Source organism: Micromonospora sp. M71_S20 (genome assembly GCF_003664255.1).
Classification (GTDB): Bacteria; Actinomycetota; Actinomycetes; order Mycobacteriales; family Micromonosporaceae; genus Micromonospora.
Map to the genome: position 1 here is coordinate 113,700 of NZ_RCCV01000003.1, position 115,343 is coordinate 229,042.

A 115,343-nucleotide genomic window follows, 5' to 3' on the forward strand; every position below is an offset into this window, starting at 1 on the left:
GCTCGTCGGCGAGCTGGCCGTGGAGCCGCTGCGCATCGACAGCGAGCCCGACCCGCGCTACGTCTCGGTCACCATGGCCCGGTTGCAGTGGGGCTCGGTGACCAGCCGGATCAGGGACCTGAAGTCCCGGATCCAGCGGATCAACCCGGTCAACAACAAGGACGAGTACTTCGCCGCCTTCGGCGAGCTGCTGTCGCTGGAGCAGCACGCCCGGGCGTTGCGCGAGCAGGCCGCGGGAGGACTGTAGATGGGACTGTTCCGCCGCAAGCCGAAGCTGCCCCCGGCCGCCCGGCCGCCGCTGGTCGCCGACGAGCGGGTGCTCGCCTGGGCCGCCGCCGGCAACGGCGAGGGCGACGGGGTGGTGGTCGCCAGCAACCTGGGGCTCTGGCTGCCCGGCCGGGCGCACCGGCTGGGCTGGCACGACGTCCTCAAGGCGGTCTGGTCCGGCCGCGAACTGACGGTGACGCCGGCCGAGCGGCTCGCCGAGCGCGACGGCTACCTGCTGGTGGCCGACCGCCCGGCCGAGACGTACCTGCTGCTCGACCCGGGGGAGCTGCCGCACCAGGTGCGGGAACGGGTCACCCGGTCGGTGGCGTACACGCAGCACCACCCGGTGCCCGGCGGCGCCGGCCGGGTCGCGGCGCGCCGCGTGCCGGGGGTGGACGGCCTCACGTGGACGGTCCGCCTCGACCCCGGCACCCCGACCGACGACCCCGAGGTGCTCGCCGAGGCCGACCGCCTCGTGGCGGAGGCCCGCGCCGCCACCGCCCCGGCGGACGCCTGACCGGCGCGGGTCACCCGCGCTGGTAGAACCGCGCGGCCCCGGGGTGCAGCGGGATCGGGTCGGTGCCCGAGGCGCTCTGCTGGGTGAAGTTGCCGGCCTCCGGGTGCACCTTGACCAGGTCGGCCTGATAGGCGAAGAGCAGCCGGGTCAGGTCGTACGCCAACTGGTCGGGCATGTCGGCGCTGACCAGGATGACGTTCGCCACCGTGACCGTCGGCGTGCCGCTCCTCGTCCTGTAGACCTCCTTCGGCAGCTCCGCGGTGGTGTAGACCGAACCGTGGCGCGCGGTGAGCGGCTCCATCAGGTCGACGATCGGCAGCAGCGCGTACCTGCCGGGCGCGCTGGCCAGCAGGTCGGCGATGCCCGGCGTGGGCAGGCCGCCGGAGAAGAACATCGCGTCGAGCGTGCCGGCCCGCATCCGCTTCACGGTCTCCGGCAGGGAGAGCGTGGCCCGGACGACGTCCCGGTCCGGATCGAGGCCGGCGGCGGTCAGCAGACGCCCGGCGATGATGTCCGTGCCGGACTTCGGGGAGCCGGTGGAGACCCGCTTCCCGCGCAGCCCCGACAGCTTGGTGATCTTCGCGTCGGCGCGGACGATCACGTGGGTGTAGTTGCTGTAGACCCGGGCCAACGCCCGCACCGGCTGCGGCTGGCCCTCGAAGGCCCCGCGCCCCGCGACGGCGTCCGCCGCCGTGTCGGCGAGGCTGAAGGCGATCTCCATGTCGCCGCTGGCCAGCCGGTTGATGTTCTCCACCGACGCGCCGGTCGGCTCGGCCCGCGCCTCGTAGCCGGGCAGGTGGCGGCTGATCACGTCCGCGTAGCCGCCGCCGAGCTGGTAGTAGACGCCGGTGGTGTTGCCGGTGGCGAGGAAGATCCGGCCACCGTGCCAGGGCTGCGGCCCGGCCTCGGCCGCGCCGCAACCGGCGACGAGCACGGTCGCCAGCAGGGCCGCCAGCAATCGGGAGGACCGTCCGATCACGCCCGGACCGCCGGCTCCAGGGCCTCCGCCACCCGCTGGACCAGCATGGCGGTCTCGTAGCCGATCTGGCCGAGGTCGCAGCCGGGCGCGGCGAGCACCCCGACGAGCGCGCGTTCGCCGACCGCCATCACCAGCATCACCCCGCCGTCCATGTCGACGATCTGCTGGCGTACCCGGCCGGCCGACATCAGCCGGGCGGCACCGACGGTCAGGCTGGCCAGGCCGCTGATCACGGCGGAGAGCTGGTCCACCTGGTCGGGCGCGAGGTGGGGCGAGGCCGCCAGCCGCAGCCCGTCGCCGGAGACCGCGAGGGCGTGCGACACGTCCGGCACCTGTTCGGCGAAGTTGGCCAGGAGCCAGTCCAGGCCGGCGCTCACGGATGGGGTCATGGTGTTCTCCTGGGGGGTGTCGTCTGGGTACGTCGGGTCGCGGCGGCCACTCCCTCGGCGAGCGAGGAGAGCCGGGACCGTACGACCTCGGGGTCGAGCAGGTCGCCCGCCGGTCGTGCCGGCGGGGCCTCGTGCAGCGTGGCCGGCAGCTGGCCGCCCCGGGTGCGGCGCGGCAGCCCGGCCCCGGTGAGCTGAGGCGGCGCGGGCGGAGCCGACGCGGGACGGGACGACGGCGCCGTGGCGACGCCCCCCGACCCGGTCGGGCGCGCGCCGAGCACCGGGAGGGCGATCGTCGGCGCGTGGTGGACGCTGGCCAGGTCGGGCACGGCGGCGGGACTACCGGTCCCCGTCCGGGGCCGGAACCAGGCGGTCTGGGCGGGGACGACCGGCGCCTGCGTACGCACGGGCGGCGGCGCCTGCGCGGGCGCCTGCCGGACGGGCGGCGCCGGCGCGTGCACCTGCGGGGCGGCCTGGGCGGGGGCACGACCCTCCGGGGCGGAGCGCGGGGCGACGTCCTCGACGCGGGTCAGCGCCGACTCCGGGATCTCCACCTGCGCGACGGTGCCCGCGCCGCTGTTGTGCAGCTGCACCCGTACGCCGTGCCGGGCCGCCAGGTGGGCCACCACGTGCAGGCCCATGCTGCCGGCCGAGGCGCTGGAGAGCATCGCGGGGGCGAGCAGCCGCTCGTTGATCGAGGCGAGGCGGCTGTCGCTGATACCGATGCCCTGGTCGTGCACGCGCAGCGTGAGGCCGTCGATCGTGCGCCGGCCGTCGACGTGCACCAGGGCGTTCGGCGGGGAGTAGACGGTGGCGTTCTCCAGCAGCTCGGCGAGGAGATGGACCAGGTTGCCCACCGCGGCGGCGTGCACCGCGGCGGTCGGCACGTCGACCTCCACCCGCGGGTAGTCCTCGATCTCCGAGGCGGCCGCCCGCACCACGTCGGCGAGCAGGTGGGCGCCGTCGTGCGTACGGCCGGGCTCCCCGCCCGCGAGGACCAGCAGGTTCTCCCCGTTGCGCCGCATGCGGGCGGCGAGGTGGTCCAGCGCGAAGAGCCGGGCCAGCGCGTCCGGGTCGGTCTCCTCGCGTTCGAACTCGTCGAGCAGCCGCAGCTGCCGGGTGATCAGGGTACGGATGCGCCGGGCCAGGGCCTCGGCCATCCGGGTCACGTCCATCCGCACCTCGGCCTGTTCGCCGGCCAGGCGCAGGGCGGCCCGATTCACCGTGTCGAAGGCCTGGGCGACCTGGGCGATCTCGTCGCGGCCCTGCCCGATGCCGGCGGTCAGCCGGGTGGCCGCGCCGTCGGTCGGCGCGCCGTCGCCGGCCGCGATGGCGGTGATCCGCTCGGGCAGCTCCCGGTTCGCCATGGTGAGCGCCGCGACCCGCAGCCGGCGCAGCCGGCGGCTGGTGCGGACGGCCAGCAGCACGGCCGCGGTCAACGACGCCAGCGCGACGGCGGTGGTCGCGCCGCCGGTGATCAGGGCCCGTAGCTGGGCTTCCCGGGCCAGCCCGGCGGCGTTGCGGTCGAGTTCCTCGGAGAGTTCCCGGCCGAGCAGGTTGTAGCGCCGGATGGCGCCGCTCTGGGCCACGTACCAGGCGTCGCCGTCGGTCTTCAGCCCGGCGGGCTCGGTCTCCACGTTGAGCGCGCTGTCGCGCATCCGGCGGGCGGTGGAGACGTCGGTGCCGGCCACCAGCCGGGTGTACGCGTCCGCCGCCGGCCGGCTGGCGATCCGGGAGAACTCGGCCTGCCGCTGCTCCTGCGCGCCCCGCAGCTGGCCGAGGCGGACCAGTTCGCCGTCCACCAGCGCGCCCCGCACGAAGACGGTGCGCAGCAGGTCGCGTTCCACGGCGGCGAGGTGCTCCTGGGCGGCGACGGCGGCGACCTCGCGCGCCCCGTTGGCCAGCTCCCGGTCGCGCAGCTGGGCCGGCAGCGCGTCGGCGACGGCGAGCAGCGACTCGACCAGCGAGAGGTAGGCCGGGTCGGCGGTGGTGCCGCCCAGCGCGGACCCGCGGGCCGTTTCGAGCTGGCCGAGCTGCGCGTCGGCGCCGTCGAGCACCTGGCGCAGGTCGGGTGCGGCGCGACGGGCGTCCCGGCTGGAGCCGCGGTACCGCTCGACGGACGCGTCGACCCGTCGGCGCTGCGCGTCGACGAGGGGACGTCCGCTGCTGCCGCCCCGCTGACGCAGTGCCGCCGTCTCGCCGAGTTCCCGTTCCAACTCGTGCACCAGGCGCACCGTGGCCGTCGCGGTGCCGGCCAGCACCCGGGCGCGGTCCGCGTCGTCGGTGGCGGCCATGGCCATGGCGGTCTGGGTGGACCCCAGCACGACCAGACCGATCGTGGCCACCAGGATGGGCGCGAGCAACTGGGTGCGTACCGACCACAGCCGGTCGGTGTGGTCGGCGGGCCGGTGGTGCCGGCGTACGCGGCCGGGGGTGGGGAGCGACACTCGGGCCTTCCGGGGTGGGGTCGGGGGTGCCGGGCCCGGGCGCGAGGCCCGGGCCCGGCACCCGGGATCAGCGTGCGCCGAGGTCCTGCAACGCCTTGTCCGCGCCGCGGTGCAGCGGTACGGGGTCGGTCTTGCGGGCGTTGTCCAGGCTGATGCCCTTGGCGGCCGGGTTGGCCTGCGCCAGGGCGTCCTTCTTGTCGAACACCGTCCGGGTGATCGCGCAGGCCACGTTCGCGTTGAGGTCCTTGCGGACCAGCAGCACGTTCGGCACCACGATGGTCGGGGTGTCCGCGGCGGTCTTGTAGACGTCCGCGCCGATGGTCCCGGCCTGGTACGCCGGGTTGAGCTCGGTCATCTTCGGCAGCAGCGGGGTGATGTCGATGAACTTCACCTTGTCCCCGGCGGTGGTGAACAGGTCGGTCAGCCCGCCCGTGGGCACCCCGCCCGACCAGAAGAGCCCGTCGACGCTGCCGTCCTTGACGCCCTCGACGGACTTGGTCAGGTCGAGCCGCTGCGCCTGGACGTCCTTTGCCGGGTCGAGGCCGGCGGCCTCCAGCAGCCGGTTGGCGATGACCTCGGTGCCGGACTTCGGGGAGCCGGTGGAGATCTTCTTGCCCTTCATGTCGGCGACCGAGTTGATCCCCGAGTCGGCCCGGACGACGACCTGCGTGTAGTTGTCGTAGATCCGGGCGAGCGCCTCGACCGGCTGCGGCGCCGTGAAGCTGCCCTTGCCCTGCACCGCGTTGACCGCCGTGTCGAACAGGGAGAAGGCGACGTCGTACTGGCCGCCGACGAGCTGCTCGATGTTCTGCACCGAGGCGCCGGTCTCGGCGGCGGTGCCGGTCAGCTTGCCCTCGGTCGCCCCGGAGAGCTGACCGGCCAGGGCGTTGCCGACCACGTAGTAGACGCCGGTGGCGTTGCCGGTGGCGATGCCGACGCGGGTGCTGTCGGTGACCTTGCAGGTGATCTCACTGGCGGCGTCGTCCTTGGTCGCGCCGTCCTGACGGCCTCCGCAGCCGGCGGTGCCCGCGGCGACGAGGGCCAGCGCGCCAACCCCCGCGGCGAGCCGCACGTTGATCCGTCTCACTGTTTTTCCTCCCCATGGTTCACCGTTGGTACTGCTGACGGCCCGCCGGTCCGACCGGCGGATCCGCGTCTGACGAGCACACCCGCCACCATGACGGCGGCCAGGGCGGCGCCGATCGCGACGGGCACGGGTTCGAGCCAGAGCAGTGTCAGCCCGGCGAGCGCGCCGACGATCCGCTCCGGCGTGCCGGCCGGGCCGACGCCGGGCAGCCAGCCGCCCGCCGCCACCGCCAGCACGGCGACGCTGAGGGCGGCGACCGTCGCGGCGACGGCTATCCGCTGCGGGCCCCCGATGCCGAGCAGCCCGAGGCCGGTCGGGGTGACCACGAAGGCGAGCGGGATGAGGTAGGCCGGCAGGGCGTACCGCAGGGTCTGCCACATGGTCGGCACCAGCCGGCCGCCGGTCACCGCGGCGGCGGCCACCGCGGCGAGCGCGGTCGGCGGGGACGCCTCGGACAGGACCGCGAAGTAGAAGACGAACATCGCCGCGGCGGGCGCGGTGACGCCCAGGTCCAGCAGGGCCGGGCCGATGATCACCCAGCCGATCACGAACGACGCGGTGACCGGCACGGCCAGCCCGAGCAGGGTGAGGGCGACGGCGGCGAGCAGCGCGGTGAGCGCCAGCACCACGGCCGGTTCGGAGCTGACGGCCTGGGCCCCGCTGACCAGCAGCGCCGCCGCCTGGGGCCCGAGGCCGGTCTTGGTGGTGGTGGCGGTGATGATGCCCGCGGCGGCGCAGACCGCGCTCACCGCGAGCACGCCGCGCACCCCGGCGCTCAGCGCGGCGAGCAGGCGGGCCGGGGTGAGCCTGTGCCGACGGTCGAGGAAGGACAGCACGGCGGCCAGGACGGTGGCCAGCACCACGGCCTTCGTCGCGGAGAAGCCGACGGCCAACAGCCCGACGATCGCGAAGAGCGAGAGGAAGTGGTAGCCGAAGCGGGCCAGCAGCCGGCCGGCCGAGGCCGTCTCGATCACCACCGGCCGCACGCCCGATCGCCGGGCGTCGATCTCGACCGCGAGGAGGATGCCGAGGTAGTAGAGCACCGTCGGGACGGTCGCCCAGCCGAGCACCTGGAGGTACGACACGCCGAGGTACTCGGCGATGATGAAGGCCGCCGCGCCGAGGGTGGGCGGGGAGAGGATCGCCCCGACGCCGGCCGCGGCGAGCATGCCGCCCGCCCGCTCCGGCGGATAGCCGGCGCGCCGCAGGACGGGCCAGGTGACCGCGCCGATGCTGACGGTCGTTGCCGCGCCGGAGCCGGAGACGGTGCCGAGCAGGAAGCCGGAGGCGACGGCCGTGCGCCCGGCGGCCGTGCGCGAGCGCCGGAAGGCGGCGGCGGAGAGCTCCACGAAGAACCGGCCGGCCCCGGAGAGGTCCAGCACCGCGCCGTAGATGGTGAACAGCACGATGTACGTCGCCGCGACGTCGAGCGGGGTGCCGTAGAAGCCGCTGTCGGAGTTGTAGAGGCCGTCGACGATCTGTCCGAAGTCGAGGCCCGCGTGGGCCACCGGCCAGGACTGGGGCAGCAGCCCGCCGTAGTAGCCGTAGCCGAGGAAGACCACACAGACCGCCGGCAGGATCCATCCGGTGGTGCGCCGGCACGCCTCCAGCAGCAGGATCAGCAGGACGGTGCCCATCGCCACGTCCACGCCGACCAGCAGGCCCTGCCGGTCGAGGAAGGCGTCGTACCCGCCGCCGCCCTCACCCAGGCCGACGGGCAGCACCGGGTAGAGGCAGCTGACCAGCGCCGCGCCGGCCAGGATCCAGTCCGGCAGGGTGGGACCCCGGCGCCCGGGGCGGTCGGTGGGCGCGGCGTCGCTCGGCGCGTCCGCGCGACGCAGTCGCCGGGGCAGGCGCAGATCGGCCGGGTACGCCAGGAAGACCATCGGCAGGATGCCGGCCAGGAAGATGACCAGGTAGAACTTGCTCCCCTGCGGCAGCGGGCTGAACACCTGCCAGAGGGCGAGCAGCGCGATCGCCAACGTCGTTCCGGTGACCAGCACGCCGATCGGCCCGGAGAGTTCCCGCCCGGGCTTTTCGTCCTCGAACTGCGCGGCGAGTTCCCGTGGATCGGGCGCGGCACCGTCTGGATCGGACCGATTGTCCGTCTCGGGCGGCAGGGGGACCGGACCGCCGTCCGGGGTGGACTCGGGGCCCACGGTGGACGGCTGCGGGGCGGGTTCGCCGGATGAACGCACTGGTGGCACGAGGGGGCACGATACGCGAATTAGATACCGGGCGGAATATTGCTGATCATGATTGCAGCCAGTAATTAAATGGGACTTCCGATTACGCAGAGAGACTGTTATTGCGCCCGGATATGCGGCAGGATGCGCGCCCTGATTGGTAAGAATGCGGCAAGCCGGGAGCGGGCCGCATCCGATGCGTCCACTCTGGTCCGGTAGCGGCGCGTTTTCGGCCCACCCTCGCGCGGCGGTCACCGCGTCGTCGACATCGCACGAAGCCATCACGCAGCGTAGTTTTCGTCGCTCTCCGTTGCCGGAAGGGCCCTGACCAGGGCGCCTGCACCCCTACCGTCCGGCCCCACTCCTGCCGCCGATTCCACCCCTACCACCCGGCGACGGGCCCGGCCGCGATCCGGTCGGAGGTGTCGGCGCCGGAGGTTATGGTCGGGCGGTGACCACGGCTCCACCACTCATCCAGGCGCGGGCGCTGGTGAAGCGGTTCGGCGACTTCACCGCCGTCGACGGCATCGACGTCGAGGTGCGTGCCGGCGAGGCGTTCGGCTTCCTCGGGCCCAACGGCGCCGGCAAGTCCTCCACCATGCGGATGGTCGGCTGCACCTCACCGCCCAGCGGCGGCGAGCTGCGCATCCTCGGCATGGATCCGGTCCGCGACGGGCCGGCGATCCGGGCCCGCCTCGGCGTCTGCCCCCAGCTCGACAACCTGGACCCGGAGCTGACCGTCCAGGAGAACCTCACCACCTACGCGCGCTACTTCGGCATCTCCCGCCGGGTGGCCCGGGCGCGGGCCGCCGAGCTGCTCGACTTCGTCCAGCTCACCGAGCGGGCCGACAGCAGGGTCGAGCCGCTCTCCGGCGGCATGAAACGGCGGTTGACCATCGCCCGCGCGCTGGTCAACGAGCCCGAGATCGTCCTGCTCGACGAGCCGACGACCGGCCTCGACCCGCAGGCCCGGCACCTGGTGTGGGAGCGGCTGTTCCGGCTCAAGCAGCAGGGCGTCACGCTGGTCCTCACCACCCACTACATGGACGAGGCGGAGCAGCTCTGCGACCGCCTGGTGGTGATGGACGGCGGTCGGATCGTCGCCGAGGGATCGCCCCGCGCGCTGATCGACCGGCACTCCACCCGGGAGGTGGTGGAGCTGCGGTTCGCCGCCGAGTCGCAGGAGGCGTTCGCCGGCAAGCTCGACGGGCTGGGGGAGCGCGTCGAGGTGCTGCCCGACCGGATCCTGCTCTACGTGCCCGACGGCGACGCGGCCGTCACCGAGGTCGGCGAGCGGGGGCTGCACCCGGCCAACGTGCTGGTCCGGCGCAGCAGCCTGGAGGACGTCTTCCTCCACCTCACCGGCCGCACCCTGGTCGACTGACCGGGCGGGACGGCCGGCTCCGCGCCGGACACCGCCGTCCGGCCGACCGGACCGGCGGCGATCCGCGCCGTGCGCGTCGTGCGTGCCGTCCGTGCCGCCCCCGTCGTGCGTGCCGTGCGCGGCGGTCCGCGCCGTCCGCGCCGTCCGCGCCGCCGGGAGGCGGGTCGTGGCCGGCGGGTGCGGCGGTGCCGGTCGTTACGTAGCATCGGCGGGCCGGCGGCACGTCGCCCGCCGGCGACGCACACGGGGGTGTCATGTCGAGGTTGGAGTTCCAGTCCCGCCGCGAGGCCGGGCTCGCCGCGCTCTATCTGGGCGTCTTCGCGACGATCTGGTTCAGCGTGCCGGCCGCCGAGCAGCCGCTGCGCGCCCTGCTGGTGGTCGCGAGCGGCGCGGCCCTGGTCGCGGCGGTGATCGGCGCCGTCGTCGTGGCCCGCAGCCGAGGAGCCGTCGCCCACGACCGCGCCGCCGACCGTCGCTACCTCCTGATCGTCCTCGCCGAGTTCGCCGCCGCCGGGCTCGGCGCCGTCGTGCTGGCCCTCGTCGGGTGGTCGGAGTTCATCCCGGTGCTGGTCTGCGCCGTGGTGGGGCTGCACTTCTTCCCCCTCGTGCCGGTGCTGCGCGACCCGCTGCTGCGACCGCTCGGGGCGGCGATGTGCGTCGTCGCCCTGGCCGGGCTGGTCACCGCGCTCGCCACGGCGGTGTCGGCGGGGCTCGTCGTCGGCACGGGTGCCGGGCTGCTGCTGCTCGGCTACGCGGTGCTGGCGCTGCTCCGTACGGCCCGGCAACGCTGACGGACGACGGCGCCGGTTCGCCGTAGGGTGGCCACGGCCTGTCGTACCCGCGAGGTAGGAGGGTCGTGGTGGGCGCGGAGCGAGACGGGGGTGGTCGCGTGAGCGTGGCGCGGTCGGCGCGGGAACGGGCGCGTCCGGCGCTGCCGCGGGTGCCGGCGCTCGCGGTGCTGGCGCACCATCTCGTCGGCTACCGGCGCACCTGGCGGGCGGGGCTCTTCTCGTCGTTCCTGCTGCCGGTGCTGACCGTGGTCGGGTTCGGCGTCGGCGTCGGCTCCTACATCGACCAGGGCATCAGCGGGGTGCCCTACCTGGACTGGATCGTGCCCGGCCTGATCGCGTCGACGGCGTTGCAGACGGCCGTCAGCGAGTCGACGTGGCCGGTGTTCGGCAACTTCCAGTGGGTCAAGACCTACTTCGCGCAGAGCGCGGCGCCGCTGCGGGTGGGCGACATCCTCGGCGGGCACCTGGCCTTCGTGGTGTTCCGGGTGGTCACCACCGTCGCGGCGTTCCTGCTGGTGACGGCCCTGTTCGGGGCGCTGCGGTCGCCGTGGGCACTCGCCGCGCTGCCGGTGACGGCACTGCTCGGGCTGGCCGTCGCCGCGCCGACCTTCGCGTACGCGTCGGTGGTCTCCGTCGACAGTTGGCTGGCGATGCTGCTCCGCTTCGCGGTCATCCCGATGACGCTCTTCGCCGGCGTGTTCTTCCCCGTCGAGTCGCTGCCCCTGGCGCTGCGCTGGCTCGCGTACGCGACCCCGCTCTGGCACGGCGTCGACCTGTGCCGGGCGGCGTCGCTCGGTGTCGCCCCGCAGTGGCCGGTCGCCGGCCACCTGCTCTACCTCGCGGCCTGGGCGGTCGGCGGCTGGCTGCTGGCCCGGCGCGCGTTCCGTCGCAGGCTGGTCGTCTAGGAGGGGTCGCAGTGGTCGGTCTCGTCCTGCCCCGGCTGGTCGCCGTCTCCGCCGCGTCCCGCCGGTCGGTCTCCGTGGCCGAGCGCAACGTCGCGGCTCTGAAGGCCGTCTACTGGCTGCTGCTCGTCTCCGGTTTCGTGGAGCCGCTGCTCTACCTGCTCTCCATCGGTGTCGGGGTCGGCACGCTGGTCGGCGACCTCACGCTCGCCGGCGGCGAGGTCGTCAGCTACGCGGCGTTCGTCGCGCCGGCCATGCTCGCGTCGTCGGCCATGTCCGGCGCGCTGTCGGAGACGACCTTCAACTTCTTCGGCAAGATGAAGCAGATGAAGCTGTACGACGGGGTGATCGCCACCCCCGTGCAGCCGTTCGAGATCGCGGTGGGAGAGCTGCTCTGGGCGATGCTGCGTGGCAGCGCCTACTCGGCCGCCTTCCTGGTGGTGATGGTGGCGATGGACCTGACCACCGCGGCGCGGGCGCTGGTCGCCTTTCCGGCGGCCGTGCTGGTCGGCTTCGCCTTCGGCGCGCTGGGAATGGCGATCACCACCTTCATGCGCAGCTGGCACGACTTCGACCTGATGTCGGCGGCCCAGTTCACCCTCTTCCTCTTCTCCGGCACGTTCGTCCCCGCCGAGTCCTACCCGGCCGCGCTGCGCTGGGCGGTGGAGGTGACTCCGCTCTACCGGGCGGTGCACCTCATCCGTGGCGTCTCGGTGGGCGCGGCCGGCTGGGAATGGGTGCTCGACGTGCTCTACCTGTTCGCGGCGATGGTCCTGGGGCTGCTGGTCGCCTCGCGCCGGATGGGCAGGTTGCTCTACGGCTAGGGGTTAACGGTGGCCGCTGCCTGGGCATGTCGAGGGGACTGACGCCGACCACGAGGAGGGGCGATGGCCTCCGACGAGTCCTCCACCCGCAGCGGGCGCGACCGCGACGATTCCGGGGCGGTGCCCGCCGGCCGGGTGGGCGACCGCCGGACGGGCCGCGCGGACCGGGGATCCGACCCCGTTCGTGTCGAGCGGCACCGCCCGGGTCGCGGCCCGGTCGGGCCCGACGAGGGTCCCGACAGCCCGACCGAGTTGCCGGGCGCCGGCTGGAAGGCCGCGCTGCGCCGCACGGTGCGGGAGTTCCAGGACGACAGCCTGACCGACTGGGCGGCGGCCCTGACGTACTACGGGGTGCTCTCCATCTTCCCCGGCCTGCTGGTGCTGGTCTCGGTCCTCGGCCTGCTCGGCCCGGGGGCCACGCAGGGCGTCAAGGACACCGTCAACCAGGCGGTCCCGCAGGGGGAGATCCGGCAGATCGTCGAGGGGGCCATCGACCAGGCACAGCAGAGCGGCGGTTTCGCCGGCTTCGCCGCCATCCTCGGTCTGCTGGCCGCGTTCTGGTCGGCGTCGGGTTACATCGCCGCGTTCATGCGGGCCTCCAACACCATCTACGACGTGCCGGAGGGGCGCCCGATCTGGAAGACGTTGCCGATCCGCGTCGGGGTGACCGCGTTGGTCGGCGTGATGCTGCTGGCCAGCGCGGTGATCGTGGTCTTCACCGGCGGCCTCGCCGAGCAGGTCGGGGAGGCGATCGGGCTGGGATCCACGGCGGTGACCGTGTGGAACATCGCCAAGTGGCCGGTGCTGCTGCTCCTGGTGAGCCTGATGTTCGCGATCCTCTACTGGGCGTCGCCGAACGCCCGGCACGGCGGCTTCCGCTGGGTCAGCCCCGGGGGCGTACTGGCCGTGGTCATCTGGTTGGTGATCTCGGGCCTGTTCGCGCTCTACGTCAGCAACTTCGGCTCGTACAACAAGACGTACGGGGCGCTCGCGGGTGTGATCATCTTCCTGATCTGGCTGTGGCTGAGCAACATCGCGATCCTCCTCGGCGCGGAGTTCGACGCCGAGCTGGAGCGCAGCCGCGCCATCGAGGCGGGCCACTCCCCGGACGAGGAGCCGTACGTCGAACTGCGCGACGACCGCAAGCTCAAGAAGAAGCGCAACGCCGCCAACCGGCGCTGAGCCCACCTCCGCCCGCCGCTCCGCCGCCCCGCCACCCGCCCGGTGGCGGGGCGGCCCCGTCCTTCCCCGGGCCTTTGCGATCCCGCACTACGGGTCCCCTTTTTGTCCTGGTCTGCGGCCTCTGCCCCGTCGCAATGTCCGAGGACGCGGTGGTCTGCGCCGAGCGGCGAGCTTTTCCTGATCCGTCGAAGGCTTTTGTTCGAACGGACAAAAGTTCGCGTCAGATCGGCCGAAGCTCTGGACACGTGACACGGAACACTCCTACTGTGTCGGCACGACACCTCGGCATTACGTCGATGTGAACGAGCCGCGAAGAGGTGAGTCCGGTGCGGACGGTCGACCCCCTGCACGTACGGCTGCTGCGGCTGCTCCGTGACGAGGGGGCGGTGTCCCGGGCCGAGCTGGGCGACCGGTTGCAGATGCCCCGTCCCCGGCTGCTGGCGGAGCTGGAACGGCTCGTCACCCTCGGCTACGTCGCCGAGGCAGGGCTGGCCGCCTCCCGGGGCGGTCGCCGCTCCACCCTCGTCGAGCTGAGCCCGCGCCTGCGCTTCGCCGCCGTCGACCTCGGCGCCAGCTCCATCGACGTCGAGGTGGTCAACGGCAGGCTGGAGCCGGTCGCCGCGTACGCCGAGGCGGCCGACATCCGCACCGGCCCGAAGGTGATCCTCCAGCGGGTCAACGAGTTGCTGCACAAGGCCCGGGTGGACGGTGCCTACGAGCGGCTCGACGCCGTCGGCATCGGGGTGCCCGGCCCGGTCAGTTTCCGCGACGGCGTGCCGGTCTCCCCGCCGATCATGCCGGGGTGGGACCGGTTCCCGGTGCGCGAACTGCTCACCCGCGAGCACGGCTGCCCGGCCGTGGTCGACAACGACGTCAACATCATGGCGATCGGGGAGCGGCACGGCGGGGTCGCCCACTCCGTGGACGACTTCCTCTTCGTGAAGATCGGCACCGGAATAGGGTGCGGGATCTACCTCAGCGGCGAGGTCTACCGGGGCACCGACGGCTGCGCCGGCGACATCGGCCACATCCAGGTCGACGCGCACGGCCCGATGTGCTCCTGCGGCAACGTCGGCTGCCTGGAGGCGCTGTTCAGCGGGGCCGCGCTGGCCAAGGACGCGACCGCCGCCGCGCGCAGCGGGGTGTCGCCCGCGCTGGCCGAACGGCTCGCCGCGCGCGGCGCGGTGACCGCGCTCGACGTCGCCGGGGGCGCCGTCGAGGGGGACGTGACCTGCATCCAGCTGATCCGCGACGGGGGTCGGCGGGTGGGTGGGGTCCTGGCCGGGCTGGTCAGCTTCACCAACCCGTCGATGATCGTGATCGGCGGCGGGCTCGCCCAGCTCGGTCACATCCTCCTCGCCGAGATCCGCAGCGTCGTCTACCGCCGGTCGCTGCCGCTGGCCACCGGCAACCTTCCCGTCGTCCTCTCCGAACTCGGCCCGCGCGCCGGTGTGGCCGGCGCGGCCGTGCTCGCCAGCGACGTCGCCTTCGGGGAGGCATCGTGAGCGCGAGGAGTGAGCCGGGTCTGCGAGCCCCGCAGTCGCGAACGGAGAAGGCATCGTGAGCGAGCGCGAGGAGGAGACCGTGGCCCGATCCGAGGAGACGGCCGCCGGGCCGGCGGATGCCGTCCCCGCCGGCGCCCCGCTGGTCGAGGCGCCCGCCGACGCCGTCGCGGGCGAGGTGGTGCTGCGCCTCACCGACGTGGTCAAGACCTTCCCGGGCGTACGGGCCCTGGACGGGGTGCAGTTGGAGGTGCGCGCCGGCGAGGTGCACTGCCTGCTCGGGCAGAACGGCGCCGGCAAGTCCACCCTGATCAAGGTGCTGGCCGGGGTGCACCGGCCCGACTCGGGGCTCGTCGAGTGGCGGGGCAGCCCGGTCACCTTCGCCAACCCGCAGGCCGCCATGCGCGCCGGCATCGCCACCATCTACCAGGAACTCGACCTGGTCGAGGACCTCTCGGTCGCGGAGAACGCCTTCCTCGGCCACGAGCCGCGCCGGTTCGGCTTCGTCCGGCGGGGCGCCATGGCCCGGCACGCCCGGCAGATCCTCGGTCGGCTCGGCCACGCCGAGATCCCGCCCGGGCGGATGGTGCGCGCGCTGCCCGCCGCCGGCAAGCAGATCGTCAGCATGGCCCGCGCGCTCTCCCACGAGGCACGGCTGATCATCATGGACGAGCCGAGCGCCGTGCTGGCCCACGACGAGGTGGGCAACCTGTTCCGGATCATCCGGGAGCTGACCGCGCAGGGCATCGCCGTCATCTACATCTCGCACCGGCTGGAGGAGATCCGCGAGATCGGCGACCGGGTCACCGTACTCAAGGACGGCCGGACCACGGCGGCGAACCTGCCGGCCCGCGACACCCCGACCCGCGACCTGGTCAGCCGGATGACCGGCCGCACCATCGAGTACGTCTTCCCGGACCGCCCGGCCGGCGCGGCCGGCGGCGCGGAGTTGCTCACGGTCGAGGGGCTGACCCGGGCCGGCGAGTTCGCCGACGTCTCGCTCAGGGTCCGGGCCGGCGAGATCGTCGGCATCGCCGGACTGGTCGGCTCGGGCCGTTCCGAGCTGCTGGAGACCATCTACGGCGCGCGCCGTGCCGAGGCCGGCTCGGTGCGGATGGCCGGTCGGGCGCTGCGCCCCGGCAGCGTCGGCGCGGCGGTGCGGGCCGGCATGGGAATGGCCCCCGAGGAGCGCAAGAGCCAGGCGCTGCTGCTGGGCGAGCCGATCTACCGCAACGTGACCCTGGCGACCTTCGCCCGCTACGCCCGCGCCGGGTTCACCGACGCCGGGCGGGAACGGGCGGAGGCGGACCGGATCGCCGAGAGCCTGGAGCTGCGCCCCCGCGACGTACGCCGGCCGGTGCGCACCCTCTCCGGCGGCAACCAGCAGAAGGTGGTGGTCGGCCGCTGGCTGCTCGGCGACACCCGGCTGCTGCTGCTCGACGAGCCGACCCGGGGCGTCGACGTCGGCGCCCGGGCGGAGCTCTACCAGGTGATCCGGGGGCTGGCCGCGCGCGGCGTCGGGGTGCTGCTGGTCTCCAGCGAGGTCCCCGAGGTGCTCGGACTGGCCGACCGGGTGCTGGTGATGCGGGAGGGGCGGGTCGTCCGCGAGGCCCCGGCCGGCGAACTCGACGAGAACACCGTGCTCGACCTCGTCATGGCGGGGTCCCTGATGGAAGGCGCACCGGCATGACCGAGGGTCCTACTCCCACCGTGGCGCCCCAGCGGGCGGCGCAGCTGCCGGCGCAGTCGCCGCCGGTGGACCCGGCACAGACCGCAGCGGCCGTCGACAAGGTGGCGGCGCCGGGCCGGATCTCCTGGTGGCGGGGGGACGGCGGCGAGGGCGTCCGCCGCAACCTCGGCCTGATCGGGGTGCTGGCCGTGCTCGTCGTGATCGGCGCCCTCACCCGCTCCGACCTCTACTCCAACCCGGACTGGGTGTGGGACAACGTCCTGAGCATCCTCAAGCTGGCGGCCGTGGTCGGCGTGGTCACCGTCGGCATGACCTTCGTGATCATCGGCGGCGGCATCGACCTCTCCGTCGGCGCGATCGTCGCGCTGGCCGGCGTCTGGTGCACCACGGTGGCCACCCAGAGCTACGGCGCCGGCGGCATGATCTTCAGCGCGCTCACCGTCGGGTTGGCGGTCGGCCTGGTCAACGGGCTGCTCATCTCGTACGGCCGGCTGGTGCCGTTCATCGCCACCCTCGCGATGCTGGTGGCGGCCCGAGGGCTGGCCGCCGAGATCTCCGACAAGCAGACCCAGGTGTCGGACAACGGCTTCATCAACGGCCTCGCCAGCAACAGCCTGCTGGGCATCCCGCTGCTGGTCTACATCCTCGCCGCTGTGGTCGCCGCCGGCTGGGTGCTGCTCAACCGCACCACCTTCGGCCGGCGTACGGTCGCCGTCGGCGGCAACCCGGAGGCCGCCCGGCTCGCCGGGATCAACGTCCGGCGGCACACCGTGCTGCTCTACGCGCTCTCCGGCCTCTGCTGCGGGATCGCCGCCATCATGCTCACCGCCCAGGCCAACTCGGCGCAGGCGGCGATGGCGAACCTCTACGAGCTGGACGCGATCGCCGCCGCGATCATCGGCGGCACGCTGCTCAGCGGCGGGCGGGGCACCATCATCGGTTCCCTGCTCGGGGTGGTCATCTTCGCCACCATCACCAACCTCTTCGCCATCAACGGCCTCTCCACGGAGGCCCAGAACATGGTCAAGGGCGGCATCATCGTGGCCGCCGTCCTGGTCCAGCAGGTCCAGTTCCGCAGCCTCACCCAGTTCCTGGGCCGCAACCGGCTCACCTCCACCTGATCCGTACCGCACCGACCGCGCGGCATCCGGGCCACCCGAGCGACGGTGGCCGGGCCCCGCACGCTCTCTTCCGTTCCGCACCGCGAGATTTCCTCCACCACCGTCAACCCAGGAGGTCGTCATGACCCAGCAGAGTCGCGACATGTCGCGCCGCCGGCTGCTCTTCGGCGGGGCCGCCGTCGGCGCCGGCGTGCTGCTCGCCGGCTGCACCAGCAACGAAGCCCAGCCGACCGAGGCGCAGACCAAGGCGGCCGCGCCGGGCGGCAACAGCGAGCCCGGCAAGCGGGTCGTCATCGGCTTCTCCGCGCCGGCCGCGGACCACGGCTGGATCGCCGCCATCACCAACAACGCCAAGGCGCAGGCCGGGGCGTACTCCGACGTGGAGTTCAAGTCGGTCGAGGCCGGCGCGGACGCGGCGGCCCAGCGGGCGGCGCTGTCCACGCTGATCTCGCAGAAGCCCGACGTGATCGTGCTGCTGCCGCACGACGGCAAGGAGCTCAACGCGTTCGGCCTGGAGGCGATGAAGGCCGGCGTCCCGGTGGTCAACCTGGACCGGGCCTTCCCCGACGCGCGGGCCTACCGGCTCCAGATCAAGGGCGACAACTACGGCATGGGCGTGGCCGCCGCCACCTACATGATCGAGCAGTTCAAGGCCAAGGGCATCAGCAACCCGGTGATCGGCGAGATCGCCGGCATGGACGAGCTGGAGCTGACCCAGGAGCGGTCGAAGGGCTTCGTCGACACCCTGACGGCGAGCGGCTTCAAGGTCGCCAACCGCCGGGCGGCCCGGTTCACGGCCGACTCCGGCCAGCAGGAGGCGGCGCAGCTGCTCCAGGCCCTGCCGAAGATCGACGCGCTCTGGAACCACGACGACGACCAGGGCATCGGCGTGCTGGCCGCGGTCAGCCAGAGCGGCCGCAAGGAGTTCTTCATGGTCGGCGGCGCCGGCTCGAAGAAGGCGATGGAGGACATCCAGGCCGACAACACGGTGCTCAAGGCGACCGTTACCTACAGCCCCTCGATGGCCTCCTCGGCCGTCTCCCTGGCCCGCCTGATCGGCCAGGGCAAGGGCATGTCCGACCTGGTGGAACTCCAGGTGCCCAAGGAGATCATCCTCGCCTCCGAGACGATCACCAAGGAGAACGCGGGCAACTACCTCAAGCTCGGGTTCTGATACACGGGGGGAGACCCACCTTGTCCACGACAGACAGAGAACTGCGGGTCGGCATGGTCGGCTACGCGTTCATGGGCGCCGCGCACTCGCAGGCGTGGCGCACCGTGAACCGGGTGTTCGACCTGCCGGCGCGGGCCCGGATGTCGCTGATCTGCGGCCGGGACGCCGGGAAGGTGGCCGACGCCGCCGACCGGCTCGGCTGGGACGCGTCCACGACCGACTGGCGCGAGCTGATCGCCCGGGACGACATCGACGTGGTCGACGTCTGCACGCCGGGCGACAGCCACGCCGAGATCGCTCTCGCCGCGCTGGCCGCCGGCAAGCACGTGCTGTGCGAGAAGCCGCTGGCCAACACGGTCTCCGAGGCCCGGGCGATGGCCGCCGCGGCGGTCACCGCGCAGGCCGCCGGGGTGCGGTCGATGTGCGGGTTCAACTACCGGCGGGTGCCGGCGGTCGCGATGATGCGCCAGCTCGTCGCCGACGGGCGGCTCGGGGTGATCCGGCACGTCCGGGCGACGTACCTGCAGGACTGGATCGTGGACCCGCAGTTCCCCCTGGTCTGGCGGTTGCAGCGGGACAGGGCCGGCTCGGGCGCGCTCGGCGACATCGGCGCGCACATCATCGACCTGACCCAGTACGTCACCGGCCGGCGGATCACCGGGGTCAGCGCGGTAACCGAGACGTTCGTCAGGGAACGGCCGCTGCCGGCCGGGTCGAGCGGGCTGGCGGCGACGGTGGACGGGGCGGCGGTCGACGGCCTCGGTGCCGACGGCCACCGCCCGGCCACCGGGGCGGTCACCGTCGACGACGCGGCGGTCTTCGTGGCCCGGCTCGACGGCGGCGTGCTGGCGACGTACGAGGCGAGCCGGTTCGCCACCGGACGCAAGAACGCCCTCCGGGTGGAGATCAACGGTTCGCTGGGCACGGTGGCCTTCGACCTGGAGCGCCTCAACGAGCTGGAGTTCTACGACGCGACGCGACCCGCCGCCGAACAGGGGTTCAGCCGCATCCTGGTGACCGAGGGGGAGCACCCGTACATGTCCGCCTGGTGGCCGCCCGGCCACCTCATCGGCTACGAGCACTCCTTCACGCACCAGATGCGGGACTTCGTCGAGGCGGTCGCCACCGGCGTCGACCCGGCCCCCTCCTTCGTCGACGGGTTGCAGGTCCAGCTGGTGCTGGACGCGGTGACCCGGTCGGCGGAGCTCGGCTCCTCGTGGACCGAGGTGGAGCCGGCCCTGGCCACGGTCGCCGCCTGAGCCTACTTCGGCGCCGACCGGCGAGGGACCGGCCGCGGTTGCGCCCCGCGGCCGGGACGAGGTCGGCACCGGAGGGCGTGCGGCCGGGCCGGCGTGGCCCGGTGACGCACGAGCAGAACGGTCGTCCGGTGCGGCCGGACCGGGATTCCCCGGTCGCACCGGAGGGCCGTCACCACCCGGCGACCCCGCCGGGCCGTGTCACCCCACGACGTCCGGTCGGCGCGTGCCGTCGCCCCGACCGGCGGATGCGGGGGAGGCAGGGACGAGACGCCGACCGGCCCTGCCTGCCAGCCCCGTCCGTCCGTGCCCGCGCCGGGAACCGGGCCGGGGTCGTCGCCGCCGACGTCGACACCGGACCGGTGGGCTCCTCCCGGGGCGGCCGGCGGACGGGGCCCATCCGCATAGATCCATATCTTTCCGAACAAACTTCTGATATCTATATAGATCAATGCACGGCCGGTTCCTCCTGATCGGGAAGGAGCACCATGCGTACGGGTGTCTGGCTGGTGGGAGCGCGCGGCTCGGTCGCGACCACCAGCATAGTGGGGGCGCTCGCCCTGCGGTCCGGGCTCACCGGCCCGACCGGCTGCGTCACCGAACTGCCCGACCTGCGGGGGCCCGCCCTGCCAGCCTTCACCGACCTGGTCTTCGGCGGGCACGACGTCGTCACCACCCCGCTGGCGAAGCGGGCCGAGGCGCTGGCCGCCGCCGGCGTGCTGCCCGGCCGGCTGGTCGCCGCCCTCCCCGGCGAGCTGGCCGCCGTCGAACGCGAGCTGCGTCCGGCCCCTGCCGTCGGCACCCAGGCGGACCGGGCCGCCGCGACCGTACGCGACCTCACCGACTTCCGCCGCCGGCACGGGCTGGATCGGGTGGTGGTGGTCAACGTCTCGGCCACCGAACCCGCCGCCCGCCCGCACCCGGGGCACGCCGACCCGGACGCGCTGCGGGCCGCGCTCGCCGGTGACGACGAGGTGCTGCCGCCCAGCTCCCTCTACGCGTACGCGGCAGTGCGGGCGGGCTGCCCGTACGTCGACTTCACCCCGTCCACCGGGCTGCGGCTGCCGGCCCTGGTGGCGCTGGCCGCCGAGGGCGGGATCCCGTACGCCGGGCACGACGGCAAGACGGGGGAGACCCTGGTCAAGTCCGTGCTCGCGCCGATGTTCGCGATGCGGCACCTGGCGGTGCGCTCCTGGTCCGGGATCAACCTGCTGGGCGGCGGCGACGGCGCCACCCTCACGGACCCGGCGGCCAACGCGGCCAAGGCGGAGAGCAAGCAGCGGGTGCTCGGCGAGACCCTCGGCCACCTGCCGCAGGGCGGCACCCGGATCGAGTACGTCGAGGCGCTGGGCGACTTCAAGACCGCCTGGGACCTGATCACGTTCGCCGGGTTCCTCGGCACCGGGATGCGGATGGAGTTCACCTGGCACGGCTGCGACTCCGCCCTGGCCGCGCCCCTCGTGCTCGACCTGGCCCGACTCACCGCCGCCGCGCACGCCGCCGGCCACGCCGGCCCCCTGACCGACCTCGCCTTCTTCTTCAAGGACCCGTTCGGCACGCCCACCCACTCGCTGGCCGACCAGTGGACCCGGCTGTGCGGCTTCGCCCAGCGGCTGCACGCGGGAGGCACCGATGCCGCGCGTCACTGACCTCGCCGAACTGGTCCGGGCGCCGGCCGCGCTGTCGGTGCCCGGGGACGTCGTCGCCGGGGCGGCGGCAGCCGGCACGCTCGGGCGGCGTACGCCCGCGCTGGCCGCCGCGTCCGTCCTGCTCTACTGGGCGGGAATGGCCGCCAACGACTGGGCCGACCGCCGGCTGGACGCCGTCGAACGCCCCGAGCGGCCCATCCCCAGCGGCCGGGTGGCCCCCGGGGTCGCGCTCGGCCTCGCCGCCGGGCTCACCGCCGCCGGGGTCGCGCTGGCCACCGCCGCCGGGGGCCGGCGCGCCGCGACGGTCGCGGCCGGCCTCGCCGCCGCCGTCTGGGGGTACGACCTGGCGGCGAAGGACACGCCCGCCGGCCCGGCCGTGATGGCCGCCTGCCGAGGGCTGGACGTGCTGCTCGGCGCGACGGGCGGACGGGCGCTGCGGGCGGTGCCGGCGGCGGTCACCGTGGCAGCGCACACGTGGACGGTCACCGCGCTCTCCCGCCGGGAGGTCACCGGCGCCGACGCCGCGCTGCCGCTGCGTACCCTCGCCGGAACCGCCCTGGTCGCCGCGAGCGCCGCCGTCCGGCCGCGCCTCGACCGGGTCGGGCCGGGCCGCCGCCCCCGGGCCGCGACCCGCGCCACGCCCACCGACGTGCCCGACCGCGCCCCCCGGCCCGGCCCCGGCGTCGCCGCCGCGCTGCCGGCGCTGCTGGCCGGCTGGTACGCGGCCCGCTACGGCGCGGCCCAGGCCCGGGCGGCGGCCGACCCCTGCGCCGGCCGGGTGCGGGCGGCGGTGGGAGCGGGGATCACCGGGCTGCCCGCGTTGCAGGGCGCCCTCGCCGCACGCGCCGGGGCCGGGCTGCTGGGGCTGGCGGTGGCCGCGGCCGCGCCGCTCGGCGGCCGGCTGGCCCGGAAGGTCTCCCCGACGTGACCGCCCCAGGGAGGCCCCCGGGCGGCGACGGCCCGCGCTTCGGCTACGGGACCAACGGGTTCGCCAACCACCGGCTGACCGACGCGCTCGCCGTCGTCGCCGACCTGGGCTACCAGGGCGTGGCGCTCACCCTGGACCACGACCACCTCGACCCGTTCGCGCCCGCCCTGGCCCGGCGGGTGGCCGCCGTCGCCCGCCGGCTCGCGGCGCTCGACCTCGCCGTGGTCGTCGAGACCGGCGCCCGCTACCTGCTCGACCCGTGGCACAAGCACGCCCCGACGCTGCTGCACGACGACCCGGCGCGGCGCGTCGAGTTCCTGCGCCGGGCCGTGCGGATCGGTGCCGACCTCGGCGCGGAGGCCGTCTCCTTCTGGGCGGGCGTCCGACCGGAGAACGTCGAACCCGCGACCGCCTGGGACCGGCTGGTCGCCGGCTGCGCCACGGTCCTCGACGCCGCCGAGGCGGCCGGGACGACCCTCGGCTTCGAGCCGGAGCCGGGCATGCTGGTCGAGGACATCGCCGGCTGGCGCCGGCTGCGCGGCGCGCTCGGCGATCCGGCCCGCTTCGGCATCACCCTCGACATCGGACACTGCCGCTGCCTGGAGCCGCGGCCGGTCCCCGAGTGCGTACGCGAGGTGGCCGCGTACCTGGTCAACGTGCAGATCGACGACATGCGCCGGGGCGTGCACGAGCACCTGGAGTTCGGCACCGGCGAGATCGACTTCCCGCCCGTGCTGCGTGCCCTGGGCGACGTCGGCTACCGGGGACTGGTCGCCGTGGAGCTGCCCCGCCACTCGCACGCCGCCCCCGCCGTCGCGGCCCGCTCGCTCGACTTCCTGCGCGCCGCCGCGAAGGAGGCGGCGCGACCGGGACCGGGTGCCAACGGGAAGGAAGCGGCGCGACCGGAACGGTGACGGGGCCACGTCGGCAGCACGAGAGAGGAGACGGGATGACACCGGATTCACTGCGGGCCGCGCTGCGGGGCGTACCCGATCCCGACTGGCTCGACGCGGCGCTGCGGCGCGTGGCGGCCGAACCGGCGGCCATCGACCGGTTCTTCCCGGCCGCCGGGCGGCGCTGCGGCCGGGCACCGCTGGCCGGGGCGCCCGGCTGGAGCGCCGACGAGGCGGCCCGGGCCCTGCTGCTGACCGCGCTGCCGGGCGACCACGCCGCGCACGCGCAGGCCCGCTACCGGCAGGGCGACGCCGCCGAGAAGCGCGCCGTGCTCAAGACCCTGCCGCTGCTGCCGATCGGCGCGGCCGGCGCGCCGCTGCTGCACGACGCGATCCGCACCAACGACACCCGGCTGCTGGCCGCCGCCCTCGGCCCGTACGCCCGGCACCTCGACCCGGCCGCCTGGCGGCAGGCGGTGCTCAAGTGCGTGTTCACCGGTGTGCCGCTGGCCGTGGTGCACGACCTCGACGCCCGCGCCGACGGCGAACTCGCCGCGATGCTCGCGGGGCTGGCCGCCGAGCGGCAAGCCGCCGGGCGGGCCATGCCGGCGGACGCGACCGACCTGCTCGCCCGGCTGCGCGAAATCCAGGAGGCCTGATGCGCATCTTCGACCCGCACATCCACATGACCTCGCGGACCACCGACGACTACGAGCGGATGGCCGCCGCCGGCGTCCGCGCGGTGGTGGAGCCGGCGTTCTGGCTCGGCCAGCCCCGCACCAGCCCCGCCTCCTTCGCCGACTACTTCGACTCGCTGGTCGGCTGGGAGCCGTTCCGGGCCGGGCAGTTCGGGATCCGCCACCACGCCACGGTGGCGCTGAACCCGAAGGAGGCCAACGACCCGCGTTGCCGCCCGGTGCTCGACCTGCTGCCGCGCTACCTCGACAAGGACGCCGTGGTGGCGGTCGGCGAGATCGGCTACGACTCGATGACGCCGGAGGAGGACGAGGCGTTCGCCGCCCAGCTCGCCCTGGCCGTGGCCCACGACCTGCCGGCCCTGGTGCACACCCCGCACCGGGACAAGGTCCGGGGCGTCGAACGCAGCCTCGCCGTGGTCGTCGAGTCCGGCGTCGAGCCGGGCCGGGTGGTGCTCGACCACCTCAACGAGGTGACGGTGGGGCTGGTCCGGGACACCGGCTGCTGGCTGGGCTTCTCCATCTACCCCGACACCAAGATGTCCCCGCCGCGGATGGTGGAGCTGCTGCGGGCGTACGGGACCGAGCGGGTGCTGGTCAACTCGGCGGCCGACTGGGGGCGCTCGGATCCGCTGCTCACCCGGGCCACCGGGGAGGCGATGCTGCTGGCCGGCTTCACCGACGACGACGTGGACCGGGTGCTGTGGCGCAACCCGGTCGAGTTCTACGGCCAGTCCGGGCGGCTCGACCTGACGGACCTGGAGCACGCCGCCGACGCGGCGGCCGGCACCTGGGCCGGCAACTCGATCCTGCGCGGCGGCAGCTGATGCGGCTGCGGCACGCCGGCGGCGACACCGTCCACCTCGGCTACTGCACCAACGTGCACCCCGCCGAGGACCTCGCCGGCATCCTCCGCCAGCTGGACACCTACGCCGTGCCCGTACGCGAGGCGCTCGGCGCCGACCTGCTCGGCCTCGGGCTGTGGCTGGCCGCCCCGGTCGCCGCCGCGCTGGCCGCCGACCCGGCCGCCCGGCGCCGGCTGCGCGCCGAGCTGACCGTCCGGGGGCTGGAGGTGGTCACCCTCAACGGTTTCCCGTACGCGGCCTTCCAGGCCCCCGTCGTCAAGGGCGACGTCTACCACCCGGACTGGACCACGCCCGCGCGGCTCGCGTACACCCTGGACCTGGTCCGGGTGCTCGTCGACCTGCTGCCCGACGACGCGGCCCGGGGCTCGGTCTCCACCCTGCCGTTGGCCTGGCGGCAACCCTGGGACGCCGCCCGCGCGGACGCCGCCCGCCGACGGCTCGACGACCTGTCGGCCGGTCTCGCGGCCGTCGAGCGGGAGACCGGCCGGGCGGTTCGGGTCGGCTTCGAGCCGGAACCCGGCTGCGTGGTGGAGAGCACCGGCCAGGCCGTGGCGGCCCTGTCCGGCCTGGACACCGACCGGCTCGGCGTCTGCCTGGACCTCGCCCACCTCGCCTGCGCCTGGGAGGAGCCGGCCGAGGCGCTGCGCCGGCTGCGCACGGCCGGCCTGCCGGTGGTGAAGGTGCAGGTCTCGGCCGCCATCGAGGCGCCCGCCGAGGCGACGCAGGCGCTGCGCCGCTGGGTGGAGCCGCGCTTCCTGCACCAGACCCGCGCCGCCGGCTGCGCGGGCGCGGCGGACCCGGCCGACCCCGACCACGCCGCCGACGACCTCGACGCCGCCCTGGCCGAGCGGCTGCCCGGGACGTGGCGGGTGCACTACCACGTGCCGTTGCACGCTCCGCCGGAGCCGCCGCTGGGCGCCACCCTGCCGGTGCTGCGCGCCGCGCTGGCCGCGCTCTACGCCGGGCCCGAGGCGGGCTGCGACCACCTCGACGTCGAGACGTACACCTGGGGGGTGCTGCCGGCCGCGCGGCGCCCGCGCACCGACGCGGAGCTGGCCGCCGGCATCGCCGCCGAGCTGGCCTTCGCCCGCGCCGAGCTGGTCGCCGTGGGCCTGACGCCGACGGATCACCGGGACCGCGCCGGGGTGTCTCCCGGTGACGCCGGGCGGAGCGGGGTGATGGCATGAGCGAGCGTCAGCGAGCGAGTCAGCCACACAGGGCTGGGGTGGCTCATGGCGGCGCCGAGCGGAGCGGGGTGATGGCATGAGCCGGCGGCTGGTGGTGCTGGACGTGGTCGGGCTGACCCCGCGCCTGCTGGCGCACATGCCCCGGCTGCGCGCGGTCGCCGACGCCGGCTTCCGCGCCGAGCTGGGCACCGTGCTGCCCGCGTTGACGTGTTCGGTGCAGTCGACGTTCCTCACCGGGGCGCTCCCGGCCGGGCACGGGATCGTCGGCAACGGGTGGTACTTCCGGGACCTCGGCGAGGTGCTGCTCTGGCGGCAGCACCACGCCCTGGTCGGCGGGGAGAAGCTGTGGCAGGCCGCCCGCCGGGCGCAGCCGGGCTTCACGGTCGCCAACGTCTGCTGGTGGTACGCGATGGGCGCCGACGTGGACTGGACGGTCACCCCGCGCCCCGTCTACCACGCGGACGGGCGCAAGGAGCCGGACTGCTACACCGACCCGCCGGAGCTGCACGACGACCTCACCGACCGGCTCGGCACCTTCCCGCTGTTCAGCTACTGGGGTCCGGGCGCCGGGCTGGCGTCGTCGGCGTGGATCTGCCGGGCCGCCGAGCGGATCCTGGACGACCACGCGCCGGACCTGACCCTGGTCTACGTCCCGCACCTCGACTACGACCTGCAACGTCACGGCCCCTCGTCGCCCCGGGCCGCAGCCGCGGCGGCCGAGCTGGACGGGGTGCTCGGGCCGCTGCTGGACGCCGCCCGCGCCCGCGACGCCACCGTGGTGGTGCTCTCCGAGTACGGCATCACCGACGTCTCCCGGCCGGTCGACGTCAACCGGCTGCTGCGCGCCGAAGGGCTGCTGCGGGTGCACACCCAGGCCGGCATGGAGTACCTCGACCCGTGGACGTCGCGGGCCTTCGCGGTGGCCGACCACCAGGTGGCGCACGTCTACGTCCGCGACCCGGCCGACGTGCCGGCGGTGGCGGCGCTCTGCGCCGGGCTGCCCGGGGTGGCCGAGGTGCTCGACGCCGACGGCCGGGCCGCGTACGGGCTGGACCACCCGCGCGCCGGAGAGCTCCTCCTCGTCGCCGAGCCCGACGCCTGGTTCACCTACTACTACTGGCTCGACGACGACCGCGCGCCCGACTTCGCCCGGCTGGTGGAGATCCACCGGAAGCCGGGTTACGACCCCGCCGAGCTGTTCTTCGACCCGGCCGCGCCGGGCGCGGCGAAGCGGCGGGCCGCCGTGGCGCTGGCCCGCAAGAAGCTCGGGATGCGCTACCTGATGAGCGTGGTGGGGCTGGACGCCGGCGCCCGGGCGGTACGCGGGTCGCACGGCCGGCTCCCGGCCGACCCGGCCGACGGGCCGGTGCTGCTCTGCTCCGACCCGTCCGCCGCCCGGGACCGGGTCGCCGCGACCGAGGTCAAGGCACTCCTGCTGGAGCTGGCGGGGCTGGCACCGCCGCCGGCCCCCGACACGGTCCCGCCGCCGGCCCCCGACACGGTCCCGCCGCCGCGTCGCGCCGCGCCGTCCACTGCGACGTCGGCGGGGCGGCCCAAGGAGGCGCCGTGACCGCCGTCGTCGCCCCGACCGACACGAGCGGACTGCGGGTCCGGTTCGACGCCGCGCTCGCCGCCTTCCTCGACCGGCAGGGCCGGGACTGGCCGGACGGGGCGCCCCGGGGCGTCTTCACCGCGCTGCACCGGTTCGTGCTGGCCGGCGGCAAGCGGCTGCGCCCGCTCTTCTGCTACTGGGGATGGCGGGGCGCGGGCGGCGTCGACGGCGCCCCGATCGTGGTGGCCGCTGCCGCGTTGGAGCTGTTCCACGCGTTCGCGCTGATCCACGACGACATCCTGGACGGCAGCGACCGCCGCCGGGGCGGGCCGTCGGTGCACCGGCTCTTCGCCGACCTGCACGCCCGCTCGTCCTGGCGCGGCGACCCCGAGGCGTACGGGCGCAACACCGCGCTGCTCTGCGGCGACCTCTGCGCCGCCTGGTCCGACCAGATGTTCCACGAGTGTGGCCTGGACGCGGGGCGGGTGCACCGGGGGTACGCGGTCTACGCGCTGATGCGCACCGAGGTGATCGCGGGGGAGTACCTGGACCTGGTCTCCGGGGTCGGGGACGGTTCGGTGGCGAGCGCGCTGACCGTCGTCCGGATGAAGGCGGCCCGCTACACGGTCACCCGGCCGTTGCAGATCGGGGCGACGCTGGCCGGGGCCGGACCGGAGCTGGTCGCCGCCCTGGCCGAGTTCGGCGACCCGCTGGGCGACGCGTTCCAGCTGCGCGACGACGTGCTGGGGGTCTTCGGCGACCCGACGGTCACCGGCAAGTCGGTCCTGGACGACCTGCGGGAGGGCAAGCCGACGGTGATGATGGCGCTGGCCCGCGGCGCCGCCGACCGGGCGCAGGCCGCGCGGCTGCGGGAGCTGTTCGGCAACCCGGCGCTCGACGGCGACGGCGCCGCCGAGCTGCGGAAGATCATCGAGGGCACCGGGGCCCGTGAGCGGATCGAGGGGATGATCCGGGTACGCGCGGAGGCCGCCCTGGCGGCCCTGGGGTCCACCCCGGTGACCGCCGAGGCCCGGGCCGCCCTGACGGCCCTCGCCGCCCAGGCCGTCGACCGTCCCCGCTGACCAGCCACCGCCCCGTCCGTCGTCGGAGCCGACGAGGGCCACCCGCCGCCCTCGGCGGCGAGGTGCAGCGGCCGAGCGGGGCGTTTCCTCGCCCCGACTTTTGACGGGATCGACGAAAGTTGGTGCCGAACCGGCGGAAGGTATGGACACATCGATGTCTGCCATTTAATGTCGGGCCATCACGAATCTGTTTCGTCGAGGTGAACCGGCGGCGCGGGAACCCATCGACTGGTGACCTCCGATCGATGGGGTCCACTCCATCCCTCGCAGGTCACGGCCGGCCGGGCACGACACCCCGGCGGGCCGACCGCATCCCCCGCTACGGCATCCGGCGCGACGGCGCGCGCCCGCCCTGGCAGTCACTCGTCAGGAAGGGACGGCACACCCATGTCCACCCAGGACGCCCCCACCCAACGGCTCCGACGGCGGTTCTCCGCCGGCTCGGCGCTGCTGCTGGTCGCCACCGCCGGCTCGGTCGCCCTCGGCGCCGGCCCGGCCCCGCTGGGCGGCCCCACCCCGGCCCAGGCCCACCCCATCGTCGGCACCGACTTCCAGCAGGTCACCCTCGCCAAGGGCGTCGCCGAGGTGGGCGAGCCCATGACGATCGCGGTGCTGCCGGACCGGTCGGTCCTGCACACCGCCCGCAACGGCACCGTCCGGCGTACGGACTCGGCCGGCACCACCTCCGTGATCGGCACGCTGCCGGTCTACACCCACGACGAGGAGGGGTTGCAGGGCGTCGGGGCCGACCCGAACTTCGCCAGCAACCGGCACATCTACCTCTACTACGCGCCGCCGCTGGCCACCCCGGCCGGCGACGCGCCGGCGACCGGCAGCGACTTCTCGGCCTGGCAGGGCGTCAACCGCCTCTCCCGGTTCACCCTCAACGCCGACTTCACGATCAACACCGCCAGCAAGGTCGACATCCTCGACGTGCCCGCCGACCGGGGCATGTGCTGCCACGTCGGGGGCGACATCGACTTCGACGCCGCCGGCAACCTCTACCTCTCCACCGGCGACGACACCAACCCGTTCGACTCGGCCGGGTACGCGCCCATCGACGAGCGCACCAACCGCAACCCCGCGTACGACGCGCAGCGCAGCGCGGCCAACACCAACGACCTGCGCGGCAAGATCCTGCGGATCAAGGTGAACGCCAACGGCACGTACTCGATCCCGGCGGGCAACATGTTCGTCGACTCGGACGCGAGGACCCGTCCCGAGATCTACGCGATGGGCTTCCGCAACCCGTTCCGGATGAGCGTGGACCGCGCCACCGGCATCGTCTACGTCGGCGACTACGGCCCGGACGCCGGCACCACCAGCGCCCGGGGGCCGAGCGGCCAGGTGGAGTTCAACCGGGTCACCGGGCCCGGCAACTACGGCTGGCCGTACTGCACCGGCACCAACACCGCCACCGAGACGTACGCCGAGTGGGACTTCGCCGCCGGGACCGGCGGGGCGAAGTACAACTGCTCCGGCGGGCCGACCAACAACTCCTTCCGCAACACCGGTCTGCCCACCCTGCCCGGGGCGAAGCCGGCCTGGATCCGGTACGCCGGCGACGCCGGCACCCCGCCCGAGTTCGGCGGTGGCTCCGAGTCGCCGATGGGCGGCCCCGTCTACCGGTACGACGCCGCGCTGAACTCCACCACCAAGTTCCCGCAGTCCTTCGACGGGCAGTTCTTCGCCGGCGAACTCGGCCGGGGCTGGGTCAAGCCGATCCACCTCAACGCCGACGGTAGCCCGGGAACCATCGACACGTTCCCGTGGAACGGCAAGCAGATCATGGACATGGCGTTCGGGCCCGAGGGCGCGCTCTACATCCTCGACTACGGCACCGGGTACTTCAACGGCGACGCCAACTCGGCGCTCTACCGCTACGACTACATCGCCGGCGGCAACCGGGCGCCGACCGCCGTCGCCACGGCCGACAAGACCTCGGGCACGGCCCCGCTGACCGTGAACTTCTCCTCGGCCGGGTCCAGCGACCCCGACGGCGGGGCGCTCACGTACTCCTGGGCTTTCGGCGACGGCACCAGCTCGACGGCGGCCAACCCCAGCAAGACGTACACCGCCAACGGCACCTACCGGGTCACGCTGACCGTACGCGATCCGCAGGGCGCCACCGGCACGGCGAACGTGCAGATCGGCGTCGGCAACACCGCGCCCACGGTCACCATCAACAGCCCGGCCAACGGCAAGCTGTTCAGCTACGGCGACACCGTGCCGTTCAGCATCACGGTGACCGACCCCGAGGACGCCGCCATCGACTGCACCAAGGTCAAGATGACCTACGTGCTGGGCCACGACAACCACGGCCACCAGATCACCTCGAAGAACGGCTGCTCGGGCTCGATCACCATCCCGGTCGACGGTGAACACGACGACGCGGCGAACATCTTCGCCATCTTCGACGCCGAGTACACCGACGCGGGCGGGCTGACCACGCACAAGCAGCACACCCTCCAGCCGCGCAAGCGCCAGGCGGAGCACTTCAAGACCTCCTCCGGCGTCGGGATCTTCGACAAGGGCACCGCCGAGGGCGGCAAGACCGTCGGTGACATCAACAACGGCGACTGGATCGCGTTCGAGCCGTACCGGATCGACAACGCGACCTCGTTCAGCGCCCGGGTCTCCTCGGCCGGCGCCGGCGGCACCCTCCAGGTGCGGGTCGGCTCGCCCACGGGCACCGTGCTCGGCTCCGCGACCGTCCCGGTCACCGGCGCCTGGGACGCGTTCACCACGGTCAGCGGCAGCATCTCCGGGGCGCCGGCCAGCACCGGCACGCTCTACCTCACGTTCGCCGGCACGGGCACCGGCGCGCTCTACGACGTGGACACGTTCGCCTTCACCACCGGGTCGGCGGTCCGCACCGGCCCGGTCGTCGGGCTCGGCGGCAAGTGCCTGGACGTACGCAACGCGGCCACCGCCGACGGCACGCAGATCCAGATCTACGGCTGCAACGGCTCCGCGGCGCAGACGTGGACGGTGACGCCGAACTCGACCGTGAAGGCGCTGGGCAAGTGCCTGGACATCTCCGGCGGCGCGTCGGCCGACGGGACGAAGATCCAGCTCTACGGCTGCAACGGCACCGGCGCGCAGAACTGGTCGGCGCAGGCGGACGGCACCCTGAAGAACCCGCAGACCGGCAAGTGCCTGGACGTCTCGGGCAACAACCCGGCCGACGGTCAGGCCGTGCACCTGTGGACGTGCCACACCGGCGCCAACCAGAAGTGGACCCTGCCCTGAGCTGAGGCGGGGAGGGGCGTCGCGCCCCTCCCCGCTCCGGCAGGCCCCTGAACACCCCCGGCATTGGAGAGCGACATGCGCAGACTCCTCCGACCCCTCCTCGGCGCGGCCACCGCCGTCCTCGCCGTCCTCGCCTGCACCACCCCGGCCACCCCGGCCAGCGCCGCCGACGCCCCGTACGACGTGCTGGTCTTCTCGAAGACCGCCGGCTTCCGGCACGACTCCATCGCGGTGGGCACCCAGGCGATCCGCGACCTCGGCGCGGCCAACAACTTCACCGTCACCGCCACCGAGGACGCCGCCCAGTTCACCACCGCCAACCTGTCCCGCTTCGAGGCCGTGGTCTTCCTCAACACCACCGGCGACGTGCTCGACGGCGCGCAGCAGAGCGCCTTCGAGTCGTACATCGGCGCTGGCGGCGGGTACGTCGGCGTGCACGCCGCCGCCGACACCGAGTACGGCTGGTCCTTCTACGGCAACCTGGTCGGGGCGTACTTCGCCTCGCACCCGCACATCCAGCAGGCGAACGTCAAGGCGGAGAACCGGGCGCACGCGGCGACCGCGCACCTGCCGCAGACCTGGACCCGCACCGACGAGTGGTACAACTACCAGACCAACGCCCGCTCCACCGCCCGGGTGCTGGCCACCCTCGACGAGTCGTCCTACACGGGCGGCTCGATGGGCGCCGACCACCCGCACTCCTGGTGCAAGACCTACAGCGGCGGCCGGTCCTTCTACACCGGCGGAGGGCACACCCAGGCGTCGTACGCCGAGCCGGCGTTCCGCGCCCACCTGCTCGGCGGCATCCGGTACGCGGCCGGCCGGGCGAAGGCCGACTGCCGGGCCGAGACCGGCTACACCGCGCTCTACAACGGCGCGACCACCGGCTGGTCCCAGGCCGGGCCGGGCAGCTTCAGCAACGCCGACGCCACCCTGACCTCGGTCGGCGGGATGGGCCTCTACTGGTACAGCGCGAAGCAGTTCACCAACTACTCGCTCAAGCTGGACTGGCGGCTCGCCGGCGACGACAACTCCGGCGTCTTCATCGGGTTCCCCGCCTCCAGCGACCCCTGGTCGGCCGTGAACAACGGCTACGAGGTCCAGATCGACGCCACCGACGCGACCGACCGCACCACCGGCGCGGTCTACACCTTCAAGTCCGCCGACGTCGCCGCCCGGGACGCGGCGCTGAACCCGCCGGGGGAGTGGAACACCTACGAGCTGCTCGTCGAGGGCGAGCGCCTCCAGGTCTTCCTGAACGGGGTGAAGATCAACGACTTCACCAACACGGACCCGGTCCGCTCGCTCGCCGGCCACATCGGGCTCCAGAACCACGGCACCGGCGACGACGCCTCGTTCCGCAACATCCGGATCAAGGAACTCGGCGTCAACCCGCCGGGCGGGAACACCACCGTCCAGGCGGAGGCGTTCAGCTCGGCCGGCGGGGTCGCACCGTTCGCCAAGGCCGGCGCCAACGGCGGGCAGACCCTCGGCCACATCGACCCGGGCGACTGGGCCGCGTACGCCGGGGCCGACCTGACCGGCGTGACGTCGCTGCGGGCGCGGGTGGTCTCCGGCGGGCCGGGCGGCACCATCCAGGTGCGTACCGGCTCCACGACCGGCACCGTGCTCGGCTCGGTGGCGGTGCCGAACACGGGTGGCTGGAGCACCTTCGCCGACGTCACGACCACCCTCTCCGGGGTGCCGTCCGGCACCCGGGACCTCTACCTCACCTTCGCCGGGTCGGGCACGGGGCTCTTCGACGTGGACGACTTCACCCTGGTCAGGTCCGGCGGCAGCGGCGGCGTCGGCCCGATCCGCGGCCTGGGCGGCAAGTGCCTGGACGTACGCAACGGCGCCACGGCCGACGGCACCCAGATCCAGATCCAGACCTGCAACGGCTCCGCGGCGCAGACGTGGACGGTGACGCCGAACTCGACCGTGAAGGCGCTGGGCAAGTGCCTGGACATCTCCGGGGGCGCCTCGGCCGACGGAACGAAGATCCAGTTGTGGACGTGCAACGGCACGGGTGCGCAGAACTGGTCGGCGCAGGCGGACGGCACCCTGAAGAACCCGCAGACCGGCAAGTGCCTGGACGTCTCGGGCAACAACCCGGCCGACGGTCAGGCCGTGCACCTGTGGACGTGCCACACCGGCGCCAACCAGAAGTGGACCCTGCCCTGATCCGCTGACCCTCCGCTCCTCCCCGCGATCCCGCCGTCCGCGCCCGATGCCCGCAGCAAGGCCGCGGACCGTGCGGACAGCCCAGGATCGCGGGGAGGGGCGAGGGCTTTCGTGGTGGGCCCGGCGGTTCTAGAGTGGTGGCGGCGACCGTGGCGGTTGCCGGTGACCGGCGGGAGGCGCAACCCGGCCGGGTCCAGGTGCGCACGCGCACCCACCGGTGTCCCGCCGTGGCCCGCCGCCGCACCGGCCCGGCCGGTCACCTCGCCCCGGTCACGCACTCACGGAATCCCCCATCAGCACAGGGGAGAAGCACCATGGCGCGACCCATCACGCTCTTCACCGGCCAGTGGGCCGATCTTCCGTTCGACGAGGTCTGCCGCCTCGCCTCCGAGTGGGGCTACGACGGGCTGGAGATCGCCTGCTGGGGTGACCACTTCGAGGTCGACAAGGCGCTCGCGGACGAGTCGTACGTCGAGCGGAAGCGCGAGACGCTGGCCAAGCACAACCTGAAGGTCTTCGCGATCTCCAACCACCTGGTCGGCCAGGCCGTCTGCGACCACCCGATCGACGAGCGGCACCAGGGCATCCTGCCCGCCCGGATCTGGGGCGACGGCGAGCCCGAGGGGGTACGCCGCCGCGCCGCCGAGGAGATCAAGGACACCGCCCGGGCGGCGGCGAAGCTGGGGGTGGACACCGTCGTCGGCTTCACCGGCTCGTCGATCTGGCACACGCTGGCGATGTTCCCGCCGGTGCCGCCGTCGATGATCGAGCGCGGCTACCAGGACTTCGCCGACCGGTGGAACCCGATCCTGGACGTCTTCGACGAGGCGGGTGTGCGCTTCGCCCACGAGGTGCACCCGAGCGAGATCGCGTACGACTACTGGACGACGAAGCGGACGCTGGAGGCGGTCGGGCACCGGCCCGCGTTCGGGCTGAACTGGGACCCGTCGCACTTCGTCTGGCAGGAACTGGACCCGGTGAACTTCATCTTCGACTTCGCCGACCGGATCTACCACGTCGACTGCAAGGACGCGAAGGTGCGCACCGGGGACGGGCGGCGGGGCCGGCTCGCCTCGCACCTGCCGTGGGCGGACATGCGGCGCGGCTGGGACTTCGTCTCCACCGGCCACGGCGACGTGCCCTGGGAGGACTGCTTCCGGGCGCTGAACGCGATCGGCTACGCCGGCCCGATCTCGATCGAGTGGGAGGACGCCGGGATGGACCGCCTCGTCGGCGCCCCGGAGGCGTTGCAGTTCGTCCGCCGGCTCGCCTTCGACGCCCCGGCGGCGGCCTTCGACGCCGCGTTCACCAGCAAGGACTGACCGGCCCGGGCCGCATCCGAGCGGGCCGACGTCGAGCGCCCGCACACGAACGGGCCGGTCGCCCGAAGGTGACCGGCCCGTTCGAAGGTGCGATCAGAGGGTGCTGCCGTTGGTGCCCGAGCTGGACGGCTTGCTACGGGGCGTGGCGGTGGTCGACGTCGACCCGGGGGCCGAGGTCGTGCTCGACGACCCGGTGGAGCTCTTCGCGCCGGCAGTGGCCGGCGTGCCGGCGAACGCGTCGTCGGCGGCGGTCAGCTCCTGCTTGTGCCCGTTGGTGCTCAGCTTCTCGCCCAGCTTCGACTGGCCGAGCTTGTCCTTGCCCTCGCTGTAGAGGCGGGTCGCCTGGGCCTGCGCGACACCGGCCGCCTCCTGGACGGTCGGGTGGTCGAGCACCTTGCGGCCCCGGATCACCAGCTCCTCGTACTTTTCCCGACCGGCACGGGCGCCCAGGACGAATCCCGCAGCCAGCCCGCCAAGGAACATCATCTTTCCGCGCATGGCGGCTCCTTCCGTACCTGACGCGCCGTCGACCGACGGGTACCCCCGCCGGAGGCGACCAAGTCGCGCCTGCCTTCTCTGTCTGCAGCTAACTACCCATCCTGCTCTCCGCTCATACCTCCTTGTGCCGGGATGACGATTTGTCCGGGTTTATTGTCGTGTCGTCCGGGTGCCGATCCATGGGGTAACCCCCTGGACCAACACCCCCCGGAATCCTGTACTCTTGTCCCCGTCGCACGGCGCAGCGAGATCGGCGCCGGACGACGCAACGGTCCCCCGTAGCTCAATTGGCAGAGCAGCCGGCTGTTAACCGGCAGGTTTTTGGTTCGAGTCCAAACGGGGGAGCTTTACACACCGAACGCCCGCCGGCCATGCCGGCGGGCGTTCGCCGTTCCCGCCGCCGCTGCCACCGCCACCGGCGGGCGCCGCTGCTGCTTCCGCGCCGTCCCGCCGCCGCACTGCCGTCGTGTGTCGCCGTGCTCGCCGTCCGCCGACCGCCGCCCGTGTCCGTCGTGACGGTGGTCGTGCCCGGCGGGTGCGGGACGGCCTGTTTCGCCCACCCCCGGGCCGCTCGCCCGGCAGGATGGTCGATGTCGACCTAGACTCCCGCTGCGTCGATTGGTGCGTCGATTCACAGGGTGGGTGGCCGGGCCGGCTGTCCCGGCGGACGGAGAGCGGGAGGTGCGAGATGCTCGCGGAGACCGACGTCATCGTGGTCGGCGGCGGCCTGGCCGGGCTCGCCGCGGCCCGGCGGCTGCACCGGGCGGGTGTGCCGTGGCGGCTGCTGGAGGCCGGCGGCCGGCTCGGCGGCCGGGTCGCCACCGACGCGGTCGACGGCTACCTGCTGGACCGGGGCTTCCAGGTGCTCAACACCGCGTACCCACGGCTCGGCGCCCTGCTGGACGTCGACCGGCTGCGCCTCGGACACTTCACGTCCGGCGTGCTGGTGCGCAGGGGCGACCGGCTGGCCCGACTGGTGAACCCGCTGCGCGAACCCACCGGTGCGCCCGGCACCGCGCTGGCCGGCGTCGGCTCCCTGCTCGACCGGCTACGGTTCGCCGCGCTCGCCACGGGCTGCGCCACCCTGCCGAAGGGACGGCTGCTCGCCGCCCCGGAGACCAGCACCGAGGCCGCGCTGCGCCGCGCCGGGCTCTCCGACGCGATCATCGAGGAACTGCTGCGGCCGTTCCTCTCCGGCGTCCTCGTCGACCGGGAACTGGAGACCTCCAGCCACGTGCTGGCGATGGTGCTGCGCTCCTTCGCCCGGGGCCGGATCGGCCTGCCCGCCGAGGGGATGGCCGCGCTGCCCCACGCCGTCGCCGACCCGCTCCCGGCGGAGCTGATCGACCTGGACACCCCGGTCGCCGAGGTCGCGCCCGGCCGGGTCCGCACCCAGGCCGGCGACCTGCGCTGCCGCGCCGTCGTGGTCGCCGTGGACCCGCCGGCGGCGACCACGCTGCTGCCGGGCCTGCCGGCGGTACGCACCCACAGCTACACGACCTACTACCACAGCACGCAGGAGCCGCCGCTCGACGAGCCGATCCTGCTCGTCGACGGGGACCGGCGGGAGATCGTCGCCAACACGGTGGTGGTCAGCAGGGCCGCGCCCACGTACGCGCCGGACGGTCGGCACCTGGTCGCCACCTCCGTGGTCGGTCCGTCGGCCCCGCCCGAGCCGACGGTGCGGGCGGAACTCACCCGGCTCTACGGCCGGTCCACGGCGGACTGGACCCACCTGACCACGGTGTCCATTCCCGACGCGCTACCGGCCGCGCCCCCGCCGCAGGGGCGGTTGCGCAAGCCGGTGGCGCTGGGGGAGGGCCTGTTCGTGGCCGGGGACCACCGCGACAGCCCCTCCATCCAGGGCGCCCTCGCCAGCGGCTGGCGGGCCGCCGGGGCCGTCCTGTCGGAGCTGCGTACCGGCTGAACGGAGGGTCACGCCCCGTTGATGATCACTTATGCTCCTCGCCATGCCCGCACCCCTTCCGCCGCCCAACCTCGACGCCGCGGCGGCGTACCCCCAGGTCGGTCAGGTGCGCGCGGCCCTCGCGGCGCGCGACTGGCCGGCCCTGCGCGCGTTCGTCGACGGGCAGGACCCGCACGGCCGGACCTTCCTCGTCGGCGAGGCCGGTGAGACCGCGGACATCGAGGAGTTTCTCCGTGGGGTGCTGGCCCAGCGGCCCGACGACGCGCTCGCCGGCGCCCTGCTCGGGGCCCACCTGATCCGGGCCGGCTGGCGGATCCGTTCGTCCTACCGCGCCCAGCACGTCAGCCGGCAGCAGTTCGCCGAGTTCCACGCTCATCTGCGGCGCGCCGAGCAGGTGCTCATCGAGGTCACCGCCCGGCACCCGGACGACGCGGCGGCGTGGACGCAGCGGATCACCAACGCGCGCGGACTGGAGCTCGGCCAGGCGGAGGCGCGCCGCCGCTACGACCAGCTCGCCAAGCACCACCCGCACCACCTGCCGGCCCAGGCCTCGCTGCTGCAACAGTTCTGCCCGAAGTGGAGCGGCACCTGGGAGCGGGCACACGGCTTCGCCCGGGAGTGCGCCGACGCCGCCCCGCCCGGCGCCCCGAACGCGGTGCTGGTGGTCGAGGCCCACCTGGAGGAGGCGCTCGACCACGACAACCTCCGCGAGGCGAGCGCCCACCTGCGGGCCGGGCACGTGCAGCGCGAGATCCACCAGGCGGCGCAGCGGTCGGTCTGGCACCCCGAGTTCCGCAACGGCTGGGGCTGGGTCTGGGTGCGCAGCGTCTTCGCGATGGCCTTCTGCCTGATGGACGAATACCCGGCGGCGGCCCAGCAGTTCGCGGCCATGGGGCCGCTCGGCGACGAGGCGATGTTCGGCTACGTCGACGGCGACGCGACCAGGCAGTTCCAGCGGTTCCGCGACAAGGCGTACGCGAAGGGTGGGCAGTCATGATCCAGGAACTGGACGTGGACGGGGTGCCCACGCTGCTCGCCCCCACCGGCGGGCCGATGCGCGCCGGGCTGACCTTCCGGGTCGGCACCGCCGACGAGACGCTGGCCCGCAGCGGCATCACCCACCTGCTGGAACACCTCGCCCTGGCCCCCCTCGGGCTGGCCGACTACCACGTCAACGGCGCCACCGCGCCGGTGTTCACCACGTTCCACATGCAGGGCTCCGCGCAGGACATCGCCACCTTCCTCACCTCGGTCTGCGCCAACCTGACCGAGCTGCCGACCGGCCGGCTGGACGTGGAGAAGGAGATCCTGCGCACCGAGCACAGCAGCCGGGGCACGGCCGCCGTCGACGACATCCCGCTGTGGCGGCACGGCGCCCGCGACTTCGGCATCACCAGCTACCCGGAGTGGGGGCTCTCCGCGCTCACCGCCGACGACCTGCGGCAGTGGGCCGCCCGCTGGTTCACCCGGGAGAACGCGGTGCTCTGGATCGCCGGGAAGGCCGTCCCCGCCGGGCTGCGCCTGACGCTGCCCCCGGGCGTACGGCAGCCGGTGCCGGCGGCGTCGTCGGCGCTGCCGCAGACCCCCGCGTACTTCGTCGGCGGGTCGCGGGCGGTGGTGCTGGACGCCGTCGTGCGGCGCCGGACCGCCGCGAGCGTCTTCGCCGGGGTGCTGGAGCGCGAGCTGTACCGGGCGCTGCGCCAGGACGGCGGGCTCTCCTACCAGACGACGGCGGGCTACGAGCCGCGCGGCGACGGCCACGCGACGCTGCGGGCGCTGGCCGACGCGCTGCCGGAGAAGCAGGACGCCGTGCTCGGCGGCTTCGTCGACACGCTCGCCAAGCTCCGGGTCGGCCGGATCGAACAGGCCGACCTCGACGCCGTCGTGGCGAAACGGGAGGACTTCCTCGGCACCGCCGAGGTGGACGCGGCGCGGCTGCCGTCGTACGCCTTCAACGTGCTCACCGGGGAGCGCAACCTCACGGTCGACGAGCACCGGGCCGAGCTGAAGGCCGTCAGCACGGACGACGTGCACGAGGTGGCCCGCGAGGCGCTGGACGGGGCGCTGCTGATGGTGCCCGAGGGGCACCGGGCCGACTGGGCCGGCTTCGCCGCGGCGCCCACCCGCTCGGCCGACACGGTCGCCGGCACTCCCTACCAGGAGAAGGAGGGCGACGGCGAGCTGCACGTCGGCGTGGACGGCGTGAGCTGGCTCGGCCACGGCGGCCCGCTCACGGTGAGGTACGCCGAATGCGCCCTCATGCTCGCCTGGCCCGACGGCGCCCGGCAGCTCATCGGCGAGGACGCCATCTCGATGCGGATCGAACCGACCATGTTCGACCTGCACCCCGGCGCGATCCGGGTGATCGACTCCCAGGTGCCGGCCGACCGGCAGGTGGTCATGCCGGCCCGCGACCCGGCACGCATCCCGCAGCCACGGGCCGCGACAGCCGGCTCCGGCTCCGCACGGCGGGAGCCGGTGAAGCGCTCCTGGTGGGAGATCCCGCTGATGGTCGTCAGCGGCCTCGCCGCGCTGGTGATCGGCGGGGGAACCTTCCTGCTGACCCTCGGCATGTTCATCACCGAGACCGCCGAGAGCGACGAGGGCTGGCTGTGGGGCGTCATCGCGGTGGGATGGCTGCTCACTGTTATCCTCGCGTTGCCCATCGTGCTGCTACGCCGGCGACGCCGATGAGCGACGGCGCCGTTTCGTGCTGGCCGGTGATCCACCGGGCGGGATAAGATCCGGCGCGGTATTGGGGCGGTAGCTCAGCCGGTTAGAGCAGGGGACTCATAATCCCTCGGTCGCGGGTTCGAGTCCCGCCCGCCCCACCAGGCAAACGCCCTGCTCAACCATGCTGCCGACGATCTGGGCGCACCGCATCGAGATCCGGACCGACGCCCGCAGTCCGCACTGAGTCCGCAGCGGCACGGCCCGCCGCCCGGTCGAGGCGGTCCGCCACCTGGTCCAGGTCGTCCTCGAAGAGGTCCGCGTACACGTCCAGCGTCATCGCCGCCGAGGCGTGCCCGAGCATCCGCTGCACCGCTTTCACGTTGGCGCCCTCGGCCACCGCGAGACTGGCCGCCGTGTGCCGCAGCTCGTGCGGGGTCAGGCCGGCGAGACCGATCGACTCCGCAGCCCGATCGAAGACGCGGCGACGGAAGTTGTTGTTGCGCAGCACCTCGCCGGCCGGGGAGGTGAACACCAGCTCGTCACCGGAACGGCCGGTGATCTGCGCGGCGATCGGCTCGACCAGGAACCGGGGGAGCGGCACCGACCGCCGTTGGTGCGTCTTCGGCGTACCGAACACCGCCCGGCCGTTGACCTCGGTCACCGACTCCGCCACCAGCAGCCGACGTTTAACCAGGTCCACCCGGCGGACCCGAAGCGCTGCCAGCTCGCCCCACCGCAGCCCGCCCGCCGTGTGGCAGCAGGAGCGAGGGACGCTCGCGTGAAAAATCTAGTTCCCGCCGCCGCCTGCATCGCCACCAGCGCCCCCGTCCGGCGGAGGGTGAAGCAGATCAGGTGGCCCGTCTTCGGACCGGGAGTTTCGTGGCTTAAACAGAGCGATCACCATGAGCACCAAAAGGGGCAGCAGGATCGCGACAACGACAACAAGCCTCACCGTCTCGATCACTGACACCACGAAACGAGCCTACGATCGCCGAGGGGTGGAGTCTAGGCGGTGCAGTCCGCACCTGGTCCGCAAGAGGGCGACGGACAGCGGGGGAGTGGTGAGAGATGCCGAGAGGCGTTTCCGCTGCTAGACCACCATGTGCCCAGGTCGACGGATCGCCCATCTTGATCTCATAATCCCTCGGTCGCGGGTTCGAGTCCCGCCCGCCCACCGGTATCGCGGTAGTGGGACTGAAGCATCGGGTCGGGCGTCCCCGGTAGGTCGACTTCTTGCCGGCCCTGCAACGCCTTCCAGGCGGCACGGCACCCCGCTTGTCCGCCCGCTCCGCCGGCACGTCGGGCATTGAGTCCGTTCACTTTGATGTTCGTGGATGGTAGCGTCCTGGAAACATTGCAAGGACTTGCATTGATCGATGGTCGGTGGACGGGCCCGCTGCCGACCTCCTCGCCCCACGCCCCCGCCCCCGCGAGGAGGTCTTTCGCATGAATCCCCAGTCGCGCTCCAAGCCGCCCACCGTGGCCACGGAGCCGAGGACGACCACCCGACCCGCACCACGACGTCTCGCCCTGCTCGTCGCGATGCTGGTCGGCCTGACCGGCGTACTGTCCTCGGGCCTGGTCACCGCACCGGCGGCCCAGGCCACGATCGACGGGCAGGCGCTGGGCGCACGCTACAACGGGGCCGCCAGCGACATCACCTTCCGCGTCCGCTCGGCGACGGCCACCCGCATCGCGCTCTACCTCTACAGCGCCGCCACCGGCGCGCAGGAACGGGTCAGCTACGTGCTGACCGGCAACGGCGGCATCTTCGCCAGGACGGTCAGCGTCGCCGAACTGAACGGCCTCGGCATCACCGGCACGGTCTACTACGGCTACCGCGCCTGGGGGCCGAACTGGCCGTGGCACGCCGGCTGGACGAAGGGCTCGACGGCGGGATTCGTCTCCGACGTCGACTCCGCCGGCAACCGGTTCAACCCCAACAAGCTGCTGATCGACCCGTATGCGCGGGAGATCAGCCACGACCCGCAGACCCCGAGCCGTCCCGACGTGGCCGGCTACCGAAGCGGCGCCAACCGCGCGGTCGACACCGGCACGTTCGCCCCCAAGGGCATCGTCCTCAAGCCGACGGCCGGGGGAGTCGGCACCAAACCCACCCGGGCGTTCAAGGACGACATCGTGTACGAGGTGCACGTGCGCGGACTGACCAGGAACGACCCCACGATCGCGTCGGCGTACCGCGGCACCTACCGGGGTGCCGGACTCAAGGCCCCCTACCTCGCGTCGCTGGGTGTGACGGCGGTGGAGTTCCTGCCCCTTCAGGAAACGCAGAACGACACCCACGACGTCGACCCCACCAGCACCGCCGGCGACAACTACTGGGGTTACATGACCCTGAACTACTTCGCCCCCGACCGGCGCTACGCCTACGACAAGTCCCCCGGCGGTCCCACCGCCGAGTTCAAGGCGATGGTGAAGGCGTTCCACGACGCCGGGATCAAGGTGCTCGTGGACGTGGTCTACAACCACACCGGCGAGGACGGGCCACAGGGCGACAAGAACACCTACAACGTGTTCTCCTGGCGCGGCCTGGACAACTCCACCTACTACTCGCTGACCGGCGACCGGCAGAGCCCTTGGGACAACACCGGCGTCGGCGGCAACTACAACACCTTCAACCCCGCCGCGCAGAACCTCATCGTCGACTCCGTCGCCTACTGGAAGGACACGCTCGGCGTCGACGGCTTCCGGTTCGACCTGGCGTCCGTGCTGGGCAACACCTGCCAGCACGGCTGCTTCAACTACAGCCGCACCAATTCCGGCACCGCCCTGAACCGCCTGGTCGCCGAGATGCCCGCGCGCCCGGCCGGCGGTGGGCCCGGTGTCGACTGGATCGCCGAACCGTGGGCCATCGGCGGCAACAGCTACCAGGTCGGCAACTTCCCGACCGGCTGGTCGGAATGGAACGGCATCTACCGTGACACCCTGCGCCGCGACCAGAACAAGATGGGCGTCGACGCGGTCACCCCGGCCAACCTCGCCGACCGGTTCGCCGGGTCGTCCGACCTCTACGGCGACGACGGCAGGCGCCCGTGGAACTCGGTCAACTTCGTGGTCGCCCACGACGGGTTCACCCTGCGGGACCTCTACGCCTGCAACAGCAAGAACAACAACCAACCATGGCCGTACGGTCCGTCCGACGGCGGCTCCGACGACAACATCTCCTGGGACCAGGGCGGCGTGGCCGCCGACCAACGCAGGGCGGCCCGCAACGGCCACGCGTTCCTCATGCTGTCGGCGGGCACCCCGATGATGACCGGCGGCGACGAGTACCTGCGCACCACCAACTGCAACAACAACCCCTACAACCTGGACTCCAGCGCGAACTGGCTGGACTGGACCCCGGACGCCGACCAGACGACCTTTGCCGCCTTCACCAGCCGGCTGCTCGCCTTCCGCAAGGCACATCCCGCCCTGCGACCGGCGAACTTCTACACCGCCGCCGACACCAACGGCAACGGACTGGGCCAGCTCGAGTGGTTCACCCCGGCAGGCACGTCACCGGACGGTGCGTACTGGGGCAACGCGAACAACCACGCGCTGGCCTGGCGCATCGACGGCAGCGAGTTCGGCGACTCGGGTCTCTACGCCGCCTACAACGGCTGGTCCGGCAACGTGACATTCACCCTGCCCGCCCCGCCCTCGGGCAAGCAGTGGTACCGGGTCACCGACACCTCCACCTGGGCCGAAGGACCCGACCAGGTGGCCAGCCCCGGCAGCGAGGCCCTCATCGGTGGCGCCTCCACCACGTACGTGCTGGGTGGGCGGGCGCTGCTGCTGCTCATCGCCCGGTAGTCGCCCGGACAGCTCGGCGATCACGCTCCGGGAGACGTAACGGAACTGGCGGATAACCGACTGTCCGATCCTCCCTCTGCCACGAGACGGTCGACTACGGTGGGCGCCGGCGTGGAGCGCCGTCGCCCGGCGACGACGGTGACGACCGCCGCGGATGCGAGCGGGAGGCGGTGCGTCGACCCGGGGCGGCGCGATCGACGCCCCGGGTCGACGGGTACGGGCCGCCCTCGCGCTGCCGTCAGCGGGGAGCGGGCTGCCCCAGCAACTCCAGCGCCAGGCGCACCAGATCCGGGCCGGCCTTCTCGGGGCTGCCCGTGTCGAACGGCGGGTCGGGGTCGTACTCGACGACCAGTTGGAGTGCCTGCGCGATCCGTTCGCCGGCGATCCTCGCGGCGAGGTGCAGGGACATGTCGATGCCGGCGGACATGCCGGCGGCGGTCATGATCCGGCCCGCTTCGACGTAGCGGCCCGGGACGAACGTCGCGCCGTACTGGGCGAGCTGGTCCCTCAGGCTCCAGTACGTCGTCGCCCGTAGTCCGCGCAGCAGGCCGGCCGTGCCCAGGACCAGGGAGCCGGTGCAGACCGAGACGGTCCACGTCGTGTGCCGGTGGATGCGTTGGATCCAGCGGATCGTGTCGGGGTCGGTCTGGACGCCGTGGACGTTCCCTCCGGGCACCAGCAGCACGTCGGCCCGGCGCACCTGGCTGAGCGTGCGGTCCACCCCGAGGGTGAGCACGCCGTTGTCCGTCCGGACCGGGCCGGTCCGCTTGCCGACGGTCACCACGGAGGCGCCCGGGATCCGGGACAGCACCTCGTACGGGCCGATCGCGTCGATCGGGGCGATCCCGTCGAAGAGCAGGATCGCGATGCGGGGGCCCCGGGCGGGCCCGTCCGGGTCGGTGGGCCGCCCCGCGCGGGCCGGGTCGCCCAGGCCGGTGGCGGCCAGGCCGACGCCGGCCCCGCCGGCCACCGCCGCCCGCAACACCGTCCGCCGGTTCACGTCCATGCTGAACATCGATCGCCTCCTGTCGGTCGAGCTGAGCTTCCGCATGTCCCGGTGGTCGGTCACGCCGCCGCCCCGGTTCCGCGGGCCGCGAGGCAGGTCCGGATGCGAGGGACCCCGGTCCGTATCGGCGGGGCACGGTGCCGCATCCCGCTCCGTACGTGCCGAAGGGGGCCGCCCGCGGGAACCAGCCGGCCGGTACGGCGGACCTACAGAGTGTGACGGCAGAGAACGGGCACGAGATCGTCCTCGTGGTGTGGGACGGCGCGGTCCTCCTGGACGTGGCGGGACCGGTCCAGGTCCTGAACGGCTCCGGTGGCTACCGGACGCGGCTCGCGTCGCCCGACGGGAGACCGGTGCACACCGACGTCGGCGTGCCCCTGGGGGTCGACCTGGCGCTGCCGGAGGTCCGTACCCCCGTCGACACGCTGATGGTCGCGGGCTACGGCACGAAGGCCGGCCACCGCCCACCCGTCGCCGTCGTCGAGCAGGTGCGGCGGATCGGCCTGGCGGCCCGGCGGATCGCCGCGGTCTGCACCGGGGCGCTGGTGCTGGCCGAGGCGGGCCTGCTGGACGGGCGGCGGGCCACCACCCACTGGGCGGCCTGCGCCGAGCTGGCGGCACGGTTTCCGCGCGTGGCGGTGCAACCCGACGCCATCTGTGTCCGGGACGGCCCGGTCGCCACCTCGGCCGGGGTGACCGCGGGCATCGACCTCGCGCTCGCCCTCGTGGCTGAGGACCTCGGCGTCGACCGGGCGCGGACCGTCGCCAAGCATCTGGTCGTGTTCCTCCAGCGGCCCGGCGGCCAGGCACAGTTCGACGCCCCGGGCGCCGGGCCCGCGCCGCATGAACCGGTCCTGCGCCGGGTGCTCGACGCGGTCGTGGCGGAACCGTCGGCCGATCACAGCGTCGCCGCGATGGCGGCCCGCGCCGCCGTCAGCGAGCGCCACCTGACCCGGCTGTTCCGGCGCGGCATCGGCACCACTCCGGCCCGGTACGTCGAACGGATGCGGGTGCACGCGGCACGCGCGCTGCTCGAGACGGGGAACGCCGGCGTCGCGTCCATCGCCCGCGACTGCGGCTTCGGCTCGGCCGAGACGATGCGCCGCGCCTTCCTGCGGGTCGCCGGCGTCACCCCGGCCGAGCACCGCCGTCGCTTCCGCGGCCAGGAGAAACCCGGTGCCGCCGTACGGTCGGCGCCGCAGTGAACGGCACGGTCTCAACCGATCAGGCCGGGGGCGTCGTCGACGCGGTTCGTCGCCCCTCGTCAGTCGCCGGAGCGCGGCGTGCCGGCGCCCCGGGCGGCCTTTGGACCTGCCCCGTGCCCGGCCGCCGAGCCGGTGAGGGCCGACGCGCGCCCGCTCAACGCGTCGACGCGCTCGACGAGCCGGCGTACGGCGTCCTCGTCGTCCGCGTCCACGGCCGCGACGCCCTCGAGCAGCGCGGCGTAGTCCGACGTCAGCGCCAGGTACTTCCTGCCGAACGCCTCCTCGGCGCCGCTGACGTAGGCCTGGCGCTGCGCTCGGGCGTACCGCTGGTCGAGGTCGATGATCTGCTGGGCCAGTATGGCCGCGGCGGCGCCGAGCGCCCCGCGGGCGTCGGCGTTCTCGTCGCGGCGGCGGCGACGGGCGTCCGCGAGCCGGCCCGCGCGGCGGCCACCCACGTAGAGCACCGTCGCCCCGGCGACGACGGCCACGATCGCGGCGCCGGCGAGCAGGAAGCGGGGCAGCGAAGGGCTGATCGTCCGCGCGCCGTCGGGGACGGTGCCGGCCTTCACCAGCAGGTCGTAGTTGACGGTGACGACCTTCAGCGCCTCCAGGGGGCGGTCGGCGAAGGTGTCGACGCCCCGGCTGATGGTCATCTCCGCCACGAAGGCGCGGCCGAAGTTCCCATCGTCGCGCCCGGGCAGCAGCGCGCAGCCGTAGGTGTCGTACTCGTCGGAGTCGCGGCTCATCACCAGCACGACGGTCCCGTCGGCGGCGCGCTCGACCTGGCGGCAGCCCTGCCTGAGGTCGGCGCCCGGCTCCAGCATCAGCACGACCAGCCGGCGGTTGCCGATGACCCGTTCGGCCGCCGCGCGGTCCAGCTCGACGCCCGGTGCGACGTACACGGACGAGGCGCGCACCTGCCGGGCGACCGGACCGTCCAGCGCCCCGCCGGACCACAACGCCCAGCCGGCCAGCACCAGGCAGGCCAGGACGGCGATGCCGAAGGGCGTGCCGAACAGGTCACCGAGCCGACGTCGTACGGACGGGTTCACGACAGCCTGCCCCGGAGGTAGAGGGCCGGGCGGTAGCTGGCGATCCCCAGCGTCCGGGCGGCGTCGTCCAGCTCCTCGGACGCCTCGTTGAGCAACGTACGCGCGTGGCGGTCCGGCAGCTCCTCGTCCAGCGCGGCGCGGGCCGCCTGGAGCTTGACGACGCCCCGGGTCAGCGCCGGGTTGCTGCGCGCGTCGGTGAGCAGGGACATCTCGACGGCGAGCGCGGTGAGACCCGCCAACCGCGCGGGAGTGCCGCCCCGCCCCGGGTCGCCCCGCCGGACCCCGAACCCGTCCGGCCGGCGCAACGACCGGACCGAGAGGATCAGGAACGTCCCCACGCAGCCCGCGAAGATCCACGGCAGGGCCGGCAGCGCCACCCGCAGCGGGTCGATCGGCCGGTACGGCAACGGACGGTCGAACAGCCCCGAGTAGCGCAGGTCGGTGACCCGGTTCAGGTATGCCGTCAGCACGTTGCCCTGCGGGTAGTCGTAGCGGCTCAGCCGGCCGGCGAACTGGCCGTAGAAACTCGCCCCGGCCAGCTCCGCGAAGTCGTCGGCCGCCGGCCCGTGGTATTCGATCCAGAGCCCGTACATCACGACGACCGGCGTGCCCGGGAACAGCTCGGCCAGCGCCGGCCCGTACCGGGGCACCGGCTCGCCGAACGGCTGCGCGGGCAGCGCCACGTACCGGGCGCCGTCCGGGAAGGCGTTGCGCGCGGCTCTGTCGGGGACACCGGTCAGCGTGGCCCCGGCCCCGAGGTGCAGGCCGGTGGCCCGCAGGTCGGCGGCGACGGCGGCCAGCTCCCGGTCGGTCGGGTCACGCCACCGCAGCTCGTCGTGCTCGGGCGGGTCGGGCGCGTCCCGCAGCGCGGCGATCAGCCCCACCAGCAGGTTCGTCACGTCGGCGGTGGCGAACTGCGCCCGCCAGTCGGGCAGCGTGTCGGCCACGGCCTGGTAGATGCCGCCGCTGACCTCGGTGCCGATCACCCGGATGGTCGCGTTCTCCACGTCCCGCACCCGGTCACGCTCGTCCTTGTCGAGCCCGGGCGGCGCGACCAGGATCCGGACGGGGCGGTCGCCGGCGGCCTCGAGGACCCGCTGCTCGTTCCAGCGCGCCGTCGAGCCGGGGAGCCGCACCACCGGCTCGGCGGCCACCAGCGCGGTCATCTCGGCCACGGAGGGCACGCTCGCGTCGCTCAGCTCACCGGCCGAGCCCTCGTCGATCTTCGCCGTGGCGGCCGGCGACCGGCCGTAGCTGACGTCGACGCTCTGCCGCTGGGCGAGCAGGAAGACCACCAGCACCACCACGGCGACGCCGAGCAGCGACCACCGCAGCAGCTCGTACCGGTAGTGCCTGCGGGGTGTCACTGGTGCGTGCGCCACAGCCGGTCGGCCTCCCTCGCGTGTTGCGCCGCCGCGCGCGCGGCGGAAGCCCCGCCGCGCCCGGCGGCGATCGCCTCGGCGCGGGCCAGCAACCGCTCGGCCTCCGGCACCCGGGTCGTCGCCGCATCCCGGCTGACGGCCGCGCTGTCGATGGCAACCCGCGCGGTGGACCAGGCGGTCCGCTGCTCCCGCCCCCGCGCCCGCAACCGGGGCAGCAGGGTCGTCGCGAAGCCCGCGCCCACCAGCAGGACGCCGCCGACCAGCCAGACGAGGAGGGTGTGGGACATGCGCTCCAACCATCGGACGAGGGGTACGGGGGTGCGCTCGGGAGCTGTCGGGCCGGCAGGGGTACGACCGAGTCTGGCTGATCGAGTCGAACCGCTGCGTACCGGCCCCACCGGCCCTGGCCTGCCGCCGGCCCGCCACGCCGCGTGCGTCGTATCGTTTCCCCATGGCGCAACCGGTCTGGGCGGACGGCAGGGCCTACGAGGCGTACGTGGGCCGGTGGAGCCGCCCCGTCGCGAGGGAGTTCCTGCACTGGTTGGCCGTGCCGCCGGGCCGGCGCTGGCTGGACGTGGGCTGCGGCACGGGCGCGCTCACGTCGACCGTGCTGGCGCTGGCCGACCCGACGCACGTCGCGGCCGTCGACAGCTCGCCGGGCTTCGTGGCGTACGCCCGCGCGGCGGTCCGCGACGTGCGGGCGGCCTTCCAGGTCGGCGACGCCCGGGCGCTGCCGCTGCCCGACCGCTGCGTCGACGTCGTCGTCAGCGGCCTGGCGGTCAACTTCGTGCCCGGGCCGGCGCGCGCCGTCGCCGAGTTCGCCCGGGTCACCCGGCCGGGCGGGGTGGTCGCCGCCTACGTCTGGGACTACGCCGGGGGCATGGCGCTGCTGCGTCACTTCTGGGACGCCGCCGCCCTGCTCGACCCTGCCGTGGCTGAACGGGACGAGGGCCGCCGGTTCGCGGTGTGCGACCCTGACTGCCTGCGCGGGATGTGGACCGACGCGGGGCTGACGGCGGTGGCGGTCCGGCCCGTCGACGTGCCCACGGTGTTCGCGGACGTCGACGACTACTGGACCCCGTTCCTCGGCGGTCAGGGCCCCGCCCCGACGTACGTCGCGTCCCTGGCGGCGCCGGACCGCGCCCGCCTGCGCGACCTGCTGTCGACCCGACTGCCCGTGGCGCCGGACGGGTCGGTCCGGCTCACCGCCCGGGCCTGGGCCGTCCGGGGCACCGCGCCGGCGTGAGCACCGGCCGGGTTCGTGCTGCTCGTCGTCCAGGATGGGGCATGACGAAGGCGCTGGAGTACGCGGCGGCCGGCATCCCCCGCTACCGGTGGTGGACCGCGACGGCCGACTGACCGACCCCGCCGTCCCCGGTCGACCCGGGGACGGCGGGCCCGTCAGCGGCGGCGCTTGGGCAGGTCGAACTGGTCGGCGGCCCTGCAGTCGCGCGGGCCGCCGACGGCGCCCGGCCCGGCCCGGTCGAGCGCCGCGCGCGCCCGGACCCGGCCAAGGTTCCAGGCGTACCAGGGGTCCGGCTCGTCGAGGTCGTCGGCGATCCAGCTCAGCGTGCAGCGGCGCACCGGGTCGGGCAGGCCGGCCAGGGCCGGCGTCGCGTCGGCGGAGAGCGCCCGCAGGTACCAGGCGTCGATCTTCCCCGTCTGCTCGTACCGGGCGATGTTGCGGCGGGCGGCGTAGTCCTCCGGGTTGAGCACGGCCAGGCCCAGCAGCATCACCACGGCGAGCGCCACCGTCGTGCCGGGGATCCAGGCCCCGCGCCAGCGGAGCCCGGCCACCAGGATCATCAGGAACACGGTGCCGAGCAGCAGTTCGAACGCCATCACGAAGAGCCGCTCGCCGGTGAAGCTGTAGGCCTTCTGGTACGTGTACATCCGGGACAGCGCCGACACCACGATGACGAAGCTGAGCACGCTGAGCAGGCCCAGCAGGACCCGCAGCAGGTGGCGCTCGACGGGCCGGTCCCGCCGCGCCCAGCGGGCCACCCCGCCGAGCACCGCCAGCGTCAGCAGGGTGACGACGACGAGCTGCCAGAACCCGCTGCGCGCGTACTCGGCGTAGCTGAGGCCGGCGGTGCGCAGCACGTGCCGTTGCCCGCCGAACAGGACGGTGAACTGCACGGCCACGAAGCCGCCGAACAGCAGCGTCAGGGCGCTGATGACGGGAGCCCACTCCACGAGGCCGAAGCGGCGCGTACCGGGCCGGTCCACCGTCGCCAGGTCGGGCGGCGCGGCCAACGTGTAGACGGCGGCGACGGCGCAGAGGCCGCCCACGGCGGCGAGGAAGATCCAGCGGAACACCGTGCCGACGTTGACCTCGGGAATCATCTCGCCGAGCACCACGGAGAAGGCGCCGTCGGCCGAGGACAGGAGTGCGCCGAAGACGATCAGCGCGGCCAGGGTGGCCGCGGCCGACCCGACGACGCGACGGACCAGACCCGGGTTCGCCGGGGCGTGCAGATGCCCACGCACCCACGGCAGCCCTCGCAACGCCGCGAACGGCGCCGCCACCAGGCTGAACAGGATCGAGCGGACGAGCCGGCCGCCCACGATCGCGAGGGTCGCGCAGGCGAGCGTGCCGAGCACGCAGAACGTCACCAGCCACCAGGCGTTGCGGAAGGCCAGGACCGACAGCAGCGCCAGGGCCGCCACCGCCCAGCCGGCGCGGATCCGCCGGTCGGCGCGCGGCAGTTCCGCGCCCGTCCGGCGGGCCGCGAGGACCACCGCGACGGTCAGGGCGAGCCAGCCGAGGAACCAGCCGATGCCGGTGCGGGTGAGCGGTACGAAGAACGCCAGCCCCAGCGCTCCGGCGAGGATCGCGGCCGGTACGGCCCGGTCCCGGGCGGGCGCCGGCCCCGGCCAGCGCGTGTCGAGGAACGACGGCGGGCGCGGGATCGGCTGGTAGCCGCGGTACGGCGCCGGCGCGCCGGACGGCACCCCGATCCGGTACGGCGCCGGCAGCGGCGTGGCGGCGGGCTGCTGGACGGCGGTCCCCGGCCGGCCGGTGCCCGCCCCGGTGGCGGCCGGCGCGAGCGCCGGCGTGGCGGTCGTGGGCGTTGCGGTGGCGGGCGCCGCCTCGCTGGTGGGCCCGTTCGTGGTGGGCGCAGCGGGGGCGGGGGAGGTCGGTGCGGCGTCGGTGCCCTCCGGCGGCGGGCTGACGGCGTCAGGTGACGGCGCGGCAGCCGGTGCCGCGGCGTCCGCCGCCGCCACCCTGGCGGCCTGCGTCGGAATGCTCTTCGCCGGCTCGACGACGGCCGTCGGGATGCTCGTGGCGGTCGCCTCGGCCGGCCTGGCGGCGGGGGCGGCCGGTGCCGGGACCGGCGGGTCGGAGGCGACCGGAGCCGCCGTGGGGGCGGCCGGCACCAGCGGGATGAACACGGCGTACCCGCGCGTCCCGGCCGGAATGCTGACGGGGATCGCCCAGGCGGGGGCGTCCTCTGCCCCGGGCCACACCATCGGCGGTGGCGCGCCCTCGGTGGACGGCATGACGAGCAGGTAGGGCGTCGCGCTCCCGGGATCGTCACCGTCGGTGCTTCCGGGCGCCTCGCCGGAACCCGGGGAGCCCGGCACCGGTGGTGGCTGGGTCACGGAACCCTCCTCGTTAGAACGGTCGGCACACTGTACGGCCGACTCCGGGCCCGCCGCCGCCCCCGACACGGCCAGAGAGGCTCTGGGACCACAGCCGCAGCCGGTTGGCCGTACGCGGCCACAGCGGTGCAGACGTGGGCGAGCGGATCGGGCGGGCGGCACGCCCGGTCGATCGTCGGTAACGTGCTCGGCCGTGGCCAGTGGCGTACCTCCCGGCGCGTGGTGGGAGGCCCTTCCGCTGCGGCAGGTCAGCCACCTGCCCGGCATCGACGCCGAGTTGCTCCACGTGGGACTCGATCCGGCACCGGCCGCCGCTCCGGTCGTCGTCCGGTACCACGTACCGGCCCGCCGGGGCTTCGCCGACCTGCTCGCCGCCATCCTTGACGAGTTGGACCGGGCAGCGCTCACGCTGTTCCCCCGCTGGTTGCCCGGTGCCGAACAGCTCGACGGTTCCGGCACGCTGGGTGCCGCTGCGGTGCGGTCCCTCGCCTTGCGCGTCGCCGCACGCTCCGAGCACTTCGGCCCGTTCCTGGCCGACCTCGCCGAGCGCGCGCTGCGCGGGAAGCACCGGCAGCACCGGCCGCGCTTCCCGGCGGAGGTACGGGCTGCCGGCCTGGCCCGGGTCATGGCCTCCGCGTACGACCGGGTCGGGTGCGTCCTGCTGATCGGCCTGACCGACGAGCTGACCACCGACACCGAACGCGCGTTGGTCGCCGCCGCCGAATGGCTGGTGCGGCACGGCCGCCTCACCGTCTGGCTGGCCGGGCGAGAGCTGCGGACGGTCGACCGGATCCGACCGGTTCAGGTGTCGCTGCCGTCGAGCCTGACCGAGTTGGCGGTGCAGACGGGTCGGGTTCCCGACACCGTCCGCGAGGCTCCGCCGGCACTGACGTTTCCGCCGCTGTCCGGGGTGCCGCGCGGCGACAGCGCCGCCGAGCAGGCACTGGAGCTGGCACTGACGCCGCACGAGTGGGCCCGGGGGAGGCGCTGGAACCACACGTACGACTGGCACCTGCTCGGCGAGACCTACCGCCTGGACCTCTTCTGGCCGGCCGAGGGACTTGCGGTCGAGGTGGACGGCCCGGAACATCGGGGGCGAATCAGATTCGCCAACGACCGGCGGCGTGACGTGCGGCTGCAACTCCTCGGGCTGGACGTGCTCCGGTTCACCAACGAGCAGGTGCTGTCCGACGTCCAGGCCGTGGTCGGCATGATCCGGCAACTGCTGACCCGTCGTCGCCTGACCGGCACGCACCCCCACGAAGAAGAGGCACCATGACGAGCACGGCGGACCTTCCCCACCTGACGCCCAACCAGATCAACGCGCTTGTGGTGCTCATGGTCGAGGCCCGCGAACTGACCAACAACGAGCTGAAGGAGTTGGCCGGGTTCAGCCTCACCGGCGCCGACAACGCCAAACTCGTCAAGCTCGGCCTGGTCGAGACCGACCGGTCCCACCGGCCCTTCTCCCACGAGCTGACGGACGAGGGGTGGCGGGTGATGCGGCAGCTGCACGCCGGCGCCCTGCCCGCACGCAGTGGCTCAGCCACCCGTTCACTCTTCACCCTGCTGGCCAACCTGCACCGCTCGCTGAGCCGGTTGGGGCTCAGCCACGCCGACTTCTTCACGCAGCCGTCGGCCACCTCAGGCCCGGCGGCCGGCCTGACGCCTCCTGGCGCCGCGCCGGCGGCCACCGAGCCGGACGCCGCGGAGGCCCTGATCCGCGCCGCCTATCACGAGCTGGCCCGGGAGCCGGGAGCCTGGGTGGGGCTCGCCGACCTGCGCGAGCGCCTCGGCAGGCAGGACCGCGCGACCGTCGACGCGACGTTGCGCGCGATGGTCCACCGGGACGGCGTCCGGATCATCCCGGTCGCCAACACCAAGTCGTTGACCGCGCGGGACCGGGCGGCCGCGGTGCGCATCGGGGACGAGGAGAACCACACCCTGGCGATCGGCTCGGCATGATCCCGCAGGACGTACGGGCCGCGCTCGAGGCGGTCAGTCTCAATCCGGCGGTCACCCCCGACGACGTGTGGCGGCCCAGCCCGCACGACGTGCCGGAGCTGCACGAAAAGGTGGTCGCGGAGATCCTGCGCGGCGTCGGCAAGGCCCGCACCGACGACACCACCGTTCCCCTCGGGGTCGCCATGCAGGGGCGGGCGGGCGCCGGCAAGACCCACCTGCTCGGGGCGGTGCGGGACCGGATCCAGCGCGAGGGCGGCTACTTCTTCCTGGTCGACATGGTCAGCGGGAAGACGTTCTGGGAGAGTGTTGCGCTGGCTCTGGTCGAAGGCATGGGCCGGGACGCGATCGGCTGGGGCACCCAGCTGCGCACATTCCTGCGTCGGCTCACCGCCCAGCTCGGCATCCCGGCGGAAGTACGCGACGCGGTCGCCGGCACGAAGCCGGTCACCCGGGAGCACCTGGACACCTTCGTGCGGGCCCTGCGGACGCGCCATCGCGAGATCGGCCGGGACTGCCAGGACACCGCGCGGGCACTCGTCCTGCACGGCGCGCTGGACTTCGAGGCACAGGATGTCGGCTACGCCCATCTGATCTCCGAGCCGGGTGACCCGGTCGGCCGCGCGGCGTGGGGGCTGACTCCGGCGATCCGTGCCCCGCAGCAGATCGTCCGGGACGTCTCCCGGCTGATGGCGTTGACGCTCGATCCCACCGTGATAGCCGTCGACCAGCTCGACACGCTCTTCGCCCAGACCAGCACGGCAATGTTCGACCAGTACGCCGGGCTGGAGGACGCCCAGGCGAGATTCATCGGGCCCATCGCCGACGGTCTGCTGAAGCTGCGTGACGTCACCCGCCGGACGCTGATCGTGGTGTCGTGCCTGCCGGACACCTGGGAGCTGTTGATCAGGAGCGCACCCACCCCGGTCGGCGACCGGTTCCGGCAGGCGACCCTCCCCGACCGGATTCCCACCCCCGAGATCGGTCGGGCCATCGTCGCGAAGCGGTTCACCGCAGCCTTCGCCGGGCCGCGTTTCGCACCGCCGTATCCGACCTGGCCGATCAGCCCCGAGGCGTTCGTCGACGCCCCGGCGTTGACGCCCCGGGCGCTGCTGCGCCGGGTGGATCGGCACGTCGCCTGGTGTCGGGACCGGGGCGAGGTGACCGAGCTCGACCGTCTCATCGAGGCCGGCGACCACGTCGTCGGAGGGTCCGAGCCGCCGGACGGGAGCGCCGCCACCGGCCCGAGGTCACGCCGCGACACGGACACCGGTGACGGCGTGCGCCTGCGGCAGCTCGACGCCCGCTTCGCCGAGCTGGTGGCGGGGGCGGACGTGGCGGGCGCGCTCGATCCGCGGACCGAGGACGAGCACATGCCGGCGCTCCTCGCCGCCGGTCTGGCGGCCTGGATCGCCGAGCAGTCCCCGACCGGCGCCAGCTACCGGCACGACCCGCTGCCGGGTCGCAAGCCGGCGCTGCACGGGCGGCTGATCGAGGTGCTGGACGAGGCCACCGAGAACGAGGCGCACTGGTGCTTCCGCGGGATCTCCCATCCGAACGCGATCGCGGCGACCGCCAGGGTGAAGGCGGCCTGCACCATGGCGGGCCTCGACCGGGCGCTGCCGCAGCGGCGGCTGGTGCTGCTGCGCAACGGCCCGTGGCCGACCGGGAAGCGTACGGCCGAGGTGTTGGCGGCCTTCGACGCGGCCGGCGGCGTCCGCTGCGGCGTCCCGGAGGCGGACCTGCGGGTGTTCGCCGCACTTCGTGAGCTGAGCGGCGAACCGGCCTCCGTTCTTCAGGAGTGGCTGGTCGCGCGCCGGCCGGCCGGCTCCACGCAGCTGTTCGCCACGATCCTCGGCGACTCCGCCGGGGCGGCCCGTGCGGAGGCCGGGCCGGTCGCCCGGTCGGAGGGGCCGACTGCCGAGGTGGGCGGCGAGGACGACGCGCGGGTCGACGGCGGGCGGGTCACCGTCGACGGGACTTCGATCCTGTTGGGGCGGACCACCGACGGGGCGCGGCCGTTCGCGGTGGACCTGGAGTCGCTACGCCGTCACACGGTGATCTTCGCCGGCTCCGGCTCCGGTAAGACCGTGCTGATCCGGCGACTGGTCGAGGAGTGCGCGCGGGAGGGCGTCTCCGCGATCGTGCTCGATCCCAACAACGACCTCGCCCGCCTGGGCGATCCCTGGCCGCAGCCGCCCGCCGGTTGGGGTCCCGGCGACGCCGAGCGGGCCCGCGACCACCTCGACCACACCGAGGTGGTGGTCTGGACGCCCCGGGTCAACGCCGGTCGACCGCTGAGCTTCCAGCCGTTGCCGGACTTCGCCCCCGTCCGCGACTCGCCGGACGAGTTCGACCAGGCGATCCGTTCGGCGGTGGAGGCACTCGCCCCGCGTGCCGGGGTGGACCGGCCGACGAAGGTCGCCCAGCAGGGCAAGGCCGTACTGACCGAGGCCCTCCAGGCGTACGCGAGGAGCGGAATGGTGGGCCTGCCCGGCTTCACCGAGTTCCTCGCCGAACTGCCCGACGGGGTGAGCCGGTTGAGCCGGGCGGACAAGCTGGCCCAGGACCTGGCCGAGACCCTGAAGGCCGCCATGGTCACCGATCCGTTGTTCGGGGGCGTCGGCGCCCCGGCCGATCCGGGCCTGCTGCTCACCCCCTCGCCGGGCCGTCGCGCACGCATTTCGGTGATCAGCTTTGTCGGGCTCACGTCGGACCAGGAACGGCAGGGCTTCGTCAACCAGCTCCAGATGGCCCTGTTCGCCTGGATCAAGCGGCACCCGGCGGGCGAGCGGCCGCTGGGCGGGCTCTTCGTGATGGACGAGGCACAGACCCTCGCCCCGTCGACCGGGCAGACGGCCTGCACGGCCAGCTCGATCGCTCTCGCCTCCCAGGCCCGCAAGTACGGGCTCGGGCTGGTCTTCGCCACCCAGGCGCCGAAGGGGCTGCACAACCAGATCTCCGGCAACGCCACCACGCAGTTCTTCGGGCTGCTCAACGCTCCCGCGCAGATCGACGCGGCCCGTCAGTTGGCGGAGGCCAAGGGCGGGCGGCTGCCCGACATCGGCCTCATGCAGAGCGGCCAGTTCTACGTGGCCGGGGAGGGCTTCGCGTTCGTCAAGGTGGACACGCCGATGTGCCTGTCCCACCACCCGAAGGCGCCGCTCAGCCCGGAGGAGGTCGTCGCCAGGGCGGCTTCGGCACAATTCCGGCCGGAGCGCAGTCACCTGCCGGACGCGCCGGCCGTCCGATAACGGACAGGACGCCGAACGCCTTCGCGGCGCACTGTTGTAGCAGGTCAGAGGCGTGCGGATGGCGGGCCACAACCCATTCCTAGGGCCCGGCGGGGACAGCACCGTCCCCGCCGACACCGCCGTCACCGAGCCCGACCCCGCGACGGCCCCGGCGTAGCGCAGCGCCGGCCGTCCACACCGCGAGGTCGCACTCCGGCAGTCACCGTCCCGGATGCCCGGGCGGCAGCCGCCTCACCGCCACCGACACCGACGTCCCATCACGGCAGCAACCGGAGCCGCGCGGCAACCCCGAGACGCGCGCGGCCGGCGAGCCGTACCCACGACCCGTCCCGGGCCCAAGCCGTCGCGTGCCCGGCGACCCGGTCGTCGCCCGACCCATCCTCCCCACCGGAACCGACCGTGGCCACGAGCCCGTCGGTCCGGTCACCGAGCACGAGAGGAGCCGGCAATGGCCGCTCCCACCGCCACCGCCTCCCTGAACGCCTCCACCTACTCACCCGGCGACCAGATGGTCCTGACGGTCACCTACGGCGACGCCGACACCAGGCCGGTGACCGTCACGATCGTGGTGACCGACGCGCAGGGCAACAGCAGCGCGCCGGTCAGGGTCACCGCCGTCATCGACCCGCTCACCCTCGCCGTCACCGACGACTCCGGCCGCACCTGGACCAAAGCGTCGGACAACGGGTCCGTCGCCGTCTACCGGGCGGTGGCGTGATGCCCCGGGTCACCGTCACGGTGCGCGACAACGGCGGGCGCACCGCCACCGCGACCGCCGACTACACGATCGCGCCGCCGGTGCTGGGCGGCTACTACCTCTCCGGCGGTGCCGACCCCACGGCCGACATGGCGGGCGGCAACTTCCGCTCGTTGACCCAGTACCGCAGCTTCGCCGACGGCTACACCTTCCCCGGCTACCAACGGCCGTGGCTCGTCACGCTCGGCAGGGCCGGGGTGCAGATGAACATGGTGCTCGAGCTGAAGCACTACGGCGCGCCCGGCACCGGGCCGCAGACCTTCACCGTGGACGGCGTGACCTACACCGTCCCGGCGCCCGCGATGACCATCCAGCAACGCCCGGGCACGACCTGGCCCCGGGCGTACGGCTACAGCCAGGTCCTGGCCGGGCACTGCGACGGGCTGTTCGCCCGCGCCCTGTCCCAGTACCGGACCCTGGGCTTCGGAGTGAACATCCAGCTCGCCTCCGAGCTGGACACCGACCACGAGTTCGGCACCACCGAGTCCGGTGTCACCTACCCGTGGGCGCAGTCGGACGCCCGCGCGGTGCAGGCGATGACGTACATCGTGAATTGGTTCAAGGCCCGCCAACTGCCCGCCGGCACGACGTTCTCGGTCGGGGTGGGCGGCTTCGACCGGGCCTGCTTCCAGCGCACCCACCCGGAGGCGCTGATGGCCAAGCTCGACTTCCTCCAGTGGAACGCCTACGCCACCAGCCCCACCCACACGGCGCTGGCCCGGTTCCGCCGGACGAAGGACTGGGCGGTGGCCGACCTGGGCCCCGTCGCCCTCTCCCGCCCGGTGATCATCGCCGAGTGGGGCGTACGGGTGGCGGAGGTGCCGGACCAGGCGGCCTGGATCGCCACTGTGCCGGCCGCCATCGCCCAGCTCAACGCCGAGCGGGGACCACGGATCGCGCGGACCAACTACTTCAACTCGGGCTGGGGCACCCTGTCGCCGAAATCGACGGGGCTGGCCGCGTTGAGGGCGGCGTACGCCACCCGCCCGTACGTCTGAACGGTCGCCCGGAGATCCGGGAGGACCGCAGGGGCCGGGCGGCGGGCGGACAGACGTCGATCATGAGATCCATCGATGGTGATATAGGATCCGCCGGATCGCGCGCAGGTCCGCTCGTGCGCCACCCGGTGCGATGTCCGTCGAGTCCCGCTGCGCCAGGACAGCCATGGAGATCATGTGAAGTTCAGTCGTCTCGCCCCTGCGGTGGCCGCTCTCGCGCTCGTGGTCGGTGCCGTGGTCGCCCCGGTCGGCGCCGCGCAGGCGCATCCGGCAGCGGACACGGTCAACGTCTATCCGCCGATCCAGGGCTCGTCCACCTGGGACCGGTTCGGCCTCTCCGGGCCGACCGCACACCACATCGTCTTCGGCCACTGGGGATACCCGAACGACTGGGCCGTCGACATCTACCGCAGCCCGGGCGCCACGATCGTCTCGCCGTTCGGCACCAAGACCGCCTCCGGGCACCCGGTCGCCGTCAAGGTGGTCACCGTCCAGGCGGGCTGCGCGACCCGCAACCTCGCCGACGGCGGCTACCGCATCGGGCTCGAAGCCCGGGACACCACGACCGGGCAGATCCTCGGCCGGGCGGACGTGATGCACGTGAACAACAAGCCCGGTGGGATCGTCGTCGGCGCCTCGGTCGGTCCCTGGACCAAGCTCGGCGAGACGGGCCGCTTCCGCTGGTCCAGCTGCTACCAGGTCAACGGTGACAGCGGGGCGCACATCCACCTCGAAGTGATCAACCAGCACCGCTACTCGTGCTACGTGCACCGCGGTGCGAACACCGCCCTGACCGACCTGACCGTGGTGGGCAAGGTCGGCGTGCACCACACGGGACAGCGGCAGCGCTGCTGACCCGTCGATCGGCGGCGGACGGGTGCCCCGGCTCCGGGACACCCGTCCGCCGCCCGCGCGTTGCCTCTCCCCGCCGTCAGTAGGCCAGCTCCACCGGCCGGCCGAGCACCCGCGCGCCGTTGTTGGCGAGCCAGCCCTCGGCCGCCGCCGCGTGCTGACTGAACGTGTGGATGTCGCGGAACCGGCGCTGGAGCGGCGAGGAGTCCCGGGCCGCCCCGCCGCCGGCCGCCCGGTAGCAGGTGTCGACCGCGGCGGCGGCCCGCTCGGTCACCCAGGGCAGCGCGGCGGAGATCCGTGGGTGCAGCGCGGGGATCGCCGCCGGGTCGGTGGCGCAGGCCGCCCAGAGTTCGTCGGCCAGGTCCCGCAGCAGCGCCCGGGCCGCCCGTACGTCCAGGTCGGCGCGGCCGAGCTGGAGGCGGAAGGCCGGCGAGTCGGCGAGCGACTGCCGGGCGTAGAGCCGCTGCCGACCGCCCTTGAGCAGCGCGACCATGTCGTCCAGCGCGCCCTGCGCGATGCCGACCGCCACCGCGCCGAGGTGCAGGACGAAGTGGACCAGCGGCGCCACGAAGCCCGGCCCCGGTACGCACGGCACGCCGGTGAACAGGTCGAAGCTCTCCTCGGTGGGGCAGAAGGCGTCCGCCACCTCGATGTCGTGGCTGCCGGTGCCGCGCAGGCCGAGCACGTGCCAGGTGTCGTGCACGGTGACCCGGGAGGCCGGGAAGAGCATGGAGCGCACCGCCGGCGGTGCCCCCGCCGGCCCGGGCAGCGGCTCGCCGTCCCCGGTCAGCACGCAGTTGCCGAAGAGCCAGTCGGCGTGCCGGGCGCCGCTCGCGAACGCCCACCGGCCGGTGACCCGGAAGCCGCCGTCGACCGGCTCGGCGCGCCCCTGCGGGGCGAACCCGCCCCCGACGACCACGTCCGGCCCGTCGGCGTAGACCTTGTCGAACCGGTCGCGGGACAGCATCGCCACCAGGTGCGGCGTCTCGGCGCCGATCATCACCGTCCAGCCGGTGGAGCCGTCGGCCCGGGCGAGGGACTCCAGCACCCGCAGCCCGGTGCGTAGATCCGCCTCGTAGCCGCCGTGGCTGCGGGGGACGAACATCCGGAAGCAGCCGGCCGCCCGCAGCGAGTCGAGCAGATCGGCGGGCAGGCCCCGGGCCGCCTCGATCTCCCCGGCCCGGCGGGACACCTCCGGGAGCAGCGCGTCCACCGCCCCCGTCAGCCCGTCCCGGTCCTGGTCCTCCATGGGATCCTCCTCGCCTCGTCGCTCGGCCTCCACTCTGGACCGGCGGGCGACCCGGGGGCCAGGGACGCCGCTATCGGATGCCCGCCACTTCGCCCGGCGGGCATCCGCCCGGCGTGGCCGTCCGGGGAAGGGCCGGATCGGCGCGCCGGCCCGGCGCGCTCCCTATGCTCGGGTCATGGAACTGCGGATCTTCACCGAACCCCAGCAGGGCGCGACGTACGACGACCTGCTCGCCGTGGCCCGCTGCGCGGAGGAAACCGGCTACGGCGCCTTCTTCCGCTCCGACCACTACCTGAAGATGGGCGCGGTGAGCGGCGACCCCGGTCCGACCGACGCGTGGACCACCCTCGCCGGCCTGGCCCGGGACACCCGCCGGATCCGGCTGGGCACGCTGATGACCGCCGCCACCTTCCGGCTGCCCGGCCCGCTGGCGATCACCGTCGCGCAGGTCGACCAGATGAGCGGCGGCCGGGTCGAGCTGGGCATCGGCGCCGGCTGGTACGCCGAGGAGCACACCGCGTACGGGATTCCCTTCCCGCCGCTGGGGGAGCGCTTCGACCGGCTGGAGGAGCAGCTCGCCGTCGTCACCGGGCTCTGGGCGACGCCGCCCGGCGGGACCTTCGACTTCGCCGGGACGTACTACCCGGTCAGCGACTCGCCGGCGCTGCCGAAGCCGGTGCAGGACCCGCGCCCGCCGATCCTGCTCGGCGGCAAGGGCACGAAGCGCACGCCCCGCCTGGCCGCCCGGTACGCCGACGAGTTCAACATGCCGTTCGTCTCGGTCGAGGACACCGCCGCCCAGTTCGCGCGGGTCCGCGCCGCCTGCGCGGAGACCGGCCGGGACCCGGGCGAGCTGCGTTGGTCCAACGCCCTGGTGCTCTGCTGCGGGCGGGACGACGCCGAGGTGGCCCGGCGGGCCGCCGCGATCGGCCGGGAACCGGACGAACTGCGCGAGAACGGCCTCGCGGGCACGCCCGCCGAGGTGGTCGACAAGATCGGCCGGTACGCCGAGATCGGCAGCGAGCGGCTCTACCTCCAGGTGCTGGACCTGGCCGACCTTGACCACCTGGAGCTGGTCGCCGCCGAGGTGAGGCCCCAGCTCTGAGCCGGCGGGGTGTCCGCCGTCCGGCGGGGCGGACCCGTCGCGCCGGAGGTCAGGTGCGGCCGCCGGCGGCGACCGCCCGGGGCGCCGGCCCCGGATGGGGCACCGGGCGCGGCGGGGGCGTGGGCGGCGGCGCCGGCTTGGGACCGGGCGTGGTGCCCGCCGGGTACGCCCCGACCGGCGGCACGCCCGACGACACCGGTCCGGTGCCGGTGGGGTCGATCTCCTCCTCGGAGGGGAACACGTCGCCCTGCGGGGCGGGATCGCGGTAGCTGCTCATCGGCGTAGGGTTCCCCGACGACGGCGCGGTAACCGTGCCCGATCGACCGGTTTCCGTCCCGCCGGTGGTCGTCGGATGATGCGTCCCGACGACCACGGCGTCGAACGGGGGTACGACATGGAACTGCACCGCAACCGGGGGGCGTTGGTCCTGCCCCTGGCCTGCGTGATCGGTGGCGGGGTGCTGCTGGCGCTGCCGGGGGAGCACGCGCTGCTGCGCCGGCTGGTCGCCGTCGGCGCCGTGCTGCTGGGCGGGGGCGTGCTGGTCGGCCTGCTGCGCCCGTTCCGGTTCGTCATCGGCGCCGACGGCCTGAGCGTCCGCCGCCCCGGGCTGCGCCGCACGATCGCGTGGGCGGAGGTCGCGGCGCTGGCGCTGGCCCGGCCGCCCGCCCGGGAGGGGCTGCCGTCGACGCCGCGACTGCTGCTGGTCCCCGCGCTCGGCGCGCTGGCCGACCTGCCGGCCGACGCGCGCCACCCGGTCGACGGCCGGGCCGCGGTGGAACTGCTGGACCTGGCGCGGGTCCGGGAGAAGCCCGTCGAGGTGGCGGCGGCGCTGACCCGGCACGCCGGGGACCGTTTCGTCGACGCGCTCGGCGGGGCCCCGGCCGCCGACCGGTCCGCCGACCACCACCGCACCCCGTGACCACCGCCGGGGCCGGGCCGCGGCGCAACTGGGCGGGCAACGTCCGCTACGCCGCCCGCCGCCACCACCGCCCCTCCTCCCTCGACGAGCTGCGCCGGCTGGTGGCGGGCAGCGACCGCCTGCGGGTGGTGGGCACCGGGCATTCGTTCAACCGCCTCGGCGACACCACCGGCGATTTGGTCTCGCTGGCCGGGCTGCCCGCGACCGTCGCGCTCGACCCGGACCGCCGGGCCGTCACGGTGCCGGCCGCCATGCGGTACGGGGACCTCGCGGCCTGGCTGCACGCGCGCGGCCACGCCCTGGCCAACCTCGCCTCGCTGCCGCACATCTCGGTCGCCGGGGCGGTCGCCACCGGCACCCACGGCTCGGGGGAGACGATCGGCAACCTGGCTAGCGCGGTCGCCGGGCTGGAACTGGTCACCGCCGGCGGCGACCTGCTGACCGTGGACAGGTCGGCCGACGGGGACACCTTCGCCGGGATGGTCGTCTCGCTGGGCGCGCTGGGCGTCGTCACCCGGGTCACCCTGGACGTGGTGCCGACCTTCGAGATCCGCCAGCACGTCCGCCTCGGCCTGTCCCGCGCGGCGCTGGACGAGGCGTTCGCCTCGGCGTACAGCGTCAGCGTCTTCACCGACTGGCGGTCGCCGCGGCTGCGGGAGGTGTGGGTCAAGCAGCGCGCGGACGCGGCCCCGCTGCCGGCGGACTGGCTCGGCACGACGGCGGCCGACACGCCGCGGCACCCGGTGCCGGGCATGCCCGCGCAGAACTGCACCCCGCAGCTCGGCGAGCCGGGCCCGTGGCACGAACGGCTGCCGCACTTCCGGCTGGGGTTCACCCCCAGCAGCGGGGCGGAGTTGCAGTCGGAGTACCACGTGCCGCGCGCCTCGGCGTCGGCGGCGCTGGCCGCACTGGACCCGGTGGCGCACCTGATCGCGCCGGTGCTCCAGGTCTGCGAGCTGCGGGCGGTGGCCGCCGACGGGCTGTGGCTCAGCCCGAACCACGGGCGGGACAGCCTCGCCATCCACTTCACCTGGACCGCCGACGCGGCGGCGGTGCTGCCGGTGGTGGCGGCGGTGGAGGAGCGGCTCGCGCCGTTCGCGCCGCGCCCGCACTGGGGGAAGGTGTTCGGCCTCGCCCCGGCGGCGGTCGCCGCGGCCCTGCCCCGGTACGCCGACTTCGTCGACCTGGCGTGCCGGCTCGACCCGGCCGGCACGTTCCGCACCGACCTGCTCGACCGCTACCTCCCGCGGTCCTGACGGGCGGACGCCGGGGGAGCGGCGCGTGCCTGCGCGGGCTGCTGACGACCCGGCCGCGCCGCGGCCGGCGGCCGGTCAGCGCCGGTCGCCTGCCATCTGCTCGCGGAGGCTGCCGCGCTGCACCGCCCGGCTGATGTCGCTCGGCGAGACGATCCCGACCAGCCGGCCGTCGGTCACCACCAGGGCCCGGCCGTCGGCGCACTCGCTGAGCCGGGGGAGCAGCTCGTTCAGCGGCTCGTCCGGCCGGGCGAGCACCAGCTCGTCGGCGCGGCAGGCCACCTCGGCCAGCGTGGTGCCGGCCCGGCGGTCCGCCGGGATGCCCCGCACCCGGTCGAGGGTGACCAGGCCGACGGGCCGGTCGTCCTCGGTCAGCGGCAGCGCGGTGTGCCGGTACGCGAAGAGATAGTGGTCCACGAAGTCGCCCACCGTCATCTGCCCCGACGCGGTCTGCGGCTGCGGCGTCATCACGTCGGCCACCCGGACGCCCTCCAGCGCGCTGCCCATCCGGGCCTGCCGCTCCTCCATGCCGGCGGCGCCGATCAGGAACCAGCCGATCAGGGCCAGCCACAGCCCGCCGAAGCCGACGCCGGCCAGGAACTGCCACAGCCCCAGCCCGATCAGCACCGCGCCGAGCACCCAGCCGGCCCGGGCAGCGACGACCGACGCCTTCGTCCGGTCGCCGGTCGCCTTCCAGACCGCCGCGCGCAGCAGCCGCCCGCCGTCCAGCGGGGCGGCGGGCAGGGCGTTGAAGACCGCCAGCAACACGTTGATGCCGGCCAGCCAGGCCAGCGAGCCGAGCAGCAGCCCCTCCACCCCGGCCACGGCGAGCACCACCGCGATCGCGCCGAAGAAGAGCCCGATCAGCAGGCTCACCAGCGGGCCGACGCCGGCGATGCGCAGCTCCGCACCCGGGTCGCGCGCCTCGCCGCGCAGCTCGGCCACCCCGCCGAAGAGCCAGAGGGTGATCCCGCCGACCTCCAGCCCGTTGCGCTTGGCGACGATCGCGTGCGAGATCTCGTGGGCGAGCAGGCCGAGGAAGAAGACCACCGCCGCCGCGAGCCCCGCCAGGACGTACGCGGCGACGGGCCGGTCCGGGTAGGTCCGGGGGAACTGGTTGGCCGACAGCCCCCAGGCGATCAGCGCGAAGATGACCAGGACGCTCCAGTTGACCCCGACCGGTACGCCCGCAATCCGGCCGAGCCGGAAACTCGCCCTCATGTTTCGGGTACTACCCGCGACAGCCCCGCCCATGCCAGGCCGGCGCGACATCCGCAGGCTCTTCGAGGTGCGGCAGACGGTCCTTCTCGTGGCGGAGAAGGACCGTGCGGCGCGCGGTCAGGGAGCGCCGGCCTGCTGGCGGCACTGGTGGTCGCGGTTGTGCTGTAGGGCTTCTTCCAGCTGGTCTTCGAGGATGATGATCCGGCAGGCGGCTTCGAGGGCGGTGCCCTGGTCGACCATCTCCCGGGCCCGTGCGGCCAGGCGCAGCTGGTAGCGGGAGTAGCGGCGATGTCCGCCGGCGGAGCGGAACGGGATGATCAGCTTCGCCTCGTCAAGGCGGCGCAGGAAATCCTGCGAGGCGCCCACGATCTCGGCGGCGCGGCCCATGGTGTAGGCGGGGTAGTCGTCGTCGTTGAGCATGTCGTCGGGTTGGGCCATACATTCCTCTTCGTGAACGAGGGCCCCGGCGCAACACGCGCCGGGGCCCAGGGTTACGGGTTGAATACACCATCCACCGACACGTTCGTCGGGTTCTCGTTTCCGCACCGTGCCGCTGTCGGCAGGCGGTGCGAGGATCGCATAAGCGTGACCGGAGACCACCTCACGTTCGATGGGACTACGGCGTCCACCTCAGAACCGGTACTACGTCCTGACGGCGGGCGATCCAACGGCGTCCAGCCCTCCCTTTCCTCTTCTTCCATTACCTACGGTGCCATCCACCGATGCCGGAGCCCCACGCGACTTCATGGCCCCGCACACGTGCGGCGGATCCCTGCTGCATCAGGCGGAGCCCCGAACCTTGCATCGGCCCTGCCTGCGGTTTGCCCTGACCTGGAGTTACGTCAAGGTCTTGTCCTGCACTTGCCGTGTTGCGTGCGGTGATGTGGTTCCACCGCAGTTGCCGAGCGAGCCGCGAGAAGTTCCGGGCCCTGCTTCGACGCTCGGCCTGCTTTCGTCGGCGTCTTCAACTGATCTCTGTCGTCAACGGAGCCAACACTACCCAGCCCCACCAAGAATGTCTAGTCTCGGGAGACCAGATTTTCTCGGCCGCTGATCACGGGTTCCCCACCATGCCGCCGGCCTGCGGCGATGTGCGCCCGGCGACGCGCAGGTCAGCCAGCGCCCGGGGGCTCGACGGTGACCGTGGCGGTCACACCTACGTCGTCATGCCGACAGGCGATCCGACTCGGGCGGGAGTTCCCCGTCGGGGATAGTGGCGGGGTGGCGAGGTTGACCGTGGAGACCGACGACCCGTACCTCTGGCTGGAAGATCTCGACGGCGCGGACGCCGCGCGGTGGGTGCGGGACCGCAACGCGGAGACCGTGGCCGCCCTGACCGGCGGAGAGGGGTTCGCGGCCCTGCGGGCCGAGCTCCGCCAGGTGCTCGACGCGGACGACCGCATCCCCTACCCCGGGTGGCGCGGCGACCATCTCTACTACAACTTCTGGACCGACGCGACGCACCCGCGCGGGGTCTGGCGGCGGACGACGCTCGACCAGTACCGCCGGCCGGAGCCGGAGTGGGACGTGCTGCTCGACCTGGACGCGCTGGCCGCTGAGGAGGGCGAGAACTGGGTCTGGGGCGGGGCGACGGTGCTGCGGCCCGGCTACGGGCGCTGCCTGGTCAGCCTCTCCCGGGGCGGGGGCGACGCGGTCGTGGTGCGGGAGTTCGACCTCGACCGCCGCGTCTTCGTCGAGGACGGCTTCACGCTGCCCGAGGCGAAGAGCGCCGTGGGCTGGATCGACGCCGACCAGATCTACGTCGCCACCGACTTCGGGCCGGGAACGCTGACCTCCGCCGGCTATCCCCGGGTGGTCCGGCGGTGGCGGCGGGGCACGCCGCTGGCCGAGGCCGGGATCGTCCACGAGGGCCACGCCGACGACGTCGCCGTGTGGGCCTGGCACGACCCGACGCCCGGCTTCGAGCGCGACTTCGTGGGCCGCCGGCTGGACTTCTTCCGCTCGGAGCGGCACCTGCTGACCGCGACGGGGGAGCTGGTCCCGGTGGCCGTGCCGGAGGACGCCGGGTGGGACGTACACCGGGAGTGGCTGCTGGTCCGGCTGCGCTCGCCGTGGACGGTCGGCGGCGTGATCCACCCCGCGGGCGCCCTGCTGGCGGCCCGGTTCGACGCGTTCCTCGCGGGGGAGCGGGAGATGACGGTGCTCTTCCGCCCCGACGACCGTACGGCGCTCAGCGGCTGGTCCTGGACCCGTGACCGGCTGATCCTGGCCACCCTCGTCGACGTGCAGAGCCGGCTGGAGGTGCTGACGCCCGACGCGGCGGGCTGGCGGCGGGAGCCCCTGCCCGGGGTGCCGGAGTTCGACCACAGCGAGGTCGTCGACACCGACCCGGACAACGACGACGCCTACCTGCTCGCCTCGGAGGGGTTCCTCCAGCCGGCGACGCTGCGGCTCGGGCAGGCCGGCGGCGGGGTGGAGACGCTCAAGCGGGCACCGGCGGCCTTCGACGCGGACGGCCTGGCGGTACGCCAGTTCTTCGCCGTCTCGGCCGACGGCACGCGGGTGCCGTACTTCGTGGTGGGCGACCCGCACGCGCCCGCCGGGCCGACGCTGCTCACCGGCTACGGCGGCTACGAGATCCCGATGACCCCGCGCTACAGCGGGGTCATCGGCCGGGGATGGCTGGCCCGGGGCGGCAGCTACGTGGTGGCGAACATCCGGGGCGGCGGGGAGTACGGCCCCGCGTGGCACCGCGCCGCGCTGCGGGAGAACCGGCCCCGGGCGTACGAGGACTTCGCGGCGGTGGCGGCCGACCTGGTGACGCGCGGCATCACCACGCCGGAGCGGCTCGGCATCGAGGGCGGCAGTAACGGCGGCCTGCTGACGGGGGTGATGCTGACCCTCCACCCGTCGCTGTTCGGGGCGGTCGTCGCGCACGTGCCGGTGCTGGACATGCGGCGCTACCACCGGCTGCTGGCCGGCGCCTCGTGGATGGCCGAGTACGGCGACCCGGACGTGGCGGCCGACTGGGAGTTCCTGCGCCGGTACTCGCCGTACCACAACATCGACGGCGACCGGTCGTACCCGCCGGTCCTGCTCGTCACCTCGACCCGCGACGACCGGGTGCATCCGGGGCACGCCCGCAAGATGGCGGCCCGGCTGCGCGAGCACGGCCACGACGTGTCCTACTACGAGAACGTCGAGGGCGGGCACGGCGCGGCGGCGAACAACGAGCAGCGCGCCTTCGTCTGGGCCCTGACGCTGGAGTTCCTGTGGCGAAAGCTGGCCGGGCAGGCGCGCCCGCCCCTGCCGCGCCGGTCCTCGCCGGCCGGAACGGACGAGCGGGTCGCTCCCTGACCCGGGCGCGACGCGATCCGGGGGCGCTGCCGGCCGGCCGCGGGGTGGCCGGCGAAGGGAACCGTCAGGCCGTCGGGGGCGGGGCGGGCAGTTCGTCGACCACGACCACCTCGGTGCCGGGGCGGACCTTCGCCAGCAGTTCCCGCTGACCGCTCTTCGTCAGCCGGATGCAGCCGTTGGTGGTGTTCCGGCCCAGCTCGCCGTCGTGGTACCAGCTGTGCACGCCGATGTGCGCGCCGCGCAGGCCCGGCGGCACCGAGTCGGGGTCGTCGGGCACCGAGCCGAGGGCGTAGATGTCGACGCCGCCGTACACGCTCTCCGGCGGCGGGGTGCGGCCGAGGATGAAGGTCCGGCCCAGCGGGGTCTCCTGGCCGCGCTGGCCGAGGCTGACCTCCCAGCTGCGGACGGCCCGGCCGGCGCGGTACCAGGTGAGCCGGTGGTGCTTGCGCTCCACCACGATCTGGTCGGGCAGCGCCACGGTGGTGTGGCCGCCGGGCGGCAGCCAGGCGAGCGTGCGGTTGGCCGACGGGAGCAGCACCGCCGTCCAGCCGGCCTGTCGCCGAGCGATGGGCATGGTCAGCTCGACGCCGCTGAGGGTGGGGTCGAGGAAGGCCAGCGGCCGGCCGCCGGGGGCGGTGTAGGCGGCGATCCGGCGGGTCGGGTGCAGGCCCTCGGTCAGCGGCGCGGTGTCGAGGGTGTCCGGGTCGGCCGGGAAGCCCCTGGGCGCCGGGCCGTAGTCGACCACCGGCAGGTCGTCCGGCGCGGGCGCGGCGACGGGCACCCGCTCCGGCGCCGCGCTGGTCGGGGCCGCGCTGGTCGACGCGGGCGGCCCGGCGACGACCGGCGGCGCGGTGGGCGCGGCCGCGGGGATCAGCACCCAGCCGGTGACCCCGGCGGCCAGCAGGAGCAGGGGTACGCCGACGGCGGCGGCCAGGGTGCGGACACGTCGCCGGTTCATTCGGTCAAAACGCACAAACTAACTGTAACGGGTGAACGGCGGCGAAACCCCGCCCCGGCCGAATGTCGGTCGGGACGGGGTCCGCATCGGCGGGGCCTCAGCTCAGCCGCGCGCCCACGTGGATGGCGATCGCGTCGTGGGCCGGTACGTTCGCGGCGAACCAGCCACCGCCGTCCACGGTGATCACCGGCCCGCTGCACGTGCCGTTGCTGAAAGTGCCGTGGATGACGTCGCAGTAGCGCCCGGCCGGCAGCCCGGTCTGGTACGACCGGCCGGTGACCGCGGAGTCCTCGTCGTTGATCGTGACGTAGCCCTTGCCGGACCGACCGAAGGCGATGTGGTTGTTGCCGTTGTCGTACCAGTTGACGACGCTGGCGCCCTCGGTGGCGTTGCGGAAGCCGACCATGTTGGCGATGACCGGCCAGCGGTGCTCGCACTCCCAGCCGGAGTAGCAGGTGGCGTTGAGCGTCCTGCCGGAGCTGTCCGAGGGCGGGCCCTGGTCGCGCTGGCTGAACGTGTAGCTCGACATCACCGTCGGGGAGCCGTACGGCCAGGCGAGCATGAACGCGTTGGCCAGCGCGTAGATGCCCCGGTCGCGGTAGGTCAGCACCCCGCCGACGTCGCGCTGGGTGTCGTGGTTGTCCACGAAGACGCCGGCCGAGCCGCTGGGCAGGTGTCCCCACCCCTCGCCGAAGTTGCGCAGGTAGGCGAGCTTCTCAGAGCGGAAGACCCGGGCGAGGTCCTTGCCGTAGCGGAACTCGTGCACGTCGCCGTTGCCGGTGTACTCGCCCGGCTGGATCGGCTCGCCGGCGCCGTGGATCACCTCCTGCACGATGTACGCCGAGCGGGACAGCTTGCCCTTGATGGCGGCGATGTCGGCGGCCGGCATGTGCTTGCTGGCGTCCATCCGGAAGCCGTCGACGCCGAGCGAGAGCAGGTCGTTGAGGTAGCCCGCGATCCTCGTCCGGACGTAGTCCGACTCGGTCTTCAGGTCGGCGAGGTTGACCAGCTCGCAGTTCTGCACCTCCCACCGGTCGTTGTAGTTGGCGATGTCGTCGCCGCCGTTGCGACCGCAGTGGTGGAAGTCCTGCGTCTGGTAGATCCCGGGGTAGTCGTAGTGCCCGTACGACGAGCCGGCCCAGCCGGTGCCGCCGTTGTCCTGCCCGGACATGTGGTTGACGACCGCGTCGACGACCACCTTGACGCCGGCGGCGTGGCAGGCGTCGACCATGGACTTGAACTGGGCGCGGGTGCCCTTGCGGGACTCGATCCGGTAGCTGACCGGCTGGTACGCCAGCCACCACTGCGAGCCCCGGACGTGCTCCTGGGGCGGCGAGACCTGCACCCAGCCGTAGCCCTTCGGGCCGAGGGTGGTGCGGCACTCGGTGGCCACCGAGGACCAGTTCCACTCGAAGAGGTTGGCGATGACCTTCTTGCCGCCCGCCGGAGCCGCGCCGGCCGGGGGCGCGGTCGCGGCGGTGGGGACGATCAGGCCGGCGATCACGCCGAGGGCGACGATCGCCGACAACCGTCGACGTCTCTGCATGGGAGGACTCCTGACGGGGTGGGGGACGGGGGCGGTGGCGAGGCCGGGGGGCCCGGCGGTGCCGGGATCTTGCAGTACGGATTGAAAATTTCCGAAAGGTTACAAGCGCATTGCAAGCACTGTCAATGCATGGGCATGTGTGGATGCCTTCCGGGGTGTTCCGCGTCGGGCGATCGGGCCGCCCACGCGCCGGAGGGCCGGGCGGTTCGACGACCGTGCGGGGAATTTTCGCGCGCCGGTGATCCGCCCGCCGCGTCGGTCCGTACTCGATGGGGAACAGGGCCGGCCGGTGGTGCGCCGCCGCGAGACGATCGAGGAGCAGATGGCCCGGGCACAACGCAACCAGAAGCCGCCCACCGTCCGGACCACCAGCACCAGCCGGGGGGCCCGCACCCGGTCCCGGCCCGCGGTGGCCCTGCTGACCCTCTCGGCGCTCGCCGCGCTGTGGGCCGCCACCACGCTGACCGGCGTCGGCTCGGCCGCGTACGCGTACGGCTTCTTCTTCACCGAGTTCTTCGCCGGGGTCGTCGCCCTCGTGGCGTTGAGCCTCACCGTGATGATGGGGCTGCTCGCCACCGACCGGCTGGTGCTGCTGATCCGGCACCGGGTGCTGCTCCAGTCCGCGCACCGGGCCACCGGCATCCTCGGCGTCGCCGGGCTGGTCTTCCACGTGCTCACGAAGATCGCCACCGGCCGGGCGGGGAGCACCGACGCGGTGGTCCCCTTCGTCGGTGGGCGAGGCCTCTACGTCGGCCTCGGCACGGTGGCCGCCCTGCTGATGGTGAGCGTGCTCTGGACCGGTGTCGTCCGGGCCCGCTTCGCCGGGGTCGGTCCGAAGTGGCTCTGGCGCACGCTGCACTCGGCCGCGTACCTCTCCTGGCCGTTCGCCATCGTGCACGGGCTCAACGCCGGGCGGCCCGCGAAGCCCTGGGTGATGCTCAGTTACCTCGCCTGCGTCCTGCTGGTCGTGCTGGCGCTGCTGGTCCGCCTCTCCGTGAGCCTCGGCCGGCGCCGCCGGGAGCAGCACCAGGCCGCCGCGATGAACCAGGCCCTGGCCGGGCGGCCGGCCGAGGACGCCCCGCGCCGGTCGCTGTTGCGGGGCCTGACCCGACGCGCCGACCGGGCGGCGAAGCCGGAGGGGCGCGGGGGGACCTGGGCGGCCACCACGGTAGCCGGCACCGCGCTCACCGGCACCTGGTCCGCCCCCGCCGCGCGGCGTCACGACCCGGGGCGGTTCACCGTGCCGGCCGTGCCCGAGCCCGGCACGCTCCGCGACCCGGCACGCCCCCGCCGTCGCGAGGAGACCCCCGCGCCGGCCTCCCGGCGTCGCGAGGAGGTCGCCCCGGTCGGACGGCGCCGCGAGGAGGCCCCCGTGCCGGCCGGTCGCCGGTACGCCGAGGAACCCTGGGACAGCCCTCGCCGCTGGCAGCCCGGCGACCTGGTCTCGGCGGACCCGGTCTCGGTCGGGCCGGTCTCCGATGACCCGGTCTCCTCCGCCGCGTTCTCCGCGGCGCCGCGCAGCGGCGGCGGCCGGCACAGCGTCGAGGACGACCGGGACCTCGAACCGGACTACTGGCGGCCCCCGGTCCGGTACGTCCCCGAGGAGGTACCGCTGCCGGCCGACGACACCCCGACCCTGGTCGACCTCGCGTCCCGGCGGGCACGCCGGGCCGCCGGCGAGAGCCGGTCGGCCCGCCGCCGCCGGGTCAACGCCGACGCCGTCGACGGGGCGTACTGGGCCGGGCTGCGGGGTGAGGCGAAGTGACGCGGACGACCGTGCCCCCGGTGGCCTGCGTCGGCGAGCCCCGGCTCACCGCCGGCTTCGCCGAGTACGGCCGGCTCGACCTGCTGGCCCACGAGGAGGTGCACGGGCCGGTCGGGCCGATGGAACCGGCCACCCTGCTCCGGCTCGCCGAGGGCGTCCAACTCAAGGGCAAGGGCGGTGCGGGCTTCCCGTTCGCCAAGAAGCTCCGCGCGGTGCTGGAGTCCTGCGAGCGGCGGGACCTCCCGGCGGTGGTGGTGGTCAACGCCACCGAGGGGGAGCCGGCGAGCTGGAAGGACAAGGTGCTGCTCACCCGGGCCCCGCACCTGGTCCTCGACGGCGCCGCGCTGGCCGCGTACGCGCTGGACGCCGACGAGATCGTCGTCGGGGTTGCCGACGACGGGGTGGGCCGCGACTCCCTGACCGACGCGCTGGAGGAACGCCGGATGCCGGTGCCGACCAGCATCGTCACCGTGCCGCACCGGTTCATCTCCGGCGAGGGCGGAGCCCTGGTCAACGGCATCAACGGCCTGCCGCACATCCCGCCGGGCACCAAGCGGCGCTCCAGCGACTCCGGCGTCGGCGGCCTGCCCACCCTGCTCTCCAACGCCGAGACGTACGCCCAGCTCGCGGTCGCCTCCCGGCTCGGCCCGTACGAGTACGCGGCGCTCGGCACCGACGACGAGCCGGGCACCGTGCTGCTCACCGTCACCGGCGCGGCCAGACGCCCGGCGGTGGTGGAATGCGCGGCCGGCACTCCGCTGCGGGAGATCCTCGACCTGTGCGAGGCGCCGGACGGGCCGGGCATCCTGACGGGCGGATACCACGGCAGGTGGATCACCCGGGAGTCCGCCGACCGGGCGGAGATCTCCCGCAGAGGGCTGGCCGCCGTGGGCGGCACCCTCGGCGCGGGCATCCTCGTCCCGCTCGGCACGGACACCTGCCCGCTCGGCGAGGCCGCCCAGGTGGTGCGCTACCTGGCCGGCGAGTCGGCGGGGCAGTGCGGTCCGTGCCGGATGGGCCTGCCCGACCTGGCCCGCGCCGTCGACCTGGCGGTCTCCGGCAGCGCCCCGGTGGAGGTGGTCCGCGCCGCCGCCGGCGACGTGAAGGGCCGCGGGGCGTGCGGCCACCCCGACGGTACGGCCCGGTTCGCGCTCTCCGCGATGGAGGTGTTCGCCGATGACCTGCGGCTGCACACCACCGGCGAGGGCTGTGGCCGGCGGGTCCGGGCGGTGATGGGCCTGCCGGGCGCCCCCGACCCGAATCCGCAGCGGCTCACGCTGGACTGGTCCCGCTGCGACGGGCACGGGCTGTGCGCGCACGTGGTGCCGGACTTCATCCGGCTCGACGGGAACGGCTACCCCGCCTTCCCGCCCACCCCCGTGCCGACCTGGCTGCGCGAGGGCGCGCGCAAGGCGGTCAAGGTCTGCCCCGAACTCGCGCTGCGCCTCACCCCCGCCCCCTGAGGAGGCGGGGGTGAGGCCGGCGGGTCAGCGGGGGGTCAGGCGGTCGGTGCCCAGGCGGGCCTGGAGGACCTCGGGAACCAGCACCGAGCCGTCGGGCTGCTGGAACTGCTCCAGGATGGCCGGGAAGAGCCGGCTGGTGGCCAGCGCCGACCCGTTGAGGGTGTGCACGAAGCGGGTCTGCTTGCCGCCCGGCTCGCGGTAGCGGATGGCCGCCCGGCGCGCCTGGTAGTCGCCGGCCCAGGAGACCGACGACACCTCCTTGTACTTGCCGGTGCTCGGCATCCACACCTCGATGTCGAGGGTCTTCTTCATCGACGCGCTGGCGTCGCCCGCCGACAGCAGGGTGCGCTGGTAGTGCAGGCCCAGCTTCTCCACCAGGCTCTCCGCGTGCAGGAGCATCTCCTCCAGCGCGGCGTCGGCCTGCTCGGGCAGGCAGAACTGGAAGATCTCCACCTTGTTGAACTGGTGGCCCCGGACGGTGCCCCGCTCGTCCGAGTGTGACCCGGCCGCCTCGCGGCGGTAGCAGGGGGTGTACGCGAACGCCTTCAGCGGCAGCTTCGCTGTCTCCAGGATCTCGTCCTGGTAGGCCCCGAGGATCGCCGTCTCCGAGGTGGGCAGCAGGAACTGGCCGCGCGGGGCGGACTCCCGGTCCAGGTGGTAGACGTCGTCGTAGAACTTCGGGAACTGCCCGGCGGCGAACCCGGCGGTGTCCAGCAGCAGGTGCGGCGGGAGCAGGAACTCGTAACCGGCGCCGATGTGCTCGTCGACGAAGAAGTTGAGCAGCGCCCACTCCAGCCGGGCGCCCATGCCCGTGTACATCCAGAAGCCGGAGCCGCCGAGCTTGACCCCGCGCTCGTGGTCGACCAGGCCCAGCATCCGGCTCAGCTCGACGTGGTCGCGGACCTTATCGATGGCCGGCGGCTCGCCGAAGGCCCGGACGACCCGGTTGGCCTCCTTGCCGCCCGGCAGCACGTCGTCGGCGGGCAGGTTGGGCAGCTCGCTCATCACGGTGCGCAGCCGCGCCTGTACCTCGTCCAGCTCGGACTCCAGCTCGGCGAGCTGCTTGCGCCCCGCCTCCGGCGCGGAGACCTCCGGCTCGGTGCCGGCGCGCTTCGCCGCCGCGTAGGCGCGGGCCTCGGCCTTGCGGCGCTGCCGCTCGCCGTCGATGCCACTGATCAGGGCGCGGCGTTCCTGGTCGAGCCGCTGGATCTCGTCCAGGGCGCGGTTGACCTCGGCGGGATCCAGTCGCTTCGCCAGCGCGGTCGCCACCGCCTCGCGATCCTTCCGGATCAACTCCATGTCGAGCATGCTGCTCCGTACGCTCCGTCCGGACGTCGGGTGGACCCACCGATGCTACCGTCGCGGCCCGTCACGCCCCGGCCCGGTCTCGGCGACCCCGCGCGGCCGGCGTCGCGCCCCCGCAGCGCCGGCCGGCGCGGCGGTCAGAGCCGGATGGGCATCAGGACGGAGAACGCGTCGACGTCGTCCGGCCGGCGCACGGCCAGCGGGGTGATCGGCCCGTCCAGCTCCAGCAGCAACTGGCCCCGGCCGGCCGCGTCGAGGGCCTCGAGCAGGTAGCCGCCGTTCACCCCGACGCGGAACGCGTCGGCCTCCCCGGTCAGCTCGTCCGCCCCGAGCAGCCGCACCCCGCCCCGGCCGTCCGGGCCGAGCACGGTCACCGCGAGCGGGGCGCCGTCGTGCCGCCGGATGACGACGGGGGCGTCGGCGCTGGTCAGGGCCGCCCGCAGGGCGTCGGCGTCGACCGTCAGCCGGTGCGCCGGCCCGTCGTCGGGCGTCGGGCGGAGCAGCCGGCGGTGGTCCGGGAAGTCGTACGGCAGGGCGGCGGCGTCGACCGTGCGGCCGGCGACGCAGACGGAGATCGTGCCGGCGTCGACCGTCAGCCGGGCCTCGGGGGTGCTCCCCGCGCCCGTGTCGAGCAGGGCCCGCACCTCGTCGACGAAGGCGACCGGGGCGAGCACCCGCACCGCCGGCCCGTCGACCCGGGCGTCCGCCCGCGCGACGGCGAGCCGGTGCCGGTCGGTCGCCACCAGCCGTACGCCGTCGGCGTCGGACTCGAACAGCACGCCGGCCAGCACCGGCAGGTCGGGATCGGCGCCGACGGCGAAGCGGACCGCGTCCACGGCGGCGGCCAGGTCGACGCGGGACAGGACGAGACGGGTGGTCGTGGCGGGCTCGCCGGGATCGATAAGCGTGCGGATCCGGGAGAGCTCCCGGCGGGCGTCGGCGAGACCGTCCTCCAACCGGCGCAGGTGCGCGTCGAGCAGGCGGTGGACCTGCGCCGGCTCGGCGCGCAGCGCGGCGGCGATCTCGGCGACCGGCATGCCGACCCGGCGCAGCCCGGCCACCAGCCGGGCGGGCGCCACCTGGTCGCCCGTGTACCAGCGGTAGCCGGTCACTGGGTCGACCAGGGCCGGGGCCAGCACCCCGGCCGAGTCGTAGAACCGCAGGGCGCTCACGGTCAACCCGCTGGCCCGGGCCAGCTCGCCGATGCTGCGCAGGTCGCTCTCCACGGCGCCGATCCTGTCGTCTCAACCTGGTCGAGGGTCAACCCGCCCGCTGGTGGGCGACGCGGACGTGAGGTCAGCGCGGCGCGTCCAGCACCCGGAACGTCATCCCCGCCCGCACCAGCCGGTCCAGCAGCGCGTCGCCCATCGCGGTCACCGGCGTGACCTGACCGGCGGTGGCCGGCAGGTCGTCGCCGGCCAGGCAGAGCGCCGACTCGGCGAGCATCTTCGCCGTCTCGTCGTAGCCGGGGTCGCCGCCGGCCACCTCGGTCAGCACCCGCCGCCCGCCGCCCGTGCCGACGAACCGGACCCGGAACCAGGACTTCGCCCGCTGCTGCGACGTCGGCCCCTGCCCGGAGGCGAGCCGGCCGAGCAGCCAGCGCCGGGTCGGCGGCAGCTTCACCAGGGCCACCAGCCCGCCCAGCCCGACCCCGCCGGCCAGCACCGTGGGCAGCCGCTTCACGGCCGCGAAGTGCCGGTAGCGGAAGTCCGGCCCGTACTCCGGGCGGGCGGCGGCCGAGCGGCGGACCACCTGCGGGTCGATGGTCGGCAGCGGCACGATCCACATGCCCAACTCCTTCGCGCGGGCGACCCGGCCGGGCACCGCGCGGACCCGCCGTCCGGTCGGTCGCGGCTCGACCTGCCGCCGCTCGCGGGCCGCCCGGGACGCCTGCGCCGTGCGGGAGAAGGCGGTGAGCGCCGAGTGGTACGTGCCGGCGGAGAACCGCCCGCCCGCCCGGACGAACCCGTCGACGGCGACCGGCACGTCGTCCGGGAGGTGCTTGAGCGTGAACCAGACGCCCAGGTCGTGGGGGATCGAGTCGAACCCGCAGGCGTGCACGAGCCGCGCCCCGGTGCGCTCCGCCTCGGCGTGGTGGCGCACGTACATCAGGTCGACGAACTCGGGCTCGCCGGTGATGTCGAGGTAGTCGGTGCCGGCGCGGGCGCAGGCGGCGACCAGCGGCTCCCCGTGGTGCACGTACGGGCCGACGGTGGTGGCCACCACCCGGGCGCTCTCGGCGACCGCCCGCAGCGACTCCGCGTCGGTGACGTCGGCGGTGAGCAGGGGCAGCGCGGCCAGCGCCGGGTCGATGGCGGCCAGTCGGTCCCGGACGGCGGCCAGCTTGCCGGGGTTGCGCCCCGCGAGCGCCCACCGCAGCCCGGGCGGGGCGTTGCGGGCCAGGTACTCGGCAGTCAGCCCTCCGGTGAAGCCGGTGGCCCCGAAGAGGACGACGTCGTATGTCCGCTGCTCACGCATCCACCGAGTCTGCCACCCGGCGCGGCGGCGAGGCGGCCGTGCCGGGCGGCCGGTCACCCTCGGCGATGTCCAGCGGGACGCACGGCGGCCAACACCTGGAAACCCCCGCTGGGAGGCGGTGTTGACCTTGACCCTTGGGTAAGGCCCACCCTGGTGCGTGCCGGTCGCTGTGATCGGCACGAGGAGGATGTCGACGTGGGGCTGCTGACCATCGGGGCGTTCGCCCGGGCGGCGAGACTGACACCGAAGGCGTTGCGCCTGTATGACCAGGTCGGGATCCTGCCGCCGGCCGCGGTCGATCCCGAGTCCGGATACCGGCTCTACGACCCGGGGCAGCTGCCGCTGGCCCGGCTGGTCGCCCAGCTACGTCGCCTTGGCATGCCACTGGCGAAGATCCGCACCGTGTGTGGCTTGGAGCCCGCGGCGGCGGCTGAGGCGATCACCGCGTACTGGCAGGAGGTCACCGCCGATACCGCGGCTCGCGCGCGGCTCGCCACCTTCCTCGTGGATCACCTGTCAGGAGGGGGCACCACCATGGTTCAAGCGAATCCCGCCCTTGTCGTCCGCTACGCCGCCGGGTGTGACACCGGGGCCGTGCGCGACAGCAACGAGGACGCCGCGTACGCCAGCGAGCGGTTGCTGGCCGTCGCCGACGGCATGCGAGGGCCTGGCGGCGCCGCAGCCAGCACGGCCGCCATCGACGCTCTCAAAGCGTTGGAACTCGCCGACGTGCCGGCCGCCGACCTGCTGACGATGCTGGCCGGTGCGGTCGACGACGCCGACCGCACCGTGCGCGCGCTGGCGACCGACGACCACCAGCCGGTCACGACGCTGACCGCGCTGCTGCGCAGCGGCTCCCAGTTGGCCCTGGTGCACATCGGCGACACCCGGGCATACCTGCTGCGCGGCGGCGAACTGTTTCTGCTCACCCAGGACCACACCTGGGTGCAGACCCAGGTGGATCAAGGCAAGCTCGACCGGGACCAGGCTGCCGCGCATCCCGAGCGCGCTCTGCTGGTGCGTGCCCTCGGCGGCGGCCAGCAGGTCGAGGCCGATCTCGCGCTACGCACCGCCCTGCCCGGTGACCGGTATCTGCTGTGCTCCGACGGGCTGTCTGCCGTCGTCGACCGGGCCACCCTGCAGTCGGCACTCAGCGCCGCCACCGATCCCGCGCTCACCGTGCAGAGACTGATCGATCTGGCGCAGGCCGAAGGGGCGCCGGACAATATCGCCTGCGTCATCGCCGACATCGCTGCGGTGTAGACCCCACAGTCCTGGATGCTCCCTGCGCCGTCGCGGTCCGGCGCAGGGAGTGCCAGGCCGCTACCCGGAATCGCAGTCGTAGTCGTCCTTGACGCCGCAGCGTTCCGCCTCAGCCGCCGGCGGTCGGAAGCTCGGGGCTGAGCACGGCGCGGACGCAACCGTCGGCACGGTCCCGGAACAGCGCGTACCCCTCCGCGCCCCGCTCCAGCGGCAGCCGGTGGGTGGCCAGGTGCTCGGTACGCAGCTCGTCGCGGGCCATCCGCTCCAGCAGCATCGGGATGTAGCGCTGCCCGTGCTGCCGCGCACCCCGCACCGTCAGTCCCTTGTTGGTGACCGCCCCGAGCGGGAAGGTGTCGACGAAGCCCGTGAACTCGCCGAGCAGGAAGACCGAGCCGCCCTTGCGGCAGGCGTGCACGGCCTCCCGGACGGCGGCCGGTCGCTCGGCGCCGCCGGTGAACCGCTCGGCCAGCGACCGGGGGCCGTGCCCGTTCCAGGCCGCCCCGACCGCCTCGACGCACACGTCCGGGCCCCGCCCGCCGGTGCGCTCGCGCAGCTCGGCGGTGACGTCGGCGAGCCGGTGGTCGATCGTCTCCGCGCCGGCGTGCCGTTCGGCCATCCGCAGCCGCTCGTCCTCGGCGTCGACGACGATGACCCGCTCCGCGCCGAGCAGCCACGCCGCCCGGGCCGCGAGTTGCCCGACCGCGCCCGCGCCCCAGACCGCCACCACGTCGCCGGGGCGCACCTGGCCGAGGTCCGCGCCCATCCAGCCGGCCGGCGCGGCGTCGGAGGCGAACAGCGCGCGGTCGTCGCTGACGGGCTCCGGCACGGTGAACGCGCCGACGTCCGCGTACGGCACCCGGACGTACTCGGCGTGGCTGCCGGCGAAGCCGCCCAGCGCCCGGGGCTGGCCGAACGCGCCGCCGGTGGGGTGGCCCCAGGCCGCCTCGGTGACGGCGGGGTCGGCGCTGCCGTTGTCGCAGCAGGAGGGCAGGTCGCGCCGGCAGTACCAGCAGCTGCCGCAGGCCACCGACGAGCAGACCACCACCCGGTCGCCGACCCGGTGCCGGCGTACCTCCGGCCCGACCTCGACCACCTCGCCGAGGAACTCGTGCCCGAGCACGTCGCCGACGGCGAGGAACGGCACCCGCCCGGCCAGCAGCGGCAGGTCCCCGCCGCAGGTGGCGCTCTGCCGGACCCGGACGACGACGTCGTGGCCGTTGCGCAGCTCCGGGTCGGGCACCTGCCGTACCGCCAGCTCGCCCGCGCCCACCCAGCACAGCGCCCTCATCGCGGCGGCCCCGCCGGACGGTCGGCCGGCCGGCGGTCAGCGCGGAGCACCTCGCCGGTCTCGGCGAGCTGCTTGACCTCCCGCAGCGCCCGGCGGACCAGCAGGCCGGGGTCGTCGCCGACCAGGTGGGCGGCGAGCCCCGCCGGGGCCGCCGCGCCGGGCACCGGCCGGGCCGCCAGCTCCGTGCCCCGGCAGCCGGGGGCCGGCCGCAGCTCGACCTGCACCGCGCCGCCGAGCCGGCGCAGGGGCTCCGGCCAGCGGCCGCCGGGCAGCACCTCGCCGGGCGCGCGGTCGACGGTCACCACCTGCCAGCCCGCGGGGCGCGGGTCGGCACCGGCCGCGCGGGGCCAGGCCGTCCCGCGCCGCCGTACGGCCAGCGCCCGGCCCGCCGCCACGACGGCGAGCGCCGCCCCCGTCGCGCCCGCCAGCCCTCTCCGCTTCACCTCGGCCCCGCCTCCCGTTCCCCGTTCACGCCGGACGCGCACCGGCGCGCGCGGCCGGTCGCCCGCGTACGACCAGGGTCGTCCGGGGCGGGGTGAAGCCGGATCCCCCCGAAGGGGTGAACGGGCCCGCGCCGGGTAACCGCCGCCCGCGGGACCTGGGGGAGTGGACGCATCGGTGGAGGGCGGGGCCGGATGCCGGAGGACGTACGGGACACGGGAGTCGTCGCGGTCGCGCCCGGGCGGGCCGGCGCGCCGCTGCTGGCGTCGCGGCTGTGCCCCGCCCCGCCGCCGGAGCCGCTGGTGCTGCGGCCCCGGCTGCTGCGGGCGCTGGACGAGGGGACCGCCGGGCCGGTCACCCTGGTCCGCGCCCCGGCGGGGTGGGGAAAGACGACACTGCTCGCCTCCTGGTACCGGGCCGCCGGCCAGGCCGGCGCGCACCGGGGCCGGGTGGGGGAGGGGCCGGTGACCGCCGCCGCCGGAGGGCCCCGGGACGACGGGCCGGCCGGTGCCGCGCCGGGCGACTTCGGCGCGGCGGCGGGCGTACCGGCGGAACCTGACCGGCCCCGGGCGGCCTGGGTCTCCGTGGAGGCCGGCGACGACGGGGACCGGCTCTGGTCCTACCTCGCGGCGGCGCTGCGCGCGGCCACGGACCCCGGCGACGACGTGGCGTCCCCGCCCGTGCCCGACCGGCCGCCCCGCCCCGACCAGTTGGAGGTGCTGGCCGCGGCCCTCGCCGCCCGGGAACGGCCGGTGCTGCTGGTCCTGGACGACCTGCACCGGATCGCCGACCCGGAGGCGCTGGCCGGACTGGAGTTCCTGCTCCGCCACGCCGAGCAGCGGCTGCGGCTGGTGGTCGGCGCCCGCGCCGGCATGCCGCTGGCCGTGCACCGGCTGCGGCTGGCCGGCGAGCTGACCGAGGTCGGCCCCGACGAACTGGCCTTCAGCGGCGACGAGGTCGCCGACCTGCTGACCGCGCACGGGGTGGCGCTGCCGGCGGCCGGGGTGCGCCGGCTGCGGGAACGCACCGGCGGCTGGCCGGCGGCGCTCCGCTTCGCCGCGCTGGCGCTGCGCGGGCAGCCGGACCCGGCCCGCTGGGCCGAGCAGTTCGGCGGCGACCAGCCGGACGTGGCCGGCTACCTGCGCGAGGAGGTGCTCGCCGGGCTCGACCCGGACGCGCGGGACCTGCTGCGCCGCTCCGCCGTCGCCGACGCGGTCTGCGCCGGCCTCGCCGACGCGCTGACCGGCCGGGGCGACGCCGAGCAGACGCTGGCCGGCCTGGCCGGTGACGGCGGGCTGCTGCGCCGCGACGACAGCCGCCCGCCCTGGTACCGGTGCCCCCCGCTCCTGGCCGACCTGCTGCACGCCGAGCTGGGCCGGCTGCCCGCCGACGAACTGCGCGACCTGCACCTGCGCGCGGCCGGCTGGTACGCCGACAACGGGCGGCCCGCCGAGGGGCTGCGGCACGCGCTCGCCGGCGGCGACCACGACCGGGCCGCCGCGCTCTTCGTGGCCCGCTGGCCGGAACTGGTCCCGTACGACCGGGAGACGCCCGCCGGCCGTCCGCCCGCGCCCCCGCCGCCGGAGGCGGTGCGCCGCGATCCGGAGCTCGGCCTGGCCTGCGCGGCCGAGCGGGCCGGCGCCGGCGACGCCACCGCCGCCGCCGGGCACCTGCGCGGCGCCGTCGAGGCCGCCCGGACCCTGCCGGCGCCGCGCCGGGACCGGTTCCGGCGCCTGGTCACCGCGCTGGAACTCACCCTGGCCCGGCTGGCCGACGACCCCGAAGCGGTACGCGCCGCCGCGGCCCGGCTGCTCGCCACCCGCCCCGCGCCGTCCCCGGCGTCGCCCGATCCGTCCGCGTCCCCGGCCCCGTCGCCCGGACCGTCCGGGTCCCCGGTGCCGGCCGGAGCGACCCCGTCGCCGGGGTCGGCCGCAGCGCCCGCGTCGGCGGCGACCGGTGGGCCAGCGGGGCACCCGGTGGCGTCGGGGAGCGCCGCCGACGGGCTGCTCGCCGCGCCGATGCCCGCCGAGCCGCGCGGCGCCGTCGCCGAGGACGCCGACGTGCGGGCGGTGGCCGGCACCGCGCTGGGCCTGGTCGACCTGGCGGACGGGGACCTGCCCGCCGCCGGCCTCGCCTTCGCCCGGTCGCTGTCGGCGGCCCGGGAGGCCGGGCGAGCGCGTACGGAGCTGGTCTGCGCCAGCCGGGCGGCCCTGCTGCACGCCGTCCGGGGCGAGCTGCGGGCCGCCGAGACCCTCGCCCGGGACGCCCTCGCCATGCCGCCCTGCCACGGCTGGTCCTGCCGCGAGGACTGCGCCCACGCGTACCTGGCGCTGGCCCTGGTCGCGCTGCACAGGGACCAGCCCGAGGAGGCGGAGGCGAATTTGACGCTGGCCACACCCGCCACCGGCGAGCCCGTGGTGGGGGCGGTGGCGGCGTTGTGCCGGGCGTACCTGCTGCGGGACGCCGGCGACCTGCCCGAGGGCCACCGGGTGCTGGCCGAGGCGCGGGAGCGGCTGACCGAGCGCCCCCGGGCCGGCGAGCTGACGCACTGGCTGCTGGCCGCCGAGTCGGACGTACGCGGGGCACGGGGCGACCTGGGCGCCGCCCGGGACCTGCTCACGCGGGCACCCGACGCGACCGCCCCGCCGCTGGCCGTCGCGCTCGCCCGGGTGGAGTTGCGGGCCGGCGACCCGCGCGCCGCCGGGTACGCGCTGCCGGACTGGGAGTCGCCGGAGGCAACCGGCTGGCCGCTGCCCGTACGCCTGGACGCCGCCGTGCTCGACGCGGTGCTGGCCGGGCGCGCGGGCGACGACCGGCGGGCCGGCCGACTGCTGGAGCGCGCCCTCGACCTGGCCGGGCCGGAGGGGTTCCGGCGGGCGTTCACGCGCGCCGAGCCCGGGGTCCGCGACCTGCTCGCCGCGCACCTGGACGCCGGTACGGCGCACTGGCCGATGGTCAGCGAGCTGGTCCGGGGCGCCGACGCGCCGGCCGAGCGGGCCCCGGCGGAGCGGGGCACGGGGGCGCTGGACGAGCCGCTGACCGAGCGGGAGCTGACGATCCTGCGCTACCTGCAGAGCATCCTGTCCAACGTGGAGATCGCGGCCGAGCTTTCCCTGTCGGTCAACACGGTCAAGACCCACGTGCGCAACATCTACCGCAAGCTCGACGCCACCCGCCGCCGCGAGGCCGTCCGCCGAGCCCGCTCCCTCCACCTGATCTAACCCACCCACCCACCCACCCACCCACCCACCCACCCACCCACCCACCCACCCACCCACCCACCCCCTCTTCGGTGATCATGAGGTTTGCGTCTCGGGAGTGCGCTTTCCAGTACGCAAACCTCATGATCACCGGCCCGGAGGCGGCCCGGAGCCTGCCCGGAGGCGGCCCGGAGCCGGTCCGGAGGCGGGTCCCGGAGGCGGGCCGGTGGGCCGGGGATGGGCGGGGTGGGTGTCAGGGGGTGGCGGCGTCGACGGCCGCCAGGAGGTCCGCGACGTCGTAGTCCCCGTCGTGGCGGGTGCCGTTGACGAACAGGGTCGGGGTGGCGTGGACGCCGCTGCGGATGCCGCCCACGAAGTCCCGCCGTACCCGGTCGCCGTGCGCCTGCCGCTCCACCTCGGCGGCGACCTCGTCGGCGGGCAGGCCGAGCTGCTCCATGCCGAGCGACAAATGCACGGGGTCGAGCTGGTCCTGGTGCTCGTAGAGCCAGTCGTGCATCGCCCAGAACTGCCCGCGCCGGCCGGCCGCCTCGGTCGCCTCGGCGGCCTGCTCCGCGTACGGGTGCATGTTGGTGATCGGGAAGTGCCGGTACACCAGCCGCACCGTGTCGGCCCGCTGCCGCAGCAGCTCCCGCAGGTTCGCGTACGCGGCTCCGCAGAACCGGCACTGGAAGTCGGCGTACTCGACGACGGTCACCGGCGCGTCGACCGGCCCGCGGATGTGGTCGTGCCCGGTCACCGGGGTCCGCAGGCGGGCGGTGACCTGGAGTGGAGTGGTCATCGGGTGGTCCCCTCAGTCATGCCTCCCAGCCTTCGCCGCGACGGGGTGAGGGTGGCTCACCCCGCCCGGGTGGTCCGGCGCCCGGCTCAGCCCAGCACCGGGGCGACCGCGATGTGGTTCTGCACCTCGCGGATGCCCGGCGCGCACCAGACGGTCCGTTCCACCTCGGCCCGCTCCGGCATCGAGTGGACCAGCCCGCCGAGCACCACGGTGTCGCCGTGCACCCGGACGGTGATCCGTTCCGCCTCGGTGGCCCCGTTGCGGGCCAGCGCGTCGACGATCCGCACCGCCAGGGCGTGCCCGTCCGGCCGGACGTCCGGGCGCACGGTGATGCCGTTGCTGACTCCGCGTACGCCGGTCAACCGGGCCACGGCGCGTTCGGCGGCGCGGCGCTGGTACTCCCAGTCCACCTCGCCGTGCAGCGTGACCCAGCCGTGCGAGACGGTCACGTCGAGCTGCTCCAGCGGGACGAACGCGTCCCACTCGAGCGCGTGCCCGGCCGCGGCGGCGATGTCCGGGTCGGCGCGTTCCGCACCGGTACCGAGGCGTACCGCCAGGTCGTTGGCGACCGCCCGGACGCGCGCCACCCGGTGCGCCGCCCGCTCGGCGGCCCACTTCTTGGCATAGCTGTCCACCCGGCCGGTCAGCGTGACCACGCCCTCGGCGACCGTCACGCCGATCTCGTGCGGCCGTACCCGGGGTTCCCAGGTCAGCTCGTCGAGGACGGCCGACTGGATGTCCTGGTCGGTGCGGCTGATCGTCTCGATGGCCATCTGTCACTCCTCACGGATAGCTGTCCGGTGCGCACGGGCCCGCCGGGACCGATCCTGGCGCCGGCCGGGATGATGGCCCCTCACCCGATGCGGGTGGTTCCTGGGAGCGCTTCCAGCGGGTCGGTGGAATCGGCTAGGGTAAGCCCGTTCCTCGGGTGCGGGAGCCGTCGCGCCGATGACCGGAGCCAGGGCAACTCCGGCGCGATTCCGCACGTCCCCGTTGCCGGGCGTGGCCGTCACCACGTCCGCTCCCGGCGTCTCCCCCGGAAGGAACCGCAGATGCGGAGAAGTTACGTCGGCGCGGTCGTGTCCGCGCTCGTCGTCGCCGCGGCCGTCGTGGCGGCACCGTTCACCGCCGCCGGCGCGCCCACCGCCGCCGCAGCCGCCGCCGAGCCGTACACCTGGAAGAACGTCCGGATCGACGGCGGCGGCTTCGTCCCCGGCATCGTCTTCAACCCCACCGAGAAGAACCTGATCTACGCCCGCACGGACATCGGCGGCATGTACCGGTGGGAGCAGGCCCGGCAGTTCTGGACGCCGCTGCTGGACTGGGTCGGCGCCGACAAGTGGGGCTGGAACGGCGTGGTCAGCGTCGCCACGGACCCGGTGCAGACAAACCGCGTCTACGCGGCCGTCGGGATGTACACCAACGACTGGGACCCGAACAACGGCGCCATCCTCCGCTCGGCCGACAAGGGCGCCACCTGGCAGGTCACCGAGCTGCCGTTCAAGAACGGCGGGAACATGCCCGGCCGGGGCATGGGCGAGCGCCTCGCCGTCGACCCCAACAAGAACAGCATCCTGTACTACGGCGCCGAGGGCGGCAACGGCCTGTGGCGCAGCACCGACTTCGGGGCGACCTGGGCCAAGGTGGCCAACTTCCCCAACGTCGGCAACTACCGGGCCGACCCGAGCGACCCGAACGGCTACAACGGCCAGAACCAGGGCCTGACCTGGGTCAGCTTCGACAAGAGCACCGGTACGGCCGGCACCGCCACGCAGACCGTCTACGTCGGCGTGGCCGACAAGGAGAACCCGGTCTACCGCAGCACGAACGGCGGCGCGAGCTGGGAGCGGATCGCCGGGCAGCCGACCGGCTACCTCGCGCACAAGGGCGTCGTCGACCCGGTGGGCGGCTTCCTCTACATCGCCACCAGCGACACCGGCGGCCCGTACGACGGCGGCAAGGGCGACGTCTGGAAGTTCGACCGCGCCACCGGCGCGTGGACGCGGATCAGCCCGATCCCGTCCACCAGCACCGACGCGTACTTCGGCTACAGCGGCCTCACCATCGACCGGCAGAAGCCGAACACCCTGATGGTGGCCACTCAGATCTCGTGGTGGCCGGACGCGATCTTCTGGCGCAGCACCGACGGGGGCGCCACCTGGACCCGGATCTGGGAGTTCACCAGCTACCCGAACAGGTCCAAGCGCTACACCATGGACGTCAGCTCGGTGCCGTGGCTGACCTTCGGCAGCAACCCCGCCCCGCCGGAGGAGACCCCGAAGCTGGGCTGGATGAACGAGTCGGTCGAGATCGACCCGCACGACAGCAACCGCTTCATGTACGGCACCGGCGCGACCATCTACGGCAGCACCGACCTCACCAAGTGGGACGCCGGCAGCCAGTTCACCATCAAGCCCATGGTCAAGGGCCTGGAGGAGACCGCGGTGCTCGACCTGGTCAGCCCGCCCTCCGGGGCGCCGCTGGTCAGCGCGCTCGGCGACATCGGCGGCTTCCGGCACACCGACCTGGACGCCGTGCCGCCGATGATGTTCACCCAGCCGAACTTCACCAGCACCACCAGCCTGGACTACGCCGAGACGAAGCCGGCCGTGATGGTGCGGGCCGGCAACTTCGCCGACGCGGACCGCCCCAACGATAGCCACGTCGCGTTCTCCACCGACGGCGGGGCGAACTGGTTCCAGGGCACCGAGCCGTCCGGCGTCAACAGCGGCGGCACGGTCGCCGCGTCGGCCGACGGCAGCCGGTTCGTCTGGGCGCCGGGCGACGCCGGCCAGCGGGTGGTGCACTCGGTCGGGTTCGGCACCTCGTGGGCCGCGTCGACGGGCGTCCCGGCCAACGCGACCATCGAGTCCGACCGCGTCAATCCCCATAAGTTCTACGCCTTCGCCGGCGGCAAGCTCTACGTCAGCACCGACGGCGGGGTCAGTTTCACCGCCTCGGCCGCCGCCGGCCTGCCCACCACCGGCAACGTCAAGTTCAAGGCGCTGCCCGGCAAGGAGGGCGAGCTGTGGCTGGCCGGCGAGGGCGGGCTGTGGCGCTCGACCGACTCCGGGGCCACCTTCGCCAAGCTGGCGGCGGTGAGCACCGCCGGCAACGTCGGCTTCGGCAAGGCCGCGCCCGGCCGGACGTACCCGGCGCTGTACCTGTTCGGCACCGTCGACGGCCGACCCGGCGTGCACCGCTCGGACGACACCGGCGCGACCTGGGTGCGGATCAACGACGACCAGCACCAGTACGGCAACGCGGGGGAGGCCCTGACCGGCGACCCCCGGGTCTACGGCCGGGTCTACCTCGGCACCAACGGCCGCGGCATCCTGGTGGCGGACCGGCTCGGCGGCACGCCCGACCCGACGCCGACCACCTCCACCCCGCCCCCGACGACCCCGCCGCCGACCACCCCGCCCCCGACCACCCCGCCGCCGCCGACCACGCCGCCCCCGACGACCCCGCCGCCCACCAGCGGGTGCACGGCGACGTACCGGGTGACCGGCTCCTGGCAGGGCGGCTTCCAGGGCGAGCTGGTGGTCCGCAACGCCGGCAGCGCGGCGATCGCCGGCTGGACGGTGGGCTGGACCTTCCCGGACGGTCAGAAGATCACCCAGCTCTGGGGCGGCACCCACACCCAGACCGGGGCGACCGTCTCCGTCCGTGACGCCGGCTGGAACGGCGCCCTCGGTGCGGGCGCCACCGCCACCGCCGGCTTCCTGGGCAGTACGACCGGGGCGAACACCCCGCCGGCCACCGTCACCTGTACCGCCCGCTGACCGTCCCCTCCGCCGACCGCGCACCCCGTCCCCACCAGGGGCGTGACGTGCGCGGTCGTGCGGAGCGGCCGGTGGCCCCGGGCCGGTCCGTGATTGAGAGGGAGCGGCCTACCCGGCACGCACCGAGAGGGCCGGTGTCCCGGCGGGCCATAGGCTCGGGGGACCGCCCGTCGAAGGAGGGGTCCTCCGTGAGTCCGATCAGGACGACCTATCTCGCCGCCGCGCGCTCGGCGGTGGAGCTGCTCGCCGCCCCCGCCGTCGCGGCCCGCTGGGACGAACCGAGCGCCCTGCCCGCGTTCGGCGTGGGGGGCCTGGCCGGCCACCTCGCCAGCCAGGTGCTCGGCGTCCCCGCCGTGCTGGCCGCACCCGTCCCCGCCGGCGACCCCGTGGGGCTGCTCGACCACTACGTGCGCGGCACCTGGCTCGGCGCCCCGGTCGACGCCACGGTGAACGTCGCCATCCGCCGCGCCGGTGACGGACTCGCCGCCGACGGCCCGGCCGCTCTGGTCGACCGGTGTGCCGACACGCTGCGCGAACTGGCGGACGTGCTGGCGGCCGAGCCATCCGGGCGGGTGGTGCACGTGGTCCGTGGCCCGTGGTCGCTCACCCTGGACGACTACCTGGTCACCCGGCTGATGGAACTCGTCGTGCACGCGGACGACCTCGCGGTCAGCGTCGGGGTGCCCACCCCGGAGTTGCCGACCGAGGTGGTCGACCCGGTGCTGACGCTGCTGGCCCGCCTCGCCGTGCACCGGCACGGGCAGCCGGCGGTGCTGCGCGCCCTGAGCCGGGCGGAGCGGGCTCCGGCGAGCGTCGCCGCCCTCTGAACGGGCGCGGGACGACGGGGCCGCCCGCCGCGGGACGTCGCCCGGAACAGGCGCGGGCCCCGGCCGACCTCGCGGTCTTCCGGGGCCCGTTCGTCGCGAGCGCGTGCCGAGCCGGTCAGCCGTCGAGGCCGACGGGGGAGTTGGGCCGGTCGACGTCGACGAACTCGATGTCGTCCATCGCCCGGTCGCCCCGGCTGCCGGCGGCCCGCGCGGCGGTGCCGGCGGCCCAGCCGATCGCCGCGCCGACCAGCGTGGCGCCGATCAGCAGCGTCCAGGGCAGCGCGGGCCGGCGGCCGGCCAGCGCGTCGAAGGCCTGGGTGGCCCGGCGGCGGGCCTCGTCCGCCGCGGAGCCCACCAGGTCGCCGGCCTCGTCGGCGAGACCGGAGCCGCCCCGGCGGGCCGAACGGGCAGTGTCCCGGACGCTGTCGCTGGCGGAGCTGACCGCCGAGACCAGGTGCTGCCACGCCTGGTCCGTGATCCGCTCGGGCTTGCTGCGGCGGTCCAGCAGGTTGCTTCCGAACATGGTGGGTACCTCCTCGGGTGCCGAAGCCGGCGGCCACTTCGGACCTCGGCGTCGCACCGGCGTGTGACGGTTCGCTCTTTTCCGCCTGTGCCCGGTGGGGCCGTTCCGCAAACCCCCGTACGGGCGGCCCGCGGCCCGGCCTCAGCGGACGGCGACCGCCGCGGGCACGCCCCGCGCGAAGTCGTCGTCACCGTCGTCGTCGTCATCGCCTCCGCCGCCGCCGAAGCCGCAGGCCAGTACGAGGGCCAACAGCGCGCTGACGCCGGCCAGCGCGGCAAGTCTCCTGAACATCGATCGTCCTCCCGGTCGCAGTCGTGTCTCCGAGCCGATGCTAGGCAGAACGGGCAAGGCCCGGGGCCGAAGCGGAAGAGGCCACGCCCGGGGGCCGGCTGTTGGGCGTGGCCGGAGGGAGCCGGCTACCCTGGGGCGGCGCGACGCGTCAGCGAGCAGCTGATCGTCGGGTAGACAAAACGTCAATAGTCCGGATAAGGGCGACTTGCTGTGCCCTGATCCGCGAATTGCTCATCCCGAGGGGTGGCGACCGAGGCCGTCAGAGGAATACTCTCGGTCGCGGCCCGCGTACTGATGAGGCGCCCGTCGGACGGGCGAGTGGAGGTGCTCGCGTGAGCCTGTCGATCGTGAAGTCGGTCCTGCCCGGTGGTGTCATCGAGATCGCCCCGCGGGGTGAGATCGACGTCGACACCGCGTACGAGGTGCGCGAGGCGATCGCCGAGGTCCTGACCAAGGGGCGCCCCGGCCGGATCGAGCTGAACATGCGGCTCGTCACCTTCATCGACTCGGTCGGCATCAGCGCGATGGTCGCCGGCTTCCAGACCGCCGAGGTGAGCGGCGTCAAGCTCGTCGTCACCGAGCCGAGCCGCTTCGTGCACCGGCAGCTCTGGGTGACCGGCCTGCTCGGCCTCTTCGGCGCCCCCGAGCCCTACTACGCCGGCGCGCCCACCCCCGAGGTCCTCCCCGGAGCCTGACCCGCCGACGGCGCTCCGCTCAGGCGTCGCCGAGGCCCGACAGGTCGACGTCCGCCACCTCGGTGACCGCGCGGATCGCCGTCACCGAGGCGTACCCCTCGGCCAGCAGGGCCAGGTCGGTGCCGGGCTGCACGGCCTGCCCCGGCTCCTCCAGCGACGTGCGGACGAAGCCGTGCCCGGCGTCCGCCACCGTCATCTGCACCTGGCCGAAGGTGGCGAGCGTGCCCCGGCGCACCCCGCGCAGCCGGTTGTGCGGCAGGTCCGGCGCGTTCACGTTGAGCACGCTCTCCACCGGCCCGGCGGTGAGCCGGGGCAGCAGGTCCAGGGCGACCCGGGCGGCCGTCGCCCAGTGCCGCTCGGCGTCGCGTACCCGGGCGGCGGCGGCCACCGCGGCGCCCCCGCTGGCGGCCGTGGCCTCCCCGGCCGAGAGCACGTCGAGCGAGACGGCCATCGCCCGGCAGCCGTTCGCGGCGGCGGTGAAGGCCGCACCCACGGTGCCCGAGTGCAGCACCGCACGTCCCGCGTTCGCGCCCCGGTTGATGCCGGACAGCACCACCGCCGGCGGGGGGCCGAAGGCGCCGTGCACGGCGATCAGCGCGATGAAGCCGGGGGAGCCGCCGACCGCGAACGCCGGCACCCCCGGCGCCTCCGGCAGCGGGTGCTCGTGGACCACCACGTGCCCGTCGCGCTCCACGGCGGTCATCGCGGCGCTGGTGCCGCTCGCCTCCTCCAGCGGCGCGGCGACGACCACGTCCAGGCCCCGGTCCGCCGCCGCCCGCGCGAGCGCCTGGATGCCGGGCGCGGCGATCCCGTCGTCGTTGGTGACCAGTACCCGCAGCGTCATCGCCCGGCCGCCCGGTCGGCCAGTTCGTCGGGGCTGGTCCGCTCCTGCGGCCGGCTGCCGGCCGGCACGAGGCGCACCCGGTCGACCAGGCCGGTGATCGAGTCGAGCCGGCCGGTGCCGAGGCCGTGCCGGGTCACGTTCAGCGCGCCGGCCGCCGCGCCGGTACGGATCGCGGTGCGCACGTCACCGCCGCGCGCCACCACGGCCGCCACCCCGGCGGTCATCGAGTCGCCCGCCCCGCGCGGGTCGGCCGCCTCCAGTCGGGGCATCTCGACCTCGAAGACCTCGCCGTCGACCAGGGCGAGGGCGGGCTTGTCGGCCCGGCTCACCACCACGTTCTCGGCGCCGCCGGCATGCAGGTCGTACAGGGCACGGGTGAGCTGCTCCTCGTCCTCGCCGTCGGCGCGGCCGTCGGCGATCAGCTCCTCGTGGCTGACCTTGAGGAAGAAGACGCCGCTGTCCAGCACGGCGTCGAGGTGCTCGCCGCAGAGGTCGACCACCACCCGGCTGCCGTTGGCCCCGAGGTCGGCGGCGAACCGCCGGTAGAGGTCGGCCGGGACCAGCGACGGCTCGTTCGGCCCGCTCAGCACGCTGACCGTGGCGCGCAGGCCCTCGCCGAGCGCCAGGTTGTAGAGCTCGTCCAGCTCGTGCCGGCTGAGCGGCTGGCCGGGCACGTCCACGATCTCCTGCCGGGAGCCCTCGCGCCGGTCGTGCACGTAGCCGCCGCTGCCGGAGTCGCGGACCACCACCTTGAGGTTCACCCCCTCGCTGACCAGCAGCGGCTCCAGCACCTGGCCGATCTCGCCGCCGAGGGCGGTGCAGAGCACCACGTCGACCCCGAGCGACATCACCATCCGGGCCTGCCAGACGCCCTGCCCGCCGGGGTGCAGGTGCAGCTCCGGCTCCTCGCTGGGCTGGTCGACGGTCACCGTCAGTCGGGGCGTGGGCGCGAAGACCATCACGTGCCCGCTCATCCGTCGTACCCGTTCATGCGCCCGCCCTCCGCCGACCGACACGTGCAGTGACCATTCATCAGCTGACCGTAGTGGGATCGGCGGCCGGACGTCCGGACTCCGGGCGGGATCGGCGCGGCGTTGCCAGCGCGCCCGGCATGCGCGACGATCGGGCGACCACCGACGCTGGGAGACGGCGTGCTCAGGCGAAGTTCCTTCAGCTACACCGTCCAGGCGCGCTGCTCCCTCGCGGAGGCCGCGGCACTGCTCGCCGACCCCGCCCGGCAGGAGGACCTGCACCCGCTGATCGTCCGGGTCCGTCGGGTGCCACCCCGTCCCGGCGCGCGCGCCAGCTACGCCATCACCGATCGGCTGGCCGCCGGGCCGGTGCGCCTGCCGATCACCTACCGCGCTGACGTCCTCGTCGACGATCCGGACGAGATCGTCACGGTGGCCCGCCAGTGGCCCGCCACCACGGTGCGCAACCACACCCGGCTGCGGGCGGAGCCCGACGGCGTGGTCCGCATCGAGGTCGAGATCACCCTCGCCGCGCCCGCGCCGCTCTTCGGCTACGCGTTCCGCCAGGCCCGCGCCGCCCATCTCGGGCTGGCCGCGCGCCTCGCCGCGGCCCTCGACACGAACCCGCCCGGGCCGCCGGCCGGCTGACCGCGAAGCAGCCAGGCCCGGCCGGAGGCGACGGCGCCGTCGTGCCCCGGCGACCCCGCGCCGGGCGGGTCGCCGGGGCGCGGGCGTCAGTAGACCGACAGGTGCACGTGGTTGGTGTGGTCGCTGGACGGGTCGCCGTTGGCCCCGCTGTACGACTTCCACCCGCTGCTCGGCAGCCAGATCTGCCGGTACCAGATCACGTAGAGCACGGCGAGCCGGTCGGCGTTGCGCACGAAGTACGCCGACAGGTTGTTGCCGTACGTCCGGTCGCCGCCCGTGGCGTCGCCGCCGAAGCCGCCCTTCTGGGCCGCGAAGTCGCAGGCCCGGCCCTTCGGATGCTCGCCCGAGCCGCCGGGGCGGTAACAGGAGACGTAGCGGGTGAAGCCCGCCGCCTTGGCCTGGTTGAGCGCGTGCAGGGTGCGCGGGGTGATGCAGCCGTTGGCGGGGGTGGGGTCGTTGACGCTGCACGACTCGCGCGGCCAGGAGCCGTCGGAGTTGCGTGGCGCCGCCTTCGCCGTCTTGCTCGACGTGCCGCCCGGCGAGGAGCCGCCGCCCGCGGACTGCTGCCGCTGTTGCTGCTGCTCGCGGTTGGCGACCGTCAGCGCCCGTTCGGCCTGCTCCTTGCGCTTGGCCATCACGCTGACCTGCTTGCGCTGCTCCCGGATCTCGCCGTCCAGGGCCAGCTTGGTGCGGGTGGCCTCGTCCCGGGTCGCCTGGAGCTCGCGCAGGGCCCGGTCCTCCTTGGCGGCCACCGCGTCGAGGGCCGCGGCGCGGTCCATGAAGCCGTCCGGGGAGCTGCTGTTCAGCAGGGCGGACGCCACGCTGAGCCGGCCGGTGCGGTAGGCGGCCCCGGCGATCTCGCCGACCTTGGCGGTGCGCGCGGTCAGCTCGACCTCGGTGGTCTTGAGCTGCGCGGCGAGCTGCTGCTGCCGCTTGGCCGACGTGTCCAGGGCGCGCTTGGCGTCGAGGTAGCCCTTGCTGGCGGCCTCCAACTGGGCCCGCAGGGCGGGCGTGCCGCCCTCCTCGTCCTGGCCGGGAGCCGCGGCGAGCAGGCCGGCGCGGGTGGCGGCCGCCGCCGGGGCGGCGGTGACCGGGGCCACCGCGGCGCCGAGGGCGATCATCGTGGCGATCAGGGCCGCCGTGCGGGCGGCACGTCGTCGTACGGGTGCCATCACTGGCATACACATGTCCTTCCGTCAGCCGCCGACCGGGTTAGCTGACGGGTTCGGGACGGAAGATCCCTACCGCTGACGCGGATGCACCCCACGAACTTGGTTCCCCGGTTCGCCCCGTCGGGCGATTAGGCGGCGGCCACCGCCGGCACCGGTGGGTGCCGCCTGGCGGAGGCCGAAGCCGAGCCTACCGGTGCCGGTGTGACTGGTGCACCGCAGGTGACGGACGGTGTGCGTCCACTAACAGTCAAATCCGGCATAAAGCCACAATACCCTCCCAGATTTAAGGTTGTCCTCATTACCACTCGACCGCCCCACAGGCCCCGGGCGACGCTCCCGGCTCGATCTGCAACGTCGCGTGCTCGATCTGGAAGTCGTCGTGCAGCGCGGCCCGGGCGGCGCCCAGCACCGCGCCGACCTCCGCGCCGGGGGCCATGGTCAGGTGCGCCGAGGCCACCTCCATCCCGGAGGTCAGCGTCCAGACGTGCAGGTCGTGCACCTCGGCGACGCCGGGCACGGCGGCCAGTCGGTCGTGCACCGCGGTGACCTGGAGGTGCTCCGGCGCGGCCTGCACCAGGATGCGCAGCGCGGCCCGCCCGAGCCGCCAGGTGCGCGGCAGGATGAACACGCCGATTCCGACCGCCACCAGTGGGTCCGCCCACCACCAGCCGGTGGTGACGATCAGTAGCGCCGCCCCGATCACCCCGAGTGACCCCAGCAGGTCGCCGAGCACCTCCAGGTACGCGCCGTGGACGTTGATGCTCTCCTTCGCCCCGGAGCGCAGCAGCGCGAAGGCGCCGACGTTGGCGAGCAGGCCGAGCACGGCGACCACGAGCATCGGGCCGGCCAGCACCTCGGGCGGGTCGCCGAAGCGGCGCACCGCCTCGATCACGACGTAGACCGCGACCCCGGAGAGCAGCGCGGCGTTGGCCAGCGCGGCCAGCACCTCCAGCCGGTAGAGGCCGAAGGTGCGCTGCGGGTCGGCGCCCGCCCGCCGGGTGGCGGCGATCGCCGCGAGCGCCATGCCGATGCCGAGCACGTCGGTGAACATGTGCCCGGCGTCGCTCAGCAGGGCCAGTGAGCCGGTGCGGAAGGCCGCCACCGCCTCCACCACCATCAGGCCGGCGAGCAGCCCGAACGCCGCCCAGAGCCGGCCCCGGTGGCGGTGGGCGGCGTTCGCCACCGACCCGTGATGGTGGTCATGACCTGCGCCCACGCGCTCATCCTCCCTCTGGGGGTCCGGATTCGCGTTCAATTTATGCTGACATCGCTATGTATGCAAGTAACGGATCCTCAGCCGATCGGGTCGACGGTGGTCAGCCGCTGGGTGGCCCGGGACAGCGCCACGTAGAGCGTCCGCACCCCTGACCCCGGGTCGGCCCGGATCTCGCTCGGGGCGACGAGGACGACCCCGTCGTACTCCATGCCCTTGGCCTCCAGGCTGGTCACCACCTGTAGGCGCGGCGCGCCGAGCCCGCCCAGCCAGCCGGCCACCTCGTCGCGGCGGGGCACCGGCGTGATCACGCCGACCGTGCCCTCGACCTCGGCGAGCAGCGCGCCGGCCGCCGCCACCACCGCGGCCTCCAGCTCCGCCGGCGGCACCGCCAGCTCGACCGGTTCGACGCCCGTGGAGCGCACCGCCCTGGGCAGCGGGAGGTCCGGGTGCAGCCGACGGATCTCGGCCGCCGCCACCGCGAAGATCTCCGCCGAGTTGCGGTAGTTCGTGGTGAGGGTGAAGTGGTGCCGCTTGCGCCGGCCCAACGCCTGGTCCCGGGCGCGGGTCAGCTCCTCCGGATCCCCCGTCCACGCCGTCTGCGCCGGGTCGCCCACCACCGTCCACGAGGCCAGCCGACCCCGTCGGCCGATCATGCGCCACTGCATCGGCGAGACGTCCTGCGACTCGTCGACCACCACGTGCGCGTACTCCCGGTAGTCGTCGGGGCGTTCCCGGGCCGCGTCGCGGGCGGCGCGCTGCCGGTCGGCGAAGGTGCTCAGCTCGCGGACCCCGCCGGCCAGCTGGAACGGGTCCCGCTTCGCCCGGGCCGGCCGCATCGGCTTGCCGAGCAACGCGTCCAACTCGTCGAGCAGCGCGATGTCGGCGATCGTCAGCCCGGCGGCGTCGAGGCTCCGGTACGCGTCGGTCAGCAGCCGGATCTCGGCGCGGGAGAGGATCCCCCCGGCGTAGCGGTGCAGCCGGTCCGGGCGGGACAACCAGCCCAGCACGTGCCGGGGGTGCAGCCGGGGCCACCACGCCTTGAGGAACTCCCGGAACTCCGGCCGCTCGGCGATCTCGTCCTCGAACGCGCGCTGCTCGGGCAGCCGGCCGACGCCCAACCTGCGGGCCTGCGCCCAGAGCGCGGCGAAGACCCCGTCGAAGCCGGCCCGGCGCACCTCGTTGCGCCGGGCGCCCCGCGGCATCGCCCGGTCGCGGATGCCGTCCAGCTCACGGCGCTCCAGCCGGAGCAGCGCGCCCCGGTAGAGCAGGCGCAGCTCGGTCGGGCCGTCCGGCACCGCGTCCCGGGCCGCCCGCTCCAGCACCCGCCGCATCCGCAGCGAGCCCTTCACCGCCGCCACCGCCGGCGGATCGGTGCGGGTGGCGGTCATGCCCGCGAAGAGCGTGCCCAGCGAGTGCAGGGTGGCGGTGTCCTCGCCGAGCGAGGGCAGCACCGAGGCGATGTACTCGACGAAGACCGAGGACGGGCCCACCACCAGGATGCCGCCCCCGGCGAACCGGCTGCGGTCGGAATAGAGCAGGTACGCGGCCCGGTGCAGGGCGACGGCCGTCTTCCCGGTGCCCGGACCGCCGGACACGATCGTCACGCCCGAGCCGGGGGAGCGGATCGCCTCGTCCTGCTCCCGCTGGATGGTGGCGACGATGTCCCGCATCCCCCGGCCGGTGGCCTTCGACAGCGTGGCCAGCAGCGCGCCGTCGCCGACCACCGCCATGTCGGCGGGCGCGGCGACCGGATCGAGCAGGTCGTCCTCGATCCGGGTGACCCGCTCGGCGGAGGACTGGATCGTGCGTCTCCGCACCACGCCCAGCGGCTGCGCGGGGGTGGCCTGGTAGAAGGCGGCGGCGGCCGGGGCCCGCCAGTCGACCACCAGGGTGGACGCGTCGTCGTCCCGGATGCCGAGCCGCCCGACGTGCAGCACCTGCCGGTCGAGCAGGTCCAGCCGACCGAAGACCAGGCCCTCGTGCTCGGCGTCCAGCATGTGCCGCCGCCGCGCGGCGTGGAACACCATCGCGTCCCGTTCGACCAGCGCCCCGAAGTTGCCCACCCGGGCGAGCCGGTAGCCCTCCTTCTCGGCGCTGACCGCCGACCGGCGCAGCTCGGCCAGTCGGGCGTACACCCGGTCGAGATGCCGCTGCTCGACGGCGATCTCCTGTTCCAGGGTGGTCTGGTCGCTCACCGCTCGCTCCTCCTGACGTCGGCGGCGGGCGGCGCGAACCGCGCGGACCGCGCCAGGCCAACCGCAAGAGGGTACGGCCCGCGCGCAACCAGCGGCGCGACCGGTGTGGGAAAGGAACCCGCGTCACGCCCGCGGGGGCCGCGTCGCGCTCCCCGGCGGCCCGGCTCAGTCCGCCCGGGCGACGGCGGTGGCGCCGGCCCCGGGGGCGGCGAGCACGCGCCCGAGCACGCCGCCGAGCGCCGCGTTGACCTCGTCGGGGCGTTCCATCATCAGCATGTGCCCGGCACCCGGGCAGACGGTCAGCTCGGTCGCCGGCAGCGCGCCGGCGATCGACTCGGCGCAGGGCGGCGGGGTGAGCCGGTCCCGGTCGCCGACCAGGGCGGCGGCCGGCAGGTGGGCCAGCTCGGCGAGGGTGTCCAGCCGGTGCTGCGCCCCGATGGAGGCGCGGAACCCGCCGATCGAGCGGAGGGTGGCCCGGGCCACCGCCGAGGTGACCAGCCGGATGTCGTGCGGGTCGCAGCGGTCGCCGAAGAGCATCCAGCGGATGCTGGGACGCAGCGCGCGCAGCAGCGCCCGGGGCGGTCGCCAGGCCCCGCACCGGGCCAGCACGCCGGCCCCGGTGGTCTCGGCGAGCCGGATCAGCCGGGCGATCCGGGGCGAGAGGCCGTAGGCGGTGTGCGTGTGGCCCTCGGCGGTGGTGGAGACGAAGACCAGCCCGGCCGTCCGGGCGGCGAAGTGCTCGGGGTGGCGGTGCGCGTACTCCATGATCGTCATGCCGCCCATCGAGTGGCCGACCAGCACGACACGACCGGTCGGGGCCACCTCGTCCAGCACCGCGACCAGGTCGTCGCCGAGCTGGGCCACGGTGGCGGTGGGCAGCGCCATGCAGCTCGACCGGCCGTGGCCGCGCGCGTCGTAGGTCACCACCCGTACCGCGTCGCCGAAGCGTCGCCGCAGGTCGGCGAGCTGCCGGTGCCAGGCGCGCCCGTCGAGCGTCCAGCCGTGCAGCAGCACGACCGTGACCTCGGCGTCGGCCGGTCCGGTCGCCTCGACGTGCAGGCGTACGTCGTCGGCAAGACGTACCTCGACGTGCTCCGGCATCGTCACCTCCCCAGGGCCGCACGGAACCGCAACACCGGGGATACCCGGTGGTAACACCGGCTACCCGTCATGAGACCACGACAACCGTGTCGGTGAGAAGATTCGCAACCGGCTCCGGGCCTCCGGCGGGCCCGCCAAGCTGGGGGGCATGGGGTCGCCCCGGGCCGCGCTGGCCGAGCTGCTCGCCGGCAACCGCCGCTTCGTCAGCGGCCAGCCGGTGCACGGCCACGACGTCACCGCCGCCGCCGCGGCGGCCTCGGGCGACCAGCAGCCGTACGCGGTGCTGCTCGGCTGCATCGACTCGCGGGTGCCGCTGGAGGCGATCTTCGACCAGACCTTCGGCTCGATCTGCGTGATCCGCACCGGTGGGCACGTGCTCGACCGGGCGGTGCTCGGCTCCATCGAGTACGTGGTCGGTGAGCTGGGCGTGCCGCTGGTGATGGTGCTCGGGCACGAGCGGTGCGGCGCGGTGGCCTCCGCCGTGGACGCGTTGCGCGCCGGGCGGTCACCGGGCGGCGCGCTGGCCCACCTCGTCGACCAGATCGCCCCGGCGGTGCGCGAGGTGGGCGTCGACGACCCCCGGGTGCGTCCGATGGCGGTCCGGCGGCACGTGCTCCGTACGGTCGCCGCCCTGCGCGCCGACGACCGGCTCGCCGCCCCGGCCGCCGCCGGCCGGCTGACGGTGGTCGGCGCCCTCTACGACCTGGCGACCGGCGAGGTGGCCCTGCTGGAGACGTAGGAAGACCCTCGCCCGGGTCCGCGGACGTGGAACCGCCCGCCGGGATGATCCCGACGGGCGGTCGCGGTGTCGCGTGGGGGAGGGCTCAGCCCTCGAAGACGCCGGCCTCGACGAGGCGCTTCTCGGTGGCGTCCCAGCCGTCACCCGGGTGGGTCGTGTTGAGGTTGTTGATCTCGGCGCGGATCTTCGCGGCGTGGCCGGCGGCGGCCAGCACCCGGATCTCCTCGACGAAGGCCTCGGAGTCGGTGCGCAGGTGCGCGGTCTTGCCGTTGGTCAGGTTCCGCACGTAGGCGTGCTTGCCGCCGTTGAGCGGGATGAGGTACTTGAACTCGCCCAGCACGCTGAGGGCGCCACCCTGGCCAGCCTGGCCGGCCCGGACTGACGCGCGCGCGGTCTTAGAGGTGTTGCTCGCCACGGAGGTACTCCTTGCAAGACGTACGGGAGGACGGAACGTCCGGGGGCTGTGCGGACGACACCCTGGTGGGTGGGCCCGCGGAAGATGTGCGCGGCACAGGCCGCCGATGGAACTGTACACGACCGCGATCCCTGGCTGGTCATCGCGTCGTCAGGGGTCAACGGGGGCACCCGTCCGACTATTCCGACCCGCGAATTTTCCGATTCCCTGGCGCACCATCCGTCACACCAGTCATCATGTGTTCCAGCAACCACTCGGGTGGTCGAGGTCGTAGGGGAAGACGCACCTCGCTCTCCGGGAGGTCACCGTGCCAACGCGTGGCGTCGTATACGTCCACTCGACCCCGCTCGCCGTGTGCTCACACGTCGAGTGGGCGATCGCGCGCGTCCTCGCCGCGCCGGTCAACCTGCAGTGGACGGCTCAGCCCGTCGACCCCGGCGCACGCCGGGCCGAGTGCGGGTGGACCGGTCGTCCGGGGACGGGCGCCGAGCTGGCTGCTGCCCTCCGGCAGTGGCCCATGATCCGTTTCGAGGTCACCGAGGAGCCGAGCCCCGGCGCCGACGGCGAGCGCTTCATGTACGTGCCCGGGCGGGGCCTGTTCCGGGCGAGCGTCGGGGCGGCCGGCGACATCCAGCTCGGCGAGGACCGCCTGCGCAGCATCATGGCGGGCGCGCGGGCGCCCGAGGCCCTCGCGCACGCCCTCGACAAGGCGCTCGGCACGGCGTGGGACGCCGAACTGGAGCCCTACCGGTACGCCGGCGACGGCGCGCCGGTGACCCTGCTCACCCGCGTCGGCTGACGCCGGGGCCCGGACCGGGACCGACTCCTCCTGCCGGGTGAAGGTCAAGTTGCCCCGATAAGGGGTGAACTGGTGGGATGGGCCGCGTGTCGACTATCCCGCGACGTGCCGGCGTCGCGCTCGCCGCCCTGACCGCACTGCTCGTCTCCGGGTGCTCCGGGCCGGCGGACCGCCGTCCCGACCCGGCGCCGACGAGCGCCGCCGCCCCGACGGCGGCCCCGACACCCGCCGCGAGCGTCCCCGGCGCCGATCCCGCCGCCCGCGCCGCCGCCCTCGTGGCCTCGCTGGCCGACGAGGACCTCGTCGGCCAGGTGCTGATGCCGTACGCCTACGGCGACGCGGCCACCCGGGTCTCGTCCGGCTCGGCGGCCGGCAACCAGGCGCTGGCCGGGGTGGACACCCCCGCCCAGATGGTCGAGAAGTACCGGCTCGGCGGGCTGATCCTGGTCGGCTTCAGCGCCGACGACCCCACCAAGGGCAACCAGGAGACGACAAACGTCGACAACCCGAAGCAGGTCCGCGCGCTGACCGACGGCCTGCGCGCGACCGCCGGCCGGCTGCCCGCCGGGCCGGCGCCCTTCCTGATCGGCACCGACCAGGAGCACGGCGTGGTCACCCGGATCACCGACGGCGTGACCCTGCTGCCCAGCGCCCTCGCCGCCGGCGCCGCCGGACGACCGGAGCTGACCGAGGCCGCCTGGCGGGCGGCCGGCACCGAACTCGCCGCGATGGGGATCAACCTCGACTTCGCCCCCGTCGCCGACGTGCTCGCCACCCGCAGCACCGTGATCGGCTCCCGGTCGTACGGGGCGGACCCGAAGGTGACGGCGGGGCAGGTCGCGGGCGCGGTCCGGGGCCTGCAGGCCGCGGGCGTCGCGGCCACCGTCAAGCACTTCCCGGGGCACGGGCACAGCGCCGCCGACTCCCACGAGGGACTGCCGGTGCTCGACCAGCCCCGCCGGACGCTGGAGACCGGGGCGTGGCCGCCCTTCTCCGCCGCCATCGACGCGGGCACGATGGCCGTGATGTCCGCCCACCTCGACGCGCGGTCGGTGGACCCGGGCACCGCGGCGACGTTCTCGCACAAGCTGCTCACCGACGTGCTCCGTGGCCAGCTCGGTTTCAAGGGCGTGGTGATCACCGACGGGATGAACATGCCGCCGGCCAAGCGCTGGTCGCCGGGCGAGGCCGCGGTGCGCGCGCTGAAGGCGGGCAACGACCTGATCCTGATGCCGCCGAACGTCCGTCAGGCGTACGACGGGCTGCTCGCCGCGCTCCGCGACGGCTCGCTGCCCCGCGCCCGCCTCGTCGAGGCCGCGACCCGGGTGCTCACGATGAAGTTCAAGCTGGCCGACCGGCCCACTCCCGAGCTGTCCACGCTGGCCGGCCCGGCGCACCGCAAGGCGGCGGAGGACCTGGCCGCGGCGGCGGTGACGGTGCTGCGGGGCGCCTGCGGCGGCGTACGGGGCCCGGTGACCGTGACCGCCTCCGGCGGGCGGGAGCACACGCGGGCGGCGCTGACCGAGGCGCTCAAGGCGGCCGGGGTCAAGGTGGTGGCCGGCGGCGGCACGGTGGTGCACCTCGTCGGGTACGGCGACGGCGCCGGCGACCTGCGCGCCGACGCCGCCGTCACGGTCGCCATGGACACCCCGTACGTGCTGGCGAAGGCCAAGTCGCCCACGCTGCTGGCGACCTACTCCTCCAGCCGGGCGTCGATGACCGCCCTCGCCGGGGTGCTGGCCGGCAAGACCCGCCCGGGCGGCCGGTCCCCGGTGCCGGTGACCGGCCTGCCCGCCACGACCTGCGGCGCCTGAGCCGCGTCAGTCGCGGTTGATCCGGGCCGACTGCTTCACCAGCTGGTACGCCGGCAGCAGCTCCGCCGGCTCCGGCGTGTCGAGGCTCAGCACGATCGGACCGTAGAGGGACGAGATCGCGATGGCCCGGTCGTGGACCGGGCCACCGTCCTCCTTGGGGTAGCTCGCCTCGACGGCGTCGACGGTGCCGGCCTTCACCCGCCGGTACTCCGCGTCCGCGGCCTCCGGCGAGTACGCGTCGAGGAAGTGCTTCAGGTGCTCCTGGGCGCCGCCGGCGACCCCGTCGACCCGCCACACCCGCAGGAACCCGATGTCGGCGGTCGGCCGGGCGTCGATCTCGCACAGCATGAGGGCCTTGTCGAGACGGGGCTCGCCGAACTTCGCCGAGCCCCGCACCGCCTCGACCTTCCACCCGGCGGGCACCGAGAACGTGACCGGCAGCTCGCAGGGCGTGCCCTTGCCGCCCACCGTGGTGCCGGCGGGAGCCGCCACCACCTCGTCGTGCCAGGGCGGGCCGGGGGTCACCGGCGAGCCGGTGGGGCCCGGCGAGGCCGACGGCGGGCCGGCGCCCGACGGCGACTCCTTCCCCTCGGCACAGCCGGCGGTCAGCGCGGCGGTCAGCGCCGCGAGCACGGCGACGCGGGTACGACGTTGCATGATGTCCATTCCCCGTTGACGACGAGAGCCGGCTCATCAAAGCGGCGCGGACCGGCGCCGTCAACCCGGTTGATCTAGGGTGCCGCGCGCAGGGCGGCCACCAGCCACTCCACGGCGGGCACCGCGGGCGGGAACGGGGGCCGCCGGTTGAGCACCCCGATCAGCTGCCAGTACCGCTCCACCTGCCGGTCGGTGAAGGCCGCGATGCCGTCGGCGAGCGCGAGCCGTTCGGCGCGGGACAGTCCCGGGTCCACCATCTCGTCGAGCACCGCCCGCGCCCGTCCGGAATCCGGGGCGATCCCGGCGGCGAGCGCGGCGCGCGCCGGCTCGACGGAGGGCATCGCCGGCGGCGGGGACGTCGCCGCCGCCCCGGCCACCGCCATCGCCCGTACCCGCAGCCGGAAGGCGGGGTCGGCGACCAGTTCGGCCAGCTCGATCCAGGCGTCCACCTCCTCGTCGGTGGGCTCGTCGGGCAGGTCGGTGGGGAGCGTCCGCATCGCCCGGGCCAGCCCGTCGCCGCCGGGGCCGGGCTCCACGCCGCCGAAGACCTCGGCGACGAACTCGTCGATGATCCGCTGCCGCTCCTGGGCGGAGAGGCGGGCCAGGTCGTTCATCAGTCTCAACTCCTCGGTCGTGCTGCCACGTCGGGCGACCGACCGCAGCACCGCCCGGCGCAGCCGCAGCGTGCGGATCTCCGCGTCCAGGGCGCGGCTGTGCGCCTGTGCCACCTCCCGGACGCTCATCCGCCGCTGGAGGATCCGGCGCACGTCGTCCAGGCCGATCCCCAGCTCCCGCAGGCTCCGGACCAGGTCCAGCCGGGCCACGGCCGCGGCGTCGTAGAGGCGGTAACCGCCAGTGGAGCGCGCGGTGGGCGGGAGCAGGTCGAGGTCGGACCAGAAGCGGATCGTCCGGACGGACAGGCCGGTCCGGCGGGCGAGTTGCCCGATGGTGAACAGGTCGGTGCGGTCGTCCACGTCGAGAAGCCTCCTGCCTCCAGCCGCTGGAGAGTCAAGCGGGAAAACCGGGTCGCGTCCGGTCGCGCCGCCTGGCACCCTCGCGCACATGGCAACGGCTGAGGGTTTCGCGTACGTCGAACGGTCCGACGGCACGGTGGTGATCACCCACCACGGCCGGGCGGCGGGCACCCTGCGCGGCGGCCGGGCGGCGGAGTTCCTCGCCGAGGTCGACGGCGACCCGCAGCTCGTGATGGCCCGCTGGACCGGCAACTACCGCCGGGGCAACGAGCGGACCGCCCGCCAGCACCCCCGCAACCGGGGCTGAGCGACGCGGAAGGGCCTGAGCGCGAGCCCTTCGGCGGCACGTCGACCGGCCGCGGCGCGGCCGGCTGCCACGCGGTGGCCGCACCGATGCCGTGGTCGGTCTAGAGGGGGATGTTGCCGTGGGCGCCTCGTGCGGCGGGGGCGGCGGCGAGGGCCTCGGCGATGCGGCGGCGGGTCTCGGCCGGGGTGATGACGTCGTCGACGACGCCGATCTCGAGCGCCCGGTTGACGCCGCCGGCGATGCGGGTCTGCTCCTCGACGAGTTGCGCGCGCAGCGCCTCGCGCTCCTCGGCGGGGACGGCGGCGAGCTTCTTGCGGTGCAGGATGTTGACGGCGGCGCCGGCGCCCATCACCGCGACCTCGGCGTTGGGCCAGGCGAACACGGCGGTGGCGCCCAGGGAGCGGGAGTTCATCGCGATGTACGCCCCGCCGTAGGCCTTGCGGGTGACCAGGGTGACCCGGGGCACGACGGCCTCGGCGAAGGCGTGCAGGAGCTTCGCGCCCCGGCGCACGACGCCGTCCCACTCCTGGCCCAGGCCGGGCAGGTAGCCGGGGACGTCGACCAGGACGATCAGCGGCACGCCGAGGGAGTCGCACATGCGCACGAACCGGGCGGCCTTCTCGGCGCTGGAGGCGTCCAGGCAGCCGCCCAGGCGCAGCGGGTTGTTCGCGATGACCCCGACGGTACGCCCGGCGAAGCGCCCCAGGGTGGTCACGACGTTCGGCGCCCACTTGGCGTGCAGCTCCACCCCGGGGGCGTCCAGCAGCGCCTTCACCACCGGCTTGACGTCGTAGGCCCGGTTCGTCTCGACCGGCATCTTCGCCGTGAGGTCGTGTGCCCCCTCGTCCTGGGCGGCCACGTCGTCGGGCGACAGCCGCCCCTGCCGGCCGAGCAGCGCGGCGAGCTTGCGCGTCTCGACCAGCGCCGTCTCGTCGTCGGCGCAGGTCACGTGGACCACCCCGGAGCGGCGGCCGTGCGGCTCGGGCCCACCGAGGCGGGCCATGTCGACCTGCTCACCGGTGACGCTGCGTACCACCTCCGGGCCGGTCACGAAGATCCGGCCCGCGCCGCTCATCACCACGATGTCGGTCAGCGCCGGCCCGTACGCGGCGCCACCGGCCGCCGGGCCCAGCACCGTGGAGATCTGCGGCACCCGCCCCGAGGCGCGCACCATCGCCGCGAACACCTGACCCACCGCGTCCAGGGCGACCACGCCCTCGGCCAACCGCGCGCCACCCGAGTGCCACAACCCGATCACCGGCACCCGCTCCCGCACCGCGGTGTCGATCGCGTCCACGACGTGCCGGCACCCCTCGGTGCCCATCGCCCCGCCCATCCGCGTCGCGTCCGTGGCGTACGCGACGACCGGCGAACCGTCGATCTCACCCCGCGCCCACAGCACACCCGAGGTGTCGCGTGGCACCGACAACCGCAACGAGCCCGCGTCGAACAACGCCCGGAGCCGAACCTCCGGATCCCGGTGGTCCGCGACGGACGACGCGTCCACGCCAACGGCGGTGGTGGTCACGTGAGCCTCCATGGCTGTGGTCTCAGGCCCGCGTGAAGACGAGAGCCACGTTGTGACCGCCGAAGCCGAACGAGTTGTTCAGCGCGGCGGGGATGTCCATGTGGCGCGCCTCGTTGGCGGCCACGTCCAGGCTGAGCCCGTCGTCGGGGTCGTCCAGGTTGATCGTCGGCGGTACGACACCGTCGCGGATCGCCAGGATGGTGGCGATCGACTCCAGCGCGCCCGCCGCGCCCAGCAGGTGACCGGACATCGACTTGGTCGAGGTCAGCACCGGGTGGTCACCCAGCGCCGCGCGCAGCGCGGTGATCTCCGCGACGTCACCGACCGGGGTCGACGTGGCGTGCGCGTTGACGTGCACGATGTCCGCCTTGGCGACGCCCGCGTCCGCGATCGCCTTCGCGATCGCCCGGATCGCGCCCTCGCCCTCCGGATGCGGCTGGACGATGTCGTAGCCGTCGGAGGTGAGGCCGGCGCCGGCCAGCCGGGCGTAGACCCGGGCGCCCCGGGCGGCGGCGTGCTCCGCCCGCTCCAGCACCAGGATGCCCGCGCCCTCCCCGAGCACGAAGCCGTCGCGGCCCTTGTCCCATGGCCGGGAGGCCCGCTCCGGCTCGTCGTTGCGGGTCGACATCGCCCGCATCGAGCTGAACCCGGCGATCGGCAGCTGGTGGATGACCGCCTCGGTGCCGCCGGCCACCACCACGTCGGCCCGGCCGGCACGGATCATGTCCATGCCGAGCGCGATCGCCTCGGCGCCGGTCGCGCAGGCGCTGGCGACCGAGTGCACCCCCGCCTTCGCGCCCAACTCCAGCCCCACCCAGGCGGCGGGGCCGTTCGGCATCAGCATCGGGATGGTGTGCGGGGAGACCCGCCGCGGGCCGGACGCCTCCAGGATGTCGTCCTGGGCGAGCAGCGTCAGCGCGCCGCCGATGCCCGAGCCGACGCTGACGCCCAGCCGCTCCGGGTCCAGCCCGGAGTCGGCCAGGCCGGAGTCCGCCCAGGCCTGCTGCGCCGCGATGATCGCGATCGCCTCGGAACGGTCGAGCCGGCGCAGCTTGACCCGGTCGATCAGGCCGGTCGGCTCGACCGCGAGCCGGGCGGCGATGCGGACGGGCAGTTGCTCGGCCCACTCCTGGGTGAGCGGACCCACCCCGGAGCGGCCGGCGAGCATGGCGTCCCAGGTCGACGCGACGTCCCCGCCCAGCGGGGTGGTCGCGCCGAGCCCGGTGACGACGACGTCGGTGTGAGCCATGATCAGGACTGCGCCTCGATGTAGCTGACGGCGTCCCCGACGGTCTTCAGGTTCTGCACCTCGTTGTCCGGGATCTTGACGCCGAACTTCTCCTCGGCCGCCACCACGACCTCCACCATGGAGAGCGAGTCGACGTCCAGGTCGTCGGTGAAGGACTTCCCCTCGGCCACGTCGTCCGGGTTCACCCCGGCAACCTCTTCGAGGATCTCGGCGAGGCCGGCGGTGATCTCGTCACGGGTCATTGCGGTTGGTTCCTCTCATCGTGGATCATTCGACGGCCGACGACGCCGGCCGTCACTCCCCGGCGCAGCGGCCGGAGGGGCTTCTCAGGGGCAGCGGACGACCTGACCGGCGTAGGTCAGGCCGCCGCCGAAGCCGAAGAGCAGCACCGGGGCGCCGGACGGCACCTCCCGCCGCTCGACCAGCTTGGACAGGGCCAGCGGCACGCTCGCCGCCGACGTGTTGCCGGACTCGACGATGTCCTTGGCGACGATCGCGTTGGGGATGCCGAGCCGCTTGACGATGCCGTCGATGATGCGGGCGTTGGCCTGGTGCGGCACGAAGGCCGCCAGCTCCGACGGGTCCACCCCGGCGCGCTCGCACGCCTGCCGGGCCAGCGGCGCCAGCTCCGTGGTGGCCCAGCGGAAGACCGACTGGCCCTCCTGCTGGATGGACGGGCGCCAGCCCTCGATGCGTACCGCGTCGCCGCGCTCCGGCACCGAGCCCCAGACCACCGGGCCGACGCCGTCGGGCTCGCCCTCGCCGACTGCCGACACCACGGCGGCGCCGGCGCCGTCGGCGAAGATGATGCAGGTGGAGCGGTCCGTCCAGTCGACGATGTCGGACAGCTTCTCCGCGCCGATGACCAGGGCGTTGCGCGAGGCGCCGGCCCGGATGGCGTGGTCCACGGTGCCCAGCGCGTACGCGAAGCCGGAGCAGGCCGTGTTGAGGTCGAACGCCCCCGGCGCGGTGATGCCGAGCTTGGCGGCGACCCGGCAGGCCACGTTCGGGCTGCGGTCGGCGGAGCTGCACGTCGCCACCACGACCAGGTCGATGTCGGCGGCGGTGAGCCCGGAGTTGGCCAGCGCCTTGCCGGCGGCGGCGGCGGCCATGTCGGCGACCGTCTCGCCGTCGGCGATCCGCCGGGTGACGATGCCGACCCGGTCCCGGATCCACTCGTCGCTGGTCTCGACCAGCTGGGCGATGTCGTCGTTGGTGACCACGCGGGAGGGCTGGTAGTGCCCCAGCGCGACGATCCGGCTGCCGGTCATGCGTGTCCTCCGATGCGGACGAGCGGTTGGCCCGGCGCGACCGGGTCGTCGTGGTGGGCGAGCCACTCGGTGAGCACGCCGCTGCCGTGCGCGGTCACCTCGACCGGGCCCTGCCGGGTGGTCACGTGGCCGACGACCTGGCCGGCGCGGAGCGTGTCGCCCTCGGCGAGCTCCCGCGCCGGCTCGAAGGTACCGGCCGACGGGGCCACCACCACGCGGAACTGCATGGTCGGCTCGTGGCCCGGCGCCATCCCGTGCCGGGCGATCAGGTCCCGGGCGGCGGGCAGGTCGTCCGGGGTGTTGAGGGTGACCACCTCGGGGGCGCCGGCCCCCTTCAGCTCCCGCTTCACCAGGCCCGCGAGGGTGCCGGCCGGGGGCAGCTCGACCACGCCGGTCACCCCGAGGTCGGCCAGGGTACGCATGCAGAGGTCCCAGCGCACCGGCGCGGTGACCTGGCGGACCAGGCGCTGCACCATGTCGCGCCCGTGGTTGACCGCGGCCCCGTCGAGGTTCGACAGCAGGATCCGGGCCGGGTCGGTCGGGGTGATCCCGGCGGCCACGGCGGCCAGCGCCGTCTCGGCGGGGGCCATGTACGGCGTGTGGAAGGCGCCGGCCACCTTCAGGCGGATCACCCGGGCCTTCGCGGGCGGCTCGGCGGCGAGCTTCTCCAGCCCCTCGACGGCGCCGGCGGCGACGAACTGGCCGGCGCCGTTGCGGTTGGCCGGGTGCAGCCCGTGCGCGACGATCGAGGCGAGCACCTCGTCGGGGTCCCCGCCCAGCACGGCGGCCATCCCGGTCGGCTCCAGGGCGCAGGCGGCGGCCATCTCCCGGCCGCGTACGCCCGCCAGGGTGATCGCCGCCTCCGCCGGGAGCACCCTGGCGAGCGCCGCCGCGCCCAGCTCGCCGACGCTGTGGCCGGCGGTGAGCGTGACGTCGTACATCGGCAGGTGCTCGGCGGCCAGCAGCGCGGCGGCGACCAGCAGCGGCTGGGTCCGCGCGGTGTCCCTGATCTCGTCCGCGTCGGCGGCGGTGCCGAGGTGCAGCAGGTCGACCCCGGCCAGCGCCGACCACCAGCGCAGACGTGCCTCGGCGCCGGTGAGGTCCAGCCAGGGAGTCAGGAAGCCGGGTTTCTGGGAACCCTGGCCGGGTGAGAGTACGGCGAGCACGTCTATGACTCTCCCGGATACGCGCGGGTAGCGCTGTGCCGCCTTCGACCAAACCGCACTAGAACCTTTGGAGGGTTCCTACAAAAATCGGCGGCGATCATCACCTGTGTGTGGCGTTTTGTTGACACTCGTGGTCATTGTCTGGGTTGGTACCACCGGGACCACCGGGTCGAGCCGGCCGACGGTGAGGGCCACCTGGAGCGCGAACGCGTCCCGCGCCGCGAGCGGCGAGAAGCCGGTGACGTCGGAGATCCGCCGCAGCCGGTAGCGCACCGTGTTCGGGTGCACGAACAGGGACCGCGCGGCGCTCTCCAGCGTGCCGCCGGCCGCGAAGAAGGCGTCGAGGGTCTCCAGCAGTTCCCCGCCGGCCCGCACCAGCGCGGCGTAGACGTCGTGCCGCAGCCGTCGGCGCGCCTCCGCGTCCCCGGCCAGCGCCCGCTCCGGCAGCAGGTCGTCCGCCGGCACCGGCCGGGGCGCGGTCGGCCAGGCCGGTGCGGCCCGGAAGCCGGCCAGCGCGGCGCGCGCCGATTCGGTCGCCTCGTCCAGGCTCGGTACGGCCGGACCGACCACCACCGGCCCGTCCCCGAAGGCGCCGAGCAGCTTTCCGGTGGCCGCGACCGGGTCGGCGGCGCCGCCGAGCACGATGACCAGCCGATCGCCGTGCACCCCGCCGATCACCTCCGTGCCGATACGCCGGGCCTGCCGGTGGACGGTGTGCAGCACGGCGGAGACCTCCCCGCCGGGGGAGCGGCCGACCGCCACCGCCACCGGCGGGGCGTCCGCCCAGCCGAGCGCCGCCGCCCGGCTCGCCAGCACGTCCGGCGAGTCGCCCCGCAGCAGCGCGTCCACCAGCAGCGCCTGCAACCGGGCGTCCCACGAACCGCGCGACTCGGCGGCCCGGGCGTACACCCGGGCGGCGGCGAAGGCGATCTCCCGGGAGAAGCGCAGCACCGCCTCGCGCAACTGCTGTTCCTCGCCCTTCGCCGCCAGGTGCGAGACCTGCTCCTCGACGACGTCGATCATCACCTTCACCAGCGCGACGGTCTGCTGGAGGCTGATCGAGCGGGCGAGCGCCTGCGGCGCGGTGGCGAAGACCTCGTCCGAGACCTCCTGGGTGCTGTCCGCACTGCCGCCGCCGTCACGCAGCCACTGCACCAGCGACCGGGCCCCGGCCTGGGCCACCAGCATCACCCAGGAGCGGTGGTCGGGCGGCAGGTCGCGGAACCAGGGCAGCGCCTCGTCCATCCGGGCCACGCTGGCGCTGGCCAGCGCCCCCGCCGCCCGCTCGATCCGGCGCAGCGTGGCCGACAGTTCCGTCCCGCCCGGCTCGCTCACCGCCCCAGCCTGACACGCCCCGACCTGCGGCTCCGCGCCGGGCGGCCCGCCCGCCGTGCCCCGGGCGGTCCACCCGCCGTGACCCCCGGGCGGCCCGCCCGTCAGGACGAAGGCCGTGCCCCGGGCGGCGGTGCGGTCAGGCCGGCGGCGGGGCGGGCAGTCCCAGCTCCTGGGCCAGGATGGCGGCCTGCACCCGGCTGCGCAGGTCCAGCTTTGCGAGGATCCGACTGACGTGGGTCTTGGTGGTGCTCTCGGCCATCGCCAACCGGTCGGCGACCTGCTGGTTGGACAGGCCGAGCCCGAGACAGGCCAGCACGTCGCGCTCCCTGGGCGTCAGCGCGTCCACCGCCCCGGGGGCCGCGGCGGAGGTGGCCGGGGCGGTCGCCGCGAACGCGGTGATCAGGCGGCGGGTGACCGCCGGGGCGATGAACCCCTCGCCCCGGGCGACCGTCCGTACCGCCGCCACCAGCCCCTCCGCGTCGATGTCCTTGAGGACGAAGCCCGCCGCGCCGGCCCGCAGCGCCCCGAAGACGTACTCGTCGACGTCGAAGGTGGTGAGCACGAGCACGTCGGCGAGCCGGTCGGCGGTGATCTCCCGGGTGGCCGAGATGCCGTCCAGCCGGGGCATCCGCACGTCCAGCACCGCGACGTCCGGGCGCAGCTCCCGGCACAGCCGGACCGCCTCGGCGCCGTCCTCGGCCTCGCCCACCACCTCGACGCCGGCCGCCCCGGCCAGGATCAGCGCCAGCCCGGCCCGCACCGCCGGCTGGTCGTCGGCGAGCAGCACCCGGATCACCTCGGCCATGTCGCGCCCCGTCCCCTCACGGCGCCACCTCCGTCGGCAGCTCCACCCGTACCCGCCAGCGGCCCCCCGCCGGACCGGCGGCGAACCGGCCGTTGAGCAGCACCGCCCGCTCCCGCATCCCGATCAGGCCGGCGCCCGCGCCGGTCAGGGTGCCACGGCCGGCGCCGACCGGGTTCTCCACGCCCACCACCACCCCCGCCGGCTCGTACGCGACCAGCAGGTCGGCCTCGCCGGCGCCGTGCTTGAGCGCGTTGGTCAGCGACTCCTGCACGATCCGGTACGCGGCCAGGTCCACCCCGACCGGCAGCGCGCGGGGCTCGCCGCGCCGGGTCGCCCGTACGGTCAGCCCGGCGGCGCGGACCCGGTCCACGAGAGCGTCCACCTCGCTGAGCCGCGCCCGGGTCGTCTCGTCGGTCGCGTCGGCGGCCGTCCCGCCCTCCGCCGGTTCCCGCAGCAGGCCGATCATCTGCCGCATCTCGCCCAGCCCCTGCACGCTGCTCTCCCGGATCACGCGCAGCGCCGACTCGACCTGCGACCGGTCGAGTCCGGGGACGGAGAGTGCGGCCGTGGCGTGGATGGCCACCGCGCTGAGGTGGTTGGCGATCACGTCGTGCAGCTCCCGGGCCATCCGGGCCCGCTCCGCACCGACCGCCTGCCGGCGGTCCAGCTCCACCAGCCGGGCGGTCTGCTCGGCCCGGGCCCGCTCGGCGACCGCCTGGTCCCGGTACTGCCGCACGCTGATCCCGGTGAGCACCGGCAGCACCCCGGCCAGCACCACGGGCGCCCCGAAGCCCACGCCCCGCCAGTCGCCCCTGAGCAGCATCCCCACCGCCGTGCCGAGGACGCTCAACCCGACCATGACCTGGAGCAGCCGGCGCCAGGTCCGGGCCGAGCCGAACACGCACGCGTCGTAGAGCACCTGGGTGTAGACGAGGACGGTGGCCAGCGAGCCGCCCATCGCGAGGTCGGCCAGCACCGCCACCGTGCCGAGCGCCAGGCTGGCCCGGGTGGCGACCCGGCGCAGGCCCACGGCCACGCAGACCACCGCCAGCGGCAGCAGGAACAGCGGTTCCGGCAGGCCCGGGTGCCAGGACAGTTGGGGCTGCGTGCCGAGGCCGTACATGACCGCCCCGCCGACCAGGGACGCGCACGCGAGCAGAAGATCGCGCCCACCCGTCCCGGCCCCCACCCACTTCCCCACCCGACTCCCCGCTCCCACCCCCCGATCCCACCACACCCCCACCCCGCCCGTTCCCGCCGATCATGCAGTCGTGGTGGGGGACGAAAGCAGCACCGGCGTACGAAATTCGCACCACAACTCCATGATCGCGACGGGAGGGGGGTGTGCGGGGTGGGGGAGTCGGGTGGCTGCGGGGGGCGTCGGTGCCGGCCAGTACGGTGACAGGGCCCGTCGGAGCGACCCCGGCGGGCGGGGCGAGCGTGAGGAGACTCCGATGGCGCACGGGGAGGCCGAGCACGGCTGCGCCCAGGGCGAGCCCTGCCGGCCGGGCCACCACGAGCAGCCGGCGGCAGCCAAGCACCGCCGACTGCCCGGCGGGTTCCCGGCCCACTCGCCGGAGCACCCGGCCCGCGCGCCCGAGCGCCCCGAGGACGACGTCACGGTGCCCCGGCAGCGCGTCGCCGAGCCGGCTGCGACCGGCGAGGCCGAGCCGGCGGAAGTCCCGGGCTGCCGCAGCGACCTGCCCGGCTGGGCCGGCGCGCACCGGCACGGCCCGGTCCGCCCCCGGCAGCGCGTCACCCGCCGCGAGCGGCCGCCACGCCGCTGGTGCTGACCACGGCGACGCCGCCCGGCCGCTAGCGTGGTCGGGGTGAAGGCGATCGCGATCGACACGTACGGCCCGGCCGACCTGCTGACCGTCCGGGACCTGCCCGACCCGCCGGTCGGCCCGGACACGGTGCTCGTACGGGTCCGGGCGGCCGGGGTGAACCCGGTCGACTGGAAGGTGCGCGAGGGGTACCTGGCCGGTGCGATTCCGGGCCACTTCCCGCTCGTACCGGGTTGGGACGCGGCCGGGGTGATCGAGGCGGTCGGGCCGGCGGTGACCGGGTTCGCCGTCGGCGACGAGGTCGTCGGCTACGTCCGACGCGACCACGTCCAGTACGGCACGTACGCCGAACTCGTCCCGGCGCC

97 protein-coding genes, 2 tRNA genes and 1 riboswitch (2 of these 100 cut by a window edge) are annotated in these 115,343 nt (G+C 74.4%); of the genes, 55 read left to right on the top strand and 44 right to left on the bottom strand.

Going from position 1 to position 115,343, the window contains the following annotated elements:
• Positions 1–247, top strand: the 3' portion of a protein-coding gene (gene dnaG / locus DER29_RS25735) for a DNA primase (RefSeq protein WP_121400264.1). The gene continues 1,646 nt to the left of window position 1, outside the view; 247 of the gene's 1,893 nt are visible here — the last part of the coding sequence; its start codon lies off the left edge, out of view; it ends in the stop codon at positions 245–247.
• The gene (locus tag DER29_RS25740; protein ID WP_121400265.1) at positions 248–784 is read left to right on the top strand and encodes a hypothetical protein; all 537 of its coding nucleotides are present in this window, start codon (positions 248–250) and stop codon (positions 782–784) included. It abuts the gene before it with no gap.
• A gap of 10 nt (positions 785–794) precedes the next feature.
• On the opposite strand, the gene DER29_RS25745 is transcribed toward DER29_RS25740, so the two are convergent.
• The 5 genes from DER29_RS25745 to DER29_RS25765 form a co-directional block, all read right to left on the bottom strand.
• The gene (locus DER29_RS25745) at positions 795–1,763 is read right to left on the bottom strand and encodes a TAXI family TRAP transporter solute-binding subunit (RefSeq protein ID WP_121400266.1); all 969 of its coding nucleotides are present in this window, start codon (positions 1,761–1,763) and stop codon (positions 795–797) included.
• The gene (locus DER29_RS25750; protein ID WP_121400267.1) at positions 1,760–2,152 is read right to left on the bottom strand and encodes a roadblock/LC7 domain-containing protein; all 393 of its coding nucleotides are present in this window, start codon (positions 2,150–2,152) and stop codon (positions 1,760–1,762) included. Before DER29_RS25750 ends, DER29_RS25745 begins: the two co-directional genes overlap by 4 nt.
• On the bottom strand, positions 2,149–4,596 hold the full coding sequence (locus DER29_RS25755; protein WP_121400268.1) for a sensor histidine kinase: 2,448 nt from the start codon (positions 4,594–4,596) through the stop codon (positions 2,149–2,151). The genes DER29_RS25750 and DER29_RS25755 overlap by 4 nt, the downstream gene beginning before the upstream one ends.
• Positions 4,597–4,663: 67 nt before the next feature.
• Complete coding sequence (locus DER29_RS25760) at positions 4,664–5,683, bottom strand: TAXI family TRAP transporter solute-binding subunit (RefSeq protein ID WP_121400269.1); 1,020 nt, start codon at positions 5,681–5,683, stop codon at positions 4,664–4,666.
• On the bottom strand, positions 5,680–7,890 hold the full coding sequence (locus DER29_RS25765) for a TRAP transporter permease (protein ID WP_370040596.1): 2,211 nt from the start codon (positions 7,888–7,890) through the stop codon (positions 5,680–5,682). The genes DER29_RS25760 and DER29_RS25765 overlap by 4 nt, the downstream gene beginning before the upstream one ends.
• Before the next feature lie 430 nt (positions 7,891–8,320).
• Here DER29_RS25765 and DER29_RS25770 point away from each other — a divergent pair, with 430 nt between their 5' ends.
• From DER29_RS25770 to DER29_RS25870, 21 genes are all read left to right on the top strand, one after another.
• Positions 8,321–9,253, top strand: a complete 933-nt coding sequence (locus DER29_RS25770; RefSeq protein WP_121400270.1) for an ABC transporter ATP-binding protein — start codon at positions 8,321–8,323, stop codon at positions 9,251–9,253.
• A gap of 254 nt (positions 9,254–9,507) precedes the next feature.
• A complete protein-coding gene (locus DER29_RS25775) occupies positions 9,508–10,044 on the top strand; it encodes a hypothetical protein (protein ID WP_148710105.1) in 537 nt (178 codons plus the stop codon).
• A gap of 104 nt (positions 10,045–10,148) precedes the next feature.
• Complete coding sequence (locus DER29_RS25780; RefSeq protein ID WP_121400878.1) at positions 10,149–10,949, top strand: ABC transporter permease; 801 nt, start codon at positions 10,149–10,151, stop codon at positions 10,947–10,949.
• 11 nt (positions 10,950–10,960) lie between these two features.
• A complete protein-coding gene (locus DER29_RS25785) occupies positions 10,961–11,770 on the top strand; it encodes an ABC transporter permease (RefSeq protein ID WP_121400272.1) in 810 nt (269 codons plus the stop codon).
• Between the two features lie 63 nt (positions 11,771–11,833).
• Complete coding sequence (locus tag DER29_RS25790) at positions 11,834–12,952, top strand: YihY/virulence factor BrkB family protein (RefSeq protein WP_121400273.1); 1,119 nt, start codon at positions 11,834–11,836, stop codon at positions 12,950–12,952.
• A gap of 326 nt (positions 12,953–13,278) precedes the next feature.
• A complete protein-coding gene (locus DER29_RS25795) occupies positions 13,279–14,457 on the top strand; it encodes an ROK family protein (protein ID WP_121400274.1) in 1,179 nt (392 codons plus the stop codon).
• Between the two features lie 175 nt (positions 14,458–14,632).
• On the top strand, positions 14,633–16,144 hold the full coding sequence (locus tag DER29_RS25800) for a sugar ABC transporter ATP-binding protein (RefSeq protein ID WP_199729579.1): 1,512 nt from the start codon (positions 14,633–14,635) through the stop codon (positions 16,142–16,144).
• Positions 16,141–17,265 (top strand): ABC transporter permease, encoded by a 1,125-nt coding sequence (locus DER29_RS25805; RefSeq protein WP_199729549.1) that lies wholly within the window; start codon positions 16,141–16,143, stop codon positions 17,263–17,265. The genes DER29_RS25800 and DER29_RS25805 overlap by 4 nt, the downstream gene beginning before the upstream one ends.
• Before the next feature lie 121 nt (positions 17,266–17,386).
• Complete coding sequence (locus DER29_RS25810; RefSeq protein WP_121400276.1) at positions 17,387–18,439, top strand: substrate-binding domain-containing protein; 1,053 nt, start codon at positions 17,387–17,389, stop codon at positions 18,437–18,439.
• Between the two features lie 53 nt (positions 18,440–18,492).
• The gene (locus DER29_RS25815) at positions 18,493–19,698 is read left to right on the top strand and encodes a Gfo/Idh/MocA family protein (RefSeq protein ID WP_370040768.1); all 1,206 of its coding nucleotides are present in this window, start codon (positions 18,493–18,495) and stop codon (positions 19,696–19,698) included.
• Between the two features lie 485 nt (positions 19,699–20,183).
• Complete coding sequence (locus DER29_RS25820) at positions 20,184–21,344, top strand: inositol-3-phosphate synthase (protein WP_121400278.1); 1,161 nt, start codon at positions 20,184–20,186, stop codon at positions 21,342–21,344.
• A complete protein-coding gene (locus tag DER29_RS25825; protein ID WP_121400279.1) occupies positions 21,328–22,272 on the top strand; it encodes an SCO3242 family prenyltransferase in 945 nt (314 codons plus the stop codon). The genes DER29_RS25820 and DER29_RS25825 overlap by 17 nt, the downstream gene beginning before the upstream one ends.
• On the top strand, positions 22,269–23,186 hold the full coding sequence (locus DER29_RS25830) for a sugar phosphate isomerase/epimerase (RefSeq protein ID WP_121400280.1): 918 nt from the start codon (positions 22,269–22,271) through the stop codon (positions 23,184–23,186). Before DER29_RS25825 ends, DER29_RS25830 begins: the two co-directional genes overlap by 4 nt.
• 35 nt (positions 23,187–23,221) lie before the next feature.
• Positions 23,222–23,824 carry an EboA domain-containing protein gene (locus DER29_RS25835; RefSeq protein ID WP_121400281.1) on the top strand — a complete coding sequence of 201 codons (603 nt, stop codon included), beginning with the start codon at positions 23,222–23,224 and terminating at the stop codon, positions 23,822–23,824.
• Complete coding sequence (locus DER29_RS25840) at positions 23,824–24,687, top strand: TatD family hydrolase (protein ID WP_121400282.1); 864 nt, start codon at positions 23,824–23,826, stop codon at positions 24,685–24,687. Before DER29_RS25835 ends, DER29_RS25840 begins: the two co-directional genes overlap by 1 nt.
• Positions 24,687–25,913 (top strand): metabolite traffic protein EboE, encoded by a 1,227-nt coding sequence (gene eboE / locus DER29_RS25845; RefSeq protein WP_121400283.1) that lies wholly within the window; start codon positions 24,687–24,689, stop codon positions 25,911–25,913. Before DER29_RS25840 ends, eboE begins: the two co-directional genes overlap by 1 nt.
• A gap of 76 nt (positions 25,914–25,989) precedes the next feature.
• Positions 25,990–27,483, top strand: a complete 1,494-nt coding sequence (locus DER29_RS25850; RefSeq protein ID WP_233600157.1) for an alkaline phosphatase family protein — start codon at positions 25,990–25,992, stop codon at positions 27,481–27,483.
• On the top strand, positions 27,480–28,547 hold the full coding sequence (locus DER29_RS25855) for a polyprenyl synthetase family protein (RefSeq protein ID WP_121400284.1): 1,068 nt from the start codon (positions 27,480–27,482) through the stop codon (positions 28,545–28,547). Before DER29_RS25850 ends, DER29_RS25855 begins: the two co-directional genes overlap by 4 nt.
• A gap of 387 nt (positions 28,548–28,934) precedes the next feature.
• Entirely contained in the window at positions 28,935–31,799 is a 2,865-nt protein-coding gene (locus DER29_RS25860) for a PQQ-dependent sugar dehydrogenase (RefSeq protein ID WP_121400285.1), read from the top strand.
• A gap of 75 nt (positions 31,800–31,874) precedes the next feature.
• Positions 31,875–33,983: a ThuA domain-containing protein gene (locus DER29_RS25865; RefSeq protein ID WP_121400286.1), complete on the top strand. Its 2,109-nt coding sequence runs from the start codon at positions 31,875–31,877 to the stop codon at positions 33,981–33,983.
• A gap of 314 nt (positions 33,984–34,297) precedes the next feature.
• Positions 34,298–35,305: a sugar phosphate isomerase/epimerase gene (locus tag DER29_RS25870; protein ID WP_121400287.1), complete on the top strand. Its 1,008-nt coding sequence runs from the start codon at positions 34,298–34,300 to the stop codon at positions 35,303–35,305.
• Between the two features lie 93 nt (positions 35,306–35,398).
• On the opposite strand, the gene DER29_RS25875 is transcribed toward DER29_RS25870, so the two are convergent.
• Positions 35,399–35,803, bottom strand: a complete 405-nt coding sequence (locus DER29_RS25875) for a hypothetical protein (protein WP_121400288.1) — start codon at positions 35,801–35,803, stop codon at positions 35,399–35,401.
• A gap of 272 nt (positions 35,804–36,075) precedes the next feature.
• Here DER29_RS25875 and DER29_RS25880 point away from each other — a divergent pair.
• From DER29_RS25880 to DER29_RS25900, 5 genes are all read left to right on the top strand, one after another.
• A tRNA-Asn gene (locus tag DER29_RS25880) sits at positions 36,076–36,148 on the top strand.
• 343 nt (positions 36,149–36,491) lie between these two features.
• Complete coding sequence (locus DER29_RS25885; RefSeq protein WP_121400289.1) at positions 36,492–37,730, top strand: NAD(P)/FAD-dependent oxidoreductase; 1,239 nt, start codon at positions 36,492–36,494, stop codon at positions 37,728–37,730.
• A 43-nt stretch (positions 37,731–37,773) separates the two neighbouring features.
• Positions 37,774–38,727 carry a hypothetical protein gene (locus tag DER29_RS25890; RefSeq protein ID WP_121400880.1) on the top strand — a complete coding sequence of 318 codons (954 nt, stop codon included), beginning with the start codon at positions 37,774–37,776 and terminating at the stop codon, positions 38,725–38,727.
• Complete coding sequence (locus DER29_RS25895) at positions 38,724–40,424, top strand: pitrilysin family protein (protein ID WP_121400290.1); 1,701 nt, start codon at positions 38,724–38,726, stop codon at positions 40,422–40,424. The genes DER29_RS25890 and DER29_RS25895 overlap by 4 nt, the downstream gene beginning before the upstream one ends.
• Before the next feature lie 63 nt (positions 40,425–40,487).
• Positions 40,488–40,564 (top strand) — tRNA-Ile (locus tag DER29_RS25900).
• 14 nt (positions 40,565–40,578) lie between these two features.
• Here the strand turns inward: DER29_RS25900 and DER29_RS25905 are convergent.
• Positions 40,579–41,190: a site-specific integrase gene (locus DER29_RS25905; RefSeq protein WP_121400291.1), complete on the bottom strand. Its 612-nt coding sequence runs from the start codon at positions 41,188–41,190 to the stop codon at positions 40,579–40,581.
• Positions 41,191–41,849: 659 nt separating this feature from the next.
• Between DER29_RS25905 and DER29_RS25910 the strand changes: the two genes are divergently transcribed.
• Entirely contained in the window at positions 41,850–44,219 is a 2,370-nt protein-coding gene (locus tag DER29_RS25910; protein WP_199729550.1) for a glycogen-debranching protein, read from the top strand.
• A gap of 238 nt (positions 44,220–44,457) precedes the next feature.
• Here DER29_RS25910 and DER29_RS25915 read toward each other — a convergent pair whose 3' ends face one another.
• Positions 44,458–45,234, bottom strand: a complete 777-nt coding sequence (locus tag DER29_RS25915; protein WP_233600159.1) for a DJ-1/PfpI family protein — start codon at positions 45,232–45,234, stop codon at positions 44,458–44,460.
• A 206-nt stretch (positions 45,235–45,440) separates the two neighbouring features.
• Between DER29_RS25915 and DER29_RS25920 the strand changes: the two genes are divergently transcribed.
• Positions 45,441–46,430: a GlxA family transcriptional regulator gene (locus DER29_RS25920; protein ID WP_233600160.1), complete on the top strand. Its 990-nt coding sequence runs from the start codon at positions 45,441–45,443 to the stop codon at positions 46,428–46,430.
• 59 nt (positions 46,431–46,489) lie between these two features.
• On the opposite strand, the gene DER29_RS25925 is transcribed toward DER29_RS25920, so the two are convergent.
• Genes DER29_RS25925 through DER29_RS25935 form a run of 3 tightly spaced genes read right to left on the bottom strand, consistent with a single transcriptional unit; the run spans position 46,490 to position 49,151 of the window.
• On the bottom strand, positions 46,490–47,482 hold the full coding sequence (locus DER29_RS25925) for a hypothetical protein (protein ID WP_233600161.1): 993 nt from the start codon (positions 47,480–47,482) through the stop codon (positions 46,490–46,492).
• Entirely contained in the window at positions 47,479–48,864 is a 1,386-nt protein-coding gene (locus DER29_RS25930) for a hypothetical protein (protein WP_233600162.1), read from the bottom strand. The genes DER29_RS25925 and DER29_RS25930 overlap by 4 nt, the downstream gene beginning before the upstream one ends.
• Positions 48,846–49,151 carry a DUF6403 family protein gene (locus DER29_RS25935; protein WP_121400294.1) on the bottom strand — a complete coding sequence of 102 codons (306 nt, stop codon included), beginning with the start codon at positions 49,149–49,151 and terminating at the stop codon, positions 48,846–48,848. Before DER29_RS25935 ends, DER29_RS25930 begins: the two co-directional genes overlap by 19 nt.
• Before the next feature lie 164 nt (positions 49,152–49,315).
• On the opposite strand from DER29_RS25935, the gene DER29_RS25940 reads away from it, so the two are divergent.
• Positions 49,316–50,110, top strand: coding sequence for a class I SAM-dependent methyltransferase (locus tag DER29_RS25940; RefSeq protein WP_121400295.1), 795 nt, complete (start codon positions 49,316–49,318; stop codon positions 50,108–50,110).
• 155 nt (positions 50,111–50,265) lie between these two features.
• On the opposite strand, the gene DER29_RS25945 is transcribed toward DER29_RS25940, so the two are convergent.
• Entirely contained in the window at positions 50,266–52,470 is a 2,205-nt protein-coding gene (locus tag DER29_RS25945; protein WP_233600163.1) for a DUF4153 domain-containing protein, read from the bottom strand.
• A gap of 193 nt (positions 52,471–52,663) precedes the next feature.
• Here DER29_RS25945 and DER29_RS25950 point away from each other — a divergent pair, with 193 nt between their 5' ends.
• The 6 genes from DER29_RS25950 to DER29_RS25975 all read left to right on the top strand — a co-directional run bounded on the left by DER29_RS25950 (position 52,664) and on the right by DER29_RS25975 (position 60,296).
• Positions 52,664–53,749 carry an endonuclease domain-containing protein gene (locus DER29_RS25950; protein WP_121400296.1) on the top strand — a complete coding sequence of 362 codons (1,086 nt, stop codon included), beginning with the start codon at positions 52,664–52,666 and terminating at the stop codon, positions 53,747–53,749.
• Positions 53,746–54,435: a hypothetical protein gene (locus tag DER29_RS25955; protein ID WP_121400297.1), complete on the top strand. Its 690-nt coding sequence runs from the start codon at positions 53,746–53,748 to the stop codon at positions 54,433–54,435. The genes DER29_RS25950 and DER29_RS25955 overlap by 4 nt, the downstream gene beginning before the upstream one ends.
• Positions 54,432–57,686, top strand: coding sequence for an ATP-binding protein (locus DER29_RS25960; protein ID WP_121400298.1), 3,255 nt, complete (start codon positions 54,432–54,434; stop codon positions 57,684–57,686). Before DER29_RS25955 ends, DER29_RS25960 begins: the two co-directional genes overlap by 4 nt.
• Before the next feature lie 448 nt (positions 57,687–58,134).
• Positions 58,135–58,404 (top strand): hypothetical protein, encoded by a 270-nt coding sequence (locus DER29_RS25965; RefSeq protein ID WP_121400299.1) that lies wholly within the window; start codon positions 58,135–58,137, stop codon positions 58,402–58,404.
• Positions 58,404–59,441, top strand: coding sequence for a hypothetical protein (locus tag DER29_RS25970; protein ID WP_121400300.1), 1,038 nt, complete (start codon positions 58,404–58,406; stop codon positions 59,439–59,441). Before DER29_RS25965 ends, DER29_RS25970 begins: the two co-directional genes overlap by 1 nt.
• A gap of 177 nt (positions 59,442–59,618) precedes the next feature.
• A complete protein-coding gene (locus tag DER29_RS25975) occupies positions 59,619–60,296 on the top strand; it encodes a hypothetical protein (protein ID WP_121400301.1) in 678 nt (225 codons plus the stop codon).
• Between the two features lie 76 nt (positions 60,297–60,372).
• On the opposite strand, the gene DER29_RS25980 is transcribed toward DER29_RS25975, so the two are convergent.
• Positions 60,373–61,542, bottom strand: coding sequence for an acyl-CoA dehydrogenase family protein (locus DER29_RS25980; RefSeq protein ID WP_121400302.1), 1,170 nt, complete (start codon positions 61,540–61,542; stop codon positions 60,373–60,375).
• Positions 61,543–61,717: 175 nt separating this feature from the next.
• Between DER29_RS25980 and DER29_RS25985 the strand changes: the two genes are divergently transcribed.
• On the top strand, positions 61,718–62,647 hold the full coding sequence (locus DER29_RS25985) for an LLM class F420-dependent oxidoreductase (protein WP_121400303.1): 930 nt from the start codon (positions 61,718–61,720) through the stop codon (positions 62,645–62,647).
• Between the two features lie 49 nt (positions 62,648–62,696).
• Here DER29_RS25985 and DER29_RS25990 read toward each other — a convergent pair whose 3' ends face one another.
• Entirely contained in the window at positions 62,697–62,924 is a 228-nt protein-coding gene (locus DER29_RS25990) for a hypothetical protein (protein ID WP_121400304.1), read from the bottom strand.
• A gap of 75 nt (positions 62,925–62,999) precedes the next feature.
• On the opposite strand from DER29_RS25990, the gene DER29_RS25995 reads away from it, so the two are divergent.
• Positions 63,000–63,566 (top strand): hypothetical protein, encoded by a 567-nt coding sequence (locus DER29_RS25995; protein WP_121400305.1) that lies wholly within the window; start codon positions 63,000–63,002, stop codon positions 63,564–63,566.
• On the top strand, positions 63,563–64,822 hold the full coding sequence (locus tag DER29_RS26000) for an FAD-binding protein (protein ID WP_121400306.1): 1,260 nt from the start codon (positions 63,563–63,565) through the stop codon (positions 64,820–64,822). Before DER29_RS25995 ends, DER29_RS26000 begins: the two co-directional genes overlap by 4 nt.
• A 75-nt stretch (positions 64,823–64,897) precedes the next feature.
• Here the strand turns inward: DER29_RS26000 and DER29_RS26005 are convergent, their stop codons facing one another.
• Positions 64,898–66,040, bottom strand: coding sequence for a site-2 protease family protein (locus DER29_RS26005; RefSeq protein WP_121400307.1), 1,143 nt, complete (start codon positions 66,038–66,040; stop codon positions 64,898–64,900).
• A gap of 117 nt (positions 66,041–66,157) precedes the next feature.
• The gene (locus DER29_RS26010; RefSeq protein WP_121400308.1) at positions 66,158–66,478 is read right to left on the bottom strand and encodes a MerR family transcriptional regulator; all 321 of its coding nucleotides are present in this window, start codon (positions 66,476–66,478) and stop codon (positions 66,158–66,160) included.
• Positions 66,479–67,261: 783 nt separating this feature from the next.
• Here DER29_RS26010 and DER29_RS26015 point away from each other — a divergent pair.
• Positions 67,262–69,358 (top strand): prolyl oligopeptidase family protein, encoded by a 2,097-nt coding sequence (locus DER29_RS26015; RefSeq protein WP_233600164.1) that lies wholly within the window; start codon positions 67,262–67,264, stop codon positions 69,356–69,358.
• 64 nt (positions 69,359–69,422) lie between these two features.
• Here DER29_RS26015 and DER29_RS26020 read toward each other — a convergent pair whose 3' ends face one another.
• The gene (locus tag DER29_RS26020) at positions 69,423–70,331 is read right to left on the bottom strand and encodes a L,D-transpeptidase (RefSeq protein WP_233600165.1); all 909 of its coding nucleotides are present in this window, start codon (positions 70,329–70,331) and stop codon (positions 69,423–69,425) included.
• An 82-nt stretch (positions 70,332–70,413) separates the two neighbouring features.
• Complete coding sequence (locus tag DER29_RS26025) at positions 70,414–71,862, bottom strand: alpha-amylase family protein (protein ID WP_121400311.1); 1,449 nt, start codon at positions 71,860–71,862, stop codon at positions 70,414–70,416.
• 289 nt (positions 71,863–72,151) lie between these two features.
• Here DER29_RS26025 and DER29_RS26030 point away from each other — a divergent pair, with 289 nt between their 5' ends.
• Positions 72,152–73,627 carry a ferric reductase-like transmembrane domain-containing protein gene (locus DER29_RS26030; protein WP_233600166.1) on the top strand — a complete coding sequence of 492 codons (1,476 nt, stop codon included), beginning with the start codon at positions 72,152–72,154 and terminating at the stop codon, positions 73,625–73,627.
• Positions 73,624–75,090: an NADH-quinone oxidoreductase subunit NuoF family protein gene (locus DER29_RS26035; protein WP_121400312.1), complete on the top strand. Its 1,467-nt coding sequence runs from the start codon at positions 73,624–73,626 to the stop codon at positions 75,088–75,090. Before DER29_RS26030 ends, DER29_RS26035 begins: the two co-directional genes overlap by 4 nt.
• A gap of 24 nt (positions 75,091–75,114) precedes the next feature.
• Here the strand turns inward: DER29_RS26035 and serS are convergent, their stop codons facing one another.
• From serS to DER29_RS26050, 3 genes are all read right to left on the bottom strand, one after another.
• Positions 75,115–76,398 carry a serine--tRNA ligase gene (gene serS, locus DER29_RS26040; RefSeq protein WP_121400313.1) on the bottom strand — a complete coding sequence of 428 codons (1,284 nt, stop codon included), beginning with the start codon at positions 76,396–76,398 and terminating at the stop codon, positions 75,115–75,117.
• 134 nt (positions 76,399–76,532) lie between these two features.
• On the bottom strand, positions 76,533–77,609 hold the full coding sequence (locus tag DER29_RS26045; RefSeq protein ID WP_121400885.1) for a MerR family transcriptional regulator: 1,077 nt from the start codon (positions 77,607–77,609) through the stop codon (positions 76,533–76,535).
• 82 nt (positions 77,610–77,691) lie between these two features.
• Entirely contained in the window at positions 77,692–78,873 is a 1,182-nt protein-coding gene (locus DER29_RS26050) for a trans-acting enoyl reductase family protein (protein ID WP_121400314.1), read from the bottom strand.
• 195 nt (positions 78,874–79,068) lie between these two features.
• Here DER29_RS26050 and DER29_RS26055 point away from each other — a divergent pair, with 195 nt between their 5' ends.
• Positions 79,069–80,136 carry a MerR family transcriptional regulator gene (locus DER29_RS26055; RefSeq protein ID WP_199729552.1) on the top strand — a complete coding sequence of 356 codons (1,068 nt, stop codon included), beginning with the start codon at positions 79,069–79,071 and terminating at the stop codon, positions 80,134–80,136.
• A gap of 109 nt (positions 80,137–80,245) precedes the next feature.
• On the opposite strand, the gene DER29_RS26060 is transcribed toward DER29_RS26055, so the two are convergent.
• Positions 80,246–81,424, bottom strand: a complete 1,179-nt coding sequence (locus tag DER29_RS26060; RefSeq protein ID WP_121400316.1) for a zinc-dependent alcohol dehydrogenase — start codon at positions 81,422–81,424, stop codon at positions 80,246–80,248.
• Positions 81,421–81,867, bottom strand: a complete 447-nt coding sequence (locus DER29_RS26065) for a hypothetical protein (protein WP_370040610.1) — start codon at positions 81,865–81,867, stop codon at positions 81,421–81,423. Before DER29_RS26065 ends, DER29_RS26060 begins: the two co-directional genes overlap by 4 nt.
• Before the next feature lie 192 nt (positions 81,868–82,059).
• Here DER29_RS26065 and DER29_RS26070 point away from each other — a divergent pair, with 192 nt between their 5' ends.
• The gene (locus DER29_RS26070; protein WP_121400317.1) at positions 82,060–85,086 is read left to right on the top strand and encodes a LuxR C-terminal-related transcriptional regulator; all 3,027 of its coding nucleotides are present in this window, start codon (positions 82,060–82,062) and stop codon (positions 85,084–85,086) included.
• Between the two features lie 232 nt (positions 85,087–85,318).
• On the opposite strand, the gene DER29_RS26075 is transcribed toward DER29_RS26070, so the two are convergent.
• Positions 85,319–85,864, bottom strand: coding sequence for a DsbA family protein (locus DER29_RS26075; RefSeq protein WP_121400318.1), 546 nt, complete (start codon positions 85,862–85,864; stop codon positions 85,319–85,321).
• A gap of 86 nt (positions 85,865–85,950) precedes the next feature.
• The gene (locus tag DER29_RS26080; RefSeq protein WP_121400319.1) at positions 85,951–86,637 is read right to left on the bottom strand and encodes a BON domain-containing protein; all 687 of its coding nucleotides are present in this window, start codon (positions 86,635–86,637) and stop codon (positions 85,951–85,953) included.
• A gap of 279 nt (positions 86,638–86,916) precedes the next feature.
• Here DER29_RS26080 and DER29_RS26085 point away from each other — a divergent pair, with 279 nt between their 5' ends.
• A complete protein-coding gene (locus tag DER29_RS26085; RefSeq protein WP_121400320.1) occupies positions 86,917–89,649 on the top strand; it encodes a cellulose binding domain-containing protein in 2,733 nt (910 codons plus the stop codon).
• A gap of 188 nt (positions 89,650–89,837) precedes the next feature.
• On the top strand, positions 89,838–90,476 hold the full coding sequence (locus DER29_RS26090) for a maleylpyruvate isomerase N-terminal domain-containing protein (RefSeq protein WP_121400321.1): 639 nt from the start codon (positions 89,838–89,840) through the stop codon (positions 90,474–90,476).
• 115 nt (positions 90,477–90,591) lie between these two features.
• Here the strand turns inward: DER29_RS26090 and DER29_RS26095 are convergent, their stop codons facing one another.
• Entirely contained in the window at positions 90,592–90,999 is a 408-nt protein-coding gene (locus tag DER29_RS26095) for a hypothetical protein (protein ID WP_121400322.1), read from the bottom strand.
• Positions 91,000–91,140: 141 nt separating this feature from the next.
• Positions 91,141–91,290, bottom strand: a complete 150-nt coding sequence (locus tag DER29_RS34270; RefSeq protein WP_158619081.1) for a hypothetical protein — start codon at positions 91,288–91,290, stop codon at positions 91,141–91,143.
• A 332-nt stretch (positions 91,291–91,622) separates the two neighbouring features.
• Between DER29_RS34270 and DER29_RS26100 the strand changes: the two genes are divergently transcribed.
• Positions 91,623–91,985: an STAS domain-containing protein gene (locus DER29_RS26100; protein ID WP_088998998.1), complete on the top strand. Its 363-nt coding sequence runs from the start codon at positions 91,623–91,625 to the stop codon at positions 91,983–91,985.
• A gap of 19 nt (positions 91,986–92,004) precedes the next feature.
• Here DER29_RS26100 and surE read toward each other — a convergent pair whose 3' ends face one another.
• Positions 92,005–92,829: a 5'/3'-nucleotidase SurE gene (surE, locus tag DER29_RS26105; RefSeq protein WP_121400323.1), complete on the bottom strand. Its 825-nt coding sequence runs from the start codon at positions 92,827–92,829 to the stop codon at positions 92,005–92,007.
• The gene (locus DER29_RS26110; protein WP_199729553.1) at positions 92,826–93,803 is read right to left on the bottom strand and encodes a 1-phosphofructokinase family hexose kinase; all 978 of its coding nucleotides are present in this window, start codon (positions 93,801–93,803) and stop codon (positions 92,826–92,828) included. Before DER29_RS26110 ends, surE begins: the two co-directional genes overlap by 4 nt.
• Positions 93,804–93,980: 177 nt before the next feature.
• Here DER29_RS26110 and DER29_RS26115 point away from each other — a divergent pair, with 177 nt between their 5' ends.
• Entirely contained in the window at positions 93,981–94,448 is a 468-nt protein-coding gene (locus DER29_RS26115) for an SRPBCC family protein (RefSeq protein WP_121400324.1), read from the top strand.
• A gap of 86 nt (positions 94,449–94,534) precedes the next feature.
• On the opposite strand, the gene DER29_RS26120 is transcribed toward DER29_RS26115, so the two are convergent.
• The 4 genes from DER29_RS26120 to DER29_RS26135 all read right to left on the bottom strand — a co-directional run bounded on the left by DER29_RS26120 (position 94,535) and on the right by DER29_RS26135 (position 100,132).
• Entirely contained in the window at positions 94,535–95,620 is a 1,086-nt protein-coding gene (locus tag DER29_RS26120) for a hypothetical protein (protein ID WP_199729583.1), read from the bottom strand.
• Between the two features lie 13 nt (positions 95,621–95,633).
• Positions 95,634–95,765, bottom strand: a riboswitch (cyclic di-AMP (ydaO/yuaA leader).
• A 153-nt stretch (positions 95,766–95,918) separates the two neighbouring features.
• Positions 95,919–96,836: a cation diffusion facilitator family transporter gene (locus DER29_RS26125; RefSeq protein ID WP_121400326.1), complete on the bottom strand. Its 918-nt coding sequence runs from the start codon at positions 96,834–96,836 to the stop codon at positions 95,919–95,921.
• Positions 96,837–96,913: 77 nt separating this feature from the next.
• Positions 96,914–99,031: an AAA family ATPase gene (locus DER29_RS26130; RefSeq protein ID WP_121400327.1), complete on the bottom strand. Its 2,118-nt coding sequence runs from the start codon at positions 99,029–99,031 to the stop codon at positions 96,914–96,916.
• 165 nt (positions 99,032–99,196) lie between these two features.
• Positions 99,197–100,132: an alpha/beta fold hydrolase gene (locus DER29_RS26135; RefSeq protein ID WP_121400328.1), complete on the bottom strand. Its 936-nt coding sequence runs from the start codon at positions 100,130–100,132 to the stop codon at positions 99,197–99,199.
• Between the two features lie 148 nt (positions 100,133–100,280).
• On the opposite strand from DER29_RS26135, the gene DER29_RS26140 reads away from it, so the two are divergent.
• Positions 100,281–100,871, top strand: a complete 591-nt coding sequence (locus DER29_RS26140; RefSeq protein ID WP_121400329.1) for a carbonic anhydrase — start codon at positions 100,281–100,283, stop codon at positions 100,869–100,871.
• A gap of 85 nt (positions 100,872–100,956) precedes the next feature.
• Here DER29_RS26140 and DER29_RS26145 read toward each other — a convergent pair whose 3' ends face one another.
• Positions 100,957–101,286, bottom strand: a complete 330-nt coding sequence (locus DER29_RS26145) for a hypothetical protein (RefSeq protein WP_074313395.1) — start codon at positions 101,284–101,286, stop codon at positions 100,957–100,959.
• A gap of 307 nt (positions 101,287–101,593) precedes the next feature.
• Here DER29_RS26145 and DER29_RS26150 point away from each other — a divergent pair, with 307 nt between their 5' ends.
• Together DER29_RS26150 and DER29_RS26155 are read left to right on the top strand one after the other, a co-directional pair.
• A complete protein-coding gene (locus tag DER29_RS26150; RefSeq protein ID WP_121400330.1) occupies positions 101,594–102,085 on the top strand; it encodes a DUF3145 domain-containing protein in 492 nt (163 codons plus the stop codon).
• 77 nt (positions 102,086–102,162) lie between these two features.
• A complete protein-coding gene (locus DER29_RS26155; protein WP_121400331.1) occupies positions 102,163–103,899 on the top strand; it encodes a glycoside hydrolase family 3 protein in 1,737 nt (578 codons plus the stop codon).
• Positions 103,900–103,905: 6 nt separating this feature from the next.
• Here the strand turns inward: DER29_RS26155 and DER29_RS26160 are convergent, their stop codons facing one another.
• Positions 103,906–104,556 carry a lipoprotein gene (locus DER29_RS26160; protein WP_148710106.1) on the bottom strand — a complete coding sequence of 217 codons (651 nt, stop codon included), beginning with the start codon at positions 104,554–104,556 and terminating at the stop codon, positions 103,906–103,908.
• Positions 104,557–104,630: 74 nt separating this feature from the next.
• On the bottom strand, positions 104,631–105,530 hold the full coding sequence (locus DER29_RS26165; RefSeq protein ID WP_121400333.1) for a MerR family transcriptional regulator: 900 nt from the start codon (positions 105,528–105,530) through the stop codon (positions 104,631–104,633).
• 88 nt (positions 105,531–105,618) lie between these two features.
• On the opposite strand from DER29_RS26165, the gene DER29_RS26170 reads away from it, so the two are divergent.
• On the top strand, positions 105,619–105,837 hold the full coding sequence (locus tag DER29_RS26170; RefSeq protein ID WP_121400334.1) for a hypothetical protein: 219 nt from the start codon (positions 105,619–105,621) through the stop codon (positions 105,835–105,837).
• A 100-nt stretch (positions 105,838–105,937) separates the two neighbouring features.
• On the opposite strand, the gene DER29_RS26175 is transcribed toward DER29_RS26170, so the two are convergent.
• From DER29_RS26175 to DER29_RS26210, 8 genes are all read right to left on the bottom strand, one after another.
• The gene (locus DER29_RS26175) at positions 105,938–107,377 is read right to left on the bottom strand and encodes an acyl-CoA carboxylase subunit beta (RefSeq protein WP_199729555.1); all 1,440 of its coding nucleotides are present in this window, start codon (positions 107,375–107,377) and stop codon (positions 105,938–105,940) included.
• 10 nt (positions 107,378–107,387) lie between these two features.
• Positions 107,388–108,614, bottom strand: a complete 1,227-nt coding sequence (fabF, locus tag DER29_RS26180) for a beta-ketoacyl-ACP synthase II (RefSeq protein WP_121400336.1) — start codon at positions 108,612–108,614, stop codon at positions 107,388–107,390.
• 2 nt (positions 108,615–108,616) lie between these two features.
• Entirely contained in the window at positions 108,617–108,856 is a 240-nt protein-coding gene (locus DER29_RS26185) for an acyl carrier protein (RefSeq protein WP_007072348.1), read from the bottom strand.
• An 84-nt stretch (positions 108,857–108,940) separates the two neighbouring features.
• Positions 108,941–109,885 (bottom strand): beta-ketoacyl-ACP synthase III, encoded by a 945-nt coding sequence (locus DER29_RS26190; protein WP_121400337.1) that lies wholly within the window; start codon positions 109,883–109,885, stop codon positions 108,941–108,943.
• Positions 109,882–111,051 (bottom strand): acyltransferase domain-containing protein, encoded by a 1,170-nt coding sequence (locus DER29_RS26195; protein WP_121400338.1) that lies wholly within the window; start codon positions 111,049–111,051, stop codon positions 109,882–109,884. The genes DER29_RS26190 and DER29_RS26195 overlap by 4 nt, the downstream gene beginning before the upstream one ends.
• A 78-nt stretch (positions 111,052–111,129) precedes the next feature.
• A complete protein-coding gene (locus DER29_RS26200; RefSeq protein WP_121400339.1) occupies positions 111,130–112,386 on the bottom strand; it encodes a CdaR family transcriptional regulator in 1,257 nt (418 codons plus the stop codon).
• Between the two features lie 136 nt (positions 112,387–112,522).
• Positions 112,523–113,191, bottom strand: coding sequence for a response regulator transcription factor (locus tag DER29_RS26205; protein ID WP_121400340.1), 669 nt, complete (start codon positions 113,189–113,191; stop codon positions 112,523–112,525).
• Positions 113,192–113,207: 16 nt separating this feature from the next.
• Positions 113,208–114,392 (bottom strand): sensor histidine kinase, encoded by a 1,185-nt coding sequence (locus DER29_RS26210; protein ID WP_199729556.1) that lies wholly within the window; start codon positions 114,390–114,392, stop codon positions 113,208–113,210.
• 253 nt (positions 114,393–114,645) lie between these two features.
• Between DER29_RS26210 and DER29_RS26215 the strand changes: the two genes are divergently transcribed.
• Both DER29_RS26215 and DER29_RS26220 read left to right on the top strand, forming a co-directional pair.
• The gene (locus DER29_RS26215; RefSeq protein WP_121400342.1) at positions 114,646–114,984 is read left to right on the top strand and encodes a hypothetical protein; all 339 of its coding nucleotides are present in this window, start codon (positions 114,646–114,648) and stop codon (positions 114,982–114,984) included.
• A 36-nt stretch (positions 114,985–115,020) separates the two neighbouring features.
• Positions 115,021–115,343, top strand: partial view of an NADP-dependent oxidoreductase gene (locus DER29_RS26220; RefSeq protein ID WP_121400887.1) — the beginning only. 604 nt of this gene lie beyond the right edge of the window; the window shows 323 of its 927 coding nt (coding positions 1–323); its start codon is at positions 115,021–115,023; its stop codon lies off the right edge, out of view.

Coding starts and splice junctions, on each gene's coding strand:
- DER29_RS26075 (WP_121400318.1), bottom strand. CDS start 85,864: ATGACCACTCCACTCCAGGTCACCGCCCGCCTGCGGACCCCGGTGACC.
- DER29_RS25790 (WP_121400273.1), top strand. CDS start 11,834: ATGGCCTCCGACGAGTCCTCCACCCGCAGCGGGCGCGACCGCGACGAT.
- DER29_RS26050 (WP_121400314.1), bottom strand. CDS start 78,873: ATGCGTGAGCAGCGGACATACGACGTCGTCCTCTTCGGGGCCACCGGC.
- DER29_RS25895 (WP_121400290.1), top strand. CDS start 38,724: ATGATCCAGGAACTGGACGTGGACGGGGTGCCCACGCTGCTCGCCCCC.
- DER29_RS25840 (WP_121400282.1), top strand. CDS start 23,824: ATGCGCATCTTCGACCCGCACATCCACATGACCTCGCGGACCACCGAC.
- DER29_RS26120 (WP_199729583.1), bottom strand. CDS start 95,620: ATGGCACCCGTACGACGACGTGCCGCCCGCACGGCGGCCCTGATCGCC.
- DER29_RS34270 (WP_158619081.1), bottom strand. CDS start 91,290: ATGTTCAGGAGACTTGCCGCGCTGGCCGGCGTCAGCGCGCTGTTGGCC.
- DER29_RS26190 (WP_121400337.1), bottom strand. CDS start 109,885: ATGACCGGCAGCCGGATCGTCGCGCTGGGGCACTACCAGCCCTCCCGC.
- DER29_RS26160 (WP_148710106.1), bottom strand. CDS start 104,556: ATGCAACGTCGTACCCGCGTCGCCGTGCTCGCGGCGCTGACCGCCGCG.
- DER29_RS25865 (WP_121400286.1), top strand. CDS start 31,875: ATGCGCAGACTCCTCCGACCCCTCCTCGGCGCGGCCACCGCCGTCCTC.
- DER29_RS26175 (WP_199729555.1), bottom strand. CDS start 107,377: ATGGAGGCTCACGTGACCACCACCGCCGTTGGCGTGGACGCGTCGTCC.
- DER29_RS26095 (WP_121400322.1), bottom strand. CDS start 90,999: ATGTTCGGAAGCAACCTGCTGGACCGCCGCAGCAAGCCCGAGCGGATC.
- DER29_RS25885 (WP_121400289.1), top strand. CDS start 36,492: ATGCTCGCGGAGACCGACGTCATCGTGGTCGGCGGCGGCCTGGCCGGG.
- DER29_RS25810 (WP_121400276.1), top strand. CDS start 17,387: ATGACCCAGCAGAGTCGCGACATGTCGCGCCGCCGGCTGCTCTTCGGC.
- DER29_RS25955 (WP_121400297.1), top strand. CDS start 53,746: ATGACGAGCACGGCGGACCTTCCCCACCTGACGCCCAACCAGATCAAC.
- DER29_RS25835 (WP_121400281.1), top strand. CDS start 23,222: ATGACACCGGATTCACTGCGGGCCGCGCTGCGGGGCGTACCCGATCCC.
- DER29_RS25990 (WP_121400304.1), bottom strand. CDS start 62,924: ATGAGCAGCTACCGCGATCCCGCCCCGCAGGGCGACGTGTTCCCCTCC.
- DER29_RS26060 (WP_121400316.1), bottom strand. CDS start 81,424: ATGAGGGCGCTGTGCTGGGTGGGCGCGGGCGAGCTGGCGGTACGGCAG.
- DER29_RS25960 (WP_121400298.1), top strand. CDS start 54,432: ATGATCCCGCAGGACGTACGGGCCGCGCTCGAGGCGGTCAGTCTCAAT.
- DER29_RS25910 (WP_199729550.1), top strand. CDS start 41,850: ATGAATCCCCAGTCGCGCTCCAAGCCGCCCACCGTGGCCACGGAGCCG.
- DER29_RS26215 (WP_121400342.1), top strand. CDS start 114,646: ATGGCGCACGGGGAGGCCGAGCACGGCTGCGCCCAGGGCGAGCCCTGC.
- surE (WP_121400323.1), bottom strand. CDS start 92,829: ATGACGCTGCGGGTACTGGTCACCAACGACGACGGGATCGCCGCGCCC.
- DER29_RS26170 (WP_121400334.1), top strand. CDS start 105,619: ATGGCAACGGCTGAGGGTTTCGCGTACGTCGAACGGTCCGACGGCACG.
- fabF (WP_121400336.1), bottom strand. CDS start 108,614: ATGGCTCACACCGACGTCGTCGTCACCGGGCTCGGCGCGACCACCCCG.
- DER29_RS26025 (WP_121400311.1), bottom strand. CDS start 71,862: ATGCAGAGACGTCGACGGTTGTCGGCGATCGTCGCCCTCGGCGTGATC.
- DER29_RS25815 (WP_370040768.1), top strand. CDS start 18,493: ATGGTCGGCTACGCGTTCATGGGCGCCGCGCACTCGCAGGCGTGGCGC.
- DER29_RS25820 (WP_121400278.1), top strand. CDS start 20,184: ATGCGTACGGGTGTCTGGCTGGTGGGAGCGCGCGGCTCGGTCGCGACC.
- DER29_RS25940 (WP_121400295.1), top strand. CDS start 49,316: ATGGCGCAACCGGTCTGGGCGGACGGCAGGGCCTACGAGGCGTACGTG.
- DER29_RS25965 (WP_121400299.1), top strand. CDS start 58,135: ATGGCCGCTCCCACCGCCACCGCCTCCCTGAACGCCTCCACCTACTCA.
- DER29_RS25805 (WP_199729549.1), top strand. CDS start 16,141: ATGACCGAGGGTCCTACTCCCACCGTGGCGCCCCAGCGGGCGGCGCAG.
- DER29_RS25750 (WP_121400267.1), bottom strand. CDS start 2,152: ATGACCCCATCCGTGAGCGCCGGCCTGGACTGGCTCCTGGCCAACTTC.
- DER29_RS25915 (WP_233600159.1), bottom strand. CDS start 45,234: ATGTTCAGCATGGACGTGAACCGGCGGACGGTGTTGCGGGCGGCGGTG.
- DER29_RS25995 (WP_121400305.1), top strand. CDS start 63,000: ATGATGCGTCCCGACGACCACGGCGTCGAACGGGGGTACGACATGGAA.
- DER29_RS25980 (WP_121400302.1), bottom strand. CDS start 61,542: ATGGAGGACCAGGACCGGGACGGGCTGACGGGGGCGGTGGACGCGCTG.
- DER29_RS26140 (WP_121400329.1), top strand. CDS start 100,281: ATGGGGTCGCCCCGGGCCGCGCTGGCCGAGCTGCTCGCCGGCAACCGC.
- DER29_RS26085 (WP_121400320.1), top strand. CDS start 86,917: ATGCGGAGAAGTTACGTCGGCGCGGTCGTGTCCGCGCTCGTCGTCGCC.
- eboE (WP_121400283.1), top strand. CDS start 24,687: ATGCGGCTGCGGCACGCCGGCGGCGACACCGTCCACCTCGGCTACTGC.
- DER29_RS25740 (WP_121400265.1), top strand. CDS start 248: ATGGGACTGTTCCGCCGCAAGCCGAAGCTGCCCCCGGCCGCCCGGCCG.
- DER29_RS26135 (WP_121400328.1), bottom strand. CDS start 100,132: ATGCCGGAGCACGTCGAGGTACGTCTTGCCGACGACGTACGCCTGCAC.
- DER29_RS25850 (WP_233600157.1), top strand. CDS start 25,990: ATGAGCCGGCGGCTGGTGGTGCTGGACGTGGTCGGGCTGACCCCGCGC.
- DER29_RS25775 (WP_148710105.1), top strand. CDS start 9,508: ATGTCGAGGTTGGAGTTCCAGTCCCGCCGCGAGGCCGGGCTCGCCGCG.
- DER29_RS25890 (WP_121400880.1), top strand. CDS start 37,774: ATGCCCGCACCCCTTCCGCCGCCCAACCTCGACGCCGCGGCGGCGTAC.
- DER29_RS25825 (WP_121400279.1), top strand. CDS start 21,328: ATGCCGCGCGTCACTGACCTCGCCGAACTGGTCCGGGCGCCGGCCGCG.
- DER29_RS25935 (WP_121400294.1), bottom strand. CDS start 49,151: ATGTCCCACACCCTCCTCGTCTGGCTGGTCGGCGGCGTCCTGCTGGTG.
- DER29_RS26110 (WP_199729553.1), bottom strand. CDS start 93,803: ATGAGCGGGCACGTGATGGTCTTCGCGCCCACGCCCCGACTGACGGTG.
- DER29_RS25875 (WP_121400288.1), bottom strand. CDS start 35,803: ATGCGCGGAAAGATGATGTTCCTTGGCGGGCTGGCTGCGGGATTCGTC.
- DER29_RS26005 (WP_121400307.1), bottom strand. CDS start 66,040: ATGAGGGCGAGTTTCCGGCTCGGCCGGATTGCGGGCGTACCGGTCGGG.
- DER29_RS26080 (WP_121400319.1), bottom strand. CDS start 86,637: ATGGCCATCGAGACGATCAGCCGCACCGACCAGGACATCCAGTCGGCC.
- DER29_RS25970 (WP_121400300.1), top strand. CDS start 58,404: ATGCCCCGGGTCACCGTCACGGTGCGCGACAACGGCGGGCGCACCGCC.
- DER29_RS26070 (WP_121400317.1), top strand. CDS start 82,060: ATGCCGGAGGACGTACGGGACACGGGAGTCGTCGCGGTCGCGCCCGGG.
- DER29_RS26155 (WP_121400331.1), top strand. CDS start 102,163: ATGGGCCGCGTGTCGACTATCCCGCGACGTGCCGGCGTCGCGCTCGCC.
- DER29_RS26185 (WP_007072348.1), bottom strand. CDS start 108,856: ATGACCCGTGACGAGATCACCGCCGGCCTCGCCGAGATCCTCGAAGAG.
- DER29_RS25870 (WP_121400287.1), top strand. CDS start 34,298: ATGGCGCGACCCATCACGCTCTTCACCGGCCAGTGGGCCGATCTTCCG.
- DER29_RS26010 (WP_121400308.1), bottom strand. CDS start 66,478: ATGGCCCAACCCGACGACATGCTCAACGACGACGACTACCCCGCCTAC.
- serS (WP_121400313.1), bottom strand. CDS start 76,398: ATGCTCGACATGGAGTTGATCCGGAAGGATCGCGAGGCGGTGGCGACC.
- DER29_RS25985 (WP_121400303.1), top strand. CDS start 61,718: ATGGAACTGCGGATCTTCACCGAACCCCAGCAGGGCGCGACGTACGAC.
- DER29_RS25860 (WP_121400285.1), top strand. CDS start 28,935: ATGTCCACCCAGGACGCCCCCACCCAACGGCTCCGACGGCGGTTCTCC.
- DER29_RS26205 (WP_121400340.1), bottom strand. CDS start 113,191: ATGGCCGAGGTGATCCGGGTGCTGCTCGCCGACGACCAGCCGGCGGTG.